At 41.9% G+C, this 115,343-nt stretch carries 114 protein-coding genes and 1 pseudogene; 54 read left to right on the top strand and 61 right to left on the bottom strand.

Going from position 1 to position 115,343, the window contains the following annotated elements; all coding sequences use genetic code 11:
* Positions 1 to 272 precede the first annotated feature (272 nt).
* Positions 273 to 722 (bottom strand): hypothetical protein, encoded by a 450-nt coding sequence (locus tag NE535_RS09935; protein ID WP_425347453.1) that lies wholly within the window; start codon positions 720 to 722, stop codon positions 273 to 275.
* A 670-nt stretch (positions 723 to 1,392) separates the two neighbouring features.
* Positions 1,393 to 3,714 carry a S9 family peptidase gene (locus tag NE535_RS09930; protein WP_261298482.1) on the bottom strand — a complete coding sequence of 774 codons (2,322 nt, stop codon included), beginning with the start codon at positions 3,712 to 3,714 and terminating at the stop codon, positions 1,393 to 1,395.
* 168 nt (positions 3,715 to 3,882) lie between these two features.
* Between NE535_RS09930 and NE535_RS09925 the strand changes: the two genes are divergently transcribed.
* Complete coding sequence (locus NE535_RS09925; RefSeq protein WP_261298481.1) at positions 3,883 to 4,875, top strand: class 1 fructose-bisphosphatase; 993 nt, start codon at positions 3,883 to 3,885, stop codon at positions 4,873 to 4,875.
* Positions 4,876 to 4,969: 94 nt separating this feature from the next.
* On the opposite strand, the gene NE535_RS09920 is transcribed toward NE535_RS09925, so the two are convergent.
* The 9 genes from NE535_RS09920 to rpsF all read right to left on the bottom strand — a co-directional run bounded on the left by NE535_RS09920 (position 4,970) and on the right by rpsF (position 14,733).
* Positions 4,970 to 6,211, bottom strand: a complete 1,242-nt coding sequence (locus NE535_RS09920; protein ID WP_261298480.1) for a dicarboxylate/amino acid:cation symporter — start codon at positions 6,209 to 6,211, stop codon at positions 4,970 to 4,972.
* 254 nt (positions 6,212 to 6,465) lie between these two features.
* Complete coding sequence (locus tag NE535_RS09915; RefSeq protein WP_261298479.1) at positions 6,466 to 7,362, bottom strand: DUF7281 domain-containing protein; 897 nt, start codon at positions 7,360 to 7,362, stop codon at positions 6,466 to 6,468.
* 3 nt (positions 7,363 to 7,365) lie between these two features.
* The gene (locus NE535_RS09910; RefSeq protein WP_261298478.1) at positions 7,366 to 8,586 is read right to left on the bottom strand and encodes a phosphoenolpyruvate carboxylase; all 1,221 of its coding nucleotides are present in this window, start codon (positions 8,584 to 8,586) and stop codon (positions 7,366 to 7,368) included.
* Positions 8,583 to 9,245: a condensin complex protein MksE gene (locus tag NE535_RS09905; protein WP_261298477.1), complete on the bottom strand. Its 663-nt coding sequence runs from the start codon at positions 9,243 to 9,245 to the stop codon at positions 8,583 to 8,585. The genes NE535_RS09910 and NE535_RS09905 overlap by 4 nt, the downstream gene beginning before the upstream one ends.
* Positions 9,245 to 12,925, bottom strand: a complete 3,681-nt coding sequence (locus NE535_RS09900; RefSeq protein ID WP_261298476.1) for an ATP-binding protein — start codon at positions 12,923 to 12,925, stop codon at positions 9,245 to 9,247. The genes NE535_RS09905 and NE535_RS09900 overlap by 1 nt, the downstream gene beginning before the upstream one ends.
* Before the next feature lie 370 nt (positions 12,926 to 13,295).
* Positions 13,296 to 13,748, bottom strand: a complete 453-nt coding sequence (gene rplI, locus NE535_RS09895) for a 50S ribosomal protein L9 (protein ID WP_261298475.1) — start codon at positions 13,746 to 13,748, stop codon at positions 13,296 to 13,298.
* A gap of 40 nt (positions 13,749 to 13,788) precedes the next feature.
* Positions 13,789 to 14,016 (bottom strand): 30S ribosomal protein S18, encoded by a 228-nt coding sequence (gene rpsR, locus NE535_RS09890; RefSeq protein ID WP_130598554.1) that lies wholly within the window; start codon positions 14,014 to 14,016, stop codon positions 13,789 to 13,791.
* 12 nt (positions 14,017 to 14,028) lie between these two features.
* Complete coding sequence (gene priB / locus NE535_RS09885; RefSeq protein WP_261298474.1) at positions 14,029 to 14,331, bottom strand: primosomal replication protein N; 303 nt, start codon at positions 14,329 to 14,331, stop codon at positions 14,029 to 14,031.
* A 9-nt stretch (positions 14,332 to 14,340) separates the two neighbouring features.
* Positions 14,341 to 14,733, bottom strand: a complete 393-nt coding sequence (gene rpsF / locus NE535_RS09880; protein WP_261298473.1) for a 30S ribosomal protein S6 — start codon at positions 14,731 to 14,733, stop codon at positions 14,341 to 14,343.
* A 217-nt stretch (positions 14,734 to 14,950) separates the two neighbouring features.
* On the opposite strand from rpsF, the gene NE535_RS09875 reads away from it, so the two are divergent.
* Complete coding sequence (locus NE535_RS09875) at positions 14,951 to 15,694, top strand: DUF481 domain-containing protein (protein WP_261298472.1); 744 nt, start codon at positions 14,951 to 14,953, stop codon at positions 15,692 to 15,694.
* Positions 15,695 to 15,741: 47 nt separating this feature from the next.
* Positions 15,742 to 17,139 (top strand): MFS transporter, encoded by a 1,398-nt coding sequence (locus NE535_RS09870; RefSeq protein WP_261298471.1) that lies wholly within the window; start codon positions 15,742 to 15,744, stop codon positions 17,137 to 17,139.
* Between the two features lie 75 nt (positions 17,140 to 17,214).
* Here the strand turns inward: NE535_RS09870 and rlmB are convergent, their stop codons facing one another.
* The 8 genes from rlmB to zapE all read right to left on the bottom strand — a co-directional run bounded on the left by rlmB (position 17,215) and on the right by zapE (position 25,264).
* On the bottom strand, positions 17,215 to 17,970 hold the full coding sequence (gene rlmB, locus NE535_RS09865; protein WP_261298470.1) for a 23S rRNA (guanosine(2251)-2'-O)-methyltransferase RlmB: 756 nt from the start codon (positions 17,968 to 17,970) through the stop codon (positions 17,215 to 17,217).
* Positions 17,971 to 20,460, bottom strand: a complete 2,490-nt coding sequence (gene rnr, locus NE535_RS09860) for a ribonuclease R (protein ID WP_261298469.1) — start codon at positions 20,458 to 20,460, stop codon at positions 17,971 to 17,973.
* A 31-nt stretch (positions 20,461 to 20,491) separates the two neighbouring features.
* Positions 20,492 to 21,124: a tetratricopeptide repeat protein gene (locus NE535_RS09855; protein ID WP_261298468.1), complete on the bottom strand. Its 633-nt coding sequence runs from the start codon at positions 21,122 to 21,124 to the stop codon at positions 20,492 to 20,494.
* Between the two features lie 130 nt (positions 21,125 to 21,254).
* The gene (locus tag NE535_RS09850; protein WP_261298467.1) at positions 21,255 to 22,550 is read right to left on the bottom strand and encodes an adenylosuccinate synthase; all 1,296 of its coding nucleotides are present in this window, start codon (positions 22,548 to 22,550) and stop codon (positions 21,255 to 21,257) included.
* Positions 22,551 to 22,617: 67 nt separating this feature from the next.
* A complete protein-coding gene (locus NE535_RS09845; protein WP_261298466.1) occupies positions 22,618 to 22,806 on the bottom strand; it encodes a DUF2065 domain-containing protein in 189 nt (62 codons plus the stop codon).
* A gap of 230 nt (positions 22,807 to 23,036) precedes the next feature.
* Positions 23,037 to 23,429: a 30S ribosomal protein S9 gene (gene rpsI, locus NE535_RS09840; protein ID WP_261298465.1), complete on the bottom strand. Its 393-nt coding sequence runs from the start codon at positions 23,427 to 23,429 to the stop codon at positions 23,037 to 23,039.
* Between the two features lie 15 nt (positions 23,430 to 23,444).
* Positions 23,445 to 23,876 (bottom strand): 50S ribosomal protein L13, encoded by a 432-nt coding sequence (gene rplM / locus NE535_RS09835; protein ID WP_188840149.1) that lies wholly within the window; start codon positions 23,874 to 23,876, stop codon positions 23,445 to 23,447.
* Positions 23,877 to 24,154: 278 nt separating this feature from the next.
* A complete protein-coding gene (zapE, locus tag NE535_RS09830) occupies positions 24,155 to 25,264 on the bottom strand; it encodes a cell division protein ZapE (protein ID WP_261298464.1) in 1,110 nt (369 codons plus the stop codon).
* A gap of 289 nt (positions 25,265 to 25,553) precedes the next feature.
* On the opposite strand from zapE, the gene degQ reads away from it, so the two are divergent.
* Positions 25,554 to 26,903 carry a Do family serine endopeptidase DegQ gene (degQ, locus tag NE535_RS09825; RefSeq protein WP_261298463.1) on the top strand — a complete coding sequence of 450 codons (1,350 nt, stop codon included), beginning with the start codon at positions 25,554 to 25,556 and terminating at the stop codon, positions 26,901 to 26,903.
* A 138-nt stretch (positions 26,904 to 27,041) separates the two neighbouring features.
* Positions 27,042 to 28,118, top strand: a complete 1,077-nt coding sequence (gene degS / locus NE535_RS09820) for an outer membrane-stress sensor serine endopeptidase DegS (protein WP_261298462.1) — start codon at positions 27,042 to 27,044, stop codon at positions 28,116 to 28,118.
* Between the two features lie 79 nt (positions 28,119 to 28,197).
* Here the strand turns inward: degS and murA are convergent, their stop codons facing one another.
* The 7 genes from murA to NE535_RS09785 all read right to left on the bottom strand — a co-directional run bounded on the left by murA (position 28,198) and on the right by NE535_RS09785 (position 32,870).
* Positions 28,198 to 29,457, bottom strand: coding sequence for a UDP-N-acetylglucosamine 1-carboxyvinyltransferase (murA, locus tag NE535_RS09815; protein ID WP_261298461.1), 1,260 nt, complete (start codon positions 29,455 to 29,457; stop codon positions 28,198 to 28,200).
* 12 nt (positions 29,458 to 29,469) lie between these two features.
* A complete protein-coding gene (locus NE535_RS09810) occupies positions 29,470 to 29,721 on the bottom strand; it encodes a BolA family protein (protein WP_261298460.1) in 252 nt (83 codons plus the stop codon).
* A 71-nt stretch (positions 29,722 to 29,792) separates the two neighbouring features.
* Complete coding sequence (locus NE535_RS09805; RefSeq protein WP_261298459.1) at positions 29,793 to 30,104, bottom strand: STAS domain-containing protein; 312 nt, start codon at positions 30,102 to 30,104, stop codon at positions 29,793 to 29,795.
* Positions 30,101 to 30,754 carry an MlaC/ttg2D family ABC transporter substrate-binding protein gene (locus tag NE535_RS09800; protein WP_261298458.1) on the bottom strand — a complete coding sequence of 218 codons (654 nt, stop codon included), beginning with the start codon at positions 30,752 to 30,754 and terminating at the stop codon, positions 30,101 to 30,103. Before NE535_RS09800 ends, NE535_RS09805 begins: the two co-directional genes overlap by 4 nt.
* 10 nt (positions 30,755 to 30,764) lie before the next feature.
* Positions 30,765 to 31,238 (bottom strand): outer membrane lipid asymmetry maintenance protein MlaD, encoded by a 474-nt coding sequence (gene mlaD, locus NE535_RS09795; RefSeq protein ID WP_261298457.1) that lies wholly within the window; start codon positions 31,236 to 31,238, stop codon positions 30,765 to 30,767.
* Positions 31,239 to 31,273: 35 nt separating this feature from the next.
* Positions 31,274 to 32,059, bottom strand: a complete 786-nt coding sequence (gene mlaE / locus NE535_RS09790; RefSeq protein WP_261298456.1) for a lipid asymmetry maintenance ABC transporter permease subunit MlaE — start codon at positions 32,057 to 32,059, stop codon at positions 31,274 to 31,276.
* Positions 32,046 to 32,870, bottom strand: a complete 825-nt coding sequence (locus NE535_RS09785; RefSeq protein WP_261298499.1) for an ATP-binding cassette domain-containing protein — start codon at positions 32,868 to 32,870, stop codon at positions 32,046 to 32,048. The genes mlaE and NE535_RS09785 overlap by 14 nt, the downstream gene beginning before the upstream one ends.
* 228 nt (positions 32,871 to 33,098) lie before the next feature.
* On the opposite strand from NE535_RS09785, the gene NE535_RS09780 reads away from it, so the two are divergent.
* From NE535_RS09780 to NE535_RS09710, 15 genes are all read left to right on the top strand, one after another.
* Positions 33,099 to 34,061, top strand: a complete 963-nt coding sequence (locus tag NE535_RS09780; protein WP_261298455.1) for a calcium/sodium antiporter — start codon at positions 33,099 to 33,101, stop codon at positions 34,059 to 34,061.
* 34 nt (positions 34,062 to 34,095) lie between these two features.
* The gene (locus tag NE535_RS09775) at positions 34,096 to 35,073 is read left to right on the top strand and encodes a KpsF/GutQ family sugar-phosphate isomerase (RefSeq protein ID WP_261298454.1); all 978 of its coding nucleotides are present in this window, start codon (positions 34,096 to 34,098) and stop codon (positions 35,071 to 35,073) included.
* A gap of 2 nt (positions 35,074 to 35,075) precedes the next feature.
* A complete protein-coding gene (gene kdsC, locus NE535_RS09770; RefSeq protein ID WP_261298453.1) occupies positions 35,076 to 35,642 on the top strand; it encodes a 3-deoxy-manno-octulosonate-8-phosphatase KdsC in 567 nt (188 codons plus the stop codon).
* Positions 35,639 to 36,199, top strand: coding sequence for an LPS export ABC transporter periplasmic protein LptC (lptC, locus tag NE535_RS09765; RefSeq protein ID WP_261298452.1), 561 nt, complete (start codon positions 35,639 to 35,641; stop codon positions 36,197 to 36,199). Before kdsC ends, lptC begins: the two co-directional genes overlap by 4 nt.
* The gene (lptA, locus tag NE535_RS09760) at positions 36,186 to 36,773 is read left to right on the top strand and encodes a lipopolysaccharide transport periplasmic protein LptA (protein ID WP_425347452.1); all 588 of its coding nucleotides are present in this window, start codon (positions 36,186 to 36,188) and stop codon (positions 36,771 to 36,773) included. Before lptC ends, lptA begins: the two co-directional genes overlap by 14 nt.
* On the top strand, positions 36,770 to 37,501 hold the full coding sequence (lptB, locus tag NE535_RS09755; protein ID WP_261298451.1) for an LPS export ABC transporter ATP-binding protein: 732 nt from the start codon (positions 36,770 to 36,772) through the stop codon (positions 37,499 to 37,501). The genes lptA and lptB overlap by 4 nt, the downstream gene beginning before the upstream one ends.
* Positions 37,502 to 37,652: 151 nt before the next feature.
* Positions 37,653 to 39,140 (top strand): RNA polymerase factor sigma-54, encoded by a 1,488-nt coding sequence (locus NE535_RS09750; protein ID WP_261298450.1) that lies wholly within the window; start codon positions 37,653 to 37,655, stop codon positions 39,138 to 39,140.
* A gap of 26 nt (positions 39,141 to 39,166) precedes the next feature.
* On the top strand, positions 39,167 to 39,454 hold the full coding sequence (gene hpf, locus NE535_RS09745) for a ribosome hibernation promoting factor (protein ID WP_261298449.1): 288 nt from the start codon (positions 39,167 to 39,169) through the stop codon (positions 39,452 to 39,454).
* Positions 39,455 to 39,456: 2 nt separating this feature from the next.
* Positions 39,457 to 39,900 carry a PTS IIA-like nitrogen regulatory protein PtsN gene (gene ptsN, locus NE535_RS09740; protein ID WP_261298448.1) on the top strand — a complete coding sequence of 148 codons (444 nt, stop codon included), beginning with the start codon at positions 39,457 to 39,459 and terminating at the stop codon, positions 39,898 to 39,900.
* Positions 39,897 to 40,754 carry an RNase adapter RapZ gene (rapZ, locus tag NE535_RS09735; protein ID WP_261298447.1) on the top strand — a complete coding sequence of 286 codons (858 nt, stop codon included), beginning with the start codon at positions 39,897 to 39,899 and terminating at the stop codon, positions 40,752 to 40,754. Before ptsN ends, rapZ begins: the two co-directional genes overlap by 4 nt.
* Before the next feature lie 31 nt (positions 40,755 to 40,785).
* A complete protein-coding gene (locus NE535_RS09730; protein ID WP_261298446.1) occupies positions 40,786 to 41,061 on the top strand; it encodes an HPr family phosphocarrier protein in 276 nt (91 codons plus the stop codon).
* Positions 41,062 to 41,812: 751 nt separating this feature from the next.
* Positions 41,813 to 41,962, top strand: a complete 150-nt coding sequence (locus NE535_RS09725; protein WP_261298445.1) for a hypothetical protein — start codon at positions 41,813 to 41,815, stop codon at positions 41,960 to 41,962.
* A 36-nt stretch (positions 41,963 to 41,998) separates the two neighbouring features.
* Positions 41,999 to 42,262 (top strand): transposase, encoded by a 264-nt coding sequence (locus NE535_RS09720; RefSeq protein ID WP_342454511.1) that lies wholly within the window; start codon positions 41,999 to 42,001, stop codon positions 42,260 to 42,262.
* Between the two features lie 567 nt (positions 42,263 to 42,829).
* Positions 42,830 to 43,786 carry an ABC transporter substrate-binding protein gene (locus NE535_RS09715; protein WP_261298444.1) on the top strand — a complete coding sequence of 319 codons (957 nt, stop codon included), beginning with the start codon at positions 42,830 to 42,832 and terminating at the stop codon, positions 43,784 to 43,786.
* Entirely contained in the window at positions 43,783 to 45,087 is a 1,305-nt protein-coding gene (locus NE535_RS09710) for a GGDEF domain-containing protein (protein ID WP_261298443.1), read from the top strand. Before NE535_RS09715 ends, NE535_RS09710 begins: the two co-directional genes overlap by 4 nt.
* 469 nt (positions 45,088 to 45,556) lie before the next feature.
* Here NE535_RS09710 and NE535_RS09705 read toward each other — a convergent pair whose 3' ends face one another.
* On the bottom strand, positions 45,557 to 46,135 hold the full coding sequence (locus tag NE535_RS09705; protein ID WP_261298442.1) for a hypothetical protein: 579 nt from the start codon (positions 46,133 to 46,135) through the stop codon (positions 45,557 to 45,559).
* A gap of 179 nt (positions 46,136 to 46,314) precedes the next feature.
* Here NE535_RS09705 and ubiD point away from each other — a divergent pair, with 179 nt between their 5' ends.
* The 4 genes from ubiD to NE535_RS09685 all read left to right on the top strand — a co-directional run bounded on the left by ubiD (position 46,315) and on the right by NE535_RS09685 (position 50,898).
* Entirely contained in the window at positions 46,315 to 47,796 is a 1,482-nt protein-coding gene (ubiD, locus tag NE535_RS09700; RefSeq protein ID WP_261298441.1) for a 4-hydroxy-3-polyprenylbenzoate decarboxylase, read from the top strand.
* An 80-nt stretch (positions 47,797 to 47,876) separates the two neighbouring features.
* A complete protein-coding gene (fre, locus tag NE535_RS09695; protein ID WP_261298440.1) occupies positions 47,877 to 48,575 on the top strand; it encodes an NAD(P)H-flavin reductase in 699 nt (232 codons plus the stop codon).
* Between the two features lie 190 nt (positions 48,576 to 48,765).
* Entirely contained in the window at positions 48,766 to 50,304 is a 1,539-nt protein-coding gene (locus NE535_RS09690) for a methyl-accepting chemotaxis protein (RefSeq protein ID WP_261298439.1), read from the top strand.
* Positions 50,305 to 50,319: 15 nt separating this feature from the next.
* The gene (locus NE535_RS09685; protein WP_261298438.1) at positions 50,320 to 50,898 is read left to right on the top strand and encodes a nucleoside triphosphate pyrophosphohydrolase family protein; all 579 of its coding nucleotides are present in this window, start codon (positions 50,320 to 50,322) and stop codon (positions 50,896 to 50,898) included.
* An 823-nt stretch (positions 50,899 to 51,721) separates the two neighbouring features.
* Here the strand turns inward: NE535_RS09685 and NE535_RS09680 are convergent.
* From NE535_RS09680 to uvrD, 7 genes are all read right to left on the bottom strand, one after another.
* Positions 51,722 to 52,186 (bottom strand): hypothetical protein, encoded by a 465-nt coding sequence (locus NE535_RS09680; protein ID WP_261298437.1) that lies wholly within the window; start codon positions 52,184 to 52,186, stop codon positions 51,722 to 51,724.
* A gap of 123 nt (positions 52,187 to 52,309) precedes the next feature.
* Entirely contained in the window at positions 52,310 to 54,037 is a 1,728-nt protein-coding gene (locus NE535_RS09675; RefSeq protein ID WP_261298436.1) for an ATP-binding protein, read from the bottom strand.
* A gap of 9 nt (positions 54,038 to 54,046) precedes the next feature.
* The gene (locus tag NE535_RS09670; RefSeq protein ID WP_261298435.1) at positions 54,047 to 55,060 is read right to left on the bottom strand and encodes an SIR2 family protein; all 1,014 of its coding nucleotides are present in this window, start codon (positions 55,058 to 55,060) and stop codon (positions 54,047 to 54,049) included.
* 488 nt (positions 55,061 to 55,548) lie between these two features.
* Positions 55,549 to 55,704 (bottom strand): hypothetical protein, encoded by a 156-nt coding sequence (locus tag NE535_RS09665; RefSeq protein WP_261298434.1) that lies wholly within the window; start codon positions 55,702 to 55,704, stop codon positions 55,549 to 55,551.
* A 10-nt stretch (positions 55,705 to 55,714) separates the two neighbouring features.
* Entirely contained in the window at positions 55,715 to 56,764 is a 1,050-nt protein-coding gene (locus tag NE535_RS09660) for a hypothetical protein (RefSeq protein WP_261298433.1), read from the bottom strand.
* Positions 56,765 to 57,010: 246 nt separating this feature from the next.
* Positions 57,011 to 57,871 carry a 4-hydroxybenzoate octaprenyltransferase gene (gene ubiA / locus NE535_RS09655; protein ID WP_261298496.1) on the bottom strand — a complete coding sequence of 287 codons (861 nt, stop codon included), beginning with the start codon at positions 57,869 to 57,871 and terminating at the stop codon, positions 57,011 to 57,013.
* Positions 57,872 to 57,881: 10 nt separating this feature from the next.
* Complete coding sequence (gene uvrD, locus NE535_RS09650) at positions 57,882 to 60,065, bottom strand: DNA helicase II (protein WP_261298432.1); 2,184 nt, start codon at positions 60,063 to 60,065, stop codon at positions 57,882 to 57,884.
* A gap of 416 nt (positions 60,066 to 60,481) precedes the next feature.
* Here uvrD and NE535_RS09645 point away from each other — a divergent pair, with 416 nt between their 5' ends.
* Positions 60,482 to 61,351 carry a LysR family transcriptional regulator gene (locus tag NE535_RS09645; protein WP_261298431.1) on the top strand — a complete coding sequence of 290 codons (870 nt, stop codon included), beginning with the start codon at positions 60,482 to 60,484 and terminating at the stop codon, positions 61,349 to 61,351.
* A 197-nt stretch (positions 61,352 to 61,548) separates the two neighbouring features.
* On the opposite strand, the gene NE535_RS09640 is transcribed toward NE535_RS09645, so the two are convergent.
* From NE535_RS09640 to NE535_RS09610, 7 genes are all read right to left on the bottom strand, one after another.
* On the bottom strand, positions 61,549 to 62,145 hold the full coding sequence (locus tag NE535_RS09640) for a hypothetical protein (protein ID WP_261298430.1): 597 nt from the start codon (positions 62,143 to 62,145) through the stop codon (positions 61,549 to 61,551).
* A 51-nt stretch (positions 62,146 to 62,196) separates the two neighbouring features.
* The gene (locus NE535_RS09635) at positions 62,197 to 64,371 is read right to left on the bottom strand and encodes an LruC domain-containing protein (protein ID WP_261298429.1); all 2,175 of its coding nucleotides are present in this window, start codon (positions 64,369 to 64,371) and stop codon (positions 62,197 to 62,199) included.
* 365 nt (positions 64,372 to 64,736) lie between these two features.
* Entirely contained in the window at positions 64,737 to 65,747 is a 1,011-nt protein-coding gene (locus NE535_RS09630) for an NADH:flavin oxidoreductase (RefSeq protein ID WP_261298428.1), read from the bottom strand.
* A gap of 230 nt (positions 65,748 to 65,977) precedes the next feature.
* Positions 65,978 to 67,096, bottom strand: coding sequence for a glycosyltransferase (locus NE535_RS09625; RefSeq protein ID WP_261298427.1), 1,119 nt, complete (start codon positions 67,094 to 67,096; stop codon positions 65,978 to 65,980).
* 104 nt (positions 67,097 to 67,200) lie between these two features.
* The gene (locus tag NE535_RS09620) at positions 67,201 to 68,139 is read right to left on the bottom strand and encodes an SPFH domain-containing protein (RefSeq protein WP_188840117.1); all 939 of its coding nucleotides are present in this window, start codon (positions 68,137 to 68,139) and stop codon (positions 67,201 to 67,203) included.
* Positions 68,139 to 69,077: an SPFH domain-containing protein gene (locus NE535_RS09615; RefSeq protein ID WP_261298426.1), complete on the bottom strand. Its 939-nt coding sequence runs from the start codon at positions 69,075 to 69,077 to the stop codon at positions 68,139 to 68,141. The genes NE535_RS09620 and NE535_RS09615 overlap by 1 nt, the downstream gene beginning before the upstream one ends.
* A gap of 50 nt (positions 69,078 to 69,127) precedes the next feature.
* On the bottom strand, positions 69,128 to 69,583 hold the full coding sequence (locus NE535_RS09610; protein WP_261298425.1) for an NfeD family protein: 456 nt from the start codon (positions 69,581 to 69,583) through the stop codon (positions 69,128 to 69,130).
* Positions 69,584 to 69,934: 351 nt separating this feature from the next.
* Here NE535_RS09610 and NE535_RS09605 point away from each other — a divergent pair, with 351 nt between their 5' ends.
* Positions 69,935 to 70,684 carry an outer membrane protein OmpK gene (locus NE535_RS09605; protein WP_261298424.1) on the top strand — a complete coding sequence of 250 codons (750 nt, stop codon included), beginning with the start codon at positions 69,935 to 69,937 and terminating at the stop codon, positions 70,682 to 70,684.
* 63 nt (positions 70,685 to 70,747) lie between these two features.
* Here NE535_RS09605 and udp read toward each other — a convergent pair whose 3' ends face one another.
* The gene (udp, locus tag NE535_RS09600; protein ID WP_261298423.1) at positions 70,748 to 71,506 is read right to left on the bottom strand and encodes a uridine phosphorylase; all 759 of its coding nucleotides are present in this window, start codon (positions 71,504 to 71,506) and stop codon (positions 70,748 to 70,750) included.
* A gap of 285 nt (positions 71,507 to 71,791) precedes the next feature.
* Here udp and NE535_RS09595 point away from each other — a divergent pair, with 285 nt between their 5' ends.
* A complete protein-coding gene (locus NE535_RS09595) occupies positions 71,792 to 72,010 on the top strand; it encodes an HP1242/YdcH family protein (RefSeq protein ID WP_188840113.1) in 219 nt (72 codons plus the stop codon).
* Positions 72,011 to 72,085: 75 nt separating this feature from the next.
* Here NE535_RS09595 and NE535_RS09590 read toward each other — a convergent pair whose 3' ends face one another.
* Together NE535_RS09590 and NE535_RS09585 are read right to left on the bottom strand one after the other, a co-directional pair.
* Positions 72,086 to 73,261, bottom strand: coding sequence for a type III PLP-dependent enzyme (locus NE535_RS09590; RefSeq protein ID WP_261298422.1), 1,176 nt, complete (start codon positions 73,259 to 73,261; stop codon positions 72,086 to 72,088).
* A 281-nt stretch (positions 73,262 to 73,542) separates the two neighbouring features.
* Positions 73,543 to 74,004 (bottom strand): hypothetical protein, encoded by a 462-nt coding sequence (locus NE535_RS09585; RefSeq protein WP_261298421.1) that lies wholly within the window; start codon positions 74,002 to 74,004, stop codon positions 73,543 to 73,545.
* Positions 74,005 to 74,169: 165 nt separating this feature from the next.
* Between NE535_RS09585 and NE535_RS09580 the strand changes: the two genes are divergently transcribed.
* The 3 genes from NE535_RS09580 to NE535_RS09570 all read left to right on the top strand — a co-directional run bounded on the left by NE535_RS09580 (position 74,170) and on the right by NE535_RS09570 (position 75,785).
* Entirely contained in the window at positions 74,170 to 75,003 is an 834-nt protein-coding gene (locus NE535_RS09580; protein ID WP_261298420.1) for a mechanosensitive ion channel family protein, read from the top strand.
* Positions 75,004 to 75,165: 162 nt separating this feature from the next.
* On the top strand, positions 75,166 to 75,588 hold the full coding sequence (locus NE535_RS09575) for a hypothetical protein (RefSeq protein WP_261298419.1): 423 nt from the start codon (positions 75,166 to 75,168) through the stop codon (positions 75,586 to 75,588).
* The gene (locus NE535_RS09570) at positions 75,585 to 75,785 is read left to right on the top strand and encodes a helix-turn-helix transcriptional regulator (protein ID WP_261298418.1); all 201 of its coding nucleotides are present in this window, start codon (positions 75,585 to 75,587) and stop codon (positions 75,783 to 75,785) included. Before NE535_RS09575 ends, NE535_RS09570 begins: the two co-directional genes overlap by 4 nt.
* An 83-nt stretch (positions 75,786 to 75,868) precedes the next feature.
* Here the strand turns inward: NE535_RS09570 and NE535_RS09565 are convergent, their stop codons facing one another.
* Together NE535_RS09565 and NE535_RS09560 are read right to left on the bottom strand one after the other, a co-directional pair.
* Positions 75,869 to 76,324 carry a GNAT family N-acetyltransferase gene (locus NE535_RS09565; RefSeq protein WP_261298417.1) on the bottom strand — a complete coding sequence of 152 codons (456 nt, stop codon included), beginning with the start codon at positions 76,322 to 76,324 and terminating at the stop codon, positions 75,869 to 75,871.
* Position 76,325: 1 nt separating this feature from the next.
* A complete protein-coding gene (locus tag NE535_RS09560; RefSeq protein ID WP_261298495.1) occupies positions 76,326 to 77,207 on the bottom strand; it encodes a radical SAM protein in 882 nt (293 codons plus the stop codon).
* A gap of 190 nt (positions 77,208 to 77,397) precedes the next feature.
* Here NE535_RS09560 and NE535_RS09555 point away from each other — a divergent pair, with 190 nt between their 5' ends.
* Entirely contained in the window at positions 77,398 to 77,652 is a 255-nt protein-coding gene (locus tag NE535_RS09555) for a hypothetical protein (protein WP_261298416.1), read from the top strand.
* A 170-nt stretch (positions 77,653 to 77,822) separates the two neighbouring features.
* A complete protein-coding gene (locus tag NE535_RS09550) occupies positions 77,823 to 78,083 on the top strand; it encodes a hypothetical protein (RefSeq protein WP_261298415.1) in 261 nt (86 codons plus the stop codon).
* A gap of 53 nt (positions 78,084 to 78,136) precedes the next feature.
* Here NE535_RS09550 and NE535_RS09545 read toward each other — a convergent pair whose 3' ends face one another.
* Both NE535_RS09545 and NE535_RS09540 read right to left on the bottom strand, forming a co-directional pair.
* Positions 78,137 to 78,454, bottom strand: a complete 318-nt coding sequence (locus tag NE535_RS09545; RefSeq protein WP_261298414.1) for a putative quinol monooxygenase — start codon at positions 78,452 to 78,454, stop codon at positions 78,137 to 78,139.
* Between the two features lie 10 nt (positions 78,455 to 78,464).
* Positions 78,465 to 78,917: a GNAT family N-acetyltransferase gene (locus NE535_RS09540; RefSeq protein ID WP_261298413.1), complete on the bottom strand. Its 453-nt coding sequence runs from the start codon at positions 78,915 to 78,917 to the stop codon at positions 78,465 to 78,467.
* 262 nt (positions 78,918 to 79,179) lie between these two features.
* On the opposite strand from NE535_RS09540, the gene NE535_RS09535 reads away from it, so the two are divergent.
* Positions 79,180 to 79,305, top strand: coding sequence for a hypothetical protein (locus tag NE535_RS09535; RefSeq protein ID WP_261298412.1), 126 nt, complete (start codon positions 79,180 to 79,182; stop codon positions 79,303 to 79,305).
* Positions 79,306 to 79,639: 334 nt separating this feature from the next.
* On the opposite strand, the gene NE535_RS09530 is transcribed toward NE535_RS09535, so the two are convergent.
* The 3 genes from NE535_RS09530 to zntR form a co-directional block, all read right to left on the bottom strand.
* A complete protein-coding gene (locus tag NE535_RS09530) occupies positions 79,640 to 81,625 on the bottom strand; it encodes a multiheme c-type cytochrome (protein WP_342454510.1) in 1,986 nt (661 codons plus the stop codon).
* A 379-nt stretch (positions 81,626 to 82,004) separates the two neighbouring features.
* Positions 82,005 to 83,462, bottom strand: a complete 1,458-nt coding sequence (locus tag NE535_RS09525) for an SO_0444 family Cu/Zn efflux transporter (RefSeq protein WP_261298411.1) — start codon at positions 83,460 to 83,462, stop codon at positions 82,005 to 82,007.
* Positions 83,463 to 83,536: 74 nt separating this feature from the next.
* Positions 83,537 to 83,998, bottom strand: a complete 462-nt coding sequence (gene zntR, locus NE535_RS09520; RefSeq protein ID WP_261298410.1) for a Zn(2+)-responsive transcriptional regulator — start codon at positions 83,996 to 83,998, stop codon at positions 83,537 to 83,539.
* A gap of 349 nt (positions 83,999 to 84,347) precedes the next feature.
* Here zntR and purH point away from each other — a divergent pair, with 349 nt between their 5' ends.
* Both purH and purD read left to right on the top strand, forming a co-directional pair.
* Positions 84,348 to 85,937 (top strand): bifunctional phosphoribosylaminoimidazolecarboxamide formyltransferase/IMP cyclohydrolase, encoded by a 1,590-nt coding sequence (purH, locus tag NE535_RS09515; protein WP_261298409.1) that lies wholly within the window; start codon positions 84,348 to 84,350, stop codon positions 85,935 to 85,937.
* Positions 85,938 to 86,020: 83 nt separating this feature from the next.
* The gene (gene purD, locus NE535_RS09510; protein WP_261298408.1) at positions 86,021 to 87,322 is read left to right on the top strand and encodes a phosphoribosylamine--glycine ligase; all 1,302 of its coding nucleotides are present in this window, start codon (positions 86,021 to 86,023) and stop codon (positions 87,320 to 87,322) included.
* Between the two features lie 139 nt (positions 87,323 to 87,461).
* Here purD and NE535_RS09505 read toward each other — a convergent pair whose 3' ends face one another.
* Both NE535_RS09505 and NE535_RS09500 read right to left on the bottom strand, forming a co-directional pair.
* Positions 87,462 to 88,487 (bottom strand): DUF2955 domain-containing protein, encoded by a 1,026-nt coding sequence (locus NE535_RS09505; protein ID WP_261298407.1) that lies wholly within the window; start codon positions 88,485 to 88,487, stop codon positions 87,462 to 87,464.
* Complete coding sequence (locus NE535_RS09500) at positions 88,477 to 89,541, bottom strand: HlyD family secretion protein (protein ID WP_261298406.1); 1,065 nt, start codon at positions 89,539 to 89,541, stop codon at positions 88,477 to 88,479. Before NE535_RS09500 ends, NE535_RS09505 begins: the two co-directional genes overlap by 11 nt.
* A 496-nt stretch (positions 89,542 to 90,037) precedes the next feature.
* Here NE535_RS09500 and nhaC point away from each other — a divergent pair, with 496 nt between their 5' ends.
* Positions 90,038 to 91,513: a Na+/H+ antiporter NhaC gene (nhaC, locus tag NE535_RS09495; RefSeq protein ID WP_261298405.1), complete on the top strand. Its 1,476-nt coding sequence runs from the start codon at positions 90,038 to 90,040 to the stop codon at positions 91,511 to 91,513.
* A gap of 41 nt (positions 91,514 to 91,554) precedes the next feature.
* On the opposite strand, the gene NE535_RS09490 is transcribed toward nhaC, so the two are convergent.
* Positions 91,555 to 92,916 carry an NAD(P)/FAD-dependent oxidoreductase gene (locus NE535_RS09490; protein WP_261298404.1) on the bottom strand — a complete coding sequence of 454 codons (1,362 nt, stop codon included), beginning with the start codon at positions 92,914 to 92,916 and terminating at the stop codon, positions 91,555 to 91,557.
* Complete coding sequence (locus NE535_RS09485; RefSeq protein WP_261298403.1) at positions 92,916 to 93,467, bottom strand: GNAT family N-acetyltransferase; 552 nt, start codon at positions 93,465 to 93,467, stop codon at positions 92,916 to 92,918. The genes NE535_RS09490 and NE535_RS09485 overlap by 1 nt, the downstream gene beginning before the upstream one ends.
* Positions 93,468 to 93,653: 186 nt before the next feature.
* Between NE535_RS09485 and NE535_RS09480 the strand changes: the two genes are divergently transcribed.
* The 4 genes from NE535_RS09480 to NE535_RS09465 all read left to right on the top strand — a co-directional run bounded on the left by NE535_RS09480 (position 93,654) and on the right by NE535_RS09465 (position 97,360).
* A complete protein-coding gene (locus tag NE535_RS09480) occupies positions 93,654 to 94,355 on the top strand; it encodes a spondin domain-containing protein (RefSeq protein ID WP_261298402.1) in 702 nt (233 codons plus the stop codon).
* Positions 94,356 to 94,365: 10 nt separating this feature from the next.
* A complete protein-coding gene (locus NE535_RS09475) occupies positions 94,366 to 95,091 on the top strand; it encodes a spondin domain-containing protein (protein WP_261298401.1) in 726 nt (241 codons plus the stop codon).
* A gap of 80 nt (positions 95,092 to 95,171) precedes the next feature.
* On the top strand, positions 95,172 to 95,903 hold the full coding sequence (locus NE535_RS09470) for a response regulator transcription factor (RefSeq protein WP_261298400.1): 732 nt from the start codon (positions 95,172 to 95,174) through the stop codon (positions 95,901 to 95,903).
* The gene (locus NE535_RS09465; protein WP_261298399.1) at positions 95,903 to 97,360 is read left to right on the top strand and encodes a HAMP domain-containing sensor histidine kinase; all 1,458 of its coding nucleotides are present in this window, start codon (positions 95,903 to 95,905) and stop codon (positions 97,358 to 97,360) included. The genes NE535_RS09470 and NE535_RS09465 overlap by 1 nt, the downstream gene beginning before the upstream one ends.
* Before the next feature lie 148 nt (positions 97,361 to 97,508).
* On the opposite strand, the gene NE535_RS09460 is transcribed toward NE535_RS09465, so the two are convergent.
* The 3 genes from NE535_RS09460 to hemE form a co-directional block, all read right to left on the bottom strand.
* A complete protein-coding gene (locus NE535_RS09460; RefSeq protein ID WP_261298398.1) occupies positions 97,509 to 97,721 on the bottom strand; it encodes a hypothetical protein in 213 nt (70 codons plus the stop codon).
* A gap of 106 nt (positions 97,722 to 97,827) precedes the next feature.
* Positions 97,828 to 98,004, bottom strand: a complete 177-nt coding sequence (locus tag NE535_RS09455) for a hypothetical protein (protein WP_261298397.1) — start codon at positions 98,002 to 98,004, stop codon at positions 97,828 to 97,830.
* Positions 98,005 to 98,215: 211 nt separating this feature from the next.
* Positions 98,216 to 99,280, bottom strand: a complete 1,065-nt coding sequence (hemE, locus tag NE535_RS09450; RefSeq protein ID WP_261298396.1) for a uroporphyrinogen decarboxylase — start codon at positions 99,278 to 99,280, stop codon at positions 98,216 to 98,218.
* Between the two features lie 445 nt (positions 99,281 to 99,725).
* Between hemE and rsd the strand changes: the two genes are divergently transcribed.
* On the top strand, positions 99,726 to 100,193 hold the full coding sequence (gene rsd / locus NE535_RS09445) for a sigma D regulator (protein ID WP_261298395.1): 468 nt from the start codon (positions 99,726 to 99,728) through the stop codon (positions 100,191 to 100,193).
* 96 nt (positions 100,194 to 100,289) lie between these two features.
* Here rsd and NE535_RS09440 read toward each other — a convergent pair whose 3' ends face one another.
* The 3 genes from NE535_RS09440 to NE535_RS09430 form a co-directional block, all read right to left on the bottom strand.
* Positions 100,290 to 101,339 (bottom strand): MJ1255/VC2487 family glycosyltransferase, encoded by a 1,050-nt coding sequence (locus NE535_RS09440; protein WP_261298394.1) that lies wholly within the window; start codon positions 101,337 to 101,339, stop codon positions 100,290 to 100,292.
* Between the two features lie 14 nt (positions 101,340 to 101,353).
* Positions 101,354 to 101,863: a phosphatase PAP2 family protein gene (locus NE535_RS09435; protein ID WP_261298393.1), complete on the bottom strand. Its 510-nt coding sequence runs from the start codon at positions 101,861 to 101,863 to the stop codon at positions 101,354 to 101,356.
* A 217-nt stretch (positions 101,864 to 102,080) separates the two neighbouring features.
* Positions 102,081 to 102,335, bottom strand: a complete 255-nt coding sequence (locus NE535_RS09430; protein WP_261298392.1) for a uroporphyrinogen decarboxylase — start codon at positions 102,333 to 102,335, stop codon at positions 102,081 to 102,083.
* 395 nt (positions 102,336 to 102,730) lie between these two features.
* On the opposite strand from NE535_RS09430, the gene rraA reads away from it, so the two are divergent.
* The 13 genes and pseudogenes from rraA to NE535_RS09365 all read left to right on the top strand — a co-directional run.
* Complete coding sequence (gene rraA, locus NE535_RS09425) at positions 102,731 to 103,216, top strand: ribonuclease E activity regulator RraA (protein ID WP_261298391.1); 486 nt, start codon at positions 102,731 to 102,733, stop codon at positions 103,214 to 103,216.
* Positions 103,217 to 103,282: 66 nt separating this feature from the next.
* Positions 103,283 to 104,329, top strand: coding sequence for a formimidoylglutamase (locus NE535_RS09420; protein ID WP_261298390.1), 1,047 nt, complete (start codon positions 103,283 to 103,285; stop codon positions 104,327 to 104,329).
* Between the two features lie 270 nt (positions 104,330 to 104,599).
* The gene (ubiE, locus tag NE535_RS09415) at positions 104,600 to 105,355 is read left to right on the top strand and encodes a bifunctional demethylmenaquinone methyltransferase/2-methoxy-6-polyprenyl-1,4-benzoquinol methylase UbiE (protein ID WP_261298389.1); all 756 of its coding nucleotides are present in this window, start codon (positions 104,600 to 104,602) and stop codon (positions 105,353 to 105,355) included.
* Positions 105,355 to 105,975 (top strand): ubiquinone biosynthesis accessory factor UbiJ, encoded by a 621-nt coding sequence (locus tag NE535_RS09410; RefSeq protein WP_261298388.1) that lies wholly within the window; start codon positions 105,355 to 105,357, stop codon positions 105,973 to 105,975. Before ubiE ends, NE535_RS09410 begins: the two co-directional genes overlap by 1 nt.
* Positions 105,972 to 107,621, top strand: a complete 1,650-nt coding sequence (ubiB, locus tag NE535_RS09405) for a ubiquinone biosynthesis regulatory protein kinase UbiB (protein WP_261298387.1) — start codon at positions 105,972 to 105,974, stop codon at positions 107,619 to 107,621. The genes NE535_RS09410 and ubiB overlap by 4 nt, the downstream gene beginning before the upstream one ends.
* Before the next feature lie 107 nt (positions 107,622 to 107,728).
* Positions 107,729 to 107,968 (top strand): Sec-independent protein translocase subunit TatA, encoded by a 240-nt coding sequence (tatA, locus tag NE535_RS09400; RefSeq protein ID WP_261298386.1) that lies wholly within the window; start codon positions 107,729 to 107,731, stop codon positions 107,966 to 107,968.
* 6 nt (positions 107,969 to 107,974) lie between these two features.
* The gene (gene tatB, locus NE535_RS09395; RefSeq protein ID WP_261298385.1) at positions 107,975 to 108,394 is read left to right on the top strand and encodes a Sec-independent protein translocase protein TatB; all 420 of its coding nucleotides are present in this window, start codon (positions 107,975 to 107,977) and stop codon (positions 108,392 to 108,394) included.
* Positions 108,395 to 108,397: 3 nt separating this feature from the next.
* Positions 108,398 to 109,156 carry a twin-arginine translocase subunit TatC gene (gene tatC, locus NE535_RS09390; protein WP_261298384.1) on the top strand — a complete coding sequence of 253 codons (759 nt, stop codon included), beginning with the start codon at positions 108,398 to 108,400 and terminating at the stop codon, positions 109,154 to 109,156.
* A 46-nt stretch (positions 109,157 to 109,202) separates the two neighbouring features.
* Positions 109,203 to 109,769 (top strand): hypothetical protein, encoded by a 567-nt coding sequence (locus NE535_RS09385; RefSeq protein WP_261298383.1) that lies wholly within the window; start codon positions 109,203 to 109,205, stop codon positions 109,767 to 109,769.
* A 7-nt stretch (positions 109,770 to 109,776) separates the two neighbouring features.
* Complete coding sequence (locus tag NE535_RS09380) at positions 109,777 to 110,589, top strand: TatD family hydrolase (RefSeq protein WP_261298382.1); 813 nt, start codon at positions 109,777 to 109,779, stop codon at positions 110,587 to 110,589.
* Complete coding sequence (locus NE535_RS09375; protein ID WP_261298381.1) at positions 110,589 to 112,511, top strand: sensor domain-containing diguanylate cyclase; 1,923 nt, start codon at positions 110,589 to 110,591, stop codon at positions 112,509 to 112,511. Before NE535_RS09380 ends, NE535_RS09375 begins: the two co-directional genes overlap by 1 nt.
* A 14-nt stretch (positions 112,512 to 112,525) precedes the next feature.
* Entirely contained in the window at positions 112,526 to 113,536 is a 1,011-nt protein-coding gene (gene hemB / locus NE535_RS09370) for a porphobilinogen synthase (protein WP_261298380.1), read from the top strand.
* Between the two features lie 182 nt (positions 113,537 to 113,718).
* Positions 113,719 to 115,343 (top strand): annotated as a pseudogene (locus NE535_RS09365) (hypothetical protein); the annotation flags it as partial.

The following is a 115,343-nucleotide window of genomic DNA, read 5'->3' as shown; positions in this document are numbered from 1 at the left end:
GATACATTCTGGAAGGTTCTGTGCGTGAATGTTATAAATTAGACTTAATCTCTGTTTTTGAGTCTGAATATAGCCAACGAACAAACTGGCTAAATGGATAGAAAAATAAACAAAACACCCCTGCACTTGTTAATATTTGTACAATATCAAATGAATCAATAAAGTACACATAAGGCAGTTCTATACCACTCATTATTTAAGCAGATAACCCACTAGCAAACAAAGTGGACACATCACTAGCAAAATTAGAGCCCTCTTCGTTCGATTTTGATTTAGACATTTGCATTGGCCTTTAACCTTGACCAATTTTGAATAGTGCCCACAAAATAGAACACACCGATACCTAAACAAATACTTGAACTGACAACCCAAAATGTCAGAGTATTTTCGGGAAACATCGGCATTATCACAACAAATGCAACACCGCGAATTAAATAAACAAAAGAGATAATCAGTAATCCAAACCTTAAAAAAGGCAACTTAGGAATCACTTTAGCACCAGACAAACCATATAAAGACCAGATAGTTAAGACTAACACAATAAAAGATGTCACCGCAGTTGGATACCAATCCCCCTTTTCAGCCATCTTAGCCATTTGCTCACCAGCACCCAAAAAACGATACCAACTACCACCAAAAACGATACAACCTAAATGAGCTAAAGCAGCGAGTGCGCTGGACACTGCTCCCAAGATTAAAAATGTATTCTTCCCTGAAGTCACCACCCCCCCCTAAATATCTACCAGATAAAATTAACCAAAATAGTCGAAATTATCATATCGGGTAAATAAATGAAGCTCAATAATTCATTATTATCCATTTGCTGCCACAGAGATATTCAGGAGATATGGAATGTCGCGAATTTGAAAGAGTAACCTTATGCCGAAGCTCCAGTAGGGTGGCACATGCACTTTTTTGTGTTTTAACTAAAACAAAAAATCCTTGTGATACTATTAGTTCAGCATCTATTTCTCTCACTCAAATCATTTCACACAGTGAAACTTCAGCATGTTTTGAATATACGCGGGCTCATCTGCACCTGAAATTTCGTCTCTTCGATTTGCTTTCAAGTATTGCTATGAATCACAGCCAAAAATCTAAAGGCTTTATTACCAATGAAGCCAAATCGAAGAGATAAATCATAGGGTACATATGCATCTGAGACCTTCGAAAATAGGGATGTTTTCGCAGAGCCCCCATGGATTGTCTTGGATGCATATGTACTTAAGATCGCTCTTTCACATCCATGTGATCGCGACAATTCATCCATCCTGAACATTCCTACTGCCGGCAATGAGTTAAATTAATATCAAATTAGCCAATGATTTAAAACAAAAAAGCGAACGGGGCTAAACCACATTCGCTTTCAATAAGCATCAAATCAACGACTCATTACTTCAATTGACTATCCAAAAAAGCCGCTAGCGATTTGTACAAATGATTACGTACTTTTTCACCTCGCATAGAATGCTTTGACCCTGGGTAATCGATCATTTGAAACAACTTACCTTCATCCTGAAGTGCTTTATACACACGAGTGCTGTTTTCAAACAACACATTGTCATCCGCCATACCGTGGTACATCAACAAACCCGATTGGTAGTTTTTGACATAAGGTAAAACGCTGCCAGCATCATAACCTTGCTTATTGGTTTCAGGATTGCCCATGTAACGCTCGGTATAATGGCTATCATATAAACGCCAATCGGTAACAGGTGCGCCCGATATTGCGGCTTTAAAGTAGTCCGGGGCTTTAAATTGGCTCATCAATGCCATGTAACCACCATAACTGTGGCCATAAATCGCCACATTATCACCATCAATAAAGGGCAAACTTCGCAGATAATCTACTCCAGCCTTTTGATCGCGCACTTCTGCATCACCCATGTTTTTATAAATCACATGTTCAAACTGCGTGCCGCGATGAGCACTGCCGCGATTATCCAATTGAAATACAGCATAACCTTGCTGCAATAAATACTGAGTAAAATAGTCAGCCTCGCTCCAAGCATTCACCACCAATTGAGCATGGGGGCCACCATATACTCGCACTACTACAGGATATTTTTTATTGCTATCAAAGGGTGTAGGCTTAAAGAAACGGTATTGCAGTGTTTGGCCATCATCCGCTTTAATATGACCAAACTCAGGCATTTGCCACTTACCAGCAAAATCATGTAGTGGGTGTGAGCGTTTAACTTCATTTTGGTCAACCCAAGCAAGATTTTTACCGTTTTGATCATGCAAACTGATTTGCGGTGGCTGTTGTAAACTACTGAAGTAATCTAAGTAAACAGGTTTGTTTTCCGCGAACACACTGTCATGCATACCTGAGCGTTGGCTAATACGTTCAATGCTGTCGCTACCCGATGCTAAATTAACTCGATATAAATGACGCTCAACCACGCTGTCTTTTCGGCCAGAAAAATATAACCAACCTTGTTGTTCATCAATGTATTCAACACTGTCGACCACCCAATCGCCTTGTGTCAACTGGCGCACTAATTTACCCGTTAAATCAAACAAGTAAAGGTGATTAAAACCATCACGTTCTGATGCCCAAACCAAAGCGGGCTGCAGCTTCAAAAAGTGCAAATCATTATGTAAGTTAACCCAAGCCTTGCTTCGTTCTGTTACCAGGGTGTCAATTTTAGTAAGCTTATTAATATCCACTACGCGTAAATCTAACGCTTGCTGGTCGCGGCTTTGCCATTGAAACGACAAATGCTGGCTGTCTGGTAACCATTTAACGCGCGGTAAATAGATATCTTTATCTTTTCCTAAATCAATCCAGCGCGTTTGTTTATCTGCGACATTGACTACGCCAAGTTCAATCACTACGTTAGGCTTACCTGCATAAGGATAGCGTTGCTCGGTAAGCTTAATGCCATCGGCATAGATTTCATTGCGAGTCACCAGCTCAACACCCGACTCATCAATACGGGTAAAGGCAATATGTGACTCATCTGGTGACCACCAGTAACCCGTCATGCGATCCATTTCTTCTTGAGCCACAAACTCTGCCATGGCATTTTTGATCGGTCCTTTGCCATCTAGGGTTAACGCGGTGAGTTGTTTGGTGGCTAACTGTAAGATAAACAGGTTTTGATCGCGCACAAACGACACATAATTCGCTTTTGGCGATAAGCGAGCATCAGTGACAAACCCTTCACCCGTATCCAGTAAATTGACAGCGGCGGTGTTAACATCGAATAAATACAACTGACCCGAAGCAGGAATTAAAATGGATTGACTATCATCAGCCCAAAAGTATTCCATAATGCCCTGACCATAAATACGCTGACGTTCGCGGCGGGCTTTTTCTTCATCCGACAGCTCACCTGCCACTAATTTATCGGCATCGATTAAGCGACTGCGTTTTCCGCTAGCAATGTCCATTTGCCATAAGTCATAAAAACTTTGATCGCTGTCTCTGCCTGCAAGATAAGTTACCCTTTTACCATCTGGCGATAAACTTAACCCTCTTGGGCTTGCGCCTGCCAATGCAGGTGAAGCATGAATACGTTCAATGGTTAATGGCTGATTTCCTCCCGCTAATCCCTTAAGAGGTAAAGTGGTATTAAAGGGAGAATTATTGGTAGTTGATGCTGAATTTACTGAGGTCATTTGTGTGGCCATAAGTGCAGGGGGAGTGAACAACAAAGGCAGCGCATAAAAAGCGGCATAAGCGTGTTGCTTCCAAGTAGGGGTCATTATTATTTTCCTGAATTTATTTATCCTGACATTTTGCCTGAATTAATCTTAAAACGAAAATGCCGCATCAGGCGCTGAAATTAGCGCCATTGTAGGGTATGATCAGCCGCAATTATATTATTCTAAAAATCAACGACCTTAACCTCAAAACTTGTCATAGGAATAACCATGCAGACTTTGGCACAAACCCTTACATCACAAGCAGTAAATAGCTCGCTTACGGCATTACTATTAACCTTGGCTAATACCTCTAAAGCAATTAGTGGTGCGGTACGTCATGGCGCACTAGCTGGCGTATTAGGTGCAACCGAGCAAGAAAACGTACAAGGTGAAACTCAAAAGAAACTGGATGTCATCACCAACGATATGCTTAAAGATGCTTTAAAAGCAGACGGTAACGTTCGCGGTTTAGCATCTGAAGAAGAAGACTATGTCGTAGAAGTGAGTAAACAAGGTGAATACTTGGTGTGTTTTGACCCGCTAGATGGCTCATCAAACATTGATATCAATTCACTTGTGGGGACGATTTTTTCAGTATTACCAGCAACAGATGGTGAATTGAACGAACAAAGTTTTTTACAAGCAGGCCGCCAACAAGTTGCTGCGGGTTATGTGTTATATGGCCCATCAACCATGATGGCATTAACCACAGGTAAAGGAACACAGTTTTATACTTTAGATCCTGACAGTGGCGAGTTTTTATTGACCAATGACAAAGTAGCCATTACGCCTGATACCGCAGAGTTTGCCATTAACATGTCAAATCAGCGTTTTTGGGAAGCCGCAATGCAAACTTACATTGCTGATTTACTGCTGGGTAAAATTGGCCCACGCGAGCAATCATTCAATATGCGTTGGATAGCCGCTATGGTGGGTGACGTGCATCGTGTTTTATGCCGCGGTGGTATTTTCACTTACCCTACTGACAACAAAAATCCCGCAAAACCGTTCAAGTTACGCTTGATGTATGAAGCCAATCCTATGGCATTTTTAGTCGAGCAAGCTGGCGGCAAAGCTTCTACCGGTTATGAAACCATTATGGATATTCAACCAACTGAAATTCACCAACGGGTTGCCGTCATTTTAGGCAGCCGTAATGAAGTGGATATGTGCTTAAGTTACCATGGACTGGATTACAGTGAAGAGCCAACTATCGATTAATTGTATCGATGTAGTCTGCTTTAATTAACAAAAAACCGCTATTTATTAGCGGTTTTTTATTCAAAAATAAAAGCCAATTAATAAAATCATGCCATTAGGCGCTTTTGTCAATTCGATGTGGCGCTTCGGTTTGATCAACAATGGTTAATACCGCGGTGTCGCCCACCACATTACAAGAAGTCAGTACCATATCGATGATGCGGTCTAGTGCCGCCACAATGGCAAACGCTTCAACGGGTAAACCCATTTGATGAATTAACACACCAATCATCACCATACCACCACCAGGCACACCTCCTGCGCCAACAGACAATAAAAACACACTGAACAATAATGCAGGAATTTGATCGCCGCTGATCGGTACACCAAATGCGTTAGCCACGAAGAAAATAGCGATGGTAATGTAAATTGACACCCCACCCATGTTCATGGTTGCCCCTAACGGTACACCAAAACCCGCTACGGCTTTGCTCACGCCAAGCTTATCAGTCAAGGTACGCATGGTGACTGGGATGGTAGCATTTGATGATGCTGTAGACAGTGAAAATAGAATTTGCTCTTGGGTTTTTTCACGGAAAGTTTTAGCCGATACTTGGGTAAATAAACTGACTGAATAAGGGTAAACCACAAAAATCCAAAGTAGTAGCAACCCTAAAATCAGAACCAAATACTCGACAACACTGACAAAAGTTTCCGGTGCTAACGTGGCAGCTAGCTTAAACATCAGCGCAAAAACACCAATAGGAGCAAGGCTCATGACCACTGAAATTAACCGCATCATAATTTTATTGGCAGTTTGAAATCCCTTCACCGCACCATCGACCACAGATCCCATAGACTTCATCACGCCGCCCAATAGCAAAGCCATAAAAATCACCTGAAGCATGTTGCCAGAGGTGAAGGCGGAGAATGGATTATTAGGCACAATGCTAACTATGAGGCTAACCAGATTGGGTAATTCGGTGGCCGTTATCACCGCAGTATCACTGCTAGTCATATCCACCCCTTTGCCAGGTTCGATAAGCATAGCAACGGCAAAGGCAGCTAAGATAGCCACAACAGTATTGATAATGTAAAAACCGAAGGTTTTGCCCCCTAAACGGCCAAAACTTTTTAAATCCTGCAGCTCACACACACCGCATACAATACTCACGAACACCAAAGGTACCACTAGCATCATGATCATATTGACGAACATAGTGCCAATGCCGCTAGCAATATTAACCAATGTGTCAGAGAAAAATGTCACATCGGCTAAGGCAAATTGTACAATGCTGCCTAAAATAACCCCCAAAAAAAGTCCCGCAAAAATACGAGCTGATAACGACTTCATCATTTGCTTGTTTATCCTGTTATTGCCTTTTATTCACTCAGGCTTGTTGTTTTAGTGCCAAGATACTGAGCCATCAAAAGTCAGATTTCAATGCATCATCGAATAAAACATCCCATTTAGCCACGAAAAATACTGAAATAGTAATTAAACCATTGATTTTTAATCGCTAAAAAATATAACAAGATAATATGACTGTGTTAATCAAGACCCTACAGCATAATCATTTACTTAGGTTCAATTAAACGTCACAACGACAGCTAAAAAGACGAATGAAGAGGCATTAATGTTAGTGGAAGTTTATGAGCTAACATATGTTGCTGTTTGATGCTGATACGATATTGTTGCAAGCAGTTTGCTAAATTATGCCATTGATGTAACTCGGCTTTGTTGAGATAGCGTTGCTGGCGCCATTGCTTGTCAAAGTCGTCTGCATCATTGAACTTCAGTAACGATCGAATAGAATCATAAGCCAATACTGGCGCAATGAGATAACCACAGCCTTGCAATAAATGGGCAATTTGAATGCCTGCGGGGTCTAAGTCGGTAAACGCGCCAACTTTAATCCTAGTTTGCAGTACTTCATGCCGTGCAATTTCAGCCAATAAACGTTTACAGCCTGCTGGTGAATGCGCCCCGCTACCTCGATACACCACCATAGCCTGCTCAAACACGCTGGCGAGGCTCTCATCCAATGAAAACTGAGTGATGTCATCAAAGCTGTCTAGATTTTCTACCACAATAAGATGCTGTAACTGAGCATCTGCGCAAATAGTGACAGCCTGCTCCACCGTCATTCTTAGGCTATATTGCTCGGATAAGGGGAGGTAACAATCTTGAGGGAGGTGCACTAAAACATAATTAGCATCAGGACGGATATTAGCGTACTTCTCTTTTTTACCCTGAGTAGCCAATGTATTTCTTGGTTGATTAAAATTGACATTCTGCACATCAAAGCCAGTATCAAGCTGTGCCATTTCACGCAGTAAATCGTGGTCTTTACCACTGAAATACAGGTATTTATTTGCACCATCAGGCTCACCGATGGCGAATAGATCAAATATGTTCTGCCAATTTAGGGTGAACTTAGTCCGTGGCGATCGGTTAATCACCACGGTTTGTATTGCATTAAACTGTGTCTTGCTCAGCTTAGCCATAAGCTAGGCCAACCAGAGTTCAACATCAGTGACAATAAAGTTGCCGGTGTAAACAGGGTGAGGCTTACCTATCGGTTCCAATTCAAAATATTGTTTGTGTTCCATAGGTAGCGCTTCGTAACCACCAATAACCTGATAAAGCCAGCTTTCACTATCCCAATCGAGTTGCTGTTGTTGCAAGTACTCAAGTGCGGATTGGCGTAACCCAGAATCAATAATGGCGCAGAAATATTCATCCACTGCCACTTTTAGTGGGTTGTCTGGAATATCAAAATCCTCGGCTTCACTCATTTCAAAGGTGACATGAGTATCACGCGGAACAACAATTCGTTCATCACGGCTAATGGCTTTAATTTGTGCCACCATTTGCAGCAATTCAAACTCATGGTGAGGATTGCTGATATCAACGTGAGCAGGCTTTAAAATGGCCTCGGCATAATTAAATAATGCGGGAATTTTGTTATGTGCCACATGGTTTTCGGGCTGATAGTCAGGATGTAAATCAGTGTGCAGTAACCAGCCTTTTAATAAACGTGTACGGCCTTGAATTTGTCTAAAGCGACCCAGTAACTCTAACAACCTGCCCTGAACCACACTCAGCTCTTGAGTGCAGTAGCTTAAGGTATCTTGCAGACTGGTCATTAATAAACGGCGCAGCTCGCGTATATCGCCAGCAATTTCACCTAGTTCACTAAACTGGAACATTTCCAGACCATTTAATAATTCAGTGACCTGGCTTTGGGCTAATTCGTTCTCGCGAATTTTGGCATTCACAGTACCCACATAACCAAACTCGTTATTAATTCGCCCCCACAATACACGAATGGAATATCGTAAACTGTCGGTAAAGCTGTAAACGTGTTCACTTAAGTCGGCTAAGTATGCTTCTGCCGCGCTATAATCGACATTATAACGCGCTTCTTTATAGTGATCGGCTAAGGTTTTAATTGTAGCAAGCGCCGAGCCGACGTTAGAGTCAATTTGACGATTACGCTCATCACTTAAGCCTTCTTCTAGCAATGCACGCACAGATCGCTTTAAGCGTAATGCTTGATCGGGTTCTGGACGCCACAGTAAACCACTTTTTTTAAGCTTTTCAATCACCGCAGGATCGTGGCTTGACTCACTCACCGAGCCAGCAAGATAAGCATCCATGATCACATCAGCGTGTCGACCCAATTGCTTAAGTAGCTTTACCCCCGCTTGATGCAAGTTGCTACTCATATTAACTCCCGCTGAGTGGCTGTTTCTGCTTGTGCCTCAAGACTGAGCCCTTCGGTTTCATCAATAAAACGGATCACTTCATACAAATAATCGAGCTTACCTGTGGCAATATAAATTTGCTTCTCTGCATTAGGCTTGGTTAAGTACCCCAGTTCAACTAAGCGCTTAAACACCAATTTAATTTGCCCATCTACATTACTGCTGCTTGAGCCAAATAAACGATAATGACTTAGTTTTGTTAGCTGTTCGCTAAAAGCTGGTGTATCTTCAATACGAGCCTGTAACTCAGTTAAGCGAATAGGCGCCCCTTCACTTAATGGCGCATCCTGACCGCTGGCCTCTTGCACTAACACTAACCATTCCACTAATGGAATAAGCGCAGAACAAATTTCTTTAAATTGGCTAGAAACAACCTTACGTTCGGCCTCACCCAATTGCTGATAACCGCAGAAAAACACTTCGCCTTCACCTGCACTGGCGATAGTGCGATTAATTTGGTTCAAGTAGGTTTCAACCCGTTCACGGGTGCTGTTATTTTTTAGCGCACGCCAACCTTCTTCATTGGTGACACGACAAATAAACTCACCACGCAGCAATTGCTCGATAATGGCCCCTGCGCCCACTAATACAGTATCGTTATCATAAACTTCACTCGACATTATGCTAACTCCTCTGTTTTAGCGTTATGCTGGTTTAAACGTTCGGCCAATGGATTGGCTTTAGGTTTAACAACCTGTAATTTTTTAGTTTGCTTGTTGATGATATAGCGGTTAGCAAACAAATTAAGCACTTCAGATTCCGGATTAGGAAATGCCCCTAGCACACTGATATTGTTGTTTTCACAGGCATCAAATATCTTCTTCACGTTGGTGTGATGCAAAGTACCTAGCTCGTCAATCGGCCAATGAATGGTGACATCGGCTTTACCGCGTAATAATCGGGTAAATGCCAGTAAGAACTTACATAAAATTAAGTAAGCCATACCATGGCTTGATGATTCATTTAACTGGCGATCTGTGCGGATAATCAAATCACTGTTGCCCTCTTTTAAGCGCAACTCAATTTCTAATAGTTTGGCGATCCCTCCGGTTAATGCCGCACGACCAATAATATCTAACGCTCGGCGCATACTATTGGTGTAATGCTCATCAGGCAGTGTGCTGAAGTTGTCCGCTTTCCAAGCTTTAAAGGCTTTAACAAACACTTCAAGCTCTGGCCAGAACTCTAATTCGCTGATCCGCGAACGAATACGTACCGCAGATTCAGAAACGCCATCTAGGAATAACTCTTCGCCTACTTCACGGGTGATACGAGCACTTTGTGAAGCAATGCGGCGATCGATGTCTGCCAGCACATCATAAAATGCGGTTAAATCGACGCCAAAAATACGCCCTTGTTCACGAATGGCCATTAACGATTGCGGCACCATCACGTTCAATAACTGCTCTAACTGCGGTACTAGTTTACGGTAGTCAAGTAGGCGAATGCCTTTGTCATTTACAAAACTGGATTCTTCGCGCGCACGCTCCCAAAACTCAGCAAGACTTGAACCTGATTTACTGGCAATTACGCTATCAAAATGCTCAATGTATTGTTTCACTGAACCAAGTAAGTAATCCCGTTTTAATAATAAATCCTCACCCTGGCGTAAACGCTCACCTATACCACCACTGGCTTCTTCGTTATTAGCTGGTAGCTTTAAATCTGCGAGCTTACGCATGACAGCACGCAATTTAGTGAGGTTTTCAGAAGCCTCAACCTGCGCGGCATCGGACGCTTTACGTTGAGTTTCTAGCTCAGTTCGGCGATGCTTAATATCTTGAGTTTTATTTTTTAATTGCTGCTCAAGTGCTGATGCCGCACGTTTGACATCGGCCAATTGAGTTTGCAGCTTAGGCTTTCTCACCAACCAAGTATGTTGATACCAATCGTCATAGCGTAATACATCACTACGGCGTTGCTCGGCAGTGCTGATTTTACTTTCTAAATCTCGAATTTCTCGCTTAAGCGCTAAAATGGCATCTTCATCAACACCACGGGATTTTAGTTCATTTTTGTACCAGGTTTCACAAGCTTTTTGTTCGGTTTTAGCATTGCTGCGACGTTGTTCAATATTGGCTTTAATTTGGCCTAATTGATTATCAATCGCGCCTACCACTTCTTGCCAGTAGGCATTTTTTTCCATGCGCGCTTCAAGTGCTTGTGACTTTTGCTCACTAAGCCATTCTAAATGTTGGTTTTTAAGCTGTTTAAGCTCACTATCCAACTGCACCAAGCGCTTACTTGACTCGGCTTTACGGTCTGTGACTGCCTGATCAATGCGTTGCTGTTCACTGCGTTTTTCATCAAATAAACGACGTAAATCTTCACGACTATTTTTATACGCAGTTCGCGCAAACGTAAGCTCTCGATTGAGTTTATCTAACGCATCATTCATGGCAACGAGTTGATCTTCATGCTCAGCTTGCAGTTCCTGGGCACTTTTAAGAGCCTCTTCAGCTTTAGCTAAACGAATGCGTAAGTCTTGTTCAGACTGAGCATATTCAGGTACATCAATCGCCTTTAAATCAATACGAACCCCAAACAGCGCATCACTTTCTTGATTCGCTAAACTAGGGTGTAAATCGGTTCGATGCAATAACTCTGGGGCGATCACTTTACCAAAAGATTGCTCCCAGCCTTGGGCTTCTTTTCGTAAAAACTCAAGCAAAGTATGAGATTGCGGAAACAACATATGATGTATTTCATCTTTAACTTGTTCACGCTCATTCACCCGTATGCTAGCAATGCGCAATGACTCATTAGCTTGATCGCGCTTAGCTCTTTGCTTACGCTCTTCAATAGTAAGACGTTCTACCTTTTGGTTGCAGCTTTCTTGTTCTTCATCGGCAAGGGTAATGCGCTCATCAAAAATAGCTAAACGCAGCTTTTCATCTTCAGTATATGAAACACTATCAACCTGATGCTTTAATTGGGCTGCGGTTAATTTTAGCTGGTATTCTTGCTCGCTAAATTTAGCTTTACCTGCATCGCTTTGCTCGCGCCAAAATGTCTCTAACTTAGCTAAGTCATCATTTGCTAGCTCACGCTGCGCATCACGGGTTTCACGCTGGTTATCTTGCTCTTTATGTAAACTTTCTAGCTCGCGGTGCAATTGTTCGGCAATTTTTGAGCGTCTAGCATTAAAAGCCGCTTCAATATCCTGGTGTTTTTCAGTTTGTAGTTTATGGCGTTCATTGAGGTTTTCAATGTCCTGACGCCAGCTTGGCAAACTATCTAGATCCGCTTTTGCTTGATCGATATCGGCATCTAAAAATGCACCATGTTGTTCTTCAATGACATCTAATTCATGTTCAAACTTTTGCGAATCACCTTTTGCTGATGAGATCTCTTCATGCAACTCATCACGAATATCTTTCCACTCTTCATCTAACATTTTGAGTTTAAGGTTTAACTCTTTCGCTAATGTTTGATTAGCATCTTGGCGATCGGCTTCTAAGGTTTCATCATGACGATAACCTCGGGATAAACTCGATAATCGTAATTCAGCACTTAATAATTGGTTAAACTCTTGTTCAAGCTTTTCAAATTCTGGCCGAATTTGCTCAAAACCTTGCACAAGTTGGCTTTCGCGGATCCAAGACTCCACTCTTTGTGGGTTAAGTCGAGAGCTAGGCGGGTTAACACCATCTTCCTCCAAAATCGCGGCGATCATTGACTTGACCGTCTCCATCTTGCCTTCTTTGGAGTGCACCGCTTTAGCTAATTTTTCGATGTGACGTAGGGAGTGTTCACTGTCACACAAAGAAAATTGACGAGCATAAGTTCGTAGCTCATTTCGATTGCCCCCCGTGTTTAACAGACTGCGATCATTTTGGATAATGGCTCTAAATTCACGGGTGTTTAATAAATTAGTATGGGCAACACCCTGGCGTTTAGCCTCTATACCCAATTCTCTCATGGTATGACAGATGATAGTATCGCCATTACGATTTTTAACGTAATCCTCAAGCTCAAAGCCACGGGCAATAAAGCGATAATTCACCCCTTTGCCATCGCCTGCAGATGCTAATACGGCTTGATAAAGTAACCCATCATCTTTTTGATATTCATAAATGATGTAACTTGAATCGTGCGGCAAATACCATCGTTCAAAACTGTCGCGGGTTGATGGCACTACCCGACTTGGGTATTCACCATAAAAAACCGGAACAAGACGTTGTAAAGTGGTTTTACCTGAGGCGTTGGTACCACAAATATTGGTATGGCCGTTTAACGCTAATTCAACTACACCAGGAAGGTGAGTATTAATAAGCACGATTCTAATCAAACTTGGCATGAGAGTCCTTTATAAAACAAAACCAGCGATTCAATTCACTTTAGCTAAAGCCGCTTAGGTTAACGCAAAACATAAAGTAAGAGATGGGCTTTAAGGTAAATTAAACCGCAATGTATGGCAATGACATTACAGCATTAGATCATACTGCAAATTCATTCTAGATGGAGGTTAACAAAGTAGCAGTCAATGCAAAATTGGCAAAAAATCACCATTCAATGGAGACATAAAACAACGAAAAGATGTTAAACAGGTAACGAGGATTCAGAATTTCGCCCTAAGCAGGACACAAACCTAAACATAGCCGCAATTTAATTTCGCCCATAAAAAAACACCGCCAAATGGCGGTGTTTTTTTAAAGCGCTAGCAATAATTAAGCTTCTGCAACAACAGAAATCTTAACGATAGCTTTAACTTCAGTGTGAACTTGTACTTCAACTTCGAAGTCACCAGTAGTGCGTAAAGCACCTAAAGGTAAACGTACTTCAGATTTAGCAAGTTCAACGCCAGCTGCAGTTACTGCATCAGCGATGTCACGGTTGCCAACTGAACCGAACAATTTACCTTCATCACCTGCTTTAGAAGCAATAACAACTGATTCTAATGCAGCTAATTTTTCAGCACGTGCAGTCGCTGTAGCTAAGTCAGCAGCTAATTTAGCTTCTAATTCAGCACGACGAGCTTCAAATACTTCAGTGTTTGCTGCGTTTGCTACAACCGCTTTACCGTATGGTAAAAGGAAGTTACGAGCATAACCAGCTTTAACAGAAACTTGGTCGCCTAGGCTACCTAAGTTTGCAACTTTATCTAGCAGAATAACGTTCATTATCTAATCCTCTATATTCGATTAAGAATTAATACTGCAATTACTGATGTAAATCAGTGTATGGCAGTAGAGAAAGATAACGAGCACGCTTGATAGCGCGAGCTAGTTGGCGTTGATATTTAGCACTAGTACCAGTGATACGGCTAGGAACAATCTTGCCGCTTTCAGTGATGTAGTTCTTTAATGTTACAATATCTTTGTAATCAATTTCTGTTACGCCTTCAGATGTGAAGCGACAGAACTTGCGACGACGGAAATAACGTGCCATGTTGACAGTCTCCTAAGTTTTCAATTCGACATTTTCAGCATGCAGTACTAAACGGTTTTGACCATTTCGTCCTTGTTGGAGTGAAAGAAACCCTTCTACTTCAACGTGCACACCTGCTTTTAATTTATCTGCTACGCTATTAAAGCGTGGACCACTCAACACCACTTGTATAAGGCAGTATACGTTTCGTAATAAATCTGCATCATACTTCTGTGACTTATGCTCTAGCGTAATAATCGTATGATTGATCCCGCTTGGGCTACTCATTTGTTTTGAACGCGTTATGGTTCCAAACAAAGTTAAGTGATTATTCACAGAAAGAAATTATTCAGCGTTTTCTTCAGCGCTTTCTTCTTCTAAACGGTCATCAGAAGGTGAACGACGTGAATCACGCTCGTCTCTTGCTTTTGCCATAGGAGAAGCTTCAGTAACGGCAACTTTAGTGCGCATTACCATGTTACGCAGAACAGCGTCGTTGAAACGGAAAGCTGTTTCTAACTCTTCGATAGACTCTGCAGTTGCTTCTACGTTCATAAGAACATAGTGAGCTTTATGTAGGTCTTGAATCGGGTAAGCCAATTGACGGCGGCCCCAATCTTCTAAACGTGTAACTGAACCGTTTGCAGCGGTGATAACACCAGTGTAACGCTCAATCATACCTGGGACTTGTTCACTTTGATCTGGGTGAACCATAAATACGATTTCATAATGACGCATTTATTGCTCCTTACGGTTAAGTAGCCTCGTTTTGGCTCAGTCAGACCAAGTTTGAGGCAAGGAACGAATTAAAGTGACTGATTTGAGCGCGCGATATTACAGAAACTCTTACCCAAACTCAAGTAATAAAGTATTCTTTCCTGCGTTATTGAATACAGGTATCATAAGCCCCAGTTGAATTTAGCTTATGTCAAATAAAAAATAATTAGTGATCCTCATGAAAAAAGCGCTATCCATCTGCTGTTTACTTGCCTTGTCCCCTTCTGCATGGGCATTGGTACCACCCGATTACCAAGAGCCAGAAAATGATTTTAATGCTGAAATCGAAGCGGGTTTACAACTTAATAGTGGTAACAATGAAACCAAAAACTTTAATGGCCGCACTTACCTTACCTATGACACGCTAAAGACTAAGCAAGAAGGCACCTTTAAAGCTTACTACGCTGCCGACGGTACAGAGGCGACAGCCGAAAAATATGAAGTGTATTTACAGTCGAACTACAAATTAGAACGCGGTTATGTATTCGGTCGTGGTGAATTCACTTGGGATGAATACGGCTCCTACACCGAGATTTACACTATCTCTAGCGGTTATGGTTTTGATTTGATTAACAATAATAAAACTAAGCTGAGTTTAGAATTAGGTCCCGGTTATCGATATGACCTACCAACCGATTCTGTTGCTGAACCAAACCCAGTGTCAAACGAAGATATTATTGTTCGTTCTGCGGCCAAGTACTCAATCAAATTACAAGAATATACCAGTTTAAATGCCGATGTCACCGCTGAAACCGGCCGTGATAATAATACCTTAACTCTAGACATGAATTACCGAAATACCTTTATTCAAGATTGGGCATTTAAAATTGGGGTTAACATCAAATATACTTCAGATGTACCTGAAGATAGCCAGAAAACCGACACCGTTACCACGTTTAACTTACTGTACACGTTCCAGTAAAGAACCACTTTCTACTGAGTGATAACCAAACCAATAGAGGCAGTGTGATGACCAGTCCACTACGTAGTTTCACCTCGTTATACAGCACGACCTTTATGATGGTACTGGCTGCTGGTCTACTCACTACATATTTAGGCCTAAAACTCACCATGATGAACGTGCCACAAATATGGGTCGGTGGCATGATGTCTGCCTACTATATTGGTTTGGTATGTGGATCCAAAGTGGGTCACAAACTCATTGCACAAGTTGGCCATATTCGGGCATTTGTAGCGTGTGCAGGTATTGTCACTGCATCGGCATTAGGACATGCCCTAATTGAAGATCTCACCATTTGGCTAGTATTACGTGTATTAGTCGGCATGGGCATGATGTGCCAGTATATGGTACTTGAAAGCTGGCTTAACGAACAATCTGAACCTAGCCAGCGCGGCACCGTATTTGCCAGTTACATGATAGTCTCGTACTTAGCGTTAATGGCGGGACAAGGCGCAATTAGTTTATATCCCGATCTTGGCCTAGAACCTCTGTTACTTATCGCCATTTGTTTTGCTCTTTGTATTGTACCCATCGCCATCACTCGTCGTATTCACCCAGAACCTCTCACACCTGCACCGCTTAACATGAAGCACTACTGGAAGCGCGCACCGCAAGCGCTAACAACCATAGCGTTAGGTAGCATGATTGTGGGATGTTTCTATGGTCTTGCACCTGCTTATGCAACAGCCCAGGGGATTGAACCTCAATCTGTAGCGCTTTATATGACCTGCACCATTTTTGCTGGTTTACTTGCACAATGGCCGATGGGTAAGCTTTCTGATTTAATGCCTCGCAGTCGCCTCATTCGCATTAACTGTGGGTTATTGGGCACCTTAGTATTAATTATTGCGTTAGTCCCCTTTGACGCCCAAATCTCTTTAGTGTTAACAGCTATTTTTGGTGTACTGGCTTTTACCCTTTATCCTTTAGCAACCGCCTTAGCAAACTCGCGGGTAGAACAGCATGAACGTGTAGGGTTGTCTGCAACCATTTTGGTCACCTTCGGGTTCGGTGCAAGCATTGGTCCTTTGATTGCTTCAGCACTGATGCAACAAATTGGCAATGACATGCTTTACGGCTTTATGAGTATTTGTGCTTTTACTTTAGTGATACGTTTATTGTTTATCAATAACAAGCAAAAAGCTGAACAAGGTTCTAGCAACGATTATGTGATGGCCGGGGGCGATTTAGTGTCATCACCGTTAGCGGCATCTTTTGACCCTAGGGTAAATGTCCAATCAGTACAAAACCAGATGATAAACCCCGAAGATGACGCATTTGATATGGTAGGAAAAGAAGACGCCCTAGAAGACGAGCCTGACTATACTCAAGTGACTGATATTGATAACGATGAGGAAAGTGTGGCGCAGCCATTAGATTCATCGACTAAATCAACCGATAAATAGCCTAAAGCCTAAATCTAGCTTCAATAGACCCAAAAAAGCGAGCTGATGCTCGCTTTTTTGTACGCATAGTTATGGTTAGTTAGCTAAACGCTGACGCACGGCTTCAAACAAACATACTCCAGTTGCCACCGAAACATTCAAGCTTGAAACACTGCCTGCCATTGGAATTGAGATTAACGAATCACAACTTTCACGCGTTAGACGACGCAAACCTTTGCCTTCAGCCCCCATCGCAATGGCTAATGCGCCATTCAAGTCAGCCTGATAAACATTGCTATCGGCTTCACCGGCTGTGCCCACAATCCATATACCTTTTTCTTGAATATGACGCATAGTGCGAGCCAAATTAGTTACTTGGAATAATGGCACAATTTCAGCCGCGCCACAGGCAACTTTGCTGACAACAGATGTTAAGCCAACCGAATTATCCTTAGGTACAATGACGCCATGCACACCAGCCGCATCGGCATTACGTAAACAGGCTCCTAAATTATGCGGATCGGTTACACCATCTAAGATTAAAAAGAAGGGCACTTTATCATCGGCATTAAGCTTATTCAGTAAGCTGTCTAGCTCGTTTTCAGCAAGCACTTTGGCCGCTGTAACACGCGCAACAACACCTTGATGCTGAGTGCTTTCCGCTTTTTCGTCTAAGACTTTTCGTGCTGCACGCTGAGACTTAAGACCAGCAGCCTGAGCCGCCTCAACAATTGGGGCTAAACGTTCATCATCACGCCCTTGTAATAACCACAGTTCAATGACACGTTCAGGGCTATTTTTTAATAAGGCTTCAACGGCGTGAATACCAAACATAATATCTTGTTTTTTCATTTAGCTTTTTCTCTTACTGCGTTTTGCACTGCCTGCTTTGGCGGCAGACTCGCTATTATTTGATGACTTAGCCGTCGCTTTTTTCGGGCCAGTTTTCTTTACACGTGGCTTTTTAACCGCAGTTTTTTTAGCCGTTCCTTTAGCCGCCGGAGTACGTTTTTTATCTGCAGAGGCCTTCTTCGCTCGCCCTTTTGACGGTGTTTCTGCATCTTTAGTACCACGAGCTAATTTGGCACCTTCTAAATTGACACGCTCACGAGCAGTTAACGGTTTCGCGCTGGTACGGCGTTTACCTTTGCCTTTACTGTTATCGCCAATCATGATCAAATCAATTTGACGATCATCTAAATTGACAGCAGCAACTTTAACACTCACCTCATCGCCTACCTGGTAGACTTGACGAGTATTCTCACCGACGAGTCGCTGGCGCATCTGATCAAATTGATAATAATCACTGGCTAAACTAGAGATATGCACCAAACCATCAATAAAGAGGTCATTTAAACGCACGAACAAACCAAAGTTAGTGACTGAGGCAATCACGGCATCAAAATCATCACCGACATGATCCTGCATGTATTCACATTTTAGCCAATCGCTTACATCTCTAGTGGCTTCATCTGCTCGGCGCTCAGTCATAGAGCACTCTTCACCTAAGGCATCAAGTTCTTCAAGACTGTACTTAAAGCCGCCATCTTGCGTCCATTTATCTTTAACTTCACCTTGTTCATTCGCCAATAAATATTTAATGACACGATGAAGTATCAGATCGGGATAACGACGGATCGGCGAGGTAAAATGCGAGTATTCTTCTAATGCTAGACCAAAATGACCATCATTATCAGGGCTGTAGATAGCTTGGCGCATTGAACGTAACAACATAACCTGAATGAGCTCAGAGTCCGGTCTGTCGGCTATTTTAAGCATGATATTTTGGTAATCAGACGGGGTAGGCTCTAACCCACCGTCCATTGATAATCCACGCTCCGACAAAAATTCTTTAAAGTTAGCCAGTTTTTGTTCTGATGGTGCTTCATGCACGCGGTATAACACTTCACCTTTGTGCTTTTTAACAAATTTAGCAGAGGCTACGTTCGCTAAAATCATACATTCTTCGATGATTTTATGCGCCTGATTACGGCCTCTTGGCACGATTTTATCAATCTTGCGTTGTTCATTGAAAATAAACTGGGTTTCTAGGGTTTCAAACGCTATCGCACCACGCTCAGCTCTGCGGTCATCTAAGGTTAAATACAAAGATTGCAAGCACTGTAAATGCGGGAACAATGCTTGATGCTCAGGCGCTATCACTCCACCCTCAAGCATGTCGGCAACTTGGGTATAGGTAAAGCGCGCATGCGAGTGCATTACCGCTGGATAAAACTTGTACCCAGATAGCTTGCCACTGGCAGCAATGGTCATTTCAGCCACCATACAAAGTCGATCGACATGGGGATTTAATGAACACAGGCCATTAGATATTTTCTCTGGCAACATTGGAATCACTTGTGACGGAAAATAAACAGAATTTCCGCGTTCACGAGCTTCGGTATCCAATGCCGAATCGGTACGCACATAATGACTTACATCAGCAATCGCAACCCATAAACGCCAACCACCACCCGGTTTTTTCTCCGCATAGACAGCATCGTCAAAATCACGTGCATCTTCACCATCAATAGTCACTAATGGCAAATGGCGCAAATCAACTCGACCTTGTTTATCTGAATCAGGTACTTCATCAGGAATGCGCTTAAGTTTTTTCTCAATGACTGCAGACCAGGTATGGGGAAGATCGTAATTACGCAATGCTATTTCAATTTCCATGCCCGGAGCCATGGTTTTACCTAGCACTTCTGTCACTTTACCCGCAGCTTTTACAAAGCGGCCGGGTCTTCTGGTTAATTCAACCACCACGACATCACCAGCGCGAGCACCGTTTTTATCTTCATTGGCAATTAAAATTTCTTGGGTAATACGGCGGTCATCGGCAATCACAAATGCCATTCCACCATCAACATGATAACGGCCCACTAGTGCGGCACTTCGTTCTTGCACTAAACGTACAATCCTCGCCTCACGGCGTCCACGGCGATCGGTACCCGCTTTTTGAGCCAATACTTTATCCCCGTGAAAATACATCAGCATGTCACGATTATTAATAAATAAATCGTCACCGCCTTCTTCAAGCTTTAAAAAGCCAAACCCATCACGGTGACCGATAATTGTGCCGGAAAGTAAATCCATTTTTTCGGGTAAGCCATAGCTCTGTCCGCGGGTAAATACCAATTGACCATCACGTTCCATTGCACGTAAACGACGACGCAGGGCTTCTAATGGCTCTTCTGCGGTAATGTTTAATGCTTCTGCTATTTTGTCACGGGTAACAGGTGACTTTTGAGCGCGCAAGTATTCTAAAATATACTCACGGCTAGGAATGGGATTGTCGTACTTGTCTTGCTCTCTCTCAAAATGAGGATCGTTGATCATTCAATTTCCAAATCATTGGCATATAAATGCCTTATTGCATATAAAGTTGTTGCTGTTGAGCCCTTTCAACAATACTTGTGGGCATTTTCACAGCAAGTTGTTGTAATAATGCTGTCGCTTTTTTTTGCTGACTTTCATCATCAAAAATACTGTTATACAACCAATGATAACCCATTTCATAGTCTTGTGGGCTGCCATAACCTTCGGCAAACAGTTTGACTAACATCATACGTGCACCAACATCACCATGTGCTGCTGCGGGTAATGTGTATTGCACTGAGCGATTGCGATCTTTTACGACTAATTTACCTTGGTAATAATAGTCAGCTAACTTAAGCATCGCCTCTGCGCTGCCTTGTGCTGCAGCGGTTTGTAACATGGCTATACCCCGAGCAGGATGTACTTTGACACATACGCCGTGATTTAGCATTTCGCCCCATAAAAACTGATATAGAGGCTGTTGTAATACTTCCGCTCTCGCTTCAATATCTTGAACTAACTGACATTCATCAACTTTAACGCGTTGTAGATATTGATTACTACGGATAAGCTTAATAAGTTGTTCATCACTGTATATGTCAAAGGCGCCAGATTCAGCCTTTGCAACTTGAACAGATGAACCGAGTAATAGCATTAATATAAGCAGTAATGAAAGCCGTAACATAACAATTCTCGATGACAGTGTAATTAGTTAATTCATCGGCCGAACCATGGGTTTCTTAAGTCGTTCAGCAATACTTTGTAAACGTGTTTCATTAAAAAGGCCGCTTAACGCGGCCTTTTTGATATTGATTTTAGTTAAATGGATTAACTAGAATCATTGTCTCATTACGGTCTGGACCGGTAGAGATAATATCAATTGGTGTTTCTAAGAGCTCTTCAATACGCTTGATGTAGTTAATTGCTGCAACAGGTAGTTGCTCAACAGACGTAGCACCGTAGGTTGTTTCTTTCCAACCTGGCATACTTTCATAGATAGGCGTAACTTGCTCATAACCTTCTGCGGCTAATGGCGTTATTTTAGACACAGTGCCATCTGGGTATTGGTAACCAACACAGATTTTCACTTCTTCTAAACCATCTAATACGTCAAGCTTAGTTAAACAGAAACCGCTTACGCTGTTGATTTGAACTGCACGGCGCATTGCCACTGCATCTAACCAACCTGGACGACGCTTACGACCTGTAGTAGCACCAAACTCCTGACCTTTCTCACCAATGTAATCACCAATTTCATTGGCTAATTCAGTTGGGAAAGGACCAGCACCTACACGAGTCGTGTAAGCTTTCATGATTCCTAATACATAATCAATATGACGAGGACCAAAACCAGAACCTGTCGCAACGCCACCGGCAGTCGTATTAGAAGAAGTTACAAATGGATATGTACCGTGGTCGATATCCAATAATGTACCTTGAGCACCTTCAAATAGAATTGGCTCACCTGCTTTACGGGCAGTATCTAATAGCTCTGTAACATCAACACACATGCTCTTCAGATAATCAGCAATTGCTAATGCATCGTCTAGTGTTGTTTGGTAATCAACCGCTTCTGCTTGATAATATTCAGTCAACATGAAGTTATGATACTTCATGACTTCTTGCAGCTTAGTTGCAAAAAGCTCTGCATTGAATAAATCACCAACACGAAGACCACGACGTGAAATCTTGTCTTCGTATGCAGGACCAATACCACGACCTGTTGTGCCAATAGCTTTATTACCGCGCGCTTTTTCGCGAGCAATATCAAGTGCACAATGGAAAGGTAAGATAAGCGGACATGCTTCTGAAATAAGTAAACGCTCTTCGACAGGTACGCCTCGCTCTTTCAGCATGTTGATTTCTTTCATCAACGCATCTGGAGCTAATACAACACCATTACCGATCAAACATTTTACGTTATCACGTAGAATCCCTGACGGAATAAGATGAAGAACTGTTTTTGCACCATCGATAACCAAGGTATGACCGGCATTATGGCCGCCTTGGTAACGAACTACGAATTTTGCCTGTTCTGTTAAAAGGTCGACAATCTTACCTTTGCCTTCGTCACCCCATTGAGTGCCGAGTACGACTACGTTTTTGCCCATTATTTGCTGCAAGGTTGTGGTATAAAGTGGAATTTTAACAGATTTTAGGGGGTTATAGGCAAGTTTTTTATTGAAAAATAATCAACAAAACAACACCGGCTGTGACTAAAGATCCACCTAAGCGTCTGAGAACATTTTGGTTTTGCCCAGAAAGCTCAAATAAATATTTTTTCCATTTTTGTGGAAAGAGTAACGGTCCGAGGCCCTCAAGGATTAATACTAAGGCAATTGCTGTCACAAATAGCTGTAGTGTCATTTGTTTTTATCCCAAATTTAGTCAAGTTTATTAGGGTCTTTTGACCTATCAAGGTCGTTTTTACAGTGAATATTGCTGAGATTGCTAGGTTGTACTCTACTGATCGCGCTTAATTCGTTTCTACCTCGCATAAAATTCCACCCACAAAGTTCAATAATCCCTATTAATCATAAAGTGCTAGGCAATAAAAAACCCAGCATAAGCTGGGTTTTTTGCATTCCAAAAACGTATTAACGTTTTGAGAACTGTGGCTTACGACGTGCTTTACGTAGACCAACTTTCTTACGTTCAACTTTACGTGCATCACGGGTAACAAAACCAGCGGTACGTAGAGCAGGACGTAATGTTTCATCAAGTTGCATTAACGCACGAGTAATACCGTGACGAATTGCACCTGCTTGGCCAGTGGTTCCACCGCCTTTAACAGTTACATAGATGTCAAGTTTATCAGTCATTTCAACTAACTCTAAAGGTTGACGAACAACCATACGAGCAGTTTCACGACCAAAATATACATCTAGTGGACGTTGGTTAACAACGATTGCACCACTACCTGCTTTAGCGAATACGCGAGCAGTAGATGTTTTACGACGGCCAGTGCCGTAGTACTGAGTTGCAGACATTAGCTTACTCCCGTTTTAGATATCAAGAACTTGTGGTTGTTGTGCGGCATGGTTATGCTCAGTGCCAGCGTAAACTTTAAGTTTACGGAACATAGCACGGCCCAAAGGACCTTTTGGCAACATACCCTTAACAGCTTTCTCGATAATCATCTCAGGCTTATGAGCTTGCAGCTTCTCAAAAGAAATCTGCTTAATGCCACCGATGAAACCAGTGTGCGAGTAATAAATCTTGCCCGCAGCTTTGTTACCAGTAACAGTAACTTTCTCAGCGTTAATAACGATGATGTAATCACCAGTGTCAACATGAGGAGTATACTCTGGCTTATGCTTACCGCGTAAACGAGTAGCAATTTCAGTAGCGATACGACCTAAAGTCTTACCTTCGGCATCAACGACGAACCAGTCACGTGTGACTGTTTCTGGTGTAGCAGTAAATGTAGTCTTCATTTTTTACAAAAACCCAATGTTTAATATTCTGTCTCACATGCCAATTGCGGTCGCAATTAACACAAAATGAACCGATTCTTGCCCCTTCGAGCATGAATATTGGCTTAAAACTTCCGCCCAATTCGGCGGAGTAACGAGGGCAGGTGGCGGATTATACGCAAAGAATCCTCAAAAATCACCTGCTTTTTATTAAAATCGATAAATATTTTGATCGTTTTATCGGCAATTTTGTGAGTATTTTATATACAAAATACTCACAGCATTACTGCCAGCTAACTTTAGGGTAAATGTTCTAGTGCTAAATAATCATGCGATTGCATTTCAATTAATCTTGAGCGACATCGTCTAAATTCAAAATTCAGCAATCCTTGGGTGTATATTTCTTCCAATGGGACTTGTGCTGAGATGATTAATTTAACATTGCGCTCGTAAAACTCATCCACCATTGCCAAGAAACGCCTAGCAATATCATCACCTGTGAGTTGATCGCCCATTTGCTCTAGACCACTGAGTAAAACGGTATGATATAACCTCGCTATCTCCATATAGTCTCGCTGAGAACGAGGCCCATCACACAAGTCTCTAAAGTTAGCCAATAATACCCCTTGAGATTGCTTTCGGATCGCAATAGCACGTCCATCGACTTCAATCGCGGCGGTAAACACTTCCGACTCCGGCGCCAGCTGCTTGAAATAAGTTTGTAAATTCAAATCGGCTTGTTCATCAAGTGGAAAGTGATAAATTTCAGCTTGTTCTAGGGTTCTTAAACGATAATCAATTCCCGAATCCACATTCAAAATTTCACAATGCTGATTAATTAATGCAATAGCTGGCAAAAAACGCGCACGTTGTAGGCCATTTTTATATAACTCATCGGGAATAATATTTGAGGTTGCAACCAGCGCGACGCCCTCTTTAAATAAAGCCTGGAACAGAGTGCCTAATAACATTGCATCGGTAATGTCAGAAACAAAAAACTCGTCAAAGCAAATTACCTTGTATTGTTTTGCCATTCTATTGGCAATTGTGAGTAACGGATCTTGTACCCCTTTTAACTCACCTAAATCATGATGCAATTGATGCATAAAACGATGAAAATGCGCTCTGAGTTTTTTGTCTCCTGGTAAGGCATCATAGAAGGTATCCATTAAGTAGGTTTTACCTCGCCCTACTCCGCCCCACAAATACAAACCTGTGACTAAGTTTGCAGGCTTTTTTGCAAATACAGATAGCATTTTCGATAAACCTGAAACCGGCTTTTCAGCAGTAATGAGTTCGTCATATACACGCTGCAATGACTTAACGGCTTGTTCTTGCGCGGGATCATGGGAAAAGTCATCACGACTGAGGTCTTGTTGGTAATGCTGCCAAGGGGTTAACTGTGTCACTACTATAAACTCACTACATCAATAGATATGCCGCATAATAGCATTAAAGTTAACCAGCAAGTAACCGCTAAAACCGATTAAATTAACCTTTGTTAATAGTTAATGAACTAATGAAACACATACGTATCTCAGTAACTAATCGATTACTTTATTTATCTACATTCTAGTTGGACACGGGTTTATGAAACCTGCTTCTCTCAATTTTTTGATTAACGATATTTAACTTTTATTTAATGAATTCAAGCACCATATTTTTATCATTAGCTTGAATCCTCAGGAGCCATAATTAATGAAAACGAAACTTAGCTTACTTTCAGCTACCTTATTAACCGCTTCTTTAACCATGATGCCTGTTGCATCTCACGCAGCCATTCCCATGTCGGTCGATGGTCAAACGTTACCAAGTTTAGCGCCCATGTTAGAACGCACCACACCTGCTGTAGTATCTGTCGCGGTGTCAGGCACTCAGGTTTCTAAGCAGCAAGTACCTGATGTATTTCGCTACTTCTTTGGACCCAATGCTCCACAAGAACAAGTAAAAGAAAGACCCTTTAGAGGCTTAGGCTCAGGCGTTATTATTGATGCCGAAAAAGGTTACATCGTAACGAACAATCACGTCATTAACGGTGCTGATGATATTCAAATTGGTTTAAGTGATGGCCGCGAAGTCGAAGCCAAGTTAATTGGTGCAGATAAAGAATCAGACATTGCCTTATTACAAATTGAGGCAAAAAATCTAACGGCAATCAAACAAACTGATTCTGATGAAGTCCGCGTTGGCGATTTTGCCGTGGCGATTGGTAATCCATTTGGATTAGGTCAAACAGTGACTTCCGGTATTGTCAGTGCACTAGGTCGCAGTGGTTTAGGCATTGAAATGCTAGAAAACTTCATTCAAACCGATGCTTCTATTAACAGTGGTAACTCTGGCGGAGCGTTGGTCAACCTCAATGGTGAACTAATGGGGATCAATACCGCAATTGTGGCGCCAAATGGCGGTAACGTAGGGATCGGTTTTGCCATTCCAGCCAATATGGTTAATAGCCTTGTTAGCCAGATTATCGAACATGGTGAAGTAAGACGCGGAGTGCTTGGCGTTGCTGGTCGCGATTTAGATAAAGAGCTGGCAAAAGCCTTTGGATTAGAAACCCAACATGGTGCTTTTGTAAATGAAGTTGTGCCTGATAGTGCTGCAGCAAAAGCGGGGATTAAAGCGGGCGACATTATTATTAGCGTTAATGGCCGTAAAATAAAATCCTTCCAAGAACTGCGTGCAAAAGTTGCGACGATGGGGGCTGGCGTCAAAGTCGATTTTGGTATCATTCGTGATGGTGATAACAAAAATATCAAAGCAACCCTAGGCAAAGCCGAATCTGTTGAAGCCGCTGCGGGGGCATTACACCCTATGCTTCAGGGTGCGACGCTGCAAACTGGTAGTAAAGGTGTTGAAATAACAGACGTTGCCCAAGGTTCTCCGGCGGCTATGTCAGGCTTACAAAAAGGTGATTTCATTGTCGGTATTAACCGCACGCCGATTAAAGATTTGAAAGCCTTCAAAGGATTACTGGAAAAACAGCAAGGCTCTGTAGCCCTTAAAATATTACGTGATAATAATTTAAGCTATCTGATACTTCGTTAAGATTGATGCCTTATGTGAAATAAGGCAACTTAACCCAATGTTAGCATTCAGTAAATTAAGCATCGAGCCATCATCCTCGATGCTTAATTATTTATCCTATGCTACTATCAAGCCTAATTTCCCCACACCAAGCAGACTATGAATTTTAAAGACATTTGCATTTACTTAGGCAAGGCCACTTTGTTTGGTTTAATCATGGCTGCCGTTTTTTTAATTGCAACGTCTTTTGAAGGCAGTCCGTTCAAGAGTGGTTTCTCGCAAAATACCCGTGCAAATAATGAATTATCATTTGCAAAAGCAGTACGCCGTGCCGCCCCTGCGGTTGTCAATATTTACAGTTTAAGTATAGATCAACGCTCTCCACTTAACTCTAGCTCACTGCAGGGCTTAGGGTCTGGTGTGATCATGAGCCCACAAGGATATATTCTTACCAACTACCATGTAATCAAGCGCGCTGATGAAATTGTCATCGCATTACAAGATGGACGTAGATTTACCTCCGAAGTTGTTGGTAGCGATCCTGAAACTGATTTAGCCGTGTTGAAAATTGAAGGTGATAACTTACCTGTTGTGCCAATTAACTTAACCAATCCGGCTTTAGTGGGTGATGTGGTGCTGGCGATTGGTAACCCGTATAACTTAGGCCAAACAATCACCCAAGGGATTATTAGTGCAACGGGTCGCAGTGGTTTAAGCTCCGGTTATCTGGATTTTTTACAAACGGATGCAGCCATCAATGCAGGTAACTCTGGCGGCGCATTAATTGATACTGGTGGGGAGTTAATTGGTATCAATACCGCAGCATTTAAAGTGGGTGGAGATAATAGTGGCAATGGCATCAGCTTTGCAATCCCCATTAAGCTAGCACATAGTATTATGGACAAACTGATTGCCGATGGTCGTGTTATTCGTGGCGCGATTGGCATTTCAGGTGAGCCATTAACCCCAGTGGTTGCTCAAATTCTGAATTTACCTGATTTAAAAGGCGTGTTTGTTACAGGTATTGATCCTGATGGACCTGCAGCGAATGCAGAAATTCAGCCTAGAGATGTGATTATTGCCTATGGTGATGATGAAATACCCGGTGTTGAAATGTTGATGGATAAAATTGCTGAAACCCCGCCAGGTACCAAAGTTATATTAACCGTTATTCGCCAGGGACAAAAACAGCAAATACCTGTATTCGTTGTTGAGAAAAATTCTTTCGAACAATAAGCCAACTGTATCTGATAAAAAAGCCATCAAAATTATCTTTTGATGGCTTTTTTAATACTAATAGCGACTCATTTTCTAATTAAGACACGCGGATAACTTCGCCGCCCAATCCTTTAAACTTCGCTTCAATATGCTCATAACCGCGATCAAGATGATAGATACGGTCAACCGTTGTCGTACCTTCAGCCATTAAGCCAGCAATAACTAGACTGGCAGAAGCCCGTAAGTCAGTTGCCATCACTTGCGCACCGTTTAACGATTCAATTCCTTCAATAATACAAGTATTACCTTCAAGGGCCATGTTAGCGCCCATACGAATAAGCTCTGGAACATGCATAAAACGATTTTCAAAAATTGTTTCAGTCACACGACCAGTCCCTTCAGCAAGTGCGTTAAGCACACAAAATTGAGCTTGCATATCGGTAGGAAACGCTGGATATGGCGCCGTTTTAATATTCACGGCTTTAGGGCGTTTACCTTGCATATCCAGTTCAATCCAATCTTTACCCGTTGTCACTTTAGCACCGGCATCTTCTAGCTTTGAAAGCACGGCTTCAAGAGACGCGGGATCGGCTGATTCGCAACGAATATGTCCACGGGTAACCACAGCGGCCACTAAAAATGATCCTGTTTCAATACGATCTGGCATAACACGGTATTCACAACCTTGAAGGCGTTCGACCCCTTCAATGGTTAATGTTGCTGAACCAATACCGCTAATTTTTGCACCCATTGCCACTAGACAATGTGCAAGATCAGATACTTCAGGCTCGCGCGCAGCATTTTCGATAACAGTAGTGCCGTCTGCTAGTGCAGCAGCCATAAGCAAGTTTTCAGTCGCGCCAACGCTGACCATATCCATAAAGATATGAGCACCTTTTAAACGGCCGTCAACACGCGCCTTAATATAGCCTTCTTTAACTTCAATCTTTGCGCCCATTAACTCAAGGCCATGAAGATGAAGGTTAACTGGACGAGCACCGATAGCACATCCACCTGGCAATGACACATCTGCAGTACCGTAACGGGCAAGTAATGGGCCTAAAATCAATATGGATGCACGCATGGTTTTCACCAAGTCATATGGCGCGCAAAACTCATTCAGGTTAGTGGTTGAGATCCGCACTTTACCTTGGCCCAGCTCATCAACATCCGCTCCCAAACAACGTAATAACTTACAGCTGGTGCTGACATCACGTAAATGAGGCACATTAGATAGCACAAAATCGGTTTCAGCTAATACACCCGCCATCAAAATGGGTAGGGCGGCATTTTTAGCACCTGAAATAACTACACTGCCAGACAATGGCTGGCTTGCTTTTATGGTTAATTTATCCACTTGGCTCTCTAATTACATATTGAAAAGTTTTTCACGCTTCCACTGGGTCGGCGTAAATGTCTTAATAGTTAATGCGTGTAACTCGCCACTGGCAATATTTTCTGCTAACGGACCATAAATGGCTTGCTGTTGTTTGACTCGGCTCATGCCTTCAAAACATTCACCAACGGCCACCACTTTATAGTGACTTCCATCCGACGTAGCATGCACTTCAGTAAGCTCTAATGCTTCCGATAGAATTTGCTCAATAACCTTGCAATCCATGAATATATACCTTTATTTCAATACCCTATATGGTCAGGATACCGTGAAGAGTTAACAAAATGCTAAGACGATTAACGAGAATTCTCAGCAAAAAAAGTGTCTAAATCGTACAACTCAATCATTTTTTGTAATTGAGATGCAGGGTGAATAAGCGTGCGAGAATACTGCGTTGATGCTGTGTTAGTCTCGGATATATTCAACCCTTTAAGTGCAAGCAGCATAGCAACACCTGCACTATCAACATAAGTCAAAGCGGACAAGTCTACCACTTGAGTAGATTCAGTAAACAGTTGATGTCGATTTGGCCATAATTCAATAACCTCATCTTGGGTTAACCGACCTTTGACCAAGCAAGTGTTACCTTGTTGCTCGAATTCAATCACGCTGCTTTTGCCTCTTGCTCAACCTTGCGATCAATCTTCTGCTTAGTTTTATCATGTAGCATGGTGATGACAGCTTCAATACCTTGTTGGCGGATAAGATTGGATATTTCTGATTGCTTCGAGGCTAACAAACTTACGCCCTCGGCGACTAAATCAAAGGCTTTCCAAGAATCATCTTTAAGACGACGGGCTTTAAATTGAATTTTAATGGGTGGGCGGCCTTGTTCGATGATTTGCACACTGATATCTACCATTTTTTCTTGGCTAAAATCTTGAGCGGGATCGAAGGCAACTGTTTGATCAGTGTACTCCGTTAAGGCTTGGGCATAGGTGCCAATTAAATAACCTTTAAATGCTTCAACAAAACGCGCACGTTGATCATCAGTGGTTTCGCGCAAATACTGCCCCATCACTTTATAAGCAGCATATTTGTAGTCAACATAAGGCATAAGTTCTTCAGCCACGATCACTTTCAAATGGCTAAGATCTTCATCAATAATGGCTTTATCGCGTTTAAATCGATCGAAAGTTTGGTTAGCAACTTGTTTGATTAACTCATATGGATCTTTGTTGTTAATTTCTTCAGCCCAAACTTGTGTACTGGCCAGCAATATCACAGCGCTAACAATACGAACTAAAAATGCTTGCATAGAACCGCTCCTATTTATCTTTGGAAGACATGCTATATAACAATTGACCAATAAGGTCCTCTAAAATTAACGCTCCACGGGTATCTTCAACTCGATCACCGTTACCCAGCATTTCAATGTCATCATCGACAAAGCCAGGGGTTAAACCAATAAACTGCTCACCCAATAAACCAGAAGTTAAAATTGAAAGGCTACTGGTTTCAGGGAAATGGTCGTAACGCTTATCCATTGTTAAGGTCACGATTGGTACAAGTTTGCGATCATCTAAGGTGATATCAGCCACTCGCCCGACTACTACACCGCCCACTTTAACTGGGGCGCGTACTTTTAAACCGCCAATATTATTAAACTCGGCCACTAAGGTGTAGTGGTTATCTTTGGTATCCACCTTTACATTGGCAACATTGAAAACCAATACACAAAATGCCAATACCCCTGACAACAAAAACAGACCTACTAATAACTCAATCTTCCGTGTCAACATACGCTTAAACCACTTAAATAGTTAATGAATTTATCTTAATTTCCGAACATTAATGCGGTCAGCAAAAAGTCCAAAGCGAGGACAGCTAAACTGGCTTGCACTACCGTCGATGTCGTTGCACGGCTGATACCTTCTGGATTAGGTTGTACTTCATAGCCGCGATATAACGCAATCCAGGTCACTACCACGCCAAAAACTGTACTTTTAATCAGGCAATTAACGATATCTTCACGCCACTCAATAGACGCTTGTAATATCGACCAAAACGCACCGGTATCGATCCCTTTCCATTCAACGCCCACTAGGTGGCCACCGAAAATACCCACTAAGCTGAACATCATCGCCAGTAGCGGCATACTGATCACACCAGCCCAAAAACGAGGCGCAATAATTTGCCTAAGCGGGTCAATTGCCATCATCTCTAAACTTGATAGCTGCTCCGTTGATTTCATTAAGCCGATTTCAGCAGTTAAAGCAGAACCGGCACGCCCAGCAAACAACAACGCTGTGACTACGGGCCCTAACTCTCGTAGCAAGCTTAGCGCGACCATAGGGCCGAGACTGTCTTCGGTGCCAAAGTCGACTAAAATATTATAACCTTGAAGGGCCAGAACCATGCCAATAAATAAGCCCGACACTAAAATAATCACCATTGAACGCACACCCAGTACGTACATTTGTTTAATGACGAGAGGCACGCCTTTTTTAGGATTGGGAATGTGCGCAATAGCGCGCCATAACATCAGCCCTGCTTTACCATAACTGCTTACTAACTCAATGGCATAACGGCCAATAGCAGCAATTAAATTAATTGGACTCACTCAACAACTCCTGTTGATAATCCGCTGCGGGATAATGAAAAGGTACCGGACCATCTGGCGCACCTTGAATAAACTGGATTAATTGCGGGTTATCGGACGCCCTTAATTGTTCCGGCGTACCCTCAGCAATCACTTTTTTATTCGCAATCACATAAACATAATCCGCAATACCCAATACTTCTTTTACATCGTGAGACACCACCACAGAAGTAAGCTTAAGCGAATCAGATAATTCACGGATCAATTTAACTAACATACCCATAGATATTGGGTCTTGCCCTGCAAAAGGCTCATCATATAACACCATTTCAGGCTCTAATGCGATGGCTCTTGCTAATGCCGCGCGGCGTTGCATCCCGCCAGACAACTCACTTGGCATCATAAAAGCAGCACCACGCAGGCCAACGGCTTGCAACTTCATTAATACAATGGAACGGATAATCGATTCGGGTAAACTTGAATGCTCACGCAAAGCAAACGCCACGTTATCGAACACGTTCATGTCGGTAAATAACGCACCACTTTGAAACAACATACTCATACGTTTGCGAACTTGATATAGCTCAGTTCGAGATAAGGTGTGCATATTCAGACCGTCAAATAGCACTTCACCTTTATCAGGTGTTAACTGAGCACCAATTAGCTTAAGTAATGTGGTTTTCCCTATACCGCTAGGCCCCATTATGGCGGTAACTTTACCTCTGGGGATCGTTAATGAAATGTCATCATAAATGACTTTCTTACCCCAACCAAAAGCAAGGTGATTGATTTCAACAAGCGGATTTTGCAGCACTGTCGGTGTCTCTGACATGATATTCGAAGAGATAGCAGCCATCCTGGCATGTAAATGAAGATTAAATTTTACGTGAATGTTGCTTACCTAACAACCTACTCTGATTAAAAACCGCTAATCTGAAATGAATTTAATCTTAATAAATGATTAACTTGCTAATGATTAAACCACTTCCATCCTTTTGTGGCTTTCAATTTGACTCATTTGCAGCGAAAATACACGGGTTTAGAAAATTAAAGGGATAACATGTTAGTTAATATTTTGTTGCTGTGCGCTGGGCTAGCTGTACTGGTATTTAGTGCCGATAAATTTGTTTACGGGGCATCAGCCTTTGCAAGAAACCTAGGTTTACCCCCAATGCTGATTGGTTTAACCATTGTGGCAATGGGCAGCTCGGCACCTGAAATGTTTGTTGCGGCAACGGCATCAATGGACGGCATGAATGATACCGCCGTCGGTAATGTGCTGGGTTCTAACATCGCAAACATTACCCTAATTCTTGGTCTTACTGCTTTGCTTGGGGCGATTAGCGTAAGTTCTAAAACCCTGAAGCGAGAAATTCCATTGATGCTAGCGGCAACAGTGCTTGCCGGTTATCTGATCCACGACGGCATGCTGGCCCGCTATGAAGGCATTATATTATTAGTGGCCTTTTTGTCTGTCATGGGCTGGTTTATTTACCAAGCAATGACCAATAAAGACACCGATATTATGGGCGAAGAAATGGATGCCGAGATCCCTAAGGATGTCCCTACAATTCGTGCTATCATGTGGATACTCGTCGGTATGGTTTTATTACCGTTATCAGCAGGTTGGATGGTAGATGGTGCGGTAGGTATTGCAAAGATTTATGGATTATCTGATTTAGTGATTGGATTAACCATTATTGCTGTTGGCACCAGTTTACCTGAACTTGCCGCATGTATTGCCGGAGTGTTAAAAAAAGAAGACGATTTAGCTATTGGTAACATAGTTGGCTCGAATTTATTTAATATTCTTGCGGTACTCGCTATTCCAGGGCTAATCTCACCAGGTGAAGTTGATGCAACGGCAATCGACAGAGATTTTTATATGGTATTGGCCACCAGTATTGCATTAGCAGTATTAGTGTTATCTAGTGGCGCAAAGCAGCAACTCACTCGTTGGCATGGCATTTTATTATTATTGACCTTTATTGCGTACCAGTACGTTGTCTTCACCGCTCATTAAAGGGGCGTAAAGGACTTTACCAAGAGAGACAAACATGGCAAACCAAACTCAATTTCGTCAATGGGGCCGCAAGGTCATTGATATTGAAAAAGCAGCATTGGAACATCTTTATCAATTTGTTGATTCAGAAGCATTTGGACAAGCATGTGAATTAATCATGCAGTGCAAAGGAAAAGTCATTGTCATGGGCATGGGAAAATCAGGTCATATTGGCAATAAAATATCGGCAACCTTTGCCAGTACTGGCACACCCGCATTTTTTGTTCATCCTGGGGAAGCCAGTCACGGTGATTTAGGGGCTTTGGCAAAAAATGACATTATTCTGGCCATATCTAACTCAGGTGAATCAAGCGAAATACTCACACTGATGCCAGTAATACAACGTATGGGAGTACCTGTTATTGCCGTTACCGGTAAACCTGACTCCAATATGGCAAAATTAGCCAAATTACATTTGTGTATTGAAGTGCCAGAAGAAGCTTGTCCGTTAGGGCTAGCACCAACATCAAGTACCACAGCAACTTTAGTCATGGGTGATGCGCTCGCGGTAGCCTTATTACAAGCAAAAGGTTTTACCCGTGATGATTTTGCCTTATCCCATCCGGGTGGCTCTTTGGGCCGAAAATTACTGCTTAAAGTAAATGACGTGATGCATCAGGGCAACGACTTACCCTTGGTTAAACAGGATATCTGTATTACTGAAGCGCTGTATGAAATATCCAATAAAGGCTTAGGCATGACAGCCGTTGTCGACGATAACAATATATTAGTCGGTATTTTTACCGATGGTGATTTACGTCGGGTGATTGACGCTGAAGTGAACTTGCGTACCACACCTATTTCACATGTTATGACCAAACACTGCGTGACAAGCCCGGCTAACATCTTGGCTGCACAAGCACTGCAAATTATGGATGAGAAAAACATCAATGGTTTGATTGTCGTAAATGAACAACATCAACCAATTGGCGCATTAAATATGCTCGATATGGTTAAAGCAGGGGTAATATAAACATGACAATTCAAACGCCAAGCCATCAAGGTTTTTACGGCCCAATTAGCGATGATATTTGGCAGCGAGCGAAAAAAATTAAACTGCTGATTTGTGATGTTGACGGCGTATTTTCTGATGGCCGCATTTATTTGAATAACAGTGGTGAAGAAACCAAAGCTTTTCACACCCGCGATGGTTACGGTGTTCGTTCAGCACTAACAAGTGGAATAAATGTAGCCGTTATTACCGGACGTAAATCTCAAATCGTCGAAAACCGCATGAGCGCTCTGGGTATAAAAGATATTTATCAAGGTATTGATAATAAGTTTGTCCCGTATGAAGCATTAATCAAGCAATATAACGTAGCTGCAGATGAAGTCGCTTATATCGGTGATGACATGGTTGATTTGCCAGTTATGAAAGTGGTTGGTTTAGCGGTTTGTGTTGCTGATGGCCATCCCTTTGTTCGTATGCATTGCCACATGACAACACACATCAAGGGCGGTCATGGCGCATTGCGTGAACTCACAGATTTACTATTGTTAAGCCAAGGCAAATTTGAAAATGCCCACGGTATGAGTATATGAATCGTACCACACTCGCCATCTGTGCATTCTTTGGCTTAGCGTTAACTTTGTACTGGCAGGTACAGGATAAACGCAACAAAATGGCACTGGTAGTAGACACACGTATTGAGCGGCCTGATTTTGTCGCTGATGACCTGCATACTACAGAATTTAATAAGCTAGGTTTAGTCGACAGTAAAATGAGCGCTACACACATGGAGCATTACTCCATGACTAATACCACTTTATTTACTGACCCCGTATTGCTACTTTATCCACAAAACGGTAAAGCGCAATGGCAAATAACCGCAAAAAACGCCACGCTTGAACAACAGACAAATAAAGTCAGTTTACAAAATGATGTAATAATCAATGCCATTGACATTGAAGAGCCGCTACAATCGCTCGAAACACAGCAAGTCACCTTTGATTTAGAAACCATGATTGGCCGCTCTGAAGATCCGGTTATCATTAAAGGTAATGGTTTTTTAATTAATGGCTTAGGATTATTTGCCGATCTCAATGCAGAAGAAATTACCTTGCTCAGTGAGGTAGAAGGAACATATGAACCACATTAAGTTTTTATCCAAATCACTCTGTAAGGTCAGTGTTCTTGCAACATTGGCTATCGCGGCACTGGCGAACAACGTCATGGCCAAAGAAGGCGATCTGCAACAAGAGCTGAAAATTGCCGCGGTAAGCCAACGTGCGGACATTAAAAATAACCAGATTATTTTTAATGGCCCAGTAAAAATCACCCAAGGTAGTATTAATATTAATGCCGATGAATTACGCGCATTTTCAGCTGAAAATGGCCAAACTAAAACGTTGATTGCTATTGGTAATCCCGCAACGTTTTCGCAGGAATTAGATGATGGTCGAATAGGCACCGCCAGTGCCAATGAGATCCGCTACGACCTAGCCACGACAGGTTTATTATTAACTGGCAATGCCAAGTTAGATCAGGCCGGTAGCAAAGTGACGGGAAATGTTATTCGCTACAATATCACCGCCCAAGAGCTGATTGCAGAAAGTACCGGTAAGGGAGAAGACCGTGTTATTACCATCATTCAGCCTGAAAACTTCCAAACCGAAGATGTACCGAAACAAAAACTTCCTGAAATTCCGTTAAAAAAGCAAGGTAACCAATGAGCCAAATTACCTTAACCGCTGAAAATTTAGCTAAAAGCTATAAAAGTCGTCAAGTTGTAAAAAGTGTCAGTTTAACGGTAAAAACCGGCCAAATTGTCGGCTTGTTAGGTCCTAATGGCGCCGGAAAAACCACCACCTTTTATATGGTGGTAGGTTTAGTCAAAAGTGATAACGGTCGTATTTTAATTGATAATGATGATTTGACTGCAGATCCAATGCATTTACGTGCTCGCAAAGGAATCGGCTATTTACCACAAGAAGCGAGTATTTTTAGAAAGCTAACCGTTCATGACAACATTATGGCCGTTCTGCAAACGCGCAAATCATTAAGCCAGGATGAACGAATTCAAGAGCTGGAAAGTCTTTTAGAGGAATTTCATATCACCCATATTCGAGACAGTTTAGGCATGTCCCTTTCTGGTGGTGAAAGACGTCGAGTTGAAATTGCACGTGCATTGGCCGCAAATCCTAAGTTTATCTTACTCGATGAACCTTTTGCCGGTGTTGACCCCATTTCAGTTATTGATATTAAAAAAATTATTCAACAACTGAAAAGTCGTGGCCTTGGAGTGCTCATTACTGACCACAATGTTCGCGAAACCCTTGATGTTTGTGAGCGCGCTTATATTGTCAGCCAAGGCAATCTCATTGCCGAGGGAACACCTGATGAAATACTCAACAATCAACAAGTACGAGCAGTATACTTGGGCGAACAATTCAAGCTATAGTTAATGTAAGCACAACAGATAGATGCTTTGAAAATACCAACACTTCAGTAAGCTTTTATTGTGGTGTTTCACAATGTATTTAAACAACATTTGCGAAATACACTCGTGTGAAACGGTGTAGCAAACGGAAATCTTCTAGGGATCAGCAGTAATGAAAGCGTCACTCCAACTTAAAATGGGTCAACATCTGACTATGACCCCACAACTGCAACAGGCGATTCGTTTGCTGCAGTTATCGTCTTTGGAGTTACAGCAAGAAATTCAACAAGCATTAGACTCAAACCCTTTGCTTGAAATGGAAGATGAATTTGCAGAATTTAACAACAAAAATGACCAACAAAAAAACCAATCAGAAACAGATTTTAGTGAACTAGTCGCGCCAACAATAGAAAAAGACACCTCAAGCGTTGATACAGCTGAATCGATGACAAAAGAGCAAATGTCTGATGATTTGCCTATGGATACGACCTGGGATGAAGTGTACACCGCATCTCCGATGGCCAGTTCTGGATCGGGCAGCATGCCAAGCGATGACATGCCTTTTCAAGGCGAAACCTCAGAAGGTTTGTACGAACACCTTGAATGGCAGAAGAATCTCACTCCTTTTTCTGATACCGACCTAGCCATTGCCACCGCCATCATCGATGCCATTGACGACACAGGTTATTTAACCCAAAGCACCGAAGACATCTTAGAAGCAATGGGAGACGAATCGGTTGAGCTTGATGAAGTTGAAGCGGTACTGAAACGTATCCAACATTTTGATCCTATTGGCGTTGCCTCTCGCGATCTCCGTGAATGTTTGCTGATCCAGTTAATGCAATATGATCCCAATACACCTCACATTGATAACGCAAAAGTGCTTATCAAAGATTATTTAGATTTAATTGCAGGCAGAGACTTTCGCACATTGATGCGTAAAACCAAGTTAAAAGAAGATGAACTTCGTGAGGCTATTGAGTTAATTCAATCTTTGAATCCACGCCCTGGTTCGATGATCACCCCGCAGGATGATGAATATGTTATCCCCGATGTTTCGGTGATGAAAAAGAATGGTCGTTGGGTTGTTGAATTAAATCCTGACAATATGCCCAAAATTGGTATAAACCAGCAATATGCGGCGATGGCAAAAAGCAGTAAAAGTCAGTCTGACAGCCAATTTATTCGCGGTCACTTGCAAGAAGCTAAATGGTTTATTAAAAGTTTAGAAAGCCGCAACGACACCTTATTAAAAGTGTCCAATTGCATTGTCCAGTTCCAACAAGGTTTTTTTGAGTATGGTGAAGAAGCCATGAAACCTATGGTACTCAATGACATAGCTGAAGCGGTAGAAATGCATGAATCAACGATTTCAAGGGTAACAACCCAAAAGTACATGCATACCCCACGTGGATTATTCGAATTAAAATACTTTTTCTCTAGCCACGTCAGTACCGACGACGGCGGCGAGTGCTCATCAACAGCAATTAGAGCCTTTATAAAAAAACTGGTTGCTGCCGAAAACCAAAAGAAACCATTAAGCGACAGCAAAATGGCTGATCTTTTGGCTGAACAAGGGATTAATGTTGCACGTCGTACTATCGCGAAATACCGAGAAGCGATGATGATCCCTCCCTCAAACCAACGTAAGAGTTTATAACCTACCTAGGCAATTGGAGGATAAATATGCAAATAAATTTAACAGGTCACCATGTTGAAATTACTGAATCATTACGCGAATATGTCACTACAAAATTTTCAAAGCTTGAACGACATTTCGATCAGATCCATAATGTGCATGTCGTGTTAAATGTCGAAAAACAACAGCAAAAGGCAGAAGCAAAAGTCAGCTTAAATGGCGCTGAAGTATTTGCCGCTGCTGAGCATGCCGACATGTATCATGCTATAGACGCCCTGATCGACAAACTCGATCGTCAGGTTATTAAACACAAAGAGAAACTATCTAAGCATTAATGATGGAACTTAGTACCATCCTGCAGCCGGAATGCACCTCCTGTGCCTCACCGGGCAGTAAGAAAAAGGTACTGGAACTTATCAGCGATTTAGTCGCTGCCCAGTACCCATCCCTTTCTTCGCAAGAGATTTTCGAAAGCCTAGTGGCCAGAGAAAAAATGGGTAGCACAGGAATAGGCTCTGGCATTGCAATCCCTCATGGTCGATTGACGACCATCGAACACCCCATTGCGATTTTTATTAAATGTGAAGAACCCATTCCATTTGATGCCATAGATAAACAACCCGTTGATTTGTTATTTGCCTTATTAGTTCCAGCGGAACAATGCCAACAACACCTCAGCACTTTATCTTCGATGGCAGAAAAGCTATCAGATAAACTTATTCTCAAGCAGTTACGTAAAAGTAGTAACTCCACTGAACTCTATCAGGTTATCACTGCATGAAATTAGTTATTGTATCGGGCCGCTCTGGTTCAGGTAAGTCTGTCGCACTAAGGGTATTAGAAGACCTTGGTTACTACTGTGTCGATAATTTACCTGTGGCATTGATTGGAACATTATTGGACCAGCTTACTGGCAGCCGCGATCAAATAGCGATTAGTGTCGACGTACGTAATATTGCCGACCAAGGAAAAGTACTACAAGAACAACTTGCTAAGTTAGGTAGCGATACTGAAATCTGTAGCTTTTTCTTAAACTCTTCAGACAAAGTATTGCTTAAACGTTATAGCGAAACCCGCCGGTTACACCCTTTATCTAAGAATCAAATATCACTTCAAGAAGCAATTAAATTAGAAGGGGTGTTATTAGAACCTATCGCGAATGTGGTAGACCATTATATTGATACTTCAGCATTAAACATTTACGAATTGAGCGATCAAGTACGTGAAATATTGATGGGCAGTGTTGATAAAGAGTTAGTCATTAACTTTGAATCATTCGGCTTCAAACATGGCATGCCAACCGAAGCAGACTTCATGTTTGATGTACGTTTTTTACCTAATCCTCATTGGGAAATAGAACTGCGGCCTTATACAGGGCTCGATAAACCAGTACAAGAATTCCTTGGCAACCAGCCTTTAGTCAATAAGTTTATTTGGCAAATAGAAAATCTATTTGAAACTTGGATGCCGCATCTTGAGCGTAATAATCGCAGCTACTTAACCATCGCGATTGGCTGTACCGGTGGACAACATCGTTCTGTGTATATTGCTGATCAGCTGGCAAAACGTTTCTCGAATGATAAAAAGCATACGGTTCATGCAAGGCACCGAGAACTAGCAAATAAGGTTAAATAACGTTATTTAGCCGATTATTGGAGTCAGTGTTATGAGCCTTTTACAACGACAAGTCACCATTTCAAATAAATTGGGGTTACACGCTCGAGCCGCGACCAAGCTGGTGATACTGGCCAATGAGTTTGATGCCAATATCACCTTGATTCAGGGTAGCAAAACGGCCAGTGCAGCCAGTGTCTTAGGCTTACTGATGTTAGAAAGTGGGCTAGGTAAAACAATTGATATCACCGCTGATGGACCAGATGCTCAAGCTGCGCTTGATGCAATATGTGCGCTAATTAATGCTAAGTTCGATGAAGGCTGTTAACCCTAAAGGTACGTGTTAACTGAACCACAATTATCATTTATTGGTATCTCTTTGACTATTGCTGCCAAATTTCCAGTGTAGATCTTCAGACTATTTTAAACACTCAAACAACCGACAATTGTCATCGTTAGTGGTGTCAATCTGACCGACATACCAATTGCCACAATCCCAACTGCACTAACTGCACTAACTGCACTAACTGCACTAACTGCACTAACTGCACTAACTGCACTAATAATAAACCATAGCCAAGTTAACATAACTATTTCAAGGCAATATAACCTCTATATCTTCAGGCATTTTTTACAATGACACTTGAGAAAAGCAATGTCTATCAAGCTAGACCTTACACCTAAAACATCGTAACGGCTTAATCTAAACTCCGCTTAAGAAACTCGCTAACAAATTGAAATTGAATTCCACACCATTTGCCAGAGGTTGAGGCCCAAGGTAACGCGTCAGTTTGAAGTAAGGCATTGAGACTACCTCAAGATCATTTATTGATAAAGTTAAGCGGAATTTGGCGATGTTCTTTCTCCCTTGCGGGCTAATGATGCTAAAACCAAATTAGTGCAATTGCACCAATACATTGCAAAGTAAAATAAGTTTAATTCAGCCATAAAATTATAACTAACTAATATTATTGCTAAAAAAACAATTGCAACAGTTGGCACAATCTTTTCATATAGTAAGTATACCCACAATTGGGTAGTTTGTTTTTTATGCTGATTGAATTGTAGGAGAAGTTATTATGCAAATAAGACCATTACCCCTAAATACGTTATCCAATGTTTTTGTGCATACACTTCAATTTAGTAGCTTATTTACTAGAAAAATTCACCAATATTATCAGTTTATTGCTCATATTGGCGTCAGTCAGTGGGACGTTGAAAATAGATAATCCAATAAGCCAATTTCAATAAAAGTGAATACGACTATGCATAATACTGCGATGCACAACCACATAAGCCACAAATATTCACAAGCTCTGATCAGCGAAGTGGTTAACCAAGTTAAAAATCATAATCGGTTACTCTCAGAGGTGGCTAAAAATTATGGGATTTCGTCCAGAACGGTCTATCAATGGGTTAAATCATCTACCGAACCTAGTGAATTGAAAAAAAGTGAAATAACCAATCAAATTGCATCTTTGCAATTACAGATAAATAGTTTGAACAACTTATTGCAAATGATGGCATAACCATTTTCAGCAAGGGTGTTTGGTGATATGAGATTATCCCCCAGTAATCGACTATAACAATGCAAACAACCACATATAATAATATGGCGCTAAATAGCCTAATAGTGATGTACAAGCATCCTTGCTACTTTTTTAAACCATAGCTCGCAATAACTTTATATATGCATAAAAGTAAACTGCGATATAAAATAACCGTTTACGTTTGAATTACCCATAAAGTGGTAAACATTTTCGGCATGTTTTGTTTTAAATAGATGAGTGCCATCCATTAATCGCACCTAACTATGCAAACAACCACATATAATATCAACGACTAAACAGCTAAATACTGATGAACAAACACGCTTGCGACTGTTTATAAATGCTGTTTAAAATTAAGTCAGACTAGCCATATTTAGCAAACTGTACTCCACTGTTACTGCTACCAAATTTAATGAGTTAATTCTACATAAAAAAGTTTTTTATCAACTTCTTAGCGAAATAGCATTTCAACCACTACACTTAAATTATGATGACTTTTACCCCAAGCCTATGAATTTAACTCTGCCAATTTTTGTTGTAGTTTTAATGCTTATATCTGCCTGCCAACCTAACGCCAGCGTTAAAGGGGATGGGCAAAAATCGCCTATTATAAAAATAGCGGTATCGAACACGCCGCTATCTTCCCCCATTTTCATTGCCGACAAAAAAGGTTTTTTTAAACAGCATGGGCTGAATATCCAATTAGTAAGAGAAGATGGTGGAGTTAAGTGTTTTAACGAACTTATGGAAGGCAATGTTGATTTTGCCACTACATCTGAATCTGTGGTGATGTTCAATAGTTTTTATCGCAGCGACTTTATTGTGTTAGCCAGTTTTGTGGAGTCTGATAATGATTTAAAACTTCTGAGCATGTCGTCTAAAAAGTTTAATGATTTAGCAGCAATCTCTAACGCTAAAGTCGGTATAGTCAAAAGCAGTGCCAGTGAATTTTTCTTCGACAGCTTACTAATGCTTTATCACCAACAAGATACCCAGATAGAAAGAGTCTATTTAAAACCAAATCAAATGGTTCAAGCACTTCAACAAGGCGAAGTAGATTTAATCTCTGCATGGGAGCCCTTTCCCTATCAACTTATCAAAGAATCACCACAAGCAAGCCAAGTCATTGGCACGAAAGGCCTATATAACCTCTCATTTAACATAGTCGGCTTAAAAAACAGTTCGATCAAAACTAAAGATAAACAAAGTATTCTACAAGCGTTAAGCGATGCCATTAATTACATCAATGAAAATCCTGAAGACAGCCAGATACTAATTAGTCAAATTCTTAATATGGATAAAATACAGCTGAGTTATTTATGGCGGGATTATGCATTTAGATTAACCCTTAGTAATGCTTTAGTATCAAATTTGCAATTACAGTCTCAATGGGCCATTGACAGAGCCTTAGTCCCAAAAGACAATCGCATTGATATTAGGCAAATACTAGATAGACAGCTATTTGAGTCTGCTATGAATGAGCATACGGATGAGCATCAATGACACTTGCAACTCGTCTTAAACTTACTGCAATACTGTGCGCGCTATTAACCATTGCCGTTTGCCAAGCCTTGTACCAAGCCCACAGTTACCAACAAAAAATTTATAAGCAACTTAACCATTCGATGCAAATACAATTAAGCATTGATAGCTTAAGAAGCCAATTATGGCTTTATGAAGAGTATAGCGACCAACTGAGCTTATCCGAGCTGAATAATAGACAAGCCAATCTTGCCATTCAATTATCTAAAGATATTCAATGGCACCCCAAGCAAAATCAAGTACTCGATAACTTAAATCGCCTAAATGCTAATATTCGCGCCTTATTTAATACCCAAATGTACAGCAATTCCAACCATTCACTTTCAGAGGATCGGCTGACTTCCAGTCGTTTACTTAAAGCGAAATACAGTATGAACATCGAAAAAATGACTGAGGACATGTATCGACTACATAAAGTGACCATCGCCCAAGCAAAACAAACCCAGCAATCATTATTGCTATCTGCCTCTTTGGTGGTTTTATTGCTATCGATTCTGGTTACCATGTGGTCATCAATGACATTGATCCGCTTCAAACGTGGCATGAAATCCCTCAATGATGGCATGAGAACACTTGCCAACGGCGATTTAGAAAGTCGCGTTAAATATGACATGAATGATGAGTTTGCTGAAATGAGCGACAACTTTAATGATATGAAGGCCTCTTTGCAGAAAATAACCATTAAAAAAGAAGAACTGAAATTAGAAGTGGCAAGGCAAACCCAAAAACTACAAGAACAGCAGGTTAAGCTCACCTATTTAGCCGAACACGATGAACTCACCTCTATTTATAACCGCCGTGCTTTTATCAAGCAAATTGACAGCGCCATAGACCGTGACTCGAGACGAAATGAGCAAGCCGCATTACTTTTTATCGACTTAGATAAATTTAAAATAATCAATGACACCCTAGGCCATCAAACCGGAGATGAGGTACTCAAACAAATTGCGCTGAGATTAAAAGCGCATTTGCGAAGTACTGACTTTGTCGGGCGATTTGGTGGTGATGAGTTTGTTATTTGGTTAGACAACATCAATAATGAGCAAGACATCATTACCAAAGTTAAACTCATTTTGTCCGTCATAAACCAAACTATTGAGCTTAATGGTAATACATTAACCGTGGGGGCAAGTATTGGAGTGAGCCAATATCCGCTAAATGGCAAAAATAGTAACTGTCTGGTCACCGCTGCTGATGCAGCAATGTATATTGCTAAACATGACTCAACACAAGACTATTGTTTATTCCAGGAAATCTCTTAGCTTTAATCTTTTTTAAGATTGTTTGTGTTAAGAAGCGCAAAATCATACTCAGAAAAACCTTTAAACGCAGGTGACCCTAGATAAAGCAGATTACTTAACCTCAACTCAGATCAAGTGATGCGCTCAACAAGCTGAATTTAAAATATTTAGCTAATTTTGTCGCAAACTTGTCATTTTTTAAAACAAAGCACGTTAACACATCAATAGCTGGCCTATTGCACGTTAATGAAACGCAGTTAGCAAGACAAAGGGCTGTTTAGTTGGGGGTTAATATTATCCCGAGCTGAGGTTACTTATAAAAATAACCAACCTCACCTGTGCAGGCTAACAACTCGCACTCAAACGTTTTACTCATAAAAAACGTATTGATATTTCCCATCAACAGTACATCATCCAATCAGGCAAGCAGTTGCTTAGACTTACATCAAAACCGAACAGCTAAACAACATCAAACACTATCGAATACGTTTTATTGATTTGCCACTTTGACATAGGTTTCAGTAGACCAATCATATTGATAAATGACCCCTTGCCATTCATAAACCATTTTCCCATCCTTTTGGATGACTTTAGCATTTTCAGGCAAGGTTCGAATTCCGTGATCATATTGCATTGACGTTGTGGTTCTTTGTGGAGGAGCCACCACTACGGTAGGCTCAACCTCAAAATCACGACGAATAGCATAATTGTCACGGTCATATCGATAAGGGGAATAGCCATTATTATACCAAGGATCGCGCCAGCGCCAGTCGTTACCCCATCGATAACCACTGCTCCAGCCAATACCAACACTTGGCCCCCAATGATTATTCCATCCAGAACCCCATCGCCAAGGATCGCGGTAGCCATGTCGATTGTTAAATTGATGACGATGACGGTCATGATTTACATAATCTCGATTATGATTACCCTGATGATTAGAAGCCACATGAGTGTTAACGCTGGCTTGATTAAGATGATCAAGACTCAATGGTTGTTGTGCTACAGCAGGACATACACCACCGATCCCCCAAAATAGCGACAGAACCGTTATCGTTTTAAGCTTCATACTCACTGACCTCATCTTACGACATAAGAGCTATGTCAATCACAACCCTAATCCATAACATTTGTCAGTTTACACCTTGAAACATCAATCGCCCAGAGTGATAACTCAAATGGCTTAACCCCATATTAGAAAAATGCTATAGTGCGCGGCACATCAAATTGCACAAACAGGCGGTAGTTATGAGTTTCAAGGATTTACGTAGCTTCATAAACCATCTAGAAGCCAATGGTGAGCTAAAACGCATTAGCCATCCGGTTGACCCTCACCTTGAAATGACAGAAATAGCCGACAGAGTATTACGCTCTGGTGGGCCAGCCTTGCTGTTTGAGAATCCTAAAAATAATAGCATGCCAGTACTGGTCAATTTATTTGGCACACCAAAGCGCGTCGCGATGGCATTAGGCAAAGATGATCCATTAGCGCTTAGAGAAGTGGGTGAGCTATTAGCATTTTTAAAAGAACCAGAGCCACCACGTGGTTTTAAAGATGCCATATCAAAAATTCCAATGTTTAAGCAAGCATTAAACATGCCGCCTAAAACAGTGCGCAATCCGCCATGTCAGGAAGTGGTAACAACCGGTGATGATGTTGATTTAACATCGCTTCCTATTCAACACTGCTGGCCTGGCGACGTCGCACCGTTAGTCACATGGGGACTAACCATTACTAAAGGGCCACGCCAAAAGCGTCAAAATTTGGGTATTTATCGTCAGCAATTACTGGGTAAAAATAAGCTTATTATGCGCTGGTTAGATCACCGAGGTGGTGCATTAGACTTTAAAGACTTTAAAGAAAAACACCCAGGTGAAAACTACCCTGTTGTGGTGGCGTTGGGGAGTGATCCGGTAACCATTCTTGGCGCAGTAACGCCTGTACCCGATGCCATGAGTGAATACGCTTTTGCAGGATTACTGCGCGGAGAGCGCACCGAAGTGTGTAAAGCATTAAGCTGTGATTTAGAAGTGCCCGCTACCAGCGAAATAATCTTAGAAGGCTATATTGCCCCAGGTGAAATGGCAGAAGAAGGTCCCTATGGCGATCACACAGGTTACTATAATGAAACCGATTCTTTTCCCGTATTTACCGTGACTCATATCACTCACCGTAAAGATGCAATTTACCACAGCACCTATACCGGCCGTCCACCTGATGAACCGGCAATGCTAGGTGTGGCATTAAATGAAGTATTCGTGCCTATTTTACGTAAACAATATCCAGAAATTATCGACTTCTATTTGCCGCCTGAGGGTTGCTCATACCGCATGGCGATAATCTCAATTCGTAAGCAATATCCAGGACATGCCAAGCGCGTGATGATGGGGGCATGGTCGTTCTTACGTCAATTTATGTACACCAAGTTTATTGTTGTCGTTGATGACGATGTGAACTGTCGCGACTGGCAAGATGTTATTTGGGCCATTACCACCAGAATGGACCCAACCCGTGACACAGTAATGATAGATAATACACCTATTGATTATTTAGACTTTGCATCCCCAATCGCAGGCTTAGGGTCAAAAATGGGCTTGGATGCCACCAATAAATGGGAAGGTGAAACCAATCGAGAATGGGGTACGCCTATTGTGATGGACAACGAAGTAAAAGAAAAAGTTGATCAAATGTGGGACCAATTAGGTATTGATGGCCAACCGACACTGTAAAGAGTGACCTTGGTCACATAAAGACGTTATAATCATTCAAAGATTGAAAACCTAAAAAGATAGGGCTTAAAGGACGTTAGATGAAAACCATTCGTTGTCAGATAGAAAAAATCACCCCGTTTAATGATGCCGTATTCCAAGTCATCCTTAAACCTGACACTGCTTTTGAATTTAAAGCGGGTCAGTATTTAAGTGTTGTTATGGGTGAGAAAGACAAACGTCCTTTTTCCATCGCTAGCGCCCCTAATGCCGATAAAATTGAACTGCATATCGGTGCCGCAGTGAGTGAAAGTTACCCAATGCAAGTGGTTGAACGCCTAAAAACGTCTACTCATATTGATATTGAAGCGCCTGCAGGTAATGCCTATTTACGTCAAGACAGTACTCGTCCACGGGTGTTAATCGCTGGTGGTACTGGGTTTTCATATATTAAAAGTATTATTGAGCATCAAATTGCAATCGGCCAAACGGTTCACTCCACATTTTACTGGGGCTGTCGTACCGAAGATGCCATGTATTACCAAAACATCGCTCGTCAATGGCACGCTGACCATAAATGGTTAGACTTTGTTCCTGTTATTGAGCAAGCCGATGGCGATTGGGATGGTAAAACCGCCAATTTACTTGAGCAAATCAAACATGACTTTATTAGCCTTAAAGGATATGACATTTATATCGCTGGCCGTTTTGATATGGTGGGCGCTGCTCGGGAAGTGTTTAGAAGTTTAGGTGTAGAAGAAGACCACCTGTTTGGTGATGCCTTCGCTTTCATCAAATAATCATAATTATGTAAAAAAACCGACTAAATCAGTCGGTTTTTTTATACCTCAAAGAGTGTATCAAAGTGTAACAAGATGTTGTGTTTCAGCTTTTGTATCGTGATAGTTATCAAATCTTCGTCTAAAATGAGACACATGCAACAAGGATGAAACCTCTACCCTACCTTAGTTAACCTTTCAGGGAACCACAATGCGAAATAAGCCTACGATAGACAAAGAAGTCGAGCTTAAAGCGGGAGATGAATTAGTTTCAATAACCGATACCCGTGGCATTATTACCTATGCTAATCCTACATTTATTCGCATTTCAGGTTACAGTGAAGCTGAATTGATTACCCACAACCATAATTTAGTCCGCCATCCCGATATGCCCGCCGAAGCATTTAAAGATTTATGGGACAAATTAAAAGCTGGTGAATCATGGCGAGGTATTGTTAAAAACCGATGTAAAGATGGTAGCTATTATTGGGTAGATGCCTTTGTATCACCCTTGTATGAAAAAGGCAGAATTACTGGCTATCAATCTGTTCGCATCAAAGCCAAGCCTGAATACATAAAAAATGCGACCTCGCTTTACGCCCAAATCAAACAGGGTAAAAAATTAGCTTCACCATTAAGTTTCAAACAAAAACAACTCATAGGAACCGTACTTATCCTAGCAAGTGCACTGGCGATGGGCTTCAGCGCGAATATTTATGCCGCGATTGGACTAATATTGTTAACCACGTTATTAGCAGGAATATTTAAACAAGAGTTATTTACCATTCCTGCGCACATCAGTCGTTATCAAGCACAATACGACTCTGTCAGTCGTTTAGTCTTTTGCGGTAATGACCATAGTTCAGTGCTCGACTTTCAGCTAAAAATGAACCAAGCCAAAATGCAAGGTGTGCTTGGTCGAGCCCAAGATCAAGGCAATAACCTTGATCATATTGCCAATGAGTTGGTCACAACAGCAAAACACGCCAATCAAAGTATTGAAAAGCAAAAAGATCAAATTACCCAAATAGCGACTGCGATTGAAGAAATGAACGCCACTGTTGCTGAGATGGCTCAACATGCCTTATCAACATCCTCAAATGTTGATCAAGTACAAAACGTCTGTCTTGATAACCTTAAGGCCATGAAAAACAGTCGTAAAAATATTGATGCCCTGACTCAATCCGTAACGGAAGCCGCTGAAAGCACCCACTTTTTAAATAAAGAGGCTGAAAATGTCTCTCAAGCTATGCTAGAAATTAATGGCATAGCTGAACAAACTAACCTTTTAGCGTTAAACGCTGCGATAGAAGCCGCACGTGCAGGCGAACAGGGCCGAGGCTTTGCGGTTGTGGCAGATGAAGTAAGAGCATTATCCAGTCGCACGCAGCTGTCCACAGATTTGATTTCAAAAAGTGTCCAGTCAATGCATTCAATGTTGCATAACTGGTCTGCACAAATGCAACAAAGCAAACAACAGGCTGAATTATGCGTCGATGATATCGCCCATGTTGCGACGCAATTTGAGGTAGTCAACCAACAAATCATTGAAGTGAATATGTTTACCCAACAAAGCGCGGTTGCAGCTGAACAACAAAGAGCTGTCACCAATGAGATGACTGAAAATATTCATCAAATAAGTGAATTGAGCCAAGGTAATGTTCATAACTTATCTGTGATAGGATTAGCCGCTAACACCATTCAGCAGCAAGCTGAAAAGGCCAAAGGCCTTAGAAATACATTCGGATAAATTTAAAGGTTTAACATGCAACTCAGTCAATTAACACAACCGATTTACGATCATCTTTATCGCGATATTTTAGAGTTTAGAAGCACCTTTGATTTGCCGGTTGCTGACGAATCGAGTTTAGATGCACAAGCCGATGCTTTACACACTTCGCTGATCATTGAAGAAATGACCGAGCTTGCAGAAGCCGACAGCCGCATTGAACAAGCCGATGCCATCGTCGATTCAGTTTATGTATTGATGGGCCGTTTAGTTCACTTAGGTGCCACTCAGGTAGTCGATCGTTTAGAAATTAGCTATCTGATAGATCTGTTGCTAAATGTGGCTAAAAACCGTGAAATAGATTTTATTCAATGCTGGGATGAAGTGCACTCAAGTAATATGAGTAAAGTGTGTCGTAATGAACAAGAGCTAAACGAAACCATCGCCCACTATGCTAAACAAGGTGTGGAAATTGTGGGTAGCACTAAAGGCGAATTCATCATTGCCAAATGTGCTAAAGATGTCGAAATGGCTGGAAAAGTGGTTCGCCAAGGCAAGGTATTAAAATCAGTTTATTATCGCCCAGCAGATTTAACGCTGTTAGTTAAGGGTTAAAACTGAAAGCGTTTTTTGCTAAAACACTCGCCATGAGAATAGCAAAATAGCCAAATAAAATGCGCTTATCGTATTAACGGTAAGCGCATTTTTTGTGTTTAATTTACCAAGATAATCGCGTTTATCCTGAACCAATAAATTTAAACTCAGTTAAATTTTCAGGCGACTCCAACCGTGAGACGCCTTAATCACGTCCATGTGGGCTTAACCAAAACAAATAACATTGATGTTAAACAGCCAGTTCGGCATCCATACCTCTCGCTCAAAAATGTTTAACTTAGTGAAACTTCGCCCGGTTTTGGATACTCGCAGGCTCATCTTCACCTGAATTATTGTCTCTTCGATTTAGCTTTATTGATGGATATGGAAAAAGCTAAATCAGAACAAAAGTTAGGTCACTTTTGGACAAAAGTGTGTAGGCCTTCGAATGAAGGCGTTGGCATTTTGAGCTTATAACATTTGGCTGAGTTGGAATTGGGATTTGTGTTTAAAGTCGAATCTTCATTGTTGTTAAAAGCCTGCGGCTCGCTTATGTGCAGATACTGCTTCGGGACGCTATGCGTCATCCCTGACCGCTTAACGAAAACGTCCCTGTTTTCGATACCCTCAGCCGCATCTACACTTGGTTATTTGATCTCTTCGATTTAACCTTTCGGGTATCAATCGGATAATAAAAAGCTAAATCGTTTTTGGACAGAAACGCGTTAGTGCTTTTACTTTAATCGATACATTTCGGATTAAAATTTCTATGGGTTAACGCCCAAATTTAGCAAGGAAAGCCGCGCAGCGGGTTGACGTCACAGCCAGTGCTTTTTGCTGGCGATTAAATTTGATTGCTTTCATTTTGCACATTATTACACAATGAATCCTTGAGAAATTGAAGCATATCAAAATCTTTTAACCAAATTTCTAACTCATCATTTTTTATTTGGCCTTTGACATATTTATCTATAGCAATAGTTTCTGGTGAAATCGTTTCACGCATAGACCAACTAATATCATTTAGTAACGACAAGGGTTTAGGGAAAACTAAAAAGTACTGCTTAATAAAAAGTCTAACCTCTTCTGTACTGTCAAACCACTCTAAGTGTGAATGGCTTGATCGAAGAAGTGGGTGGATATTTTTATCCGTTGTAAACTTACCAAAATGCACGCCAACAAGCTCAAGTTCATCAGCTGAGCCAGTTTGATGAGATATAATTCGGTTAAATAACGAGTGGAGATTCGATTCTCCAATCTTAATTTTATCCAAACTCACACTGCGGACGGCATAAATTATTTTATTCAATTAATACCCACTATTTGAAGCTGATATAAAACACAGCATTAAGCTAACGTTTGACTTCAGCGGCGCACTTTAGCGCGTCCGCTGGAGCGATTTATTAGAGCGAAATATGATTACAACCGACTATTATTGAATATTCTGCTTACGCCAGTTATCAACGGCAATTGACAAACGCTTATCCTTGACTGGTTTCTGCCATTCATCCCAGAAATTCACCGTCCCGCTATTCGGCTTGTTTTTGGGTTCATCGATCCTAATTCTGCTTGGCAGTAAGCTCGCATCCCCAACAACCAAAGCTTCGCCTGTATCAAGGGTCGGCAGGATGTCGCTGAATCCGCCAAGGCTATCGGGAAGTAGCCTCTTAATAACGCCCTGATCCTCGGCGTTGGTCAGCCTCATGGAAACGAAGTTACTACATTGGCTGAGCATCGTCTTATTCACTTCGGATGGGCGCTGGCTTATAACTACAAGGCTGACACCGTACTTGCGTCCTTCCTTGGCGATACGCTCGAAAATATCTAGGGAGATATCGTCGACGGACTCCGCCATGTTTCGTTGGGGCATGTAGAGATGCGCTTCGTCACACAGAAGCGCTATCGGATGGCGCAGCTCGGATGGTGTCCACTGTTGGACGGAAAAGGTAACCCGCGCAACAAGGGAAACGATCAGAGGAAGAACGTCTGATGGTACTTCGGAAAAATTGATGATTTTGATACCAGCTTTGCCATTCTCCCCAGAGCTGCCGAGCACGGCGGTGATGAACTTCTCAAGCCAAGAGAAATCCAGAACGTCCACGCCGCCATGGAACATAAAGCCAAGGCGCCGATCAGAAATTTTGTTCTCAAGGCGGGAGATCATGCGGGAAAGCTTACCGTTGAAATCGCCTTGCTTTTCACCACGAGCGCCGGGAACCATCTCGACGTTGATGTCATTCAACCTGCCCATGAGAAAATCTAGGCAGAAGGGGACTGGGCTGTCGACGGTAAAGTGCTTCAGCACATCTGTCTTGTCGCCATCTTCCAGGTACTTTTGTTTAGCCAAGTTGATCTCACGCGCCATGATCATGGCCTGGTTGGGCGCATTTTGGTCGCTCCGATCAACGAACATGGACACGAGTGCTTCATACGAAAGTAGCCAGTAAGGTAGATAAAGCACACCGTCATCAATGGTGCGTTTAGCCTCAACATCTGCAGGACCGGCCACCTTGAAGTGTTGAATTCCTGAGCCTACCAGTGGTGAGTATTCACCATGAAGATCAAAAACAATGCCGTTAGCCGTAGATAGCCCTGCCATCTGCTCAATAATCTTGGCTGTCGTCCAGGACTTACCTGACCCGGTGCTGCCGCCGATGAAGGCGTGGCGCTGGAAAAATTTATTACCGTTGAGATAGGCAACAGCGTGTTCGTCCAGCGTGTATTTGCCAAGTGTCAGGGCATTGCCATCTGCTGAGACACTTGAGAGCGTACGCATAAAGCTGGTAAGGTTTTCGCCATCTAACGAAAAGCAATTCGCATCAATTTCTGGAACGCTTTCCAAAGTGCGGCGAAATACATTTTCTCTATCTCCATCACGATCCAGCATCGTGCCAATCAGGGCGATTTTACACAAGTTCAGTTCTGAGGTTTTCTCGCCGATGCCATCATCGTCAATGTCTTCGATACCACGCTTACGGGTCACCTGGGTAATGAGCCCGATGAGATGCTGTCCTGGCCTGCTGCTTTGGAGCACGGCCAGATGGTTAACTTGCAACCTTTTGAGTTGGTCGATATTTTCTACATCCACAATAACATTTGTCGTATCGACGGAGGCCACCTTTCCAAGCGCGTCTTCATCCCTAAAATTAAATATCGGCATATCTTCTTCCTAAATGATGAGTGACAGGTAACCTTCAAGGCTCCATAAATTCTTTTCGACAGTCACTGGAGTCTTATCCAAAGAGGAGTAGACGATGGACTGTTCGTCTGTTGCTCCCCGTTCTATTGCCAAGTAATTTTGCGCCTTGCCGTCAGTAATTAACTTCCTGGCCGCCACTGAAAGCGCATAGGTAATAATCGTGATCGGGGTATTCTGACGCTGACATCGCGCCATGAGTTTCGGCTGAATGTGCTCGTCATTGAAGCCGTATCCAATGCACAGGTAAGAGTTTGCCGCAGTAATGGCCTGGTCAGCATTGTTGATGATTGAGCGGTATGGCTCTAAATGCGTCGTTTGATATTTCTGAGTACCCGGAGTCACGATTTCCGGCTTGTAACTGGCAGGGATGCCTTGAATATTTGAAAGAGCCACAATGTCTTCGAGCGGCGATTTAAACCAATCCAGCGAGCCGTGAACCTTCCAGATATTGACTCTTCGGGCAGAATTTATTTCATTCGGTACAGCCAGTTGTCGGAAAAAACCGTGCGTGAAGCCCGTGTAATGGTGAATTCGCTCCTGATCACAGGCGTATTCTGCAAGTCTGTCGTAATTTGTGGTAACGATATTTAATTTGCTAAGGCTGCTTTTGAACATGTGGTGCAGCAGTCGGCTAAGCGGAAACATCGCCTGGTTTTGAAGGCTTTCATTGAAAATGTGAATGTCTTCAGCGTTGATGAGCGACCAGGTTGCTTTGATGATTCTGGAATTTAGCTCTTCTGTAACTGCCACCTGATGCAGCGCCGACTCCAGATCAATGCCAGAGTCCAAGACCTCGCAGAATTTCTTCCAAGCCTCTATTTCGCCAGCGGATAGTCCTGAAATGTCGGTCTTTGCGGTCAGGTGTTTCGCAAGCGCCCCCATGCCAGACATTCCATGGGCAGCCGAGGCACCACTACCCAGGATGATAAGGGGAGCTTTGCTGTAATAGTCCTGCGCTTGTTTTTGGTAGTTCACATCTGACATATCATTTTCGCCATTATTTTTCTCTAATTTCTTCCTGTTGGATTTATCGCACGATGATAATTTTTACTCGTTTTATTACTTGCATTGTGCTTATGTACGTTTATCTCATTAGACCAATAAAAAAAGGCACCTTTAACTAGCTGTATTCTATAGAACTTATCAGCTTTCGATTAAATACACTATTAGGGAAAACGTGCGTGTGAGTTTAAAACCTATTACCTACAAACAGAAATGTTAAGAGATTGATTTAGAGTGTATTTATATATTCAAAATAGCGTACACAAATATCGACTTAAAAACACTCAAAACCAAGCGATTTAAACTACCTTACTAACGCTCTGTAGCATAGTGAATATTTAAAAGCAGAACATAGATTAGAATTTGTAGGGCAATGAGATTGCAAGTTTTTTCTTCAGCTACTCCCTGCTAACAAGCTTTGGGGCAAAAACAAGTTAGCATTTTTAAAATAACCTTATGTCACTCACTCTTTAAAACTTGCCGATTAAGTAAATAATCGAAAGATTCATTATGGTGATTTGCGAGCCGACCATCCGACCCATGGATGGGTCGGCTGAGCTACAAGGACGTACTTGCTGCGTGTCGGTGAGTAAATGCCATACTGAAACTATAAAGATAAACAACATGACACATTCTTTACGATGGCAAAGCTCTATGTTCATCGAGGCCACAGGCCATTCCTGCTCTGCTAGCTTCAATTGCTGCAATCACATCTTGTGGATTATCAACACTCAAATGAATAATCCTCATCGGCTCAGGTAACTGCCCCATTCCGCCGTGGTAAATAACCGGTTTATTTAACTCCAAAGCGATATTACTCTGCCCGCGACCGATGAAAAGCGTGCTGTCATCGTCTTTATTTTCAATAGTAAACCCTATGCAACTCACTTGTGAAATATCACAGCTATCAATCACCATAAAACCCCATAAGCCATTATTGATGACTAATTTATTACGCAGAAAATATAGCGAGTAATGACGCGATATACGATGATTGGCGACAATTGCCATTAAGGTATAAGAGATGAATGAGGCGACAATAATGGCGACGATCTCGCTCCATGATTGCAATAATATATAACTGATAATTGATGCCGAAACACAGCCAATCACCATTAGCCAAACGTGCCAACGACGGGCGCTTAACAGAGTAATATGCGCTGTGGTTGACGGATGCTGGCGCGAAAACCAGGGTATAGAATAATACCAATTGGTCGCTTCACTAGCCAAAATCAATGCCATGGTTAAGGTTTTTTCGGCATCCTCATTATAGGTTTCGACCGCACCGACACGTGGATCCCCTTTTAGCTTACGTGCATTAAGCAGGCCACGAATAACACTAACGATCAAATACAGCTCGATAAGTAACAGCACCGCGATTATGGGGTAACGTAACCACATAACAAACTCAAAATAATGACTCAGTTCGGCGGGATAACTTAATCTGGCCACTAAACTGCTTAAACTGAAAATCATAATCAGCTTCCACAATTTTTGCTGGCCGATTTTGATAATGCAGTACCAGTAGCCGATTGGCAGCAGTAAAAAATACACTGCCGAAATCCCGCCAAGTAACCATTTGTCATCAGCTGAACTCAACGTATCTGGCGTAAAATGGACTCCCAACCAAAAGCAAATCAGTGACAAACTTAAAAACAATAAACGAAATTTGACTTTTACACGCATCAAACAATCCTTGTTGATTAAAATATTTGGTTAAGTTAACTCACCTCAGTTTGTGATAATAAACTCGGAAAATTAAGCTAGATTTGGCGCATTAGTGAGCCAGAATAAAACTCAACCAAAGCCAAACCAGCATAAAGATACACAAATGATTAACAACTAAGAATTTGTCAGTAAATGTATTGGCTAGATAACAAATAGCAAAAAGCCGCAATTAAGCGGCTTTTAAATCAATAGCATCTGAAAATTCTACACAAAGTAATCAGCACTTAAGGCGGCAAACAACACAAAACCGGCCCAGTTATTATTTAAAAATGCTTTAAAGCATGGGGCGCGTTCACGGCCATAAATTAACCATTGCTGATAAGAGCTAAAGCCAATGAAGGTAACAATACCCAAACCATATACCAAGCCACGATCGGCATATAAGCCTGCCATAATAAAACACCCAAGCGCAGCTAACTGAAACAAGCCAATCCACTGTCTATCATAGCGACCAAATAATATGGCGGTAGATTTAATACCCACTTTTACATCATCATCCCTATCAACCATGGCATACATGGTGTCGTAAGCCACTGTCCAGCACCAATTGGCGGCAAACAACCACCAAGCTTCAACCGGAACGCTACCTAACTGTGCGGCATAAGCCATTGGAATAGACCAGCTCCATACAATGCCTAAAAACATCTGTGGCATATTAGTGATCCGTTTCATAAACGGGTACATCACAGTCAAAACAATGCCGACAACTGAAAGCTGCACCACTAAGGTATTTAACAGCAGCACCAATGAAAACGCCACTAGGCCTAGTATAATAAACAGAGTTAAGGCTTCTTTTACCGTTATTTCACCTGAAACCAATGGCCTATTTTGGGTGCGCTCGACATGGGCGTCTAGCTTACGATCGGCAAAATCATTAATGATGCAACCGCAAGCGCGCATGATCACCACGCCCACAACAAATATGAGCATTACCTTGGTATCGGGCATTCCCTTTGCAGCAAGGAGCAATGCCATCAAACATGGCCACAACAGTAATAAAGTCCCGATAGGCCGATCGATACGCATTAAGCGGGCATAAGCATGCAGTTTTTGTTTCACCCTAATATCCTCTTACTTAACACGCTTCCAGCTTGGCTAGGCTAACGAGTAACCATTTACTGCCAAAATCACGAAAATTAACCTGTACTCGTGCTTTTTCACCTGTGCCTTCAAAGTTAGTCACGACACCTTCAGCAAATTTAAAGTGTTTTACCTTTTGGCCGACACTGAATCCGGTTGTGTTTGCCGATGATTGGCTAAAAGCAGTGCTGGCACCCCGAGCGGGAAAACGCTGACTGATTGAAGGTGACACTTGGGCACGTAGTCGAATTTGTTCAACGTATTGTTCAGGGATTTCGTTAATAAATCTCGAGGGACGCGCATAATCTTCACGGCCGTAAATACGACGAGACTCGGCATAACTGATGTACAGTTTTTGCATTGCCCGCGTCATACCAACATAACAAAGGCGGCGTTCTTCATCTAATCGATCGCCCTCATCTAATGCCATTTTGCTTGGAAATATCCCCTCTTCTACTCCCGACATAAACACCATAGGAAACTCTAACCCTTTGGCCGAATGCAAGGTCATTAGTTGCACGGCATCGGTAAAGGCGTCAGCCTGGCCCTCGCCCGCTTCTAAAGCGGCATGGGATAAAAAGGCATTTAATTCCCCCATATCTTCAAGCTCTTCGGGCATTTCAAAACTTTTAGCAGCCGTGACAAGTTCGTTTAAGTTTTCTATTCGCGCCTGGGCTTTCTCACCTTTTTCGGCTTCATACATTGCCCGTAAACCAGATTGATTGATTACGCTATCTGTCATGCGGTATAGCAACATGTCAGCGGTATCTGTGCGCATATGGATCACTAAGTCCATAAAACCACGTACTGCATTGGCTGCGCGGCCTGCCAACACTTTTTCTTCTAACAATCTCAGGCTAGCCTGCCATAGGGTTAATTGCTGCTGCCTGGCGGTCGATCGAATGATCTCTAGGGTACGATCGCCAATGCCTCGGGTAGGCGTATTCACCACCCGCTCAAAAGCGGCATCATCATCTTTATTATTGATAAGACGCATATAGCCCATGGCATCTTTAATTTCTTGGCGCTCGAAAAAGCGTAAGCCGCCATAAATTCGGTACGCAAGCCCACGGTGCAATAAGGCTTCTTCTAACACCCGTGACTGAGCATTTGAGCGATATAAAATAGCGCAATCGCTTAAGCTGCCGCCTTTATCTTGCCAGTCATTAATACGACCAACGATAAACTTAGCTTCATCCATTTCATTGAAAGCACAGTAAACTGAAATAGGCTCGCCATCTTTATCTTCGGTCCACAGTTTTTTGCCTAGTCTATCGGGGTTATTGGCAATCAAATCGTTAGACGCTTTCAAAATATTGCCGGTGGAGCGATAGTTTTGCTCAAGACGAACGGTTTCTGCACCGGGGAAGTCTTTTAAAAAACGGTGCAAGTTTTCAATTTGTGCCCCACGCCAGCCATAAATAGATTGGTCGTCGTCACCAACAATCATCACATTAGCGCTGTTACCTGCCAGCACACGGATCCACGCATATTGGATAGCGTTAGTATCTTGAAATTCGTCGACCAGAATATGGCGAAAACGGTCCTGATAATGGGCTAAAATATGCGGTTTATTCAGCCACAACTCATGGGCCCTGAGTAAAATTTCCGCAAAATCGACTAAGCCTGCGCGATCACATGACTCTTGATAGATTTTATAAATATTCAGCAAATTTTGCTCAACAGGAAAGCCACCAGCATCAATGTGTTTTGGCCTTAACCCTTGGTCTTTTTTACCATTAATATAAGATTGCGCTTGTCTTGGTGGATATTGTTTATCATCTAAATTGAGGCTTTTTAAAATACGCTTTAATAGCCTAAGCTGATCGTCAGAATCAATAATCTGGAAGCTTTGCGGTAAGTTAGCATCTTGAAAATGGGTGCGTAAAATGCGGTGCGCTAATCCATGGAATGTGCCAATCCACATACGCCCCATGTTACTGCCAACCACTTTTTCAACTCGCTCACGCATTTCTGCTGCCGCTTTGTTGGTAAAAGTCACCGCCAGAATAGAGTATGGACTTTGTTGTTCAACCTGCATCAGCCAAGCAATACGATGGGTTAATACCCTTGTTTTACCACTGCCTGCGCCTGCTAACACCAACATGTTAGATAAAGGTGCGCCTACGGCTTCGCGTTGCTTGTCATTTAGGCCGTCTAATAATGATGATACGTCCATTTTTCCTCCCAGAAATCTGGACGCATTATAACGTCAAAATCACCTCAGATGCGATGATAGTCCGTGGATTTATGTGGCAATAAAGTATTGCCACAAGGTAATTGACCTCAACTCTGGTTAATAGATGGGCTCAATAAGCTGAATCCAACAGAGTTAGCTTATTTTGTAGCAGGCTTGTCAGTTGTTTTGAATACAAATCACATAAACACGTCAATAGCTGGTCTATTGCACGTTAATGAAATGCCGTTAGCAAGACAAAGGGCTGTTTGGTAAACGTTTATTATCCCGAGTTGAGGTTAATTAACTTTATTGCCTAAGTTTCAGCCAAGTAGGTCATTAGGTGGAGGGCTTAAATTGACAAAAACCAGTACGAAAACTACTATAATTCCTCCTTTAGGTGACAGGGTTGAACTAATTTGAATATCAATGATTTAGAGTTATTTATTTTAGTTGCTGAGCAAGGGAGTTTTGCCAAAGCCGCAGAGTCATTGAACACCCGCAGAGCCTTAGTCAGCCGCCGTATTGCCGAATTAGAAAAGCAACTTGGAGCCTCATTATTTACCCGTACCACCCGGGCAATGTCACTGACCCCTTCAGGTGAGTTGTATTTAGAACAAGTTGCCCCACTGCTCAAACAACTGAAAAACGCATCGTTTGTATTCAAAAATAGATATAACGAAGTGCAAGGGCGCGTTCGAATTGGCCTACTTCCCTTTGCTGACAAAATGCTCGATCAGCAAATTGCTAGCTTTGTACATAGTTACCCGCAAGTACAGTTAGACATCACGGTGATTACAGGGGGATTTAAAGATATTGCCCGTCTCGGTTTAGACTTAGTGATTGATATTAATCAGCCCCATGACAGTCAATTTACCTCTAAAACACTACTCAATTTTGAACGAAAGATTTACGCCAGCCCTAGCTACCTAGAAAAGTCATCAGTGATTGAAACCCTTGAAGATTTACAATACCAATCATCACTTGGTTTTCGGGGAGCAAATGGCTTAGTCGAAGAAAAATGGAATTTTCAGCAAGCGACTATCACAGCTCATCACAAAGTCATCTGCAGTGATTACAATACACTTTATAACCTCTGTTTGGGCGGTGCGGGGATCACTTTGCTCCCAGAAATTATTGTGCATAAAGCTGTAGAAAATAAATTACTGGTTAATGTGCTTCCCGAGTTGAGCGCTGGTTTCAGTGACCTTAATTTAATCTATCCCTATGATGCAAACCTATCCCACGCGACCAAAGTGCTGATTGAGCACCTAACCACAGTAAAATAAGCATTTTTATTGTAAAACATAAAACAAAATGGGCGTAATCTTGATAACTAAGCCCATAATTGTGTTGAAGTTAATTTGTTCTGCATATTAATCATTAATATAAAGTAAACGGCTTCATTATCACATAAGGTTCAATCGATATTAATTCCAAACTCTCGCCATATTCATTCGATAAAATACCCTGACGCAGCCTCACCTTAATTGATAACTAGCTGTTGCTCTGATGCATTTAGGGCATATTGCCAATGAACATAATGCGGCTGATTACCATCATAAAACCATACCACTGCCATTAAGTCACGTTGATGATTTGCGACCAAAAGAGACTCAGTCAATTGGCCGTTATCAAGCGCCCCCCTTAACAAGCACGATTCATAGTTCACACTGATGGTTTGCCCTTGCTGTTCAAACTTATCACACAAAGAAAAATACCCTCTTTTGCCGCTGGCAATGTCGACGTTTATCGATAATGTAAATGCGGCTTGTAAATCAAAGTCGGGATCCACAACCAAATCATCAAGCGAGGTCGGCTCCGGCACAGGCTCAACAACTGGCGGAGTCGGCGGAGTTGGAGCCGGCGCAGTTGGCGTAGTGGTCGGCGGAGTCGTTGCTGGAGGTGTAATCTGAGCCGCAGGCGCCCCTTCATCACCACCACCGCCCCCCCCACAGGCACTTAACTGTAACATTATGGATATGGCTAGGACGCCCAAAAAAGGTTGCGTTTTTCTATCAACTTTGAATGAATTGCTCAATACTAAGCTTTGATTTGATTTGATCATGTTTGCATATTTCATATTTTCACCTTCATTGTGAATTAGGCCAATCATTTCAGATATGGGACAAAGTTAATCTTCAAAAATCAATGCTTCGATGGCTGCAAGGTACCAATAGGGGTTTGTTGTACCTGTGGCATCTGCGGCAAAATCAACAAACTCTTGATAGCTTCCATCTAGACGCTGTTTTTCAACCGGATGCTGCCAAGTGTCAGGCACTTCTATCGCCCAGCTCATACCATTTTTATCTTGGAAATATTGACCTGCTGATGGATTTGAGGCGTCATCACGTTGCCCCAAGAACGCGGGGTTGAATAAATCAGTTGGTGCATGATTTTTAAGGTGAATTTCTAATGCGCGACCCGGCTCTTTCCCGCCATTAATGTTTTTAGCGGCTAAGCCATGATCGGTATTAGGTGTGGCAAAAATGAACGGATCATATGGAAATTCCGGCATTTGTTCTTCATCAATTGCATTCACAAAAGGTACGGTCATTTGCCATGTAGCACGATAACTTGTACCGCAACCCGGTTCGGTTCTGAAATATTCACAACCGTTACCGCGAGTAGCATGCTGCCAAAGATCATCGGTAAACTTTAGTACCGCATTGGTTTGACCCACTTCAAGCGGTGACTGGGTTTGTTTTACACCTTGTAATGTCCAATCAATAGCTGACTCTTGTACATTATTGCGCTCAACGCCTGGAAGCTGAATAGCAAAGCCATTATGGTACCAAGCTCCCATCGCGACTAACTGGGCGTTAAATCCAATTCGTCTAACTTGGTTATTTTTGACAAATTGGGTAATACGTAATTGCATCACCACATCGTTCATATCAAAATCACCCTGATCTGGATACAAATCTTCATAGGCCAATGTAGTAAACCCTGATGATGATGGATAATATGTCATAGTGACACCCGTTTCTGTCACCGTAATGGGATAGTCTTCGACTTCACCGTCACTGACTCCGCCTGTCGGTAAAATATCCGCAACAGAACTTAATCTAAATCTCGACCAAGTTTCACCTGGTTTTGCCCAGTTAGGTACATTAATCAACAATGTTTGCACACCACTGGACATGGCTTTAGCACTTATAATTCGATCTTCTTCATCAAATTTTCCATCTTGCGCCCAATCAATCCACGCGTTTAAAAAACCACCTTGGCCGGAAGTAGTGACCAGTAAAATAGCATCTTCACCTATCTCAAAGCCCGTGGGCATACTGATACCATCTTCATCATCAACTCCATCACTGCTATCATCAGATAAAGGTGCGGGTGAACCATCGGCTTCATTATCATTCAACTCACCCAATCTTAATGACTCAACAATGCCATGGCGGGCACCATTGTTCGCCATTACAGTGCCATAACTGGCTGGGGCGTCACCAAAATCTACTGCATCACCAACGGGCACTTCAGCTAAAGCACAGCGCGCACCATCATTAGACGTGGACGAGGGGCCATAAGAAAACAATTCAGCTTGAGGCTCACTTTGTTCTACATTCAATTTGTACACATTACCTGTGCCATTATTGCTTAAATATAAATTGCCCTGTGGATCAAAAAACTGCGCACCAAAGGTAAAATTTGAATTACCGCTAATCACCAAACCCAAATCATCAAAGCCGCCTGTGGATGGATCTATTTTTATTAACCGGCCCTCTTTACCATTAGTAACTGCGTATAAAAAACCATTAGTTGGATGAAAAGCAAAATCAGTAATATTAAAACTGGCGAGTGATTTACTGCCAGGAATTAACGTCATTGGATAATTTTGATCATCTAAATCAACTCGAAATAACCCAGTATTTTTACGATAGCCATACCAAGCATTTTCAGCGAGAGCGACATCACCAACAAAAAAGTTACCCGCTGTTGCTGAAGCTGCATCTTTTGACAAGGTCAATGGAATGATTTGATAATCATTACCCACTTTACCTATGGTTTGATGCTCATAATCCCAACCATATAAGTAATTATCATTGAAGCTAAAACCCGTACCATTTAAGGCACCATTAATGCCCATGTTATCTGACAAAGTGAGATAGCTACCGGTTCCTAAATCAACGCCATAGGTAATTGGTTTTGAGGCGGGAGTTTGAATAATAAATGCTTCATGGGGACAGGCTTCAAAAGGTTCATTTGCCTGTGCTGATTGCGATAAGGATAATGTTAAAGCCCCTAAGGTAAATAAACCAGAGAAGGGATAACGAGTTAACGGGCTCAATGTTACTAATTTCATATTGATGGTCTCATCTTTCGCTGAACGTGACTAACGTAAAGCACATAAGATGCCAACATTTAAGCTATTGAATAATAGATGATTATCACAATTAACATCATTTGTTTCATTTTGCAAAATGCGAATAAATTGCAAAAAGAGATTTAGACAATACAATCAGAAAGGTATAAAAATAGCCAATTTAAGGCTAAGGAAATAAGCCAGCGTAAGCCGTTATTCAGTGACTTGTAGGAGATGTTGTGAGGAAAATATGGACTTTAAAGAGCATAATAATTAGCAAAAATTATGCTATCAAATACAGAAAGTAGGCTCGCGAGTAATTGAGCCTACTTGTGCGACAAGAGATAAAGGTGTCATGCCAAACATCATGATATAAGTGCATCATTTTTTACACCCATAACGTTATGAGCAAATTCCTGCGGCCCCCTTAGTATTGCACGACCAACCGCAGCCAAATCTAACCACTGATTTGCGATTGCCATATCAATATATTCAGCGGTTTCTATACCGCCGACACCAATAATACAGGCCTGCAAGTGAGCTTGCTTTAAGTAAGCAGCTTCTTCAACTAAGAAGCCTTCTGTGCGACGTTCTTTCGGGCGATTCCAGCCACCAATACCTGATGACACGTCTAATACCACCACGCCAGCATCAATAAAGTAGTGACATGATTCAACAATTTGTGCCTGGGTAAGCCCTTCTGGGTAAAGGTCTTGCCCCGGTACTCTAACCATAATCGATAACTGGGTGTGTTGCTTAATTTGCTCAATGATTTCCACGATTAACCTTGCACGATTTCGCTGAGAACCACCATATTGATCATCGCGTTGGTTAGTCAGGGGGGATAAAAACTGATTCAGACCATAGCCATGTGCGCAATGCAGCTCCACAAAGTCAAAGCCCGCCAATTCAACCCTTCTGGCTGCATCAACAAATTGCTTTTTAAATGAAGAAATATCGTTCAACGACATTATTCTTGGAGTCGGTAAAATGCGATCATAAGCAGGAACCGTTATACCAGAGGGCCCCATTAGCTCGGGGCAAACATCAAGTTGAGCTTTACCACCACAATGGGTTAACTGCAGACCTGCTTTGGCACCAGTCTGATGAATAACCTTTGCAATATCCTTAATCCCATTAATACAATCATCATCATGCACACCAAGCTGATTAGGCTCACTGCGCCCAGAAAATGCCACAAAGCTATACTCAACCATCACCAATGCAGCTTGAGATTGCGCTAGGTTGGCATAATGACGCACTGTTTTTTCTGTTACCTTGCCATCAAGCGTTGACGTTTGCGATGCCATAGGTGCCACAACTAAGCGGTTTTTCAATACATGGTTAGCAATTGGAAAGGTAGAAAAACGGTTCATATATAGGATTTCATTTCGATTCATTTTTCGTATTGTATCTAGCAAGAGTAGATCTTTCGAGGTGAATTTAACCTCTATGAGCTACGTTGCATGTTAGCGCGTCGTATATGCACATTTGTAAGGTGTTGAAGCAGTCTTAAAACCTGTACATGCAGTTGGATGAATAAATTAAGCCTGAAATTCAGCGTAACTGTATCGGCCACCATTAAATGACTTATAGCGTAGTCATACTAAGACAGTATTTTAGTAAACAAATTCCGCCATCGAGTTTGAACCTGCTCCCATTGCGCCATAGACCATAACGCCTGTTCATCTGAACATGATGTGCCTGACGAGCATACTACCGCTGAAGATGATTCACGCTTTGCTTGTTGATCCACTGACATGTTTTGCCCTAAATCATCCATCGAGGATGCCTTAGCCGCTTGCCAATCACTAATAAATGCTTCTATCGCTTGAGTAATTGATACGACTGAAGCCCCCTTGATAGAGGTTGTATAAGCCTTAGGACAAAAAGATGTTATCTCAGCCAATTGGTCACCCAAACCATCAACCTCAGTTGATATTATCCACTTTTGCATAGCTAACGCTTCAATAAACACAAGTCCAAAGGGTTCCCATCGAGAAGGAATAATCACAGCATCACAGGACATGAGAAAATCGGCAACATCATCTACCCGTCCGACTAATTCGACATGGGGCAAAGACTCGGCTAACTGAGTTAATACCTTCAGTTGTGGCCCTTCACCTGCAAGTTTCAGCTGGCACTGGCTTGTGGCAATATTCGCCATAGCCTGCAGTAATAAATCAAAACCTTTTTGCGGATGAAATCGCCCATAAGCGGCAAGAATAGGCATCCGATGATTTGCGCTAACAGCTTGATTATTTTTACTGGAAAACTGACTTAAATCACGCCCTTGCCCCACAAACTCTAGCGAACTTTTTGCCACAAGATTGTTGGAAATCATCCATTGTTGTTGCGACGGAGAAATGGCTATAACATAATCCATTAAGGCATATGTCAGTTTTAACATACGATAAAAGCGCTTGACGGAGGGGATTTGTGACGCCACAAAGTGCTGACTATAATGATGCTCTTGCAATATAAAAGGTGTACTCGGATATTGCAGTTTTAAGCACACTAACCCGATAAGTTTGCGCCAGCTAGAGGCACCATGAAAACAAATAATATCTGCAGAGGTAGATATTTGGCAGAAGCGAGTCAAATCGACATAGCGTACCTCAAAATCATAGTCGTCAGCTAATGACGATTCACACAAGGCTTGCAACGCAAAGTTAACCCCACCCATGCTATTATCATCAACACAATGCAAAATTTTTGGCCGCATTTAACCTCTATCTTGACAAGTAAGAAGTACATAAATTGTTGCACAACAAACAATAAAAGCAAAATGGGCCAGTATTTACTGACCCATTTTTCAACGTATCTGAATTACTTTTTATCGTCTTTTAAACCAATACTGTCCATCCAGTATTCAAAATTAACCAGGTTACCCGGTAATACAATGCGGCTGCCCGGCTTACTTAACCCATCAAGTTGCTTCATGTACTGCTCACCTAACTGCATCCGCAAGGCGCTTTGACCACCTTCAGATGAAATAACCGAGGCTAACCGCTCAATCGACTCCGATGTAGCCTTCGCTAACGTTAAAATCTCTTGGGCTTTACCTTCAGCCTCGTTAATGCGGCGCTGCATTTCACCTTCTGAGCGGTTAATGGTTTCAGCCATTACACCTTCAGAGCGATTAATTTTACTTTGTTTATCACCTTCACTTTTAGCCAGTAATGCACGGCGCTCACGCTCAGCGTTAACCTGCATTTCCATGGCATTTTTAACGGTTTCTGGCGGGGTAATATTTTTAATTTCATAACGATGAACTCGAATGCCCCAAATGGCTCCAGCCTCATCTAATACTTCAACAACTTTAGCTGAAATTAAATCGCGTTCTTCAAATGTGCGATCTAAATCTAAGGTACCAATCACCGAGCGAGTGGTCGTTTGCGCGAGTTGGATGGCCGCATAACGATAATCAGTAATACCATAACTGGCTTTAACAGGGTCTGTAACCGAAATATAAATCACCCCATCCACTTCGACATTGACTTCATCGCTAGAAAAACACTCTTGCGGGGGCACATCGATGGTTTCTTCTTTTAAGTCGTGAATGTAAGCCACTTTATCGACAAAGGGCACCAAAGCATGAAAACCGGCATCTAATGTGCTGTGATATTTGCCTAATCGTTCAACTATGTAGGCTGACTTTGTCGGCACTAAACGAATAGATTGAAATAACTTCATCACAAAGATGGCAAAAATAATGCCCCAAATAGCCATGACTGCAATATCTGTATCAATGCCATTAATGATCATTAGCGAGCTCCTTTTGCATGAGTTGATTGAGCGCCCGAAACCGCGTGTGTCACTTGTTCCATGCCTTCAAAAAAACCTTCCAGTTTTGCCATTTCTGCTGGTACAACAGACACTTCTGACTCGGCTAAAATCTTGCCTACCTGACCAATAAATTGCTCTTTAAGTAACATGTTCATCGCGTCATTACCGCCATTAACGGTAAGCGCTTTACAGATCATTGCCATACCTTCTGCTTTGGCATTAGCAATAATCGAGATTTCTTGTCCCGTGCCAATTGCTTCATTAATGCGCTTTTGCTTTTGTCCTTCAGATAAATTGATCGCCTCTTGACGCTCCCCTTGCGACATATTAATCATTGCCGCTTTTTCAGCATTAGCTAAGGTAATTTCAGCTCGTTTACGACGCTCGGCTTCCATTTGTTTTTCAAGCGTATGGATAACATGGTGCGATGGGGTAATGTTTTTAATCTCATAACGCAGCACCTTAATTCCCCATGGATCTGATGCTTTATCAATTTCACGTACAATCGATTCATTCAAACTGTCACGCTCAGAAAATGTTTGCGATAAGGTCAATTTACCAATTTCCGAACGCATGGTGGTTTGCGCTAAATTGACAGCGGCTTTACGATAATTTTCAATGCCGTAACTAGCAAGCTTGCCATCCATCACTTTTAAGTACACCAAGCCATCCACTTCTAACTGAGTGTTATCTTTCGAAATACAACTTTGTGGCGGAACATCGAGCACTTCTTCACGGGTATCGTGGCGATACGCAACACGATCTACAAACGGCACTAAAAAATGAAAACCTGGTTGCAACACGGTACGAAACTTACCTAAACGCTCAATAACATGCACTTCGCGCATAGGCACTATCAACATTAATTTATATAAAATAAAAATGATGAACAAAAATATTATGGTAAACATGAACATGCTCTATTCCTTTTGATTAAACATTAAGGTGACCTAAGCTTTGTAGCCTGTTATTCCAACAAAGGCTCAACCACTAATGCAATGTTATCCCGACATATAATTCTTACTTTAGTCCCCGATTTAATTTCGCTGCCATCCCCTAATGCGGTCCAATCTGAACCTAAACAACTAATCCGTCCGGTTTGCTGACCAGGCCCGATAGTTTCCTTCACTATGGCGTGCTGATTATACAAATCTAACTCTTCATCGGTATTGTCAACACGCGAATCACCACCGACAAGTCGTTGCGTGACATGGCGAAAACTCAACAGCAACACCATTGAGGAGATAAACCACAGGGTCAAACTTTGGCTAATGCCTTCAACAATTCCCAAAGCTAATGCTGCAGCAACCAATAAGCATGATGTTCCAAGTAAAATCACAATACCACCGGGTATGATAATTTCCGATAACATCAACACAATTCCGACTATTAGCCAAATTGAAATGGGATCACTAACAGACATATTTGCTCCTTATTATTATCGAATGCATTAAATGACTATAACAACTCTATTGCCGTATTGCGACATATTATGTCGAGATGTGTTGAAAAAATGTTAGCCGAATGTCATAAAAAGATGTTAATTAACCTACACTAACCTAAGATAAACATTATTATGCAGACATCAACATATCAGGCTACTGAAATAGCATCGACTAAGGGGAATTGATAGAAAAAATAAGGCAAATGCATGCATTAATAGCAGATAGATTACTCGTTAATGTACCATTCAGCTACAAGGGACTGTTTAATCATCACAATTATACTCAGCGCTGTAATGAATGTTTAATTTGAAAACACTAAAGGGACTCTCATGAAAAAAAAATGGCTTGCTTTAGCCTTATTGGCCACACAACCGGCTACGGCGGATGATTTAATACAATGGTGGGATTTTAGTGCAACGGCTTTGTACGGTAATAATTATGATCTAGCCCCATCGGAAGAACAAACAACTATCACATTTGAAACTGCTGGAGCATGGAAATACGGTGACTGGTTTGCCTTCCAAGACTTTATTTACTTCAATGACTCCAATGGTCAAGAACACTCCACTTATGGTGAAATTTCCCCACGTTTTAGCCTAGGAAAAATAACCGATAATAAAATCAAATTTGGGCCGATTTCTGATGTGTCATTAGCCTTTTCATTTGAAGAGGGGCGCGGGCCTGTAAATAGTTTTCTTTATGGTATTGGAGTCGACTTTACTCTCCCTTATTTTAGTTATTTTCAATTAAACACTTACCGTCGGAATGCCATCAGTGATGGCAATAATAGTGACGGTTGGCAACTAACGCCAACATTTAGAATGGACTTTCCCGTTGGCAATTCAAATATTGTGTTTGATGGTTTCATCGATTGGATATTTGTAGCGGATGAAAATGGCTACCAAGAAAACATTCATATCAATCCACAAATAAAATATGACTTAGGCGCGATTTTGTTCTCAGAACACAAAAAAGACAAACTGCTGGTGGGTATTGAGTACGACTACTGGAAAAACAAGTATGGCGTGGACGGTATTGATCAAAATACCTTTTCAGTGATTGCAAAATATCACTTTTAATCACAGCGACAGCATTAAAAAGGCACCGTAAGGTGCCTTTTTATAAAAGGTTTATCGCACAAATTATGCAAGCAGCTTTTTAGCTGCTGCGACAACGATAGATACCGCAACACCTTCAGTTTTCTTCATGCTTGCTTCATCTGGGATCTCTTGCTGAGTGCGGTTTACAATCACACCCGCAACGCAGGCTGCACGCCAACCTTGAGTCGCACACATAGTAAATAAAGTGGCTGATTCCATTTCATAGTTCAGCACACCCATTGACTGCCACTCTTTCATCGACCCAACAAAACGTTGCGTGATACGGCCTGATACCGTGTCATAACGCTCTTGTCCTGGATAGAAAGTATCAGAAGATGCAGTAATACCCACATGTGGCTCAAGACCCGCATCACGACATGCCGCGACCATAGCCGTAGTACAGTCAAAGTTTGCAGCAGCAGGGAACTCAAGTGGTGCAAAATGCAAGCTGGCACCATCTAAACGTACTGATGCTTGGGTCACAATCACATCCCCCACATTCACATGCGGTTGTATTGCTCCCGTTGTACCGACACGCAAGAATGTCGTTACGCCTAATTGTGCTAATTCTTCAACTGCGATAGACGTTGAAGGACCACCAATACCCGTTGAACAAACAACCACAGGCTTGCCATCTATGTAAGCTAAATAGCTAGTATATTCGCGGTGACTGGCAAGAAAAGTGGCTCCATCCATTAATTCGGCAATACGCTTCACACGCTCTGGATCACCCGGCACAATCGCCAAAGTTGCGCCATCTAGCATTTTTTTGGTCAAACCTAAGTGGAATACGTCAGACATGCTGAACCCCTATATTATTTCTAAAATAAAACGCTGTGTTTCCTAAACAATACCTCAGTATGCATTAGGAAAAGGTTAACTAGATCACATTATTATTCATCATCTAAATTAATTGTTACTGAATGATTACAAATCAAAAAACAGCGCAGTTAACCAACAAGGATCATATTTTAGCAAGAATTAATCTAAAGCGTTGATAATTTGATTTACATCAATTTTTTTTTACCTAATTAGGCGTAGGTTTAAGCTAAGCAGTAAAATAAATCACCCTACAAGGAGTTAAGAATGTTCCCAGAGTACCGCGACTTAATCACTAAACTAAAAACCACTGATGCACATTTCACCCGTAAATTTGATGAGCATAATCAGTTAGATGAAGAAATTAAACAATTAGAGACCCACAGCAGCAGTGACACAACACCGGAAGTTAAAGTGCTGAAAGCGAAGAAGTTACATCTCAAAGAAGAGATTTTTGAAATACTCAAAAAACATGAAATGGCTTAAACATTTTTTAACGCCAACCGATAGAAAAATTAAAGGACGCCTAGGCGTCCTTTATTGTTTATCAATAACTGAGTGTTATAGGTAATAATCTTTAAGCGGCGGGAAACCGTTAAAGCATACTGCCGAATAGGTAGTAGTATATGCACCCGCAGTTAACCAGTACATACGGTCACCGATAGCTAAATCAACCGGTAAACCATAGCTGTAATGCTCATACATAATATCAGCACTGTCACAGGTTGGCCCTGCGATAACACATTTATCTAATTCGCCCGTACGGTCGGTATAGATAGGGAACTTAATCGCCTCGTCCATGGTTTCAATCAAACCAGAGAATTTACCCACATCGGTGAACACCCAACGCTCAAGTGCGGTATGTGATTTACGAGAAATCAACACCACTTCAGACACTAATACACCCGCATTTGATAACAACGAGCGACCTGGCTCTAAAATAATTTCTGGCAAATCGTCACCAAAATCTTCATGCAAAAAATGCTTAATTTGCTGTGCATAGGTTGCAAGCTCATTGGTTTTGTCTAGGTAATTAGCTGGAAAACCTCCACCTAAATTAATCATTTTTAGCACTATACCGTGCTCGTCACGTAGACGGTCAAAAATGCTTCTTACTTTACCAATTGCTGAGTCCCATGCGCCGATATCACGTTGCTGAGAACCAACATGGAAAGAAATACCATGCGGTTGTAAACCTAACTCTTTGGCTAATACTAGTAAATCGTATGCCATCTCGTTTTGACAACCAAACTTACGCGACAAAGGCCAATCAGCCGTATGTGTACCTTCAGTAAGAATACGTACATAGACCTTTGCACCTGGCGCTTCTTCAGCAATCATACGTAAATCGGCTTCAGAATCTGATGCGAACATACGCACGCCTTGCGCATAGAACGAACGCACATCGACACGCTTTTTAATGGTGTTACCGTAGCTTATTCTGTCAGGACTGACGCCAATTGAAGTCACCATATCTAATTCATAAATAGATGCAATGTCAAAGTTTGAACCTTTATCGCGCAACAAAGTTAATACTTCTTTTGCTGGATTGGCTTTCACTGCGTAATAGACGTTCGCAAATGGAAAACTTCTTACCATGTCATCGTATTGTTTCGCAATGATTTGAGTATCAATGACTACAAACGGTGTTGGTTTGTCTTTCGCAAATTCTTTTATACGTGCGAAAGTGTCTTTGTCATAATAATCAGCTACATCAATAGATTGAAATTGGCTCATTAGGCCAGTGCCTCCTCATAGTTGGGCAAACATAAATGGGGGTTTTTAATAACATCAAAAAAACACGCGCAGTAAACGCTATTTCAAGCGTCAACGCAACGAATTTTTATGCGATTTTGGTAATTTTTTATTCCCATAAACACAAGCATTTATTTCATACTGCCTATGGGGTTATTTGCACCACAACAGACATAATTAAAGTCAGCAGTTGAGCCATCTATTCAAACAAAAATCGGCCAAACCACAAATAATTAACCAAATTAAGTTTTTAAAAAGGCTGACTACCACTGTGATTTAAGGGTGTTGGCATCTTGAGCAAACTCAATTGATTGAATACTTAATTCGTTTAATTTAATGATTGTCGCTTGGCCTTTTTCTGCAGGAAAAGCTGCGGTAATTTCCCCTTCTCTATCCAGTCCTAATGTAAAGGGATAATCTTGCATTTTAGGCACGGCTATAAATCTCGCAATTAACGAGGGCATACCACTGATATCAGCCACATAAACTAAATTTGTTGGACGTTGATCATCAGGTGTATCAGCTAATGCCGCCTGAATGATCTCGCCGCCATCCATATCTCGACTAAAGAGTAAAACTTTCGTTTCTGGAGTCACATTTAATGGTTTTTCAAACTGGTCTTGTAAGCTGATTGGTGCCAGTACATCGCCCACTTTGATTGTTGGGGTTTCAGCAACTGCTACAGAGGTAAATATCAGGCTGATGATTAAGATTAAGTATTGCATTGGTTTCTCCAAATAGTGTTTTCAGCAAACTATCAACATAATATGAAACCTATCTGAAATGTGCGGCCTAAAGATGACTTTTTATAAAATGGATCAACTTGTTATGATAAGATTCACAAAAGTGCTTTATGCCTTACCGTATATTTTTTAAAGAAGGGATAGCAGATGGACCAGCCAAGTTTAGACCAAGAACTCGCCCAGCTTCAAAGTGCCTACAATCTGATTACCGAATTTTTAGTGCAATACAGTTTTCAGCTCATCGGTGCCTTACTAATATTTTTATTAGGGCTATGGGTTGCGAGTAAAGCGGCCAGTTTTGTCGCCAATCAATTTGAAAAACATAACGTTGATATCACCTTAAGCAATTTCACCTCAAACTTGGTGCGTATCATTATCATCATCATGGTAGCCGTGATCTGCTTAGGGAAACTTGGGATCAGTGTCACCCCTATGGTCGCCGCTATTGGCGCGGCTTCACTTGGGGCGGGGCTGGCATTGCAAGGGATGCTGTCAAACTATGCTGCTGGAGTCACCATTATAGTGACCCGCCCTTTTATCGTTGGCAATACTATTGAAGTGAAAGGCGTCAGTGGTGTGGTTGCGCAAATAAAGCTAGGGTTAACCATACTGACAAATGAAGAAGGCGAACAAATTAGCATTCCGAATAAACACATCATAGGTGAGATTTTACATAACTCATTTGAATATAAACTAGTAGAAACCTCTCTTAATATTGACTATCAGGCCGATCCTGCCGCTGTTATTGCCATTATTGAGCAAGCAATTATGCTGTCAGATAAGGTCAACCAAGAACAAAAGTCATTAGTGGGTATTAATGGTTTCAATAGCATAGGCATAGAAGTGGGTATTCGCTATTGGGTGCCGACAGCACACTATTTTCAAGCTAAATATGAAATTAATCAGTTTGTTATTTTAGCTTTAAAACAGGCCAATATTCATATTCCTTGCCCCGTAAGAGAAATTCAAATTCAGCATTAAGCCCTTTCTGAGGGCCGCTTAAAGCGGCCCTTTTTATCGCTTCAAAAAAGACTTACATACACGACAAAAAGTCATTAAAACTTGACACTGTTTCATTGTTAGCACATCTTTAAGTAAAGCTTACTTGACATAAAGACAAGCTAACTTAAAAAGGAGTGTAAAATGACATCACCAGAATCAATAAACACAGATTGGAAGCAACGTAATAATCTCAACACTAAGCGCTTAGCCAAATGGACTGCTGCTTGGGTTATCTCATTAGCACTCGCTACCTTTGGCGATAAATTTATCTGGCAACAAGATGAGTTAATCACAGCAATAGCCATTGGGGTAAACTTTATCATCGGGATCGTGATGATCATGGTCAATAAACAACATCTCATCGACTTAGATGAATTGCAGCAAAAAATACAACTCAACGCCATGGGATTAAGCTTAGGCATTGGATTAATTGTCGGTATTAGCTATTCAACCCTGGATACCACCGGACTGATCAGCAGTGATGCCGAGATATCTCATCTTATTATCGTTATGGGACTGACTTACATGATTGGCATTATTTTAGGCAACAGGAAGTATCAATGAAAAATCGCTTAAAGGTATTAAGGGCCGAGCGCGACTTAACCCAGGCACAATTAGCTGATTTATTAAATGTGTCTCGACAAACCATTAATGCGATAGAAAAAGGCAAGTTTGACCCCAGCTTACCTTTAGCATTTAAAGCTGCACGATTATTCGGGCTCAGTATTGAAGATATTTTTGAAGATGAAGTGGTTGAATAATCAAAAATGACGATGGCTTATATTTGTCAATTCGATAACCCAAAAGTGACTCTGAAACAACATGTTGAATAGCAATATCAGAGTCACAATATTTTGTGCATAAACATGCTGTTTGGGTCTATCCTGTAGTCGGCAAATTTGTCGCCTTCCTGAAAACCAAAACGGCTATAAAGTTGCCTTGCCGGCGCAAAGAAATCCATTGTGCCAGTTTCTAAACTTAATTTTTGATAACCGTTAGCCTTTGCAAACGCCAGCATATGTTGCAATAACTTGGCAGCAACTCCTTTTCGTCTATGGGTATTAGCCACTCGCATCGACTTTATCTCGGCATGGGTTTGAGATAATTGTTTAATTGCACCACAACCCGCTAATTGGTCATTATCCCAAACCGTCCAAAAAGTGATCTCGGGCTGACGCAATTTTGACAGGTCAAGCGCATGGACCGACTCTGGCGGTGAGGTTGCGTACATATCCTCTAAATGCTCATTCAGTAGCGCGGCTATTTCTGGGCCGAATAAATCATCAATGCGTATTTCCATGTTATAGGCCTCGTTGCCACTCTTGCCTTAATGGCACCATACCTTGTAATGCCTGAGTAACCTGAGCCAATAATTGGGGTTTATCTTTGCCTAAGACGCCTTTTAACACCAGATAGTTAGAGGCATGATCGGATCTAAATATGGTTTTATCCAGTTCAAGGTGGCTCAGTAGAGTTTGCATTTCAACTAATAATCCTTGCTGATTAGGTAGCTCAAACTTCCCATCAAATCCCGCATCCATTCGCGCAGTTCCTAGTGGCAATGTCACTACCAGGGTCGACAAATACTCCGGCTGAGCCTCGTTCATTAATTTGGCTGATGCTATAGCATGTTGTGTAGAGAGTTTAGTTCCACCTAAGCCCATTAAAATCATCACAGATGACTTTATACCTGCTTGCTTAATTTTTGTTAACGCTGCAAGCGAGGACTGGTAGCTTTCACCTTTTTGAATTCGAGTAAGCACTTCATCATCACCACTTTCACAGCCGATATACAATAAAGATAACCCCATTTGACGAAGCTCAGCTAACTGCTCAACAGTTTTGTTTTTTAAGTTGCGTGGCAAACAATAGCTACTGATCCGAGTCACTGAGGGTAAATGGGTATTGATTAACTCACAAATCGCTTTTAATCGCTTAAAGGGCAAACTCATTGCATCGCCATCGGCAAGAAATACCCGACTAATGGGGTAACCGGATGCCGCAGCAACAAGAATATCTTGTTCAATATTGTCGACTTTTTGGGCGCGAAATTGTTTTTGCGGTTGGGTATACATATCGCAAAAACTACAATTATTCCAACTGCATCCATTGGTAACCTGCAATATCAACGACTTCCACTCAGATGGAGGTCTAAAAACAGGTTCAATATATTTTAACAAGATCACATCCTTCTCTAACGAGTCAAATTACAATATTATCACTAAGTTGGCAGTGTAAATGACTGCCGTATCATAAAAAGTACTACCTTTGCTTCAGTTAGTTGTTATATTAACCGCAAAAACATTCCATTCACATGATGGACTGTTCAATAAAGACTCAACATTATCTTTATGTGAAATTAGAGGTATTAAGATGAATCAAACAGCACTAGATATCAGTGAGCGTCGCGGCAAGGCCATATCCAATTGTGATCATTGGGAGCTGGCTACAGCTGAACAAAAGTTAGCCTTATATGATTTGCATCGTTTCGGTTACCGCTTACTGTTTGTTAGACATAGCGTAAAAGGTCCTATGGCTGTTATTTGCCAACAAGATGATATTGCCATAATTTACCATGATGGTGAGGTTGATTTACGGCCTAAAATATCTTTGCGCCAGCCGCACTGAGTCATTGCCAATACTCTAAAAGTACGAATATAAAGGCTCGACTCATCTATTAGTGAGAATGTTGGTATTTCTCACAGTGCACATAAAAAACAATAAGATAAATTGAAATGGTGTGTTAGATTAAATGCTGAAATGGATTTCAAACATTAACACTCAATAGGTATATCAACATGGATGTCGCTTCCTATCAATTCCAAGAACAGCGCAAGCACTGCCTTTCCAATATCGAACACTGGGACAACGCCTCAGCAGAGCAAAAAATCACATTATACAAACTACACAATTATGGCTATCGATTGCTCTTTATACGTAACACCCCTGAGGGTCCTTTAGCGGTTATATCTCAAGATAATGAAATTGCCGTTATCGATACTGATGGCACGCTAAATTTACAACATCAAATAAAACTGCGACACTGCCCTGCTGATTAAATAATGATAAAAAAGAGTGCAATTGCACTCTTTTTATCTGAACGTTAAAAATGTTAAGCCATTACCTGATTAAACACTTCCACATGGTGCGATTCAACCAGTTCTGGCATCACGTTATGAAAATAATCTTGAATAGCCTCTTTAGCGCAATGTTTATCAAATGCAGCGCGATCAACAAACTTTTCAACAAACGCAACTTTATTATCGTCATCAGCACTGACATTCAGCTCATATCGAATACAGCCTGGCTCTTGACGAGTATCTGCAATTAAACTGACCAGTGCAGCCACTAATGCATCACGCTTACCTGCTTTGGCAACAAATTGCGCCACACAAACTAACTGGGTATTATTGATAACATAATTCGACATTACTACTTCCTTAACATTGATACATCATATCGATATGGGGGATCCCATCTTCTAAATACACCTTGGAATGATTGATAAAGCCAAGACGTTGATAAAATTTTTGCAGATGTTCTTGAGCGCCAATTTGTACGCCCGCTTGAGGCCAGTTGGCCAAAGCTTTTTTTAATGCTTGTTGCATTAGTGGCTCTGCTAAGCCTTGTCCACGGTGACTTGATGCCACAACCACCCGACCAATACTGGCTTGAGGATAACTTACCCCTGGAGGCAATACTCGACAATAAGCGACAAGATGACCATCTCGATCCTGGGCCAGCATGTGCATCGCTTGTGGATGACGATCTTTTTCATCAAGTTCCGGGTAAGGACAATTTTGCTCTACTACAAACACATCCACCCGTAGTTTGAGTATTTCATAGAGTTCATCACGTGTTAGTTGGTCAAACTTCAATGTACGCCAAATCACTACTGACTCCTTTTATCCTATTAATTCAAGCGCATTGTAGCACTTCTTCTCACGTCACTGTCTATCGGCATAACGTCTGTTTTTCTATGCCAATGTGATAGCACATATTAAGCTAACCCTAGACTAAAATATTCTATCTTTACCCTAGCTCAAATTTATTAAATTAGTGCTACGCTGCTTTTACGAACTGGGTAAAACGAAAACCCTCTTTCTGTTTAAATTATTTCGTAACCGTAAACCCTTACATTTTTGGGAGTGCAACATGAGTAAAGAACGTAATAATTCTAAAGAAGCCAAAAAACAGCCACAACTGTCGTTAAAAGAAAAACGTGCAGCTAAACAAGCTAAAAAGGCACCACAATCAAATATCGTCTCTAAAGCGAAATAAATTTCATTGCAAACGATATTGATAAGAAATACCGAGCCTAGCTCGGTATTTTTGTTTCTGCCTGCCGCACTTTATAACTGGGTCATCACTTTCATTCTGGCAGGTCGTTAATATCTTGATAATCTGCGATGATGCCCCAAGTCACTGCATTGAGATCTTAAATAAGATCAATAAAGTAAAAGTGACCTTATAAAACCTGCTTAATTAGACTGACTAAGCTAATCCCAATTGAAAATTAAACATAAAAAATGGGAGCTGATTAGGCTCCCATTTTATGTAGATTGTATATCTTAGTCTGCCTAAAGGGGCGCCAAAGATAGCTCAATCGCGGTAATTAACGTTCGAAGTTATGGAACTTCTCGATACCGAATGATTTACCTTCAGCATGACAAGTTGCACACGATTCACCCGTTGGTTGAGTAAACCAAGTGCCATCGTTGCCACTACCTTTCTCTGCACTAATCTCGCCACCATTTTGTTCCATATGGTTTAAGGCTTGTGCATCGTTATGACAAGCAAAACAGTTCGCCGTAATTGGGCTGGCCATTTTAGTTTGATCGCCATTGTTAAATGCTTTGGCTCGAATGTATTGATTAGGAATTGCATTTAAATCAACACCTTCAGCATGACACGATACACAATTGTCCGCATTTAAACTATCAGCTGAGTTAGCAATGTTATTACCATCCTCATCTTTTTTAGCACCTGAAAGTGCATTACCAATCCCCCAGTGCATACTGTGTACCATAGGGCCAAAGCCTGGTGCAGAGTTTTTAGCACTTCTGTCCTGACCATTGTTATGACAGGCTACACAGTCGACACCACCATCGTTATAAGCACCATTTTTATGGTAATTAGTTTCGCTGTTATGACAGGTTGTACAACTATCGTTGGTTACCGCAAGACGACGCTCATATGGCACTTCTTCACTGCTACTTTGGTTGATTGCATCTGAGTATGCAGTAAATGATAACGACTCTTTACCGTCATTATCTGTCCAACCATCATAGCTTAGCGAAATTCGTGCTGAAGCCATAATATCCGCAGCATCAAAACCTGCTGATGGCGATGGGAAACAATGCGTCCGCGTACCATCGGCATTATCGGTTTTAACTTCATCACTGCCATGGCCAGCAAAACGGCCAACGAGTGAGTTATTGAAGTAACCATGCAAATAAGCACCGGCATACACAATCGGAGTATCTGGATGATGACTGGTTAAATCATGGCTATAGTTATCACCAATATGCACAGGTGTTTTGGTCTCTCCATCAAGCTTAAATAACGCCATTGTGGTACACCAAACACCGTTTTCATCTTTAAACGGAACCGATGTTTCTGCAGAGTAACCGTTGCGCATTGCTTTTAAATTCGCTAAACCACTTTTCTTCGCATGGAAATCTCGTGCATCAAAATTAGTACTGGTTGCACTCATTACACGTTCAAACTTAGCGCCTTCAACACTATGACAGTCAGCACAGCCATTACCGGCAAGATTGGTATTCATCACAGGCTCGGCGTGACAGGTATAACAATTTACAGGAGTAAAATCTTTTTCAAATTTCTGGTGATTGATGTGACCCAACTTCTGCATGGTATTTTTAGCATAACCACCAGTATTTAACGATGAACCATCTTCAGCGATATCGCGCGGCACATTGTTATGACACACCATACAGCCACCAACGAAGTCGACTTCACCTTCGGTATTTAATGCAACATATCCACTGTGGCGAATATCTGAAGTGGCATAATCAACATGACATGAATAACAGGTTTCTGTGGTTGTGGTGTGAGTCATCTCAGGTTTATCGATGATGATATAAGGTGATTTAGCAATGTCACCCCCACCAACTTGTAAACGGATCAAACCTTGGGTATCAGCTTGTACTGCTGCCATAGGCGCAACAAATTGATAATTGCCATTATCTAACATTTCCAAAGAAACGCCTTCTGTTGGCTTATCACCGCCAGCTGTGGCATTGCCACCCACACTTCCATCACGGCTGCGCTGAATACCTTGTTCAGTCATAGCAGCAAGGTAAACAGAGGCATCTTTTAATCCAGCAATGGCTACGCCATCTTCGTTAGTAATCGCAAATTCAATGGTCAGTTTACCTTCTTCAACCATGTGGTTAATCATTTCTACATTGGTCACTGTAGACGTTTCCACAACAGGAGGTGTTGGTCCTGGACCTGGTTGTCCGGGTTCGCCAGGCTCTCCTGGTGCACCATCATTACCATCACTACCACATGCAGTAACCCCAATTGCTGTTGCTATAAGCAGTGCTATTTTGCACATATTTATATTTTTCATCATTCGCTCCAATATTATTATTATTAATACTACTTATTAGGTACAACCCGTATAGATAATAGACAGCATTAGTTGCCAGCAACGAGAGCAAAGTCACATAAAGTTTAGTGAGTCGAATTCAAATAATGGTTTTAAGATAAAAATCAGATATAGGTCTTGTTTTTAACAAACTAATATAACAAAAGCTAAATCAGTAAAGATTCAACCTTATAAAAAACATAAATATACACGATGATACAAGTGGGTGACCTTTGTTATAAATTGTTCGTCTTGATAAAAATACTGTCAATTTAATCGGAATATCTGACACTTTTAAGCAATAAAAAAGGCCTTAATGGCCTTTAATATGACGAACGTAAAATTTTATCATTGTCTATTCAAACTATGAGCAACAACTGGCATCTTTGCTTTTTTTCGGCAGTTTATCCCACAGGACTTTTGCCATAAGAACAGCAAGTACAATTCCCGATATCGCAACCACGCTTTGAGGCAAAAGTTCATGATCTGGGCCAATTTGTGGGATAACTTCAAATCCGAAGGTAGCAACGAGGTAGTTCACCAACATCCCTGAAATCAACGCCACCCCAAGCACGCCTCCCAAATAGCCCACTAGCGCACGCCTTCCTAACTCTTTGCTTACCACTCCTAAAGTGGCAATATTAGTTGCAGGACCTGCCATCATAAACACCAACACAGCCCCTGGAGACACACCAGCAAGCAATAATCCGGCTGCAATTGGCGTGGAGGCAGTAGCGCAGATATACATAGGCACAGACACTAACACCATCACTAGCATCGCCAGAATGCCATCACCCCATTTAGCTAAGAAGTCACCAGGCACATAAGTTTGCACTAAAGCAGCAAAGAATAAACCGACCAACAACCATAGGGTTGTATCACGGACTAAATCAGTAGCGGCATAGTGCAAACCAGAACCAACCCTGCTTAAAATTGAGTTTTGCTTTAACGTTGTGGCCATATCATCGCTTGAGGCACAGCAACTTTCAGAGGAATCAGTCGCATTAAGCGTGACATTTGCTTGATTAGGCGATTGACTGCTACAGCAACTGGCTTTTGCCGATACTGCAGCATCAGTTTTAACCGGTGAAAATATGTGTTCTGAAGTCGTTGCGGTTTTACTGCAACAGCCCGATTTTTCTGGTGTTTTTTCGGCAGGAGTAGAACCACAACACGCTTTTTCCTGTGCCACATTCACCACAGGTTTATCTGTTACTGGCTTAAACGATTCAGCGTTCAGCGACTTGCCTTCCACCAAAGCAGGCTTAATCAACGAGCGAGTAGTATCGACAGGCTTAAAGTTCATCGTGGTTATCGCTTTAGGTTTAGCTGGCTGACTGGCACAACAGCTGCTGGTGTTTTCTGCTGCTACAACCGCTAGTTTATCTGCCGCCGGATGGCTTACTTGAACCTCTGCTTTGTCATGTTCGTCATCTCGTCCAACTAATAAGCCTGCGACAACAGCGCTGGTTATCGCCGCAATGGGGCGCACGATCGCCATAAAGGGACCCAGTAACACATAAGAGACGGTCACTGAATCTACACCCGTTTCAGGGGTTGACACTAAAAAGGAGGTTGTTGCCGCTTTTGATGCACCAGATCTGCGTAACCCTACCGCCGCAGGAATAACACCACAAGAACATAACGGTAACGGCGCACCTAATACCGCGGCTTTTAGTACAGTTTTAAACCCATGACCACCTAATTGCTTTTGCATCCATTCCATCGGTACAAATACTTTTAACAGGCCTGCCAAAACAAGCCCCAATAACAACCAGGGCGCGGACTCTAAAAACAAATGAATAAAGTTTTCAATTAACATAATAAAGTCTCCAACGACTTATTTTTTACAAGCCGTTTAGGGCTAGAACACAGATTAACTGGCAAGGCATCGCGTTACTTAACAGCATGATGATGGCCTTTATGTGAGGTCTCATTTTTGGCACTCAATTGTTTATCTTCAGACTCAAGCGCTTCTAAAATACTGCAATGTTCAGCACTATCGGGGCCGCCACAGCAGGCGTTAGATAAACTTTGCAATGAGTTAGCAAACTGGGTTAACTCGGCAATTTTAGCAGTAACCTGCTCAAGTTTATTATCGACCATGCCTTTAACGTCAGCACAAGCCCAGTTGGCTTTATCCAGTTCGATAGATAACAGCTCAGATATTTCATTTAAGGTGAAGCCAACGGCTTTAGCCCGTAAAATAAAGCGTAGCCTTGATGCATCATCTTTTGTATACAGACGATAGCCAGATCCAGATCGGCTAGAGGGTGCTAACAAACCATGCTTTTCATAAAAACGTAAAGTATCAGCCTTGATATCGCATTGACTTGCTAACTCGCCGATTCGGTACATAACCATCCCGTTTTGGATAAGTAAATCACTTGAATATAAGCCTAGTATAAACCTTGGAGTTTAATCTAAGGTCAAGGGTTTTAATGCGTTTTATTTTATGACGCGTTGTTCGGATTTCAATATTGTGAAATCACGCAGAAAAAACACTCAAGCTCTATGGTTTACGGTAAAATACGCGCGCTTTAACAGCACTCATAATAATCACAAAAAACAGCTGCACATTTTGTTCAAATAATGAACCCGAGGAACTTTGGCAAAACAGATTCACTTTTGGTGTTAAACAACAGCAAAGCATTCGAATCTGATTTGCGAAAGATCCTTGAAATTAAATAGTGGACCCTGTACCTACATGAATACTGTCAGACCAATTCGTCGCGCGCTACTAAGCGTTTCAGATAAAACTGGAATCCTTGAATTTGCACAAGCTTTGCATGCTCAAGGTGTTGAACTGTTATCTACCGGAGGCACTGCTAAGTTGCTGGCCGATAACAATATCCCTGTCATGGAAGTTTCTGATTACACAGGTCACCCTGAGATCATGGATGGTCGTGTCAAAACATTGCACCCTAAAATACACGGTGGCATTTTAGCCCGTCGTGGAATTGATGAGTTAGTGATGGAACAAAACGCCATCAAACCTATCGATTTAGTCGCGGTGAATTTATACCCATTTGCGGCAACCGTTGCTAAAGAAGGTTGCACATTAGCTGACGCTGTTGAAAACATCGATATCGGTGGCCCAACAATGGTGCGCTCTACGGCTAAAAACCACAAAGACACGACTATCGTGGTTAACGCTAAAGATTACGCTCGCGTGATTGCTGAAATGCAAGCTAACAATGGTAGCACTACGCTTGAAACCCGTTTTGACCTAGCCATAGCCGCATTTGAACACACTGCTGCATATGATGGCATGATCGCCAATTACTTCGGTACTATGGTTCCTGCGCATAGTAAAGATGAGTGTCACGAAGATTCAAGCTTCCCACGTACATTCAATACTCAGCTGATTAAAAAGCAAGATTTACGTTACGGCGAAAACAGCCATCAAAAAGCGGCGTTTTATGTTGATGCCCATATTGATGAAGCCTCAGTTGCCAGTGCGACTCAGCTTCAAGGTAAAGCATTGTCTTACAACAACATCGCCGATACCGATGCGGCACTTGAGTGCGTAAAAGAGTTTGAAGGCCCTGCCTGTGTCATTGTTAAGCATGCTAACCCTTGTGGTGTCGCATTAGGTACTAGCTTATTAGAAGCATATGATCGCGCCTTTAAAACTGACCCAACATCGGCATTTGGTGGAATCATTGCCTTTAACCAAGAGTTAGATGCAGATACTGCTAAAGCGATAGTAGACCGTCAATTTGTTGAAGTGATTATCGCGCCAAAAATTAGCCAAGCTGCCCGTGATATTGTTGCCACTAAAGCTAACGTGCGTTTATTAGAGTGCGGTGAGTGGAACACTAGAACCACGACTCAAGATTACAAGCGTGTTAATGGTGGCTTGCTGGTTCAAGATCGCGATCAAGGCATGGTCAATGTGGAAGACGTCAAAGTGGTATCAAAACGTCAACCAACAGCAAAAGAGTTAACCGATTTAATGTTCTGCTGGAAAGTGGCTAAGTTTGTTAAATCAAATGCGATTGTTTACGCCAAAGATGGCATGACCATAGGTGTAGGCGCGGGTCAAATGAGCCGCGTGTACTCAGCCAAAGTTGCTGGCATTAAAGCGGCTGACGAAGGCTTAGTGGTTGAAGGTTCTGTTATGGCATCGGATGCTTTTTTCCCGTTCCGTGACGGTATCGATGCCGCAGCAGCAGCTGGCATTAGCTGTATTATTCAGCCAGGCGGTTCAATCCGTGATGAAGAAATCATCGCCGCAGCTGATGAACACGGGATTGCTATGGTGTTCACCGGAATGCGTCACTTCCGTCACTAATTACCGTTAGAATAGAGCAGCCATCTTTGGCTGCTTTTTTCGTTTAAGCACAGAATTATTTTTATTATTTGAGGAATGAATTAATGAGAGTCCTTGTTATTGGTGGCGGCGGACGCGAGCACGCGTTAGCTTGGAAAGCAGCTCAATCAGCACAAGTTGAAACTGTATTTGTTGCTCCAGGTAATGCGGGCACATCACTAGAGCCAAAATTAGAAAACGTTGCAATTAACGTTGAAGAGATCAGCGCATTAGTTGAGTTTGCTCAAACAAACAAAATTGAACTCACCATTGTTGGCCCAGAAGTGCCTTTATCATTAGGTGTTGTTGATGCTTTTAACGCTGCGGGTTTACCTATTTTTGGTCCAACCCAAGGCGCTGCTCAACTTGAGTCTTCAAAAGCGTTCACCAAAGACTTTTTAGCGCGTCACAATATTCCAACAGCTGATTACGCTAACTTCACTGAAATAGCCCCTGCCAAAACTTACGCGGCACAGTTAACCGCTAAAACGGGTTTTCCTGTTGTTATTAAAGCCGATGGTTTAGCCGCTGGTAAAGGGGTCATTATTGCTGCAAACCAAGCTGAAGCCGATGCCGCCATCGAAGACATGCTAGCCGGCAACAAGTTTGGTGATGCCGGTTCACGCGTGGTTATCGAAGAGTTTTTAAAAGGCGAAGAAGCCAGCTTTATCGTTATGGTAGATGGCAAAAACATCTTGGCCATGGCCACCAGCCAAGACCACAAAGCCCGTGATAACGGTGATTATGGTCCAAACACTGGCGGTATGGGGGCATACTCACCCGCTCCTGTTGTGACCCAAGCCGTTCACGACTGGACTATTGCTAATGTAATTCGCCCTACGGTAGATGGTATGGCCGCTGAAGGTAACGTTTACACTGGCTTTTTATACGCTGGTTTGATGATTTCACCTGATGGCAGTGCAAAGGTGCTTGAGTACAATTGCCGTTTTGGTGATCCTGAAACCCAACCGATTATGATGCGCCTGCAATCTGACATCGTTGAGCTATGTTTAGCCGCCACCCGTGGTGAGTTAGATACAGTTACTGCCGAATTTGATGCACGTCCTGCTGTTGGGGTGGTATTGGCAGCTGGCGGTTATCCTGATGCTTACCGTAAGCATGATGTTATTGATGGTTTATCTCTTGGCGATAGCAATGCCAAAGTATTCCATGCTGGCACAGAAATGAAAGACGGTCATGTGGTCACAAATGGCGGTCGAGTGTTATGTGCGACGGCATTAGGTCACACAGTAACCGAAGCACAAAAAGCGGCTTACGCTTTAGTCGATGCTATCCATTGGGATGATGTCTACTTCCGTACCGATATTGCCTACCGTGCGATTGCACGTGAGCAAGGTAAAGCTTAAACCACTAGGCATTCATTAAGGGGTTAGCCATTTGGTCATCAACCCCGTTGACTCATAAAAAATCCCTGTGATAGTGATATCACAGGGATTTTTTTAAGCTCGCAGTGTGGAGGCTATAACACTATTATCGTAGCACCTATCACTTATCAGCCTGAGGCGTAGGTGGTTCTTTGACAAGCGGCACAGCGACATGTTTGGTTAAATTTAATATCAATGCACCCACTAAAATGGCGATAGCAATTGATAGCAAGCGTAAAAACTCTGCCGACAAAGAAGCCGTACCTTGATGCTTGATTACTTGGTAAGTCAGCACCACAAAATTAGTAAACATTAACTGATATATGCTGGAGCGACATTGACTACGAATGGCATAACAGGCTAGTTGAAAAGCGCAAAAAACCGTCACACCAATTAACATCCATGTCGACACACCAAACATAAACAAAAACATCACTGGCAATGTAAAACAAATACCTAGCACTGTGGTGATAATTTTATTTTGGCTATAAGTGCGATGATCATCAGCAATCGGGATCATAATCATGCTGCTAATGGTTATGGTGATCAGCATCGTTTGCGTACTGCCTATACCCATTAACACCACCATAACCAAGCACATGGCTGTTGCTTTGAACATGATCAGGCCAATATTGGTTTGTGCGCCCTCTTTACTCGTTTCGTCCATTAAAATATCTTTTTGATCACCAGGGAAAAGTAAGAAACTGATATAGGTAACCACAATGGCAATAACAAAGTCTTTAAACATCAACCAGGGTAGGACATCTATCTGAGCGCCCATTTGAAAATTCATCACGGTCATAATAATAACCACTATGAGTGTCAAAGTGGCAATGATATCTTTAGGATCATTATGACTGCGGTAATAACTCCAAAAAAATAATGACCAACAAAACAAGGCGTATCCGGTGGGCGTGTCTTGTAATACCTCGCCAATAAATACCAAGACAAAACTCACAAACAACAATACCAACAGTAATTTTAACAACAAATTTAACGGGGGCTTGGATGGCATCAAGGTTAAAAAGATAACCGTAAATATCGGTGCCAAAATGGCCATCGAAGCCCCACTGTGTTGTAAATAAAACAACAAAAGGACTGGAAAAACAGCCAGTCGTATTATCGGATTAGCAGCGCTACGAAACATAAGTCCATATACTCACAACACGTATCCAAAGTTTTGCTAATAATTCACCAAAGCTGCTTTGCTCGGTAAAAAATGCCACGGTTGCCTGTGAGCCATATCGAATGTTTTTTGGTACATCTTCATTCTCAAACACGATATTGACAGGATAACGCTGTGCTTTCATTGACTGCGTATCAGCGGTTAAAAACCCCGTGTTTTGGTCAATATTATTACTGCCTCCGGTTCCCCAACCTATGCTATCAACTCTGGCATGAAGCACACGACCAGGTAGCGCATCGAGTACCACTTCAACTGACTGGCCTACGCGAATGTGTTCCAGCGAGTTTTCTCTCACTAATGCTGAAATCCATACACCTCGAGGATCGATAAACGTTAAGATAGGCGTGCCAACGCTGGCTTTTTGCCCCACGGTTAACTGTAAATTGGTTACGATCCCTTTTGAAGGGGCGAGCACTTCTGTGCGCTGTAAGTCTAACTGTGCTTTTTCAAGGTTGGCCATAGCAGCAAGAAGTTGTGGGTTATTCTCACCTTCTGGACCTAAGTTTTGTTTTGCCTGTACTAAAGAGGCTTCAGCAGCTTCATAACTGGCTTGAGTTCTATCACGCGACTCGATTGCGTTATCTAAATCGGCTTTACTTAATACACCCTGGCCGGCCAACTCCATCACCCGCACATACTGTTCTTTTGCATTGTTACGCGCGGCAATGGCATCAACCACTTTCGCCTGCGCTACCGCAACTGCAGCAGTATTCGCACCAATGCCTTGACCTGCAATCGTTAAATTAGCCTGTGCTGACTGTAATGCAATTTCATAGTTTCGCGGATCGATTTTAAATAGCACACTCCCCGCTTCAACCACCTGATTATTTTTTACATTCACCTCAACCACGTTGCCGGTGACCTCACTGGCAACACGAACAAGGTAAGAGTGTACTCTTGCCTCAGCTGTCATTGGTGTAACGCGATCAGCCCATAGGCTATATAACCAAATAAATAGGATAACGCCGATGATATAAAAACTAAGTTTGCGAGATGATTTTTCCGCGGCCGACATGTCACTACTCTCTTATTGTATTGATGAAGATGATTCTAACAAAAATCATACTAAGTGAAAGAAATGAATGTTAAATACCTGGTTTTCAACAAGCCTATTTAAGCTCAATGACAAAAATATCGAATATTCCCAACAGAATATTCATAAAACGTCGATGTTTTATATAAAAAATAATTCAGCTCAAGCAATATGGCTTGCATACTTAGGCAGCAAATTCTCACTATTCAGCATAAATACCAACTTTACTGAAAACTTTAATCAATACCAGTACCAACACTTCACTTTGATTTAACGCCAAACCGCTTCAACATTGGTTTTAGGCTCGACTTTGCTGCGTGACCTGTGTCACGATAAAGCCAGGTAACAAGTTAGTAACAAGCTAACGCGGCTAGTGTAAAACAGCTTATAACTCCCCCGAATGAGTTTATAAACCCACATAACACATCACTACCTGTTGACTATAAATATAATAATAAATTATCAAAGGGATCTACTTATGCCAGACTCTCAGCACAAGCAACCTAGTTTGCTTGACGCACTTATTCCTGTGTTTGCTCTTATCATTATGCTTGCCGCTGCGGTATACCTTTTCTCATCTGATAGTTCATCTGGTGCAAACCAAATTGCGTTAGTGTTAGCAGCCTGTATTGCCATGGTCATTGGCTATAAAAATGGTTACAGCTGGAATCAAATGGAGCGCGGTATTATAAAAAGTATCGGCGTTGCAACTGGGGCACTATTGATTCTGTTTAGCGTTGGCTCACTTATCGGCACCTGGATTCTAGCGGGAACCGTGCCAACCATGATTTATTACGGCATGCAGATACTCAATCCGCAATATTTTTACAGTGCATGTTGTGTATTGTGTGCAGTAGTGGCTTTAAGTATTGGTAGCTCTTGGACAGTCGCGGGAACCTTAGGCATTGCACTTATTGGTATATCATCGGCTATGGGGTTGGATGTTAATATCACCGCGGGTGCGATTATCAGCGGCGCCTACTTTGGTGACAAAATGTCGCCGATGTCTGATACCACTAACTTAGCCCCTGCCGTTGCCGGAACTGATATTTTCAGCCATATTAAGCACATGACTTGGACTACTGTCCCCAGCATTACTATTGCGCTTATTGGCTTTACTTTTTTAGGATTAACCGCAGAAGCCACTCCTGTAGAAAATCAATTAGCTGATAGTTTAGCCTTGCTTGAGCGTACCTTTGATCCCGGCATTCACTTGCTGTTTCCGTTGCTTGTGGTTTTGTATCTTGCCAATCGAAAAATGCCTGCGTTTCCAACGGTAATTTTAGGCACCTTGGCCGGTGCCGTTTGTGCGGCTATTTTTCAATACGATAACGTACTGGCTTACGTGCACGATGATGCTATAACGCCATTGCTAGCCTTAGTGAAAGGGATCTGGATTGCCATGTTTGATGGCTATGTGGCCAACACTGGAGATGAAGTTCTAGATAACTTATTAAGCCGTGGCGGCATGAGCAGCATGGTAACGACTGTGTGGTTAATTCTGTGCGCGATGGCATTTGGCGGTGTGATGGAAGTAACCGGATTGTTAGGGCGTATTTTACAAAGTATTTTAACCTTAGTAACAGGCACCTCTAGTTTGATCATCACCACTTTGGGAGTGTGCATTGGCGCTAATGTGATCACTGCCGACCAGTATATTGCGATTGTATTGCCAGGTCGCATGCTAAAAATGGAATACACCAACAGAAAACTTGCCGCCGTTAATTTAAGCCGTGCCCTTGAAGATTCTGCCACTGTTACCAGCCCACTTGTGCCATGGAATACCTGCGGTGCTTTTATGGCCAGCACATTGGGCGTAGCAACCGTGGCGTATTTGCCCTATGCATTCTTTAACTTAGTTTGCCCATTTGTGAGTGCTTCTTATGCCTACTTCAACTTCAAAATTGAACCATTGGATGAAAGCCAAATACATGACGGCAGTGTAGTCGGTTAACCCCCATGAACTTTACCGATACAATTAGATAATAAACCGCTTTAACCAAAGCGGTCTTTCATCCAGCCATAATGATAATAACCCCATTGACCTAGCCGCTTCACTTGTCCAAAAGGCAGTATGCTTGAAGGGTGCGAAGGCAAAGGTTGACGATATAAAGGTAAATTAGGCTGAGGTACACCTGCCATACTTTGGGCCAATCGATAAGCTGCCTGACTGCTAAAAGATACGCCGGCACCACAATAGCCTAAGCTGTAACCCACGCCATTTTGTGAAAACACATGCGGCATATCGTCAAACGATGCCGCGATCCAGCCAGTCCAGTTGTAGGCGATGACTTTGTGTTTTAATGCCGGAAAGCACTTATCCAAGGCCATTTTTAGCCTTTGTCCATACACAGGGTTAGCACTGTCTTTGCCCCATACCGCACCGCGGCCACCAAACAACAAGCGGTTATCAGGCAATAAGCGGTAGTAATATTTTAATATGCGGGTATCCATGGTGACTTGCGAAGTATAAATGCCCGCTTGCTGTAATTCATCGGCGGTAAGTGGCTCAGTCACAATGACATTACTGAGTATAGGCAAATATTTGTTATCGATAATTGGCGAGAATTTTTTTGGCGTATAAGCATTACCGGCACAAATCACCTTATTAGCAGTAAGCTCACCGGACTCGGTTATTAAGCGATGTTTTCCGCCCTCTTGCTGCCATTCAAGCACGCAAGATTGCTCTGATATCGACACTTTAACTTGCTGTACCATCTGCTTATAACCCAGTAATAATTTTAATGGGTTAATCCCAAAACCATCATTTAACCTTAATGCACCAAAAGCTTGCTGATGGTTCATGTATTGGTCACAAAAAGTGTTACGGTCGATAAACTCAGCCCCATCACCAAAGTGTTGCTGAATGAACCCCGCGGCGGCTTGCAATTGTGCTAGCGCTTTTGGGTTATGGGCTACTTTTAAGTAACCGGTGTCCTGCACATCACAGCTAATTTGATGCTGTTTAATTAATCCCGATACGCGCGCAACCGCCTCGGTAAACTCAGCATAAATACCTTTGGCAGTATCAATATCCCAACGCTGTGCCATAGCGCTATAACCTAGACGCCCTGAACCTTTAAGTACAAACCCTGCATTACGAGCACTGGCACCAAAACCAACCTGATTGGCTTCAAGCACGTGGCAATCAATATTAAATTCAGTCGCAAGATAATACGCGGTTAATAATCCCGTATAGCCGCCACCAATAATAGCCACATCGGTTTGCTGAGTGCCTTTTAGTGCTGCATTGGGTTTTGGCAATTTAATGGTACTCGCCCAATAACTAGTGGGTTGTGGCTGACCCTTAGGCGTCTTATTAACTAGCGGATCATAAGGTTTCATATTGTTTTTCATCAAAACACCAATAACATTTCACAGGCGACACAGAGACAATCAACGCCACATAGCACGCAGATATAATCCTCTCCCACATGCCGTTGATGCCATCGTTGAGGATGCTGCTTAATTAATTGCCCACCGGCTTTGGTAAAATAGCGTACCGCGGCATTATTGGGGCTTTGTTGCCATAAATGACTCACGCCAGCTTTAGCACCTTGTGCAATAACCGCTTCTTTAGAGGCTTGTAAAAGTTGTCCGCCTAACCCTTTACCTCGGCCATGTTCAGCAATGGTATTTGACTTAAAGTAACACACATCATCAAAGTTAACGCCCCACAACGCTACAGTACACCATTGATCCTGTTGCCATTTACCTGCGGCATAGGTTAATCGAAAACCCAGTAATTCATCGTTTTCAATGGCAACAAAGTTGGCATTAATACCATTCTTTATGCCTTTATGATAAATGGCTGTCAGTTCATCCATATCCATATAGCCCTGACCGTGTACTTGTTCACCTAATAGTAATACCGCTTTAAAATCATTTTGTTGTAATGTTCTTATCATGTTTTTATTCTTTTTTTGATACTAAGAAAATTAACCTTGAAAGATCAACTGCCCCTAAGTTTTAGGCTAATTTATCATAACAAAATAACCTGAACCTAACGATGTTAAACTTTTGTGATAATTTAGCGATAACCCAGTGAACTCCCTTTGTAATACTAGCTGTAATTAAACAAAAGGAGCTCGGTTATGAAACGTACATTAGTTAACGCTAGCCTACTAGCAGCAGGTTTATTGAGTTTATCAACCCAAGCCGCAGACATTGAAGTCAGTGTCACCAACCTTACCCATGGTAATCACTTTACGCCACTGTTCATCGCCGCTCATACCAGCGACAGTCATTTATTTCACGTCGGTGAAATGGCGTCGCCAGCACTACAAAAAATGGCAGAAGGCGGTGACATTGCCGACCTTGATACAGCCGTTACAGGCACAAATGGTGTCACCTCAGCTAACCCAGCCATGGGGTTACTTGCGGCAGGAGCCAGCGTTAATGATGTCATGCTAGATACCGCTGATAACACTCATCTTTCTATTGTTGCAATGGTACTGCCAACCAACGATGCATTTATCGGTTTAGACAGTTGGAAAATTCCAACTGAAGCAGGTACTTACACAGTTTATATTAATGCCTATGATGCAGGCACAGAAGCCAATGACGAAATCATTAATGGCGGCGGCATGTCAGGTGTAGCAGGTATTCCGGCAGCTCCCGGTGGTAACGGCGGCGCTAATGGTACTGGCGTGATGGACGGTGCAGATAACATGTACGTCCATACTCACCCTGGCGTATTAGGCGATACCGATCCTGCAGGCGGGCCCAGCGATTTAGACAGCCGCATTCACCGCTGGTTAAACCCTGTGGCGAAAGTTGTGGTCACAGTAAAATAGGAGGTAAAACATGAAAACCACCGACATTAAACTTAAACCCAGCTTACTTGCCTTATTTGTGGTATCGACATTACTCAGTGGTTGTGGAGACGACGATGAAGTTGTTGTCACACCCGAGCCAACACCACCGGCAGTGGTTATGCAAACGTATACAGTAACAGTGACAAACTTAACGGCGAATCAACCCATGTCGCCGGTGATTGTCGCATCGCACAGTGCAGACGCTATGCTGTGGCAAGCTGGTGAAACGGCAAGCCTTGCCATTGAAAAAATGGCAGAAGGTGGCGATACCGCAGATATCGCTGCACTAGAAGCTGTCACTAATAGCGTAAATGGTGCTGGCATGCTGATGCCAGGCATGACTGAAACCCTCACGTTAACGTTAGCCGAAGCTGACGTCGCAAACCTCAGTTTGGTAACCATGTTGGTGAATACTAATGATGCCTTTACAGGGGTCAATGGTGTCAACATTGCAGAAATGGATGTCGATATACCAATAATGATGCATTACATGGCCTACGATGCGGGCACAGAAGCTAACACAGAAGCTAAAGGCAGTATGCCTGGACCTGCTGATGGCGGAGAAGGCTTTAATGCTGCCCGAGATGATGTAAATTTTGTGCATATTCATCCCGGCGTGATCAGCCAATATGATGGTTTAGCTGACTCTGTCCTTATGCCTTCGCATCGTTTTGATAATCCGGTCCTTGCTGTCACCATTACGCGCACTGAATAAAATTTCAGCAGGAATGAAATTTAATCTTCTCAATACAGGTCTATTGCCATGGATGCAGGGATCTGTCTTGAGGGATACACATGAATCATTCAACAAAACATAATGGACACGCTAACCCACAACATATTTTATTGGTTGAGGATGAACAGGATTTAGCCAAATTAATTCTGCTGAATTTAACAGCATTAAATTATCAGGTATGTCACGCCACAACATTAAAGCAAGCCATGCAGATCATTGAACATAAAAAACTCGACTTAATTTTAATGGACAGAATGCTACCTGACGGCGACGGGATCATACTATGTCAGCAACTCAGGCAAGCGCAAAAAGAAGTGCCCATTATGTTATTGACCGCCAAAGATTCAGAAGCAGATATAGTGCTGGGGCTTGAAGCAGGCGCAGATGACTATCTTGTAAAGCCTTTCAGTGTATTGGAACTGCGTGCCAGAGTGAAAGCTCATTTAAGACGTGGACAAGTTCAGCATGACCATCAGCAGCAACTCGACTTTCATGGTGTCAGCATTAACGCCAGCACGCGAGAAGTATTGGCATTTAATAATGCATTAGAGTTAACCGCACGTGAGTTTGATTTATTGCTTTATCTGGCTCAACACCCGCAACAAGTATTTAGTCGGTTACAGCTATTAGAAGCGGTCTGGGGCTATAACTACAGCGGATACGAACACACAGTCAATAGCCACATAAATCGCTTACGTAACAAACTGTCCCGCTGTTCAGAACACGACTTAGTGAAAACCGTGTGGGGCGTAGGGTATAAATTTTCGCCACCTGAGGCACATGCTCACTAATGAATCGTCTATTTAATCGATTATTCTTTGTCGCTACCGCGATAGCACTACTGTTATTTGTGGCATTATGGCAATGGCTACAACTAAATCATGAGTTCAGTCGCAATCAAATTCAGCAATCACTGCACCTCGAATTAGCGGAGCATATGGCGCATATTAATCCACTGCTATCACAGGGGATCACTTCAGATGCCGCTTTAAAAGAAGCCTTTCATGATTTTATGTTACTGGGGCCAAGCTTTGAAATTTATACCTTAGATCCAAATGGCAAGGTAATCGCCTATGATGCAAAAGAAGAGAAAATTAAGAACCACCGTGTCGACATTAATATTATTCAGCAATTTTTAGCTGGCAAACACCTGCCATTACTTGGCACAGATCCACGCTCACTTGATACCCAAAAGATTTTTTCAGCTGCCAAGCTGATAAATAGCCAAGGGCTACATAGCGGCTATTTATATGTGATTATTGGCGGTGAAGATTACGATAGCTGGCAGGCGTTAATTAATGCCGAAAACCAACCCAAAATATGGGGGGCGACTATAGGTTTTTGGGTAATATTTGCCCTAATATTATTTGTAATCTTACTGCGCTATTTTACCCGCCCAATTCACAAACTTGCTCAGGATTTAAACGCGTTAAAAACCTTACCTATTTCTGAAAATCTAACCTTACCAGAACGCTATAGGGGAAGTTTAGAAATAAGCCAATTAAGTGAGCATATCAATCATTTACTGCAAGAAATTCAGCAGCAGCAACAACAGGTTAAGCGCCAGCAACAGGCCAAACACGACTTTTTACTGCATTTGTCCCATGACTTAAAAACCCCATTAACCGCGTTATTAGGCTATATCGACACCTGGCTCATTTTACCCGCAGATGAGCGCGATGCAGTACTTATTCAATATGCTGCGAACTCAGGCCAAACGTTACAGCAATTATTAGCACAACTGCTAGAGCTCGCCGCATTAGAAAATGGCCAAATTCATGCCCAGCTGCAACAAGTCGAATTAGCCAGTTTATTAAATGAGGTTGAAAAAACCTTTGCTCCGAGAGCTAAAAACTTAGGTATTTCACTGCAATTTAAGCTTGAGCGACCAAGCCAAACCTATACCGACCCTCAGTTAATGCGCCGTATATTAAATAACCTTGTCGATAACGCCCTGCGTTACACCCCAAAAGGTGGAACGATTCAGATTATTAATCAACAATATCAAGGGCAACAATGGTTAGCGGTAAGAGACACGGGTGCTGGCATGCATCAACATGAAGTTGAGGCATTAAAGCAGCTATCGATTCAACCCGCACACTTTAGCCATAATCAACCGTTACCCCAATTAGGCGTAGGATTAGCAATTGTCAGACAATTACTAGGCATATTGAAATGCCGAATTGAAATCGCTAGCCAACCCGGCATAGGCAGTGAGTTTAAAATTGAATTGGTTAGCCATCATTAAATTAAAATGAGCCTCAAACCACATGCTATTAGCACCATCCCTCCTCCTTACATACTCAATGACTATCAATTGGTTATAGTGAATATCAAAGGGATTTTGCTTAATTAAACTCACCTGAAGTAAGGTGTTTTTAGGCTAAAAGCATTAATTACAATTGAGCAAACACCTTTTTCAGCTTAGGAAATACCAAGCTAACAACCCCTCCAAATAAGCTTGCCCACATAAAACAAACTACAGCAGCCGTCATGTAAATGCCTGTCATATAATCAGCATGTACAAGATAGAATTGGTTAGCACCAGTAGTCAGTAATCCAATGAACATGGCAAAACAAACGATGCTGATAATAATGTTAGCTTTCATAATGTAACCTCAGGTAAGTAATAGGTATAAATGGTTTTCAAATTGATAAATATTACACAATTTAATTTTTCACTAAACAATCCGCTTAAAATGTTATGACTTCACTTCAATAGCGTGAATAATCCAACGGACTACATTCAACACGGAATAAGCTGGTTATATGACGGAAAAATAACGTGAGACGAATGTATTTTTCATCAACCTTACCAATATGACTATGGCGACCGATAAACTGACATTTGGCCACTACCATAGATGAGTCAACTGCATAATACTCTTGCATGAGGTTATTTTAAGACAAATTACAGCTTAAAAATAAATCGTATTTGATGGATGAAACCCTCACCCCAATTACGTGACTGCAACCATGAATAAGTTTAATCAGGGAATAGTGATAACAACCCTTAGTCAAAATTTAGCCATAAAAAAACGAACCATAATATGGTTCGCTTTTTCTTTAGTATTCTTGAAGCTATCTAATGATAACCAGAAGTTTACTTATGGTATTTAACAGATAGCTCGTTAACTGAGTTGATAAATGCGCCAGCGTGCTCAGGATTAACATGCTGGTGAATACCATGGCCTAAGTTAAATACATGGCCAGTACCTTCACCGTAAGACGCAAGAATCTGTTCTACTTCTTGACGAATACGTGCAGGTGAAGCATATAGTACTGATGGATCCATATTGCCTTGTAAAGCCACTTTGTGCCCTACGCGACGACGTGCATCACCAATATCAACAGTCCAGTCTAAGCCTAACGCATCACAGCCGGTTTCAGCCATTGCTTCTAACCATAAACCGCCACCTTTAGTGAATAAGGTTACCGGTACTGTACGACCTTCAGCTTCACGGGTTAAGCCATCAACGATTTTCTGCATGTAGCGTAATGAAAACTCACGGTAAGCGTGGTGAGATAGCGCACCGCCCCAAGAATCGAAAATCATTAACGATTGAGCACCGTTAGCTACTTGTGCGTTTAGATATAAAATAACTGAATCAGCTAATTTATCTAACAACATGTGTAATGTTGCTGGCTCTTCGTAAGCCATTTTCTTAATTTTTTCGAAAGTTTTGCTTGAGCCACCTTCAACCATATACGTGGCAAGTGTCCAAGGAGAACCAGAGAACCCAATTAATGGTACTTCGCCTTTCAGCTCACGACGAATGGTGCTTACAGCACGCATTACATAGCCTAGCTCATCTTCTGGATCTGGCACGCAAAGCTTTTTGATTGCATCGATAGTGTCAGTTGGGCGCTGGAAACGTGGGCCTTCGCCAGTTTCAAAATACAAACCTAAGCCCATTGCATCTGGCACAGTTAAGATGTCTGAGAAAAGAATAGCGGCATCTAAGTCATAGCGGCGTAAAGGCTGCAAAGTTACTTCACACGCTAGATCTTGGTTCTTACAAAGAGACATAAAGTCACCGGCTTCAGCACGGGTTGCTTTATATTCTGGAAGATAACGACCTGCTTGACGCATCATCCATACTGGCGTTCTGTCTACAGGTTGTTTTAATAAAGCACGTAAATAACGATCATTCTTTAGTTCTGCCATGGGGGCTATTTTCCTAGATTGTTATGAATTTTGCAGGGCGGTAGTTTAGCACTTACGCGATTAATGTAACCACTTATGCGATATTTATGTGAGCTAATCCTAAATCTGTTGCTAAAAATGTGAAAACACCTCAAATTTCGCTCACAAAAACAGCAAAAATGATTTCAAAAACACATAACATCGATTATTAGTTGCACCACGAGTGTGCGTTTGGTATAAAAAGTATGCGCTAGCAAGAACAATCAAGAAGCTCGATTTATCGAGCCCTTAAAAGCTTATTTACCCAGTGATAGTCTACTATCGCTGGGTTTTTTATTTTAAATCTAAGGTGAATTAAATTAAGCTGGTTTGTCCTTTGATAAATAAAGCATAAAACAGTTGATCAACTGAGTACTTGTCCAATACAGTAGGTAATATTGTAAGATAGCAAGTTAAGGGCATCAACATGCTTACACAGCTCGAAAAAGCAGAACAACGTTGGGGTGGCGCCAATAAATTAATCGATCAATGGTTAACCCATCGTCGTAAATTGCTTATCCAATATTTTACCCTCGCCGGACTGGCTCCTTATACCCGTGCAGAAAAAAGCTTACCTAGCATCAACGACGTCCAAGAGTTTTGTGCCCAGTTAGTTGATTATGTTTCTGAGGGGCATTTTGAAGTTTATGATCGCGTAGTCAGTGAATGTGCGACTCACGGCCCAGAGAGTAAAGCTATTGCCCAAAGCTTGCTGCCCAAAATCAGTGACAGCACCGATACTGCGCTTGATTTTAATGACAAATATACTGAATCTGAAGACGATAAAGTTCTTTATCAACTTGATAAAGATTTAGCACAGCTTGCTCAAGCTATGGAGTCTCGTTTTGAATATGAAGACGAATTATTAGAGATTCTCCATAGCCGTCATTCTTAAAACCTTAAAACCTTAAAACCTTAAAAACCATACTCAAAAAATAAGCTCAAAGTGCATTACACTCTGGGCTTATTTTTTATCTGCAATGACACTATTTTACTGACGTTTACGCCAATTTTCCGGTAATTCAACCTGCGACCATAGCTGATCACACAACTGTTGTGGTTGCTGCCATTCGCCTATTGTTAACCAATCGACTAAAGCGTCCCCTACTTTTGGATAATGGATTGCTTCTGGTGATGGCGCTTTTAACCAACGAGTAAGTTTGGCATTGTCCAATGTTTGCATACAGTCTGCCGCGGCGAGTAACTCTAACGCAGCCACATTTGCCGATTGTTCAAACTGCCCTATCAGCGGTTTTACTAACAGCTTTTTACCTAATGCCATTGCTTCACTGGCCAGTTCAAATCCTGCATTAGCCATTACACCACCGCACTGTGACAAATGCTGCTTAAAGCCATCTCGGCTAAACCCATGCCATTGAATATGTTCAGGCAAAGGCTTAATCGGTTTGACACTGTGGTAAACAAAAAATTGGTAATCATCAAACGGCTTTAAAAACTCTGCTATATCATCGGCATTTTCAAACGGTAGATACACCAATATTTGATGGCAAAATTGCGACGATGCCTCATCCACTTCAACAAATGGCGGTAATATAGGGCAGCCAAAATGGTGCCAGTGGCAACCTAAAGCAATATCTGTGGGAGCAAAATGATTGAGGATCACCTCATCCAACCAGCTGCCACCTTGTTTAGGAACCGGATATTGCAATGCTGCTTGATGACTAATTGAAATGGATTTAACCCCCTGCTGCTTTGCAGCCCAAGCGGTTACAGGTTCAAAATCATTTAGCACCAGATCATAGTCCCGCACATCCAATTGTTTAACCTCGTTAAATATTGATCGGCTGACACTATTTTGAGCGGTTTTAAGCAAATTAATGCGGCCACTTTCTGTCACAAATGATAGACCTTTGCGCACCTGGTAATCACCAAACTCCTGCATATCAAAATAATGCTCTTCAGGCCTGCCACTAAAGAGAAAATCGACCTCAATGTTTCTGTTTTTCATCGCCTTGGCCATTACGCGTGCGCGACTAATGTGACCATTTCCAGTGCCTTGTACCCCGTAAAGGATTTTCATGTTTTAGATCCCTATTACACAATTCGTTGAGCTAACATTACCGAGCCCATGCCTAATCCCATCCCTGCAACAATATCTAACGGATAATGCACACCTAATGCGATACGGGATAAGCCAACGGCCAGCGCCCATAAATAAGCCAAAGGGGCAAAAACCGGAAAACAAATATGAATCACACTGGCCACGACAAACGCCCCTGCAGTGTGACCTGACGGTAAGCTGAATTTATCCGACGGTTCGAATTGGCAATTAAAATCGACCAATGCATAACAAGGACGTTGACGACGAATTGCATTTTTAAATATAAGATAAAGCGGGAATTCAATGATGAAACTCAGTAGCAATAGATTAAAAAACTGCTGTCCTTGCCCGTGTATCAGCAACATTGTCACTGAAATATATACATACCAATGACCGTCACCTGTTGAGGAAACTTTCAGCACCGCCGTTGAGAGTTGTTGTTTACGTGTAAAATCAATAATGGAATAAAACAGGTATTGATCGACTTTGCTAATCAAATTCATTGCCACTCCCTTCGCGTCATGCCCGCAGTTTTACCTATTTGCAGATTAGTCAGATCCAATGACTACAAAGTGACAATTATTCGAAGCTTTTATGACAAGACAGAAGATGATGGAAAGAAGGTGAATGAAGAGTATAAGTTAAGAGGATAAATGAGGTGAATCATTCACCCTTAGTTGTTCGAGTTAACAAGTAAGGGTGAGCATTATGCAATAGTACTTAGGCAGAGGCGACTTGTACTTCAGGGGTCTTAGTGCGATAAATTTTCACTAAGTGATAAATATTAATCCCCGCCACAAACGCATTCATCCCGGCAACTGGCCATGCATCGATAGCATATCCATACGCAGCAAACAAACCACAACCTACAAAGTTTAACCAACGTAACATGATGATATCTTTCATCATTAACGAAATTGCAACCATAACAGAAGCAACATAGCCTAATATTTCAATCATATTCGTACTTTCCATAAGAACCTCTTTAAGGCTCTCTGCCATCCGTAAGCGTAACGAGGGATCCGTGCCCCTAAAGCAAATAAATAAAATAAACTGATGCTAAAAACCACTGATATGTTAACAAGTTGCTAGCTGTGTTAGTAATTTATAAACGTATTTTAGTGATCATGATCTATAGTTGATGGGTAAATAGTTAAATTTTAAAGTAAATAAACTCCAAAATATGCTATTGTTCTCAAAACAAATCATTGCGTTCTATATATAGTATTATCATTCTAATTAGATTTGCAACAAGGTCGTGACGAATAACGCTTTTAATTTAAAAAAAACCCCATATAATTCATTTAACTTTGCCTTTAATAGCAATTAATCCAGTGCAATGAACCTATTGCAGCCATTAGGAGTTATCTATGGAATACAACACCTCAGAACTGTGCGACATGTATATCGATGTGGTCGACGTTGTCGAACCAATGTTCAGTAATTATGGTGGTTGCAGCTCTTTCGGCGGCTCAATTAGCACCATTAAATGCTTTGAAGATAACGGTTTAATTGCCGAAGTGTTACAAGAAGATGGCGAAGGAAAAGTCTTGTTGGTTGATGGTGGCGGCTCATTACGCCGTGCATTACTGGATGCCAGCATTGCTGAAATTGCTGTTGCTAACAACTGGGAAGGTATCATCATTTACGGTACGGTCCGCGATGTTGATGCATTAGAAGAGCTAGATATCGGTATTCAAGCCATTGCTTCTATTCCTGTCGGTGCAGACAGCAATAGCGTTGGCGAAGTGGAAATTCCAGTGAACTTTGGTGGGGTGACTTTCTTACCAGGCGATCATATTTATGCCGATAATACTGGCGTAATTTTATCACCTGAACCACTAGATATCGACTAAGTTATAAGCTATTAAAAAGCCAGCATTGCTGGCTTTTTTTGTCTCTGCCAAGGTCAATTTGAAGGTATGCCAATGCTAACTATGTTTAACAAAGCTGATTTCGCATCATTAGTTAACCGTCGAGATGGCGAAACAAAGCTGGGTGAGCAATTTCTGTTTTTAGATAAAGCATCTATAAAGCACGATGACATCTCTTCTGCACTCAAGCATGCCGCTGAGCAAGGGGCAAAATTTGCCATTATTGGCATAAGTGAAGATATTGGTCCGCGCGCAAACTTAGGCAGAGGTGGATCAGATGATGCCTTTACCCCCAGCATCAGCCAGTTTGCTAATTTACAGTCAAATCGTTTTTGTCAGGGGGATCTGTGTGTTGTTATTGGCATCATTAGCCCTGACAATTTGATTGCCGATAACGCCGACACAGCAGCCTTACGCCATGCGACCGCAGCGTTAGACCTTCAAGTTATCACCTTCCTGAGCCAAATTTTTGCTGCGGGTTTAGAACCCATCGTCATTGGTGGCGGGCATAACAATGCTTTTGGATTACTCACCGCAGCCAAGCAAACATTCAATCAACCTATGGCGGCTGTCAATCTTGACCCACACAGTGACTTTAGACCTCGTGAAGGCAGACACAGCGGCAATGGCTTTAGTTATGCTGCAGCCAATGGAGCGCTAGACCATTATCATATTTTAGGGTTACATGAGCTCAAAAACAGCGAGGCAACGTTGGAACAATTGAGCTTATTTGGGGCTAGCTGGCACACTTTTCAACAAATTTGGGTACGTCGTGAAATCAGTTTAGATAGCGCGCTTAGCCAAATATGCCAAGAACTAAACAACACCAATTTGCCTGTAGGCTTAGAACTGGATGTTGATGCCATTACAAAAATGCCAAGCAGTGCATCCACTTTTGCTGGTGTGCCTCTTTTAGACGCCTGTCATTATGTTTATCGCGTAGCGAAACAATGTGAGTGTGCTTACTTACATTTGGCTGAAGCTGCGCCTCAGTGTCACGAGGCTGGCCTCAGTGCGGGGTATCGAGATGTTGGGCAGGGCATAAGCGAATTGATTTATAGTTACATACAAGGCAGACAAGCAAGACTGAGTTAACCTAAGCCTTACTTGGTCGGGCACTTTATCTAGGTGGCCACCATGGCAGAGTAGATTTTCATGTCAATATTATGCTCTAATGCGGGGCAAAATTATGCTCTACTTTGCTGCAATTGGCATCACGATTTAACTATGGTCTTATTACGCTAAGGTTACGTATCACATATTATCGGCTTGATTGTTATCACACTCTCGCGTTTAGGTGATGTTGCAAGTTACAACAATGGCATAAACTAGCAATTAATTATCGCACATTATAGGAATATACCCATGTCTGAGGGCGAATCAAAAAACACCCACTTTGGCTACAAAACCGTAGAGGCTGAAAAGAAAGCCGATCTCGTTGCGGATGTATTTCATTCTGTTGCAGCAAAATATGACATTATGAACGACGTGATGTCGTTTGGTGTACATCGCTTCTGGAAACGTCACACGATTGAGGTTGCCGCGGCACGCCCAGGCATGAAAGTATTAGATTTAGCCGGCGGCACCGGTGATTTAACCGCTAAGTTTTCGCACCTTGTCGGCGATACAGGCCAAGTGGTACTAGCTGATATTAATGATTCTATGTTGAAAGTCGGTCGTACAAAATTGCGCGACAAAGGCATAGTGAGCAACGTTAGCTACGTGCAAGCCAATGCCGAAGCGCTGCCTTTTCCTGATAATCATTTTGATATTATCACCATCGCATTTGGTTTACGTAACGTTACCGATAAAGATGCAGCATTGCGTTCAATGCAACGCGTATTAAAACCTGGTGGAAAATTATTAGTGCTTGAATTTTCTAAGCCGCAGCATGAAATTATGCGTAAAGTTTACGACCTTTACAGCTTTAAAGTATTACCTAAAATGGGCGCGTTAATCACACAAGATGCTGACAGTTACGAGTATTTAGCAGAATCTATTCGCATGCATCCGGATCAAGAAACCCTCAAACAAATGATGATCGATGCAGGCCTAGAGCAAGTCGATTACACCAACATGACTGACGGTGTTGTCGCTCTACACAGAGGTTATAAGTTCTAATGAGCGTAAATCACTTTGCCTTGTTTACCTGTGCGGCTATCGAAACAGCATTAGCTAAACTGCCGACGCACGCACAACAAGATTATACCCGTTTGAAAAGTTTACACGGCAAAGTGTTCTGCATTCAACTCACCCAACTGTCTTGGCCACTGTATTTTATTTTTGCTAAAAAAATTCAGGTAATGACCCAATTTGAGGGTGATGTTGCGGTGACTGTTAATGCCGATGCGTCGACCCTAAATAAACTTCGTGAAGGCGCTAATCTGACTGAGCTAATCAAACAGGATAAGCTCAGTATTGATGGCGACATCCAACTACTGCAAACCTTTAGCCATTTTATTCAGCATATTGAATTTGATTTTGCTGAACCTTTATCCCGTTATATCGGCGATGCCCCAACCCATAAATTACTGACCACCACGCAGCAGTTGGGACAGGATTTAAAATCAGTGTTGATCAAAACCCGCTCTCATCTTAGCCAACTCACCACTGAAGAGTATCGTCTTGCACCACACAAAATAGATTATCTGCACTTTCGTGATAACCTAGAACAACTTGTCACGCAAACCGATGCTGTCGCTGCGCGTATTGCCAAATTAAGAGAAAAATTACCCTCATGACAATTGCTAGTATTAGGCGTGGTTACCATGTCATTAAAACCGTACTCAACTTCGGCCTTGATGATTTATTACCTCGACACAAAACGCCCTGGTACTTCAAATTATTGCGCATGTGTTTTTTCTGGTTACGCAACCGCCATAAAGATAAAAAACCAGCTGAACGCTTAAAGCTTGCCATGCAAGAGCTGGGGCCGGTTTATATAAAACTAGGCCAAATGCTGTCAACTCGACGTGATTTATTGGACGACGAATGGGCGTATCAACTTGCAATGCTGCAAGATCGCGTACCGCCATTTGATTCAGCCTTGGCCCGCGAGGCAATTGAAACAGCCCTTGGCGAGCCAATCGAAAACCTATTCGATCACTTTGAAGACACCCCGCTTGCCAGTGCCTCTATCTCTCAGGTGCATACCGCAACCTTAAAATCAAACGGCAAAGAAGTCGTCTTAAAAGTATTACGACCTAATGTTGAAGCCAACATTAATGCTGATTTACAGCTTATGATGCAAACCGCTAATCTATTAGAACGTTTGCTAGGTGAAGGTAATCGCCTTCGCCCTGCTGAGGTCATTGATGATTATCGCACCACGATTTTGGGGGAGCTAAACCTCAAACTAGAAGCGCTCAACGCCACAAAACTGAGAAACAACTTTTTAGATTCAGATGCGCTTTATGTACCTTATGTATATGAAGAACATTGTTATCAACGTTTGATGGTGATGGAGCGTGTGTATGGCATTCCCGTATCCGACACCGCAGCACTTCGCGCCCAAGGTACCAACTTTAAATTGCTTGCTGAACGCGGCGTTGAGCTATTTTTCACTCAGGTGTTTAGAGATAATTTTTTCCATGCAGACATGCATCCAGGTAACATTTTTATCAGTACAGAACACCCTGAAAACCCTTATTACATTGGGTTAGACTGCGGCATTATGGGGACCTTAACCGAGGTGGACAAACGCTATCTTGCTGAAAACTTTTTGGCTTTTTTTAATCGCGATTACCATAGAATTGCCCAGCTTTATATTGAATCGGGTTGGGTATCAGAACACACAGATGTGTTGGCATTTGAACAAGCTGTGAAAGTGGTTTGTGAGCCTATGTTTAATAAGCCCCTTGATGAAATCTCATTTGGCCATGTGTTGTTAGAGCTGTTTAGAACCGCCCGTCATTTTGACATTGTAGTGCAGCCTCAACTGGTGTTACTTGAAAAAACGTTATTGTATATCGAAGGGCTAGGCAGGCAGTTATATCCTCAGCTTGATTTATGGCAAACCGCTAAGCCCTTTTTAGAAAACTGGATGGCAGAGCAAGTTGGCCCTAAAGCCATGTTTAATAAAGTTAAAACGAATGCACCATATTGGGCAGACATGCTACCTGAATTACCTGAGTTAATTTATGACAACCTAAAAGTTGGCCGTAAGTTATTGGGTACTCAACAACAAATGCTTGATAAGTACTTACGCTACCAACAAAAGTCTCACAAAAGTAACTACTTGCTTATCACTTCTGCTGTTTTGTTGATCTGTGGCACAATATTATTCAATCAAAGCGCTACACTATGGCCCGCTTACACTTGTATCTGTGCTGGCAGTATTTTATGGATAGCAGGATGGCGATCTAGGCCAAAGAATCGTAAATTTTAGCTAGCACTAATTTATTAGAAGTTCATAATACTTAAATAAATTGACCTTATAATGGTTTTTTAAGTTTTGTGAAACAAGACACCATTTATATTTAAAGAGGAAATCCCATGGGCGGCATCAGTATTTGGCAGCTTTTAATCATAGCGCTTATCGTTGTTCTATTATTCGGCACTAAAAAACTACGTTCATTAGGTGGTGATTTAGGCGGCGCGGTAAAAGGGTTTAAAAACGCCATGTCATCTGAAGATGAAAAGAAATCATTAGAAGATACCACTGCGCAAACAGCACAAACCTCACAGCAGGCGACTGAAAAGAAACCTGAGTCTAAGGACAAAGAACAGGCGTAATTTATTATGTTTGACGGTATCGGCTTTATGGAGCTGCTGCTAATAGGTATTTTAGGGCTGGTTGTTCTCGGCCCTGAACGTTTACCTGTTGCAGTACGTTCAATTACAGGATGGATCCGTGCCATAAAACGCATGGCAAATTCAGTGAAAGATGAACTTGAGCAAGAGCTTAAGATTGAACAATTGCATGCCGACTTAAAAAAAGCGGAAAGCAAAGGTTTATCAAATTTATCACCTGAATTACAGCAGTCAATTGACGAGCTAAAACAAGCAGCCCAGTCGGTTAATCGCCCTTATCAGGTCGAAGACAATAACCCGACGCAAACATCTGCACCCACTGCACCTGCAGTAGAAAAACCTGCCGATGAGGCCGCTAAATCTTTATCAGATACTAGCAACTCTAGTTCAACTAAATCCAACGGATAATTCATGTCGCAGCAGCAACCGCTTATTAGCCATTTGCTAGAATTACGTACCAAATTACTAAAAGCAATCGGCAGTGTTTTACTGGTTTTTATTGCCACTGTATATTGGGCGAACGATATCTATCATTACGTCGCGTTACCGCTAATGCAGTCTTTGCCTGAAACGGGTAGCATGATTGCAACCGATGTTGCTGCCCCGTTTTTTGCCCCATTTAAACTGACATTAGTTTTGTCATTTTTTGTGGCGATACCATACGTGCTCTTTCAAATCTGGTCTTTTGTTGCACCAGGCTTATACAAGCATGAAAAACGTCTCGTTGTGCCGTTATTAGCCAGTAGTACCTTTTTGTTTTACTTAGGTATCGCTTTTGCGTATTACGTAGTGTTTCCCGTGGTGTTTGGATTTTTCACTAGTGTCGCACCTGAAGGCGTGCAAGTTGCAACCGATATCAGCAGTTATTTAAGCTTTATCTTAAAACTGTTTTTCGCCTTCGGTTTAGCGTTTGAAATTCCAGTTGCTGTGGTATTACTTTGTTGGGCTGGGGTCACAACACCTGCTGAATTAAAAGAAAAACGCCCATATATTGTTGTTGGCGCATTTGTTATTGGCATGTTGCTTACTCCTCCTGATATCATCTCCCAAACTATGTTAGCCATTCCTATGCTACTGCTGTTTGAAGGCGGTTTATTAGCGGCTAAATTGTATACACCCAAAGATGACGACGAAGAAGATGTGCCAGACAACGAGCACGCCAATAACTAATCCTTAATGCAACAAGTGATTAGTTAATAATAACAAGGAATAAATCATGCGCTTAACTTGGATTTCAGCAGCCCTTATTGTGGCATCGACTACGGCACAAGCAAACACCGGATTAGAACAACAACTTTCAATTTGTGCGGTTAAAAGCGATAAGCTTGACCGCCTAATTTGTTTTGATGATTTAGCTGCCAAAGTGCAGCAAGCTAATGCAAATGGCCATGCCGTTGCCGTAACATTACCTGCGGTTGCGGTTCAAACAACCGCGCCGACCCAAGCTGTGGCAGCAACAGCCATAACTGCGCCGGCAGTTCAAAGCAACGCCGTGCCTGTAGCAAGTTCAGTACCACAAAATCCTGTCGCAGATTTTGGTTTACAAAAAACTGTCGAGGAAGATCTCGGTAAATTATATTTTGAAGTTGCAGCAGTAACTAAAGATCCCTATGGCGCATTCATCATTACACTAAACAATGGTCAAGTTTGGAAACAAACCGAAAGCGATCGCTATAAACTCAATAAAGGTCAAACAATCTATATTGAAAAAGGGGCATTGAGTTCATTCATACTCGGAACCGATGATCGCAACTCGACCACTAGAGTTAAGCGCTTAAAATAAACTATTAATGACCCAGCACATTGATATTGCCGTCAATCTACTCAGCCCGAGTTTGATAGACAAATGCGGCGACATTATCGAGCAAGCGGCGAAACAACATGTTTCGCCTTTGATCGTTATAGGCAGTGAGCTTGATGAAAGCCGTCAAGCGATAAGCTTATGCGAGCAATATCCTTCGCAGTTATTTTGCACTACTGGGGTTCACCCTCACTATGCCAGTCAATGGACTCATGCAAGTGCTGATACGTTAAAGCAACTTGCAAAACAATCCTCGGTGGTTGCCATTGGCGAATGCGGCTTAGATTACAATCGTGACTTTTCTCCGCGCGATAAACAACGACAAGCCTTTAGTGCCCAACTGGAAATAGCCTGTGAGCTGCAGATGCCGGTTTATATGCATTGTCGTGATGCTCACGATGATTTTATCGCAATAGTAAACCAGTACAGAGCCGATTTACCTAACGCAGTTTTACATTGTTTTACAGGTACAAAAGCTGAGTTAGATGCTTGTTTAGCGGAAAATTTATATATTGGTATTACGGGTTGGATTTGTGATGAACGCCGAGGCCAAGCCTTAGCGGATCTAGTGAAGTACATTCCAAATAACCGTATTATGGTCGAAACAGACGCCCCTTACCTGCTGCCTAGAAGTATGCGGCCCAAACCTAAATCCAGTAAAAACTTACCGCAATATCTCCCCTATATTGTCGAGTCGATGGCGAAACTTCGTAGTCAAGATTATACTGAGCTTGCCCAACACTGTTATCAAAATAGCCGCGTATTTTTTAATTTACCCTCGACGATTTCAGGCAAGAAATAATGCGCTTAATTAGCCATGCGAGTTATCAACCAAAATTGTTGTTTGGATTAGTATTAGTCATATTAGGCTGGGTACTTATTTGCCAAGCACATGCTGCCGCTAACCAAAATCAGCCCGCTGTGCGCTTAAGCAATAGTTCTATCACTCAAATCAAATTGACCGATTGGTTGTTTATTCAAACTCAAAATGACATAAAAGATTTACCTACTCTAGAGCAGCAACCAGCATCAACATGGCGAAAAGTCACCCGTAAAGACACCCAAGTCATCGGTGTCAAAGACATGTGGCTTCGTTTCAGTATATATTCACCAGATGACTTTCAAACCCGTATTCTTGCTTTAGATAACCCTTTATTGGATAGCATCGTTTTATACCATAAAATTAATGGCTCTCTGGTCGCTAGTACCCAAATGGGTGACTCCTTAGCGTTTGAAAATAGGCCTCTACAAAGCAACACCTTTTTGTTTCCTTTTGCACTTAAACCCGGTGAAACACATCAATTCCTACTCAAAATTGACTCCAATGGCAGCTTGAATTTACCGTTGGTGTTGTGGTCTCCGAATGACTTAACTCAAGTAATTGAAACCCAGAACCTTAATCATGGTTTACAGATTGGCTTTCTGGTCGCTATTGGGGTGTTCAGTCTATTTATCGCCCTAGCATCAGGCTCATTCAGTTTCAGTTACTATAGTGGTTATGTACTCAGTTTAGCATTACTGATGGCGACGATTTACGGTGTATCATTTCGGTATTTATGGCCCGATTGGCCACATATTCAAAATGTGATTATTCCCTTTATCATCCCGATGGTAATGGGGTTCAATTTAATGTTCACCGAAAAAGTATTATTGCTGAAGTACCATAACCTGCAAATGCTGCGAGCATGTCGCATACTTGCAGCGATCTCTTTCGCTTTGGCATTCATATTGCCTTTCATTTCATACCGTATCGCAATTCAGCTACTGATTTATTTCGTCACCTTAGTGTGCGTCATTTTAACCATATTTGCGGCTATGCAAGTATGGGCAGGCCAGCGAAATGCAAGGCTATATGGTTTTGGTAGAGTCACCTTATTAATCAGCTGTATTTTCTCTGCTGGGATTTATCTTGGTATATTCGATATTAATATCGCATTACAAACACCAATAATGTTGGGGGTGACGTTAGAAGTCATTACCATGGCCGCTGTGCTTGCTATTCGATATAACGATGAACGCAAAGCCAAGCTTAGAATCCAACAACAAGCTTTAGAACAAGCTGAGCGTTTAAGGGTCACTCGAGAGGAATCTCTTAAAGCGGAAGCGGAATCGAATGAGCGATTAGAGCAAATGGTGCAAGAACGAACCTTAGAACTAGAGATTACTTTGCGTGAATTAAATGAAGTCAATCAGAAGCTGACTGAACAAAACACCATTGACAGTTTAACTGGGGTTAAAAATCGCAGTGTATTTGACAGACGACTGATTGCCGAAGGGCGTATTAGTCGACGCCAACAAACCCCGATGGCATTACTCATGCTGGATATTGATAAGTTTAAAAACATCAATGATCAATATGGCCATTTGGCAGGAGATCATACATTACAAATCATCGCCCACTCCTTGTCTGAAAATTTAAAGCGTCCAACCGATCTGGTGTCACGTTTTGGGGGAGAAGAATTTGCTATCATCTTGCCTAACACTGATGAAGATGGTGCAATGCAAGTTGCCGAAATAATCCGTAAAGCCATTGAAGTATTAAATATTAAGTGGGATAGCCACGATATTCCTCTTACCGTCAGTATCGGAATTTCAGTGGCCATTGTCGACAGTGATGATCACCCAACAATTTTATTAGACCAAGCTGATAAAGCGCTATACCTAGCTAAGCGCGGTGGTAGAAATAAAGTCTGCCTTTACTCGGCCGAATCAGAAGCATCTTAACCCTGGAGTAGAATGTGAATATAATTACTAGTGCCTTTCCTCAGCGCAGAATGCGCCGCATGCGTAAACATGAATTTAGCCGTCGTTTGATGTCTGAAAACAGACTCACAGTAAATGACTTGATTTATCCAATGTTTATTTTAGAAGGTACGCAACGCACCGAAAAAGTGGCTTCTATGCCGGGTGTAGAACGTTTCTCTATCGATTTACTGCTAAAAGAAGCAGCTGAATTAGTTGAGCTTGGAATTCCATTAATCGCTTTATTCCCTGTTACTCCAGCGGACAAAAAATCATTAATGGCTGAAGAAGCATATAATCCTGATGGTTTAGTCCAACGCGCCGTGCGTGAATTAAAAAATGCCTTCCCCCAGTTGGGCGTGATGACCGATATCGCATTAGATCCTTTCACAACCCATGGTCAAGACGGCATCATAGATGACACAGGTTATATCTTAAATGACATCACCACTGAAATTTTGGTGAAACAAGCTTTATCACATGCTGAAGCCGGTGCCGATATTGTTGCACCATCAGATATGATGGATGGCCGAATTGGTGAAATACGTAAAGCATTAGAAGCTGCTGGGCATGTAAATACCCAAATTATGGCTTACTCAGCCAAGTATTCGTCTAACTATTATGGTCCTTTCCGTGATGCGGTCGGCTCTGCTGGTAACTTAAAAGGTGGCAATAAACACAGTTATCAAATGGACCCAGCTAACAGTGATGAAGCCTTACATGAGGTTGCCTTAGACATTCAAGAAGGCGCTGATATGGTAATGGTCAAGCCTGGTATGCCGTATCTTGATATCGTTCACCGCGTAAAAACCGAATTGGCAGTACCGACTTTTGCTTATCAGGTCAGTGGCGAATACGCGATGCACATGGCTGCTATTCAAAACGGCTGGTTAGCCGAAAAAGCTATCGTGATGGAGTCATTACTGTGCTTTAAACGTGCTGGAGCTGACGGTGTATTGACATACTTTGCCAAACGTGCTGCCCAATGGTTGAAAGAAGAAAAGTAAACCATTGATATACCACAAAAAAAAGGAAGCTTAGCGCTTCCTTTTTTGTTTTTTTCAACCTGTGATTAGAAACTAGTCTTTGAATTTTTTACTCTGGAGGATTATGCTGAAATACTAGATTTTCGATATTTTTTAATATCCAAAACAATCCTAAGGTTATGGATAGCTTTGAAGGGATAATTATGAGTCAAGCTGACGTTATTTTTTATATTAAAATTGGCCATCAATTTTGGGCGGTTTTAACGGATGGTCAATGGGTTGCTATTGAAGATTCGCAAATGGAACCGCTCATTCCCTTTTATGAGTTTAGTATAAATACGTTGGATTTAACATCTGCGTTACCTGTCATTCTCTCCATAGATAACCAAGAAGTTATTATTCCTAAGTCAGTGCTAAAATTATTAGCAGAAGACATGGCAATCGACATACGAGATGAAAATACCTATTATCAAACTGATGCCAATCAAGGGCTAAATTACTTCTATCAAGTTATACAAAATCAGAATAATAGCTTAATTGCTAAGTCAGGGTTTACCACACAAGCTGTACCAACTGACTCTTTGAGAAATAGTTTCGACAATTCAAGCATCAATCAAGACAGCTTTTTACCACTTAAGTTATCTATCACTATCTTAGATGGTGGTGATGGGTTTATCAATTTAGCTGAAACGCCAGTCGTAGACTTATATGGAATGGCAATCAATGCTCGCGACGGCGAGCTACTACAAATTGTATTAACAGATATCAACGGCGTGCAAATCATCCTTGAGGCCACTGCATTTAATGAGCGCTGGCAGCTGGATGATATTGATTTATCGACTTTAAGTGATGGGCAAATTCTCGCTATTATTACAGCTCTTGAATACCCCGGGCAAGCCGAGCCTGCATTTGATTCTAGTGTTAAAGATACTCTTGCAAACATCACAGTTGAAATTGTTGATAATGACAATGTCATCAATGCTACCGAGATAACCAAAGTTATCATTCAAGGTACAGTAAAAAATGTTGAAGACGGTCAAACCGTAACCGTATTTCTAACCGACAATTTAGGCCATAGCCTGACCTTAACAGCCATAGTCAATGGCGGTGTGTGGCAACTCAGTCCCCAGGATTTATCCCGCTTCGATGATGGTTCGCTAAACGTTACTGCCAGTGTTAATGATATAGCGGGCAATCCTACCAACGCTTCAGCTAAGATGCCTGTTGATATCATTGCCGAAATCGATATTAACGTTATCACTGGACGTGATGATCATATTAATAGATTTGAAATGTACCGTTTGGATTTTTCAGGCAAAGTGAATGACGTTGAAAACGGTCAACCCATTACGATTACTCTAACCGACACTGCAGGCAATCAGTTAACCTATCTCACAACAGTTATTGAAGGTGTATGGCACATCGACAAAGCCAATGTATCAAGCTTGGTCGATGGCAATATTACATTTACAGCAACAACTATCGATTTAGCCGGTAATTCGGCAACATCCTCTATCGTCGTACCTAAAGATACTGTAGCCGTTTTATCTATTAACGCTAATGATGCCGATCACATCATTAGCCAACAAGAATCACTCTCAACTTCCCTATCAGGTGAAGCTAGTAATTTAGAGAATGGCCAACAGGTTTTAGTTTGGATAACCGATACTTTAGGGCAGCGAATCTTTGTTAAAACAATCATCGAAAATGGCGTCTGGTCAATTGATAATATCGACCTTTCAGGGTTAACAGATGGACCCCTTTACTTAAAAGCTATTGCTATTGACATTCATGGCAACCCAGCCTTTGCAGCCAACTCTATATTGAA

Source organism: Shewanella holmiensis (genome assembly GCF_025370255.1).
Lineage (GTDB): Bacteria > Pseudomonadota > Gammaproteobacteria > Enterobacterales > Shewanellaceae > Shewanella > Shewanella holmiensis.
Note: the sequence above shows the minus strand (reverse complement) of the source record. Positions and strands in the feature narration are given on the sequence as shown.

What these genes read in the sequence shown, in the direction of transcription:
- NE535_RS09930 (WP_261298482.1), bottom strand. Translation starts at nt 3,714, where the DNA reads ATGACCCCTACTTGGAAGCAACACGCTTATGCCGCTTTTTATGCGCTG.
- NE535_RS09925 (WP_261298481.1), top strand. Translation starts at nt 3,883, where the DNA reads ATGCAGACTTTGGCACAAACCCTTACATCACAAGCAGTAAATAGCTCG.
- NE535_RS09920 (WP_261298480.1), bottom strand. Translation starts at nt 6,211, where the DNA reads ATGATGAAGTCGTTATCAGCTCGTATTTTTGCGGGACTTTTTTTGGGG.
- NE535_RS09915 (WP_261298479.1), bottom strand. Translation starts at nt 7,362, where the DNA reads ATGGCTAAGCTGAGCAAGACACAGTTTAATGCAATACAAACCGTGGTG.
- NE535_RS09910 (WP_261298478.1), bottom strand. Translation starts at nt 8,586, where the DNA reads ATGAGTAGCAACTTGCATCAAGCGGGGGTAAAGCTACTTAAGCAATTG.
- NE535_RS09905 (WP_261298477.1), bottom strand. Translation starts at nt 9,245, where the DNA reads ATGTCGAGTGAAGTTTATGATAACGATACTGTATTAGTGGGCGCAGGG.
- NE535_RS09900 (WP_261298476.1), bottom strand. Translation starts at nt 12,925, where the DNA reads ATGCCAAGTTTGATTAGAATCGTGCTTATTAATACTCACCTTCCTGGT.
- rplI (WP_261298475.1), bottom strand. Translation starts at nt 13,748, where the DNA reads ATGAACGTTATTCTGCTAGATAAAGTTGCAAACTTAGGTAGCCTAGGC.
- rpsR (WP_130598554.1), bottom strand. Translation starts at nt 14,016, where the DNA reads ATGGCACGTTATTTCCGTCGTCGCAAGTTCTGTCGCTTCACATCTGAA.
- rpsF (WP_261298473.1), bottom strand. Translation starts at nt 14,733, where the DNA reads ATGCGTCATTATGAAATCGTATTTATGGTTCACCCAGATCAAAGTGAA.
- NE535_RS09875 (WP_261298472.1), top strand. Translation starts at nt 14,951, where the DNA reads ATGAAAAAAGCGCTATCCATCTGCTGTTTACTTGCCTTGTCCCCTTCT.
- NE535_RS09870 (WP_261298471.1), top strand. Translation starts at nt 15,742, where the DNA reads ATGACCAGTCCACTACGTAGTTTCACCTCGTTATACAGCACGACCTTT.
- rlmB (WP_261298470.1), bottom strand. Translation starts at nt 17,970, where the DNA reads ATGAAAAAACAAGATATTATGTTTGGTATTCACGCCGTTGAAGCCTTA.
- rnr (WP_261298469.1), bottom strand. Translation starts at nt 20,460, where the DNA reads ATGATCAACGATCCTCATTTTGAGAGAGAGCAAGACAAGTACGACAAT.
- NE535_RS09855 (WP_261298468.1), bottom strand. Translation starts at nt 21,124, where the DNA reads ATGTTACGGCTTTCATTACTGCTTATATTAATGCTATTACTCGGTTCA.
- NE535_RS09850 (WP_261298467.1), bottom strand. Translation starts at nt 22,550, where the DNA reads ATGGGCAAAAACGTAGTCGTACTCGGCACTCAATGGGGTGACGAAGGC.
- NE535_RS09845 (WP_261298466.1), bottom strand. Translation starts at nt 22,806, where the DNA reads ATGACACTACAGCTATTTGTGACAGCAATTGCCTTAGTATTAATCCTT.
- rpsI (WP_261298465.1), bottom strand. Translation starts at nt 23,429, where the DNA reads ATGTCTGCAACTCAGTACTACGGCACTGGCCGTCGTAAAACATCTACT.
- rplM (WP_188840149.1), bottom strand. Translation starts at nt 23,876, where the DNA reads ATGAAGACTACATTTACTGCTACACCAGAAACAGTCACACGTGACTGG.
- degQ (WP_261298463.1), top strand. Translation starts at nt 25,554, where the DNA reads ATGAAAACGAAACTTAGCTTACTTTCAGCTACCTTATTAACCGCTTCT.
- degS (WP_261298462.1), top strand. Translation starts at nt 27,042, where the DNA reads ATGAATTTTAAAGACATTTGCATTTACTTAGGCAAGGCCACTTTGTTT.
- NE535_RS09810 (WP_261298460.1), bottom strand. Translation starts at nt 29,721, where the DNA reads ATGGATTGCAAGGTTATTGAGCAAATTCTATCGGAAGCATTAGAGCTT.
- NE535_RS09800 (WP_261298458.1), bottom strand. Translation starts at nt 30,754, where the DNA reads ATGCAAGCATTTTTAGTTCGTATTGTTAGCGCTGTGATATTGCTGGCC.
- mlaD (WP_261298457.1), bottom strand. Translation starts at nt 31,238, where the DNA reads ATGTTGACACGGAAGATTGAGTTATTAGTAGGTCTGTTTTTGTTGTCA.
- NE535_RS09785 (WP_261298499.1), bottom strand. Translation starts at nt 32,870, where the DNA reads ATGTCAGAGACACCGACAGTGCTGCAAAATCCGCTTGTTGAAATCAAT.
- NE535_RS09780 (WP_261298455.1), top strand. Translation starts at nt 33,099, where the DNA reads ATGTTAGTTAATATTTTGTTGCTGTGCGCTGGGCTAGCTGTACTGGTA.
- NE535_RS09775 (WP_261298454.1), top strand. Translation starts at nt 34,096, where the DNA reads ATGGCAAACCAAACTCAATTTCGTCAATGGGGCCGCAAGGTCATTGAT.
- kdsC (WP_261298453.1), top strand. Translation starts at nt 35,076, where the DNA reads ATGACAATTCAAACGCCAAGCCATCAAGGTTTTTACGGCCCAATTAGC.
- lptC (WP_261298452.1), top strand. Translation starts at nt 35,639, where the DNA reads ATGAATCGTACCACACTCGCCATCTGTGCATTCTTTGGCTTAGCGTTA.
- lptA (WP_425347452.1), top strand. Translation starts at nt 36,186, where the DNA reads ATGAACCACATTAAGTTTTTATCCAAATCACTCTGTAAGGTCAGTGTT.
- lptB (WP_261298451.1), top strand. Translation starts at nt 36,770, where the DNA reads ATGAGCCAAATTACCTTAACCGCTGAAAATTTAGCTAAAAGCTATAAA.
- NE535_RS09750 (WP_261298450.1), top strand. Translation starts at nt 37,653, where the DNA reads ATGAAAGCGTCACTCCAACTTAAAATGGGTCAACATCTGACTATGACC.
- hpf (WP_261298449.1), top strand. Translation starts at nt 39,167, where the DNA reads ATGCAAATAAATTTAACAGGTCACCATGTTGAAATTACTGAATCATTA.
- ptsN (WP_261298448.1), top strand. Translation starts at nt 39,457, where the DNA reads ATGGAACTTAGTACCATCCTGCAGCCGGAATGCACCTCCTGTGCCTCA.
- rapZ (WP_261298447.1), top strand. Translation starts at nt 39,897, where the DNA reads ATGAAATTAGTTATTGTATCGGGCCGCTCTGGTTCAGGTAAGTCTGTC.
- NE535_RS09730 (WP_261298446.1), top strand. Translation starts at nt 40,786, where the DNA reads ATGAGCCTTTTACAACGACAAGTCACCATTTCAAATAAATTGGGGTTA.
- NE535_RS09725 (WP_261298445.1), top strand. Translation starts at nt 41,813, where the DNA reads ATGCAAATAAGACCATTACCCCTAAATACGTTATCCAATGTTTTTGTG.
- NE535_RS09720 (WP_342454511.1), top strand. Translation starts at nt 41,999, where the DNA reads ATGCATAATACTGCGATGCACAACCACATAAGCCACAAATATTCACAA.
- NE535_RS09715 (WP_261298444.1), top strand. Translation starts at nt 42,830, where the DNA reads ATGCTTATATCTGCCTGCCAACCTAACGCCAGCGTTAAAGGGGATGGG.
- NE535_RS09710 (WP_261298443.1), top strand. Translation starts at nt 43,783, where the DNA reads ATGACACTTGCAACTCGTCTTAAACTTACTGCAATACTGTGCGCGCTA.
- NE535_RS09705 (WP_261298442.1), bottom strand. Translation starts at nt 46,135, where the DNA reads ATGAAGCTTAAAACGATAACGGTTCTGTCGCTATTTTGGGGGATCGGT.
- ubiD (WP_261298441.1), top strand. Translation starts at nt 46,315, where the DNA reads ATGAGTTTCAAGGATTTACGTAGCTTCATAAACCATCTAGAAGCCAAT.
- fre (WP_261298440.1), top strand. Translation starts at nt 47,877, where the DNA reads ATGAAAACCATTCGTTGTCAGATAGAAAAAATCACCCCGTTTAATGAT.
- NE535_RS09690 (WP_261298439.1), top strand. Translation starts at nt 48,766, where the DNA reads ATGCGAAATAAGCCTACGATAGACAAAGAAGTCGAGCTTAAAGCGGGA.
- NE535_RS09685 (WP_261298438.1), top strand. Translation starts at nt 50,320, where the DNA reads ATGCAACTCAGTCAATTAACACAACCGATTTACGATCATCTTTATCGC.
- NE535_RS09675 (WP_261298436.1), bottom strand. Translation starts at nt 54,037, where the DNA reads ATGCCGATATTTAATTTTAGGGATGAAGACGCGCTTGGAAAGGTGGCC.
- NE535_RS09670 (WP_261298435.1), bottom strand. Translation starts at nt 55,060, where the DNA reads ATGTCAGATGTGAACTACCAAAAACAAGCGCAGGACTATTACAGCAAA.
- NE535_RS09665 (WP_261298434.1), bottom strand. Translation starts at nt 55,704, where the DNA reads ATGTTGTTTATCTTTATAGTTTCAGTATGGCATTTACTCACCGACACG.
- NE535_RS09660 (WP_261298433.1), bottom strand. Translation starts at nt 56,764, where the DNA reads ATGCGTGTAAAAGTCAAATTTCGTTTATTGTTTTTAAGTTTGTCACTG.
- uvrD (WP_261298432.1), bottom strand. Translation starts at nt 60,065, where the DNA reads ATGGACGTATCATCATTATTAGACGGCCTAAATGACAAGCAACGCGAA.
- NE535_RS09640 (WP_261298430.1), bottom strand. Translation starts at nt 62,145, where the DNA reads ATGAAATATGCAAACATGATCAAATCAAATCAAAGCTTAGTATTGAGC.
- NE535_RS09635 (WP_261298429.1), bottom strand. Translation starts at nt 64,371, where the DNA reads ATGAAATTAGTAACATTGAGCCCGTTAACTCGTTATCCCTTCTCTGGT.
- NE535_RS09630 (WP_261298428.1), bottom strand. Translation starts at nt 65,747, where the DNA reads ATGAACCGTTTTTCTACCTTTCCAATTGCTAACCATGTATTGAAAAAC.
- NE535_RS09625 (WP_261298427.1), bottom strand. Translation starts at nt 67,096, where the DNA reads ATGCGGCCAAAAATTTTGCATTGTGTTGATGATAATAGCATGGGTGGG.
- NE535_RS09620 (WP_188840117.1), bottom strand. Translation starts at nt 68,139, where the DNA reads ATGATCATTAATGGCATTGATACAGATATTGCAGTCATGGCTATTTGG.
- NE535_RS09615 (WP_261298426.1), bottom strand. Translation starts at nt 69,077, where the DNA reads ATGTTCATGTTTACCATAATATTTTTGTTCATCATTTTTATTTTATAT.
- NE535_RS09610 (WP_261298425.1), bottom strand. Translation starts at nt 69,583, where the DNA reads ATGTCTGTTAGTGATCCCATTTCAATTTGGCTAATAGTCGGAATTGTG.
- NE535_RS09605 (WP_261298424.1), top strand. Translation starts at nt 69,935, where the DNA reads ATGAAAAAAAAATGGCTTGCTTTAGCCTTATTGGCCACACAACCGGCT.
- udp (WP_261298423.1), bottom strand. Translation starts at nt 71,506, where the DNA reads ATGTCTGACGTATTCCACTTAGGTTTGACCAAAAAAATGCTAGATGGC.
- NE535_RS09595 (WP_188840113.1), top strand. Translation starts at nt 71,792, where the DNA reads ATGTTCCCAGAGTACCGCGACTTAATCACTAAACTAAAAACCACTGAT.
- NE535_RS09590 (WP_261298422.1), bottom strand. Translation starts at nt 73,261, where the DNA reads ATGAGCCAATTTCAATCTATTGATGTAGCTGATTATTATGACAAAGAC.
- NE535_RS09585 (WP_261298421.1), bottom strand. Translation starts at nt 74,004, where the DNA reads ATGCAATACTTAATCTTAATCATCAGCCTGATATTTACCTCTGTAGCA.
- NE535_RS09580 (WP_261298420.1), top strand. Translation starts at nt 74,170, where the DNA reads ATGGACCAGCCAAGTTTAGACCAAGAACTCGCCCAGCTTCAAAGTGCC.
- NE535_RS09575 (WP_261298419.1), top strand. Translation starts at nt 75,166, where the DNA reads ATGACATCACCAGAATCAATAAACACAGATTGGAAGCAACGTAATAAT.
- NE535_RS09570 (WP_261298418.1), top strand. Translation starts at nt 75,585, where the DNA reads ATGAAAAATCGCTTAAAGGTATTAAGGGCCGAGCGCGACTTAACCCAG.
- NE535_RS09565 (WP_261298417.1), bottom strand. Translation starts at nt 76,324, where the DNA reads ATGGAAATACGCATTGATGATTTATTCGGCCCAGAAATAGCCGCGCTA.
- NE535_RS09555 (WP_261298416.1), top strand. Translation starts at nt 77,398, where the DNA reads ATGAATCAAACAGCACTAGATATCAGTGAGCGTCGCGGCAAGGCCATA.
- NE535_RS09550 (WP_261298415.1), top strand. Translation starts at nt 77,823, where the DNA reads ATGGATGTCGCTTCCTATCAATTCCAAGAACAGCGCAAGCACTGCCTT.
- NE535_RS09545 (WP_261298414.1), bottom strand. Translation starts at nt 78,454, where the DNA reads ATGTCGAATTATGTTATCAATAATACCCAGTTAGTTTGTGTGGCGCAA.
- NE535_RS09535 (WP_261298412.1), top strand. Translation starts at nt 79,180, where the DNA reads ATGAGTAAAGAACGTAATAATTCTAAAGAAGCCAAAAAACAGCCACAA.
- NE535_RS09530 (WP_342454510.1), bottom strand. Translation starts at nt 81,625, where the DNA reads ATGATGAAAAATATAAATATGTGCAAAATAGCACTGCTTATAGCAACA.
- NE535_RS09525 (WP_261298411.1), bottom strand. Translation starts at nt 83,462, where the DNA reads ATGTTAATTGAAAACTTTATTCATTTGTTTTTAGAGTCCGCGCCCTGG.
- zntR (WP_261298410.1), bottom strand. Translation starts at nt 83,998, where the DNA reads ATGTACCGAATCGGCGAGTTAGCAAGTCAATGCGATATCAAGGCTGAT.
- purH (WP_261298409.1), top strand. Translation starts at nt 84,348, where the DNA reads ATGAATACTGTCAGACCAATTCGTCGCGCGCTACTAAGCGTTTCAGAT.
- purD (WP_261298408.1), top strand. Translation starts at nt 86,021, where the DNA reads ATGAGAGTCCTTGTTATTGGTGGCGGCGGACGCGAGCACGCGTTAGCT.
- NE535_RS09505 (WP_261298407.1), bottom strand. Translation starts at nt 88,487, where the DNA reads ATGTTTCGTAGCGCTGCTAATCCGATAATACGACTGGCTGTTTTTCCA.
- NE535_RS09500 (WP_261298406.1), bottom strand. Translation starts at nt 89,541, where the DNA reads ATGTCGGCCGCGGAAAAATCATCTCGCAAACTTAGTTTTTATATCATC.
- nhaC (WP_261298405.1), top strand. Translation starts at nt 90,038, where the DNA reads ATGCCAGACTCTCAGCACAAGCAACCTAGTTTGCTTGACGCACTTATT.
- NE535_RS09490 (WP_261298404.1), bottom strand. Translation starts at nt 92,916, where the DNA reads ATGAAAAACAATATGAAACCTTATGATCCGCTAGTTAATAAGACGCCT.
- NE535_RS09485 (WP_261298403.1), bottom strand. Translation starts at nt 93,467, where the DNA reads ATGATAAGAACATTACAACAAAATGATTTTAAAGCGGTATTACTATTA.
- NE535_RS09480 (WP_261298402.1), top strand. Translation starts at nt 93,654, where the DNA reads ATGAAACGTACATTAGTTAACGCTAGCCTACTAGCAGCAGGTTTATTG.
- NE535_RS09475 (WP_261298401.1), top strand. Translation starts at nt 94,366, where the DNA reads ATGAAAACCACCGACATTAAACTTAAACCCAGCTTACTTGCCTTATTT.
- NE535_RS09470 (WP_261298400.1), top strand. Translation starts at nt 95,172, where the DNA reads ATGAATCATTCAACAAAACATAATGGACACGCTAACCCACAACATATT.
- NE535_RS09465 (WP_261298399.1), top strand. Translation starts at nt 95,903, where the DNA reads ATGAATCGTCTATTTAATCGATTATTCTTTGTCGCTACCGCGATAGCA.
- NE535_RS09460 (WP_261298398.1), bottom strand. Translation starts at nt 97,721, where the DNA reads ATGAAAGCTAACATTATTATCAGCATCGTTTGTTTTGCCATGTTCATT.
- NE535_RS09455 (WP_261298397.1), bottom strand. Translation starts at nt 98,004, where the DNA reads ATGCAAGAGTATTATGCAGTTGACTCATCTATGGTAGTGGCCAAATGT.
- hemE (WP_261298396.1), bottom strand. Translation starts at nt 99,280, where the DNA reads ATGGCAGAACTAAAGAATGATCGTTATTTACGTGCTTTATTAAAACAA.
- rsd (WP_261298395.1), top strand. Translation starts at nt 99,726, where the DNA reads ATGCTTACACAGCTCGAAAAAGCAGAACAACGTTGGGGTGGCGCCAAT.
- NE535_RS09440 (WP_261298394.1), bottom strand. Translation starts at nt 101,339, where the DNA reads ATGAAAATCCTTTACGGGGTACAAGGCACTGGAAATGGTCACATTAGT.
- NE535_RS09435 (WP_261298393.1), bottom strand. Translation starts at nt 101,863, where the DNA reads ATGAATTTGATTAGCAAAGTCGATCAATACCTGTTTTATTCCATTATT.
- NE535_RS09430 (WP_261298392.1), bottom strand. Translation starts at nt 102,335, where the DNA reads ATGGAAAGTACGAATATGATTGAAATATTAGGCTATGTTGCTTCTGTT.
- rraA (WP_261298391.1), top strand. Translation starts at nt 102,731, where the DNA reads ATGGAATACAACACCTCAGAACTGTGCGACATGTATATCGATGTGGTC.
- NE535_RS09420 (WP_261298390.1), top strand. Translation starts at nt 103,283, where the DNA reads ATGCCAATGCTAACTATGTTTAACAAAGCTGATTTCGCATCATTAGTT.
- ubiE (WP_261298389.1), top strand. Translation starts at nt 104,600, where the DNA reads ATGTCTGAGGGCGAATCAAAAAACACCCACTTTGGCTACAAAACCGTA.
- NE535_RS09410 (WP_261298388.1), top strand. Translation starts at nt 105,355, where the DNA reads ATGAGCGTAAATCACTTTGCCTTGTTTACCTGTGCGGCTATCGAAACA.
- ubiB (WP_261298387.1), top strand. Translation starts at nt 105,972, where the DNA reads ATGACAATTGCTAGTATTAGGCGTGGTTACCATGTCATTAAAACCGTA.
- tatA (WP_261298386.1), top strand. Translation starts at nt 107,729, where the DNA reads ATGGGCGGCATCAGTATTTGGCAGCTTTTAATCATAGCGCTTATCGTT.
- tatB (WP_261298385.1), top strand. Translation starts at nt 107,975, where the DNA reads ATGTTTGACGGTATCGGCTTTATGGAGCTGCTGCTAATAGGTATTTTA.
- tatC (WP_261298384.1), top strand. Translation starts at nt 108,398, where the DNA reads ATGTCGCAGCAGCAACCGCTTATTAGCCATTTGCTAGAATTACGTACC.
- NE535_RS09385 (WP_261298383.1), top strand. Translation starts at nt 109,203, where the DNA reads ATGCGCTTAACTTGGATTTCAGCAGCCCTTATTGTGGCATCGACTACG.
- NE535_RS09380 (WP_261298382.1), top strand. Translation starts at nt 109,777, where the DNA reads ATGACCCAGCACATTGATATTGCCGTCAATCTACTCAGCCCGAGTTTG.
- NE535_RS09375 (WP_261298381.1), top strand. Translation starts at nt 110,589, where the DNA reads ATGCGCTTAATTAGCCATGCGAGTTATCAACCAAAATTGTTGTTTGGA.